Source organism: Desertivibrio insolitus (genome assembly GCF_017355965.1).
Lineage (GTDB): Bacteria > Actinomycetota > Actinomycetes > Actinomycetales > Microbacteriaceae > JAFIQW01.
Window position 1 is genome coordinate 1 of record NZ_JAFIQW010000001.1, and the last position, 113890, is coordinate 113890.

Here is a 113890-nt window from a genome sequence, read left to right on the forward strand (position 1 = left end):
CTCTGCATCACCGTTCGACTTGCATGTGTTAAGCACGCCGCCAGCGTTCGTCCTGAGCCAGGATCAAACTCTCCGTAAAAAACAAGTGCAACACAACGACCGGGAAAAGGCCGACCATGCTGCGAGTTTGATGCTGACTGAAGATCGTCATACTGACAATCAATCAATCCAAAGGAATCTCACACCCACTCAAAGAGCAGGTGACGAGGTAATTGGCATTGACATTGTGCACGCTGTTGAGTTCTCAAGGATCGGACGCACCTGACCTTCACCACACCGAACACGGCATGCTGGCCTTCAGGGCAACTATCCAACACCACTCCCAGGACCACCACACAGTGGCTATCCGTTCAGGAGGGCTGTCAATCGTAACTCCGATCTCCTCCGGCTCGCAAGATCCGGACCGGACCCGAGGATCCGAAGGAGGGAGAGGATTGGTCCCGCTTGAGGCCGAGAAGCTCTTCCGCTTCCCGCACCTTTGGGGCGACGAGTAAATACTTTAGGTCGCTCCGCGGCGACGAGCAAGCCAGGCGCATCCCGGGCGTGTCGCGCCTGTCGACAGCGGTCGCGGGAAGCGCGGCTTCACCGGGGCGGCGCAGCGAGCGGAGCACCCGAGAGCACCGCGTCGATCGCTCCCCCCGGAGCCAGCCCGCGAGCGCGAAGCGGGAGGAGCCGGCGCGGTACTGGGAACCGCTGCGCTCGGTCGAGCAAGCCCCGGGCGGGCGGGCGCTTCCCTCACCCGGGTACGGCATTCAGCGCGACCATCCCGATTCGCGGACCCCTCCATGCGGGCAGACCGGGCGGGTATCCCCTCGCTCGGACAGCCATGGATGAGCGACAGCCCGGAACCACTGAACACCCCGCCCGAGCGGATTCGCGCCGTCGGCCCCACCCGACACGGCACCAAGCCGTCGCATAATGACCGTCAAACGTGCTCGAGCAGGTGGAGCACCCACTCCCCCGGATGCTGACGGCATCGAGCCGCGCTCGAGTCTCGGACGGTGGACTCCGCGCGCACCCGAGCAACGCTTCCCCGATTGGGCGCGGCGCATCCGAACGGATCGGACCCGCTAGACCGTGAGCTCGAGCACGCCGGGTTCGACGATGCGCAACTCGATGCCGGCGGTCGCCGCCCAGGCGATGAGCTGGTCCACGTCGTCGGTGACGGTCCCGCTCTCGAGCAGGGCCCGGACGAACTCGCCCTTGCCCTTCTTGTTGAAGTGATTGAGCGCCCGCTTACGCCCGTCCTTACCGACGGAGACGACGCGGACGTAGAACACGTCGTCGCGCTGCGGCGCGGGACCGAGCTTGACGTACGACTCGCTGCGCAGATCGAGCATCAGCCCCGGCGTCGCGGCCAGCACGTCGGCGACCGGCTGCTTCCACAGCTGTGCGATGCGGACCTCGGGCAGCTTCGAGTCGTGCGACAGACGGTAGGCGGGAATGGGATCGTCGGCTCCGAGCAGTCCGAAGAGCGCGGATGCCACGACGACGTGCTCCCCTGCCCGGCGCCGTGCTTCAGGCGTCAGGGTGCTCGCGTCGAGTGCGTCGTAGAGCACGCCCGTGTACCGCTCGAGCGCCGGCATCACCGGCGACGAGGTGACCGCTCGATTCCGTTCGATCTCGGCGCGACCGTTGGGCCCGAGCCCGAGCGCGGCGTTCGCAGCCGCGAGATTGCGGGACAGCTTGCGCAAGGCGGCAAGCGCCGTGCGCCGGGTCTTCGTCAGCGACGGGAACGAGAGCGCCTCGACCTCGAGCGAGGTACCCTCCGCTCCCCCGTCGCGCTTGGTCTCGCTCGGCGGCAGGATCAGCAGCATTCGGATGCCTTCCGGACAGACGAACGCGCCGAGGCGGTAGCCGCCTCGGCGCGTGTCGTGTGTGATGTCGGGCTACGCCAGCGCGGCGTGGCGGGCGACGATCGTGACGGTGTCGTTCTCGACGGAGAGGAATCCGTCGGCGGCATCCGCCTTGATCCAGACTCCGTCGGTGCCCTTCACGCGCACCTCGCCGGCGCCGAGGATCGCGAGGATCGGCTCGTGCCCGGGCAGGATGCCGATCTCGCCCTCCGTGGTGCGGGCCGACACCTGCGTGGCAGGGCCGGTCCAGACCTCGGCGTCAGCGGAGACGACGCTCACCGTGAGCTCGGCCATGTCAGCCGTTCTCCTTCTGGATCTGCGCCCACTTCTCCTCGACGTCGCTGATCGCGCCGACGTTGAAGAAGGCCTGCTCGGCGACGTGGTCGAACTCGCCCTTGACGATGGCGTCGAACGACTCGATGGTCTCCTTCAGCGGGACGGTCGAACCCTCGACGCCCGTGAACTTCTTCGCCATGTAGGTGTTCTGCGAGAGGAACTGCTGGATACGGCGCGCACGCGACACCGTGATCTTGTCCTCTTCGCTGAGCTCGTCGACACCGAGGATCGCGATGATCTCCTGCAGCTCCTTGTTCTTCTGGAGGATCTGCTTGACGCTCGTCGCGACGCGGTAGTGGTCCTCGCCCAGGTAGCGGGGGTCCATGATGCGGCTCGTCGAGGCCAGCGGGTCCACCGCCGGGTAAAGACCGCGCGAGGCGATCTCACGGCTGAGCTCGGTCGTCGCGTCGAGGTGAGCGAACGTCGTGGCCGGGGCCGGGTCGGTGTAGTCGTCGGCCGGCACGTAGATCGCCTGCAGCGAGGTGATCGAGTGGCCGCGCGTCGAGGTGATGCGCTCCTGCAGGATGCCCATCTCGTCGGCGAGGTTCGGCTGGTAGCCCACCGCGGAGGGCATGCGGCCGAGCAGCGTCGACACCTCGGAGCCCGCCTGCGTGAAGCGGAAGATGTTGTCGATGAAGAGCAGCACGTCCTGCTTCTGCACGTCGCGGAAGTACTCCGCCATCGTCAGCGCCGAGAGGGCGACGCGGAGACGCGTCCCCGGCGGCTCGTCCATCTGACCGAAGACCAGCGCGGTCTTGTCGAAGACGCCGGCCTCCTCCATCTCGTGGATGAGGTCGTTGCCCTCACGGGTGCGCTCGCCGACGCCGGCGAACACCGACACACCACCGTGGTCCTGCGCGACGCGCTGGATCATCTCCTGGATGAGGACGGTCTTGCCGACGCCCGCACCACCGAAGAGGCCGATCTTGCCACCCTGCACGTACGGGGTGAGCAGGTCGATGACCTTGATGCCGGTCTCGAACAGCTGGGTCTTCGACTCGAGCTGGTCGAAGCGCGGGGGCTTGCGGTGGATCGGCCAGCGCTCGGTCACCTCGAGCTTCTCACCGGGCTCGCCGTTGAGGACCTCGCCGATGACGTTGAAGACCTTGCCCTTGGTGACGTCGCCGACGGGAACCGAGATCGGCTCGCCGGTGTCGGTGACCTCCTGGCCGCGGACGAGACCGTCCGTGGGCTTGAGGGCGATGGCGCGGACGACGTCGTCACCGAGGTGCTGAGCGACCTCGAGGGTCAGCACCGACTCCGTCTCGCCGATCTTGATGGTGGTCTGGAGCGCGTTGTAGATCTCCGGCATCGAGTCGTGCGGGAACTCGATGTCGACGACGGGGCCCGTGACCCGGGCGACGCGCCCGACGGCGGCGGGCGCGCCCGCGGCCGTCGTCTCTTCAGTGATTGTCGTAGTCATGCCATCTCTTCCGAAAGTCAGGCTTCTTCTATGGTCTAGCGGCTCGAGCTCAGGGCGTCCGCGCCGCCCACGATCTCGGAGATCTGCTGGGTGATCTCCGCCTGACGCGCGTTGTTCGCGAGGCGGGTGTAGTCGAGGATCAGCGTGTCCGCATTGTCGCTCGCGGACTTCATCGCCTTCTGAGTGGCCGCGTGCTTCGCGGCGGCCGACTGCAGCATCGCGTTGAAGATGCGGCTCTCGATGTAGACGGGCAGCAGCGCGTCGAGCACGTCGCCGACCCCGGGCTCGAAGTCGTACAGCGGGAGCAGGTCGTGCTCCCCCGGCGTCTCGACACCCTCGACGACCTCGAGCGGGAGCAGGCGGACGACCTCGGGGGTCTGCGTGATCATCGAGACGAAGCGGTTGTAGACGATGTGGATCTCGTCCACGCCGCCCTCCGCGGTGTCCTGGATGAAACGCTCGACCAGGGTCGCGCCGACCTCCTGCGCGGTGTCGAACTCGGGGCTGTCGGTGCCGCCGGTCCACTCCTTCTCGAAGGCACGCTTGCGGAAGTTGAAGTACCCGACCGCCTTGCGCCCGACGAGGTAGTAGACGACCTCCTTGCCCTCGCTCTGCAGCAGAGCGGTGAGCTCCTCGGCCTGGCGGAGGACGTTCGCGTTGAACGCCCCCGCCAGTCCGCGGTCGGAGGAGAGGATCAGCACGGCTGCCCGCGTGACCTTCTCCGGCTCCGTGGTGAGGATGTGATCGACGTTCGAGTAGCTCGCGACGGCCGAGACCGCGCGGGTGACGGCACGCGAGTACGGCTCCGAGGCGCGCACGCGCGCCTGCGCCTTCTGGATGCGAGAAGCCGCGATCAGCTCCATCGCACGCGTGATCTTCTTGGTCGTCTGGGCAGAACGGATCTTCTGCCGGTAGACGCGAAGCTGCGCTCCCATGCCGTTATCTTCCCTGTCCTACCGTGCCGCTCAGCGTCGGCTCTTGACGATGCGCTCCTGCTGGACGTCCTCGGGCTCGGCGGCCTCGAAGACCTCCTTGCCCACGGATGCCAGGGGCTTGCCCTCGCCCGTCTGGAACTCGAGCTTGAACTTGTCGATCGCCTGCGTCAGCTCGCTGACGGTGTCGTCGTCGAGCACGTTGGTCTCGCGCAGGCGGTTGAGAACCTCGGTGTTGCGACCCAGGTAGTCGAGCAGCTCGCGCTCGAAGCGCAGGATGTCGGACACGGGGACCTCGTCGAGCTTGCCGTTGGTGCCGGCCCAGATCGAGACGACCTGCTGCTCGACCGGGTACGGCGAGTACTGCGGCTGCTTGAGCAGCTCGGTCAGACGCTCACCGCGGGCGAGCTGGCGACGGCTGGCCGCGTCGAGGTCGGACGCGAACATCGCGAAGGCCTCGAGGGAGCGGTACTGCGACAGCTCGAGCTTAAGCGTTCCGGAGACCTTCTTGATGCTCTTGACCTGGGCGTCGCCGCCGACTCGCGAGACCGAGATTCCGACGTCGACCGCGGGGCGCTGGTTGGCGTTGAAGAGGTCGGACTGCAGGAAGATCTGGCCGTCGGTGATCGAGATCACGTTGGTCGGGATGTAGGCCGAGACGTCGTTCGCCTTGGTCTCGATGATCGGGAGACCGGTCATCGATCCGGCGCCGAGCTCGTCGGAGAGCTTGGCGCAACGCTCCAGCAGACGGGAGTGCAGGTAGAACACGTCGCCGGGGTACGCCTCGCGGCCCGGCGGGCGGCGGAGCAGCAGCGACACGGCGCGGTAGGCCTCGGCCTGCTTCGACAGGTCGTCGAAGACGATGAGGACGTGCTTGCCGCCGTACATCCAGTGCTGGCCGATGGCAGAACCGGTGTAGGGGGCGAGGTACTTGAAGCCGGCCGGGTCGGAGGCGGGCGAGGCGACGATGGTGGTGTACTCCATCGCGCCGGCCTCCTCCAGCGCACCGCGGACGCCCGCGATGGTCGAGCCCTTCTGGCCGATCGCGACGTAGATGCAGCGCACCTGCTTGTTCGGGTCGCCCGACTCCCAGTTGGCCTTCTGGTTGAGGATCGTGTCGATCGCGATCGCGGTCTTGCCGGTCTGGCGGTCGCCGATGATGAGCTGACGCTGGCCGCGACCGATCGGGATCATGGCGTCGATCGCCTTGATGCCGGTCTGCATCGGCTCGTGCACGCTCTTACGCGCCATGACGCCGGGCGCCTGGAGCTCGAGGGCGCGACGGCCCTCGCTCGCGATCTCGCCGAGTCCGTCGATCGGGTTGCCCAGCGGGTCGACGACGCGGCCGAGGTAGCCGTCGCCGACGGGGACCGAGAGGACCTCGCCGGTTCGGGTGACCTGCTGGCCCTCCTCGATGCCCGAGAACTCGCCCAGCACGATCGCGCCGATCTCGTCCTCGGTGAGGTTCTGCGCGAGACCGAGCGTGCCGTCCGCGAAGCGGATGAGCTCGTTGGCCATCACGTTGGGGAGGCCCTCGATGTGGGCGATGCCGTCGCCGGCATCCGTGACGACACCGACCTCGGTCGTCGTCGACTGGCTCGGCTCGTAGGACTTGACGAAGTCCTGCAGAGCCCCCCGGATCTCGTCCGGGCTGATGGTGATGTCTGCCATCTCGATTCCTAACTGATGGTTCTCGCCTACGAGGCGAGCTGGAGCCTGAGGTCGTTCAGCTTCGACGCGACACTGCCGTCGATGACGTCGTCGCCGATCTGCACGCGGACGCCCCCGATGAGGGACGGATCGATGAGCAGGTTGATGCGTACCGGCCGACCATACTTCGCGGCCAGTCCGGCGCGCAGGCGTTCCACCTGCTCGTTCGCCAGCGGCGCAGCGGAGGTGACCGTGGCGACCTGCATGCCCGAGTGGTCGGCGACGATGGCGGCCGCGTGACGGACCGCCTCGCTCGTGCGACGCGAACCCGGGTGCTGCACGAGGTGCTGCACGATGGCGAGCGTGCCGGCGCCGGCCTTGCCCGCGAGCAGCGAGTCGACGAGGCGCACCTTCGACTGGGCGTCGCCCAGCCGCGACCCGAGCGCGAGCTCGAGGCGGGCGTCGCTCGCGACGGCCCGCTGGAAGGTGAACAGCTGCGACTCGATCGACTCGCCCTCGGGAGCGGCCGAAGCGACGGCGCGGAAGCCGAGCTCCTCGAGCCCCTCGACGAGTTCGTTCTGCGACGACCAGCGCTGGCTCACCGCGACGGTGAGCACTCGCCGCGCCTCCGCGTCGATCGACGCGAAGATGCGGTCGACGATGCCGCCCTTGTCGGCCCCGCCGATCGCTGGATCGGCGAGCACGTTGCGCAGCTGCGCCGACCCGTCGATCACGCGGACGGCCGCGAGGATGTCAGCACCCGTCGCCGGCGTGACGGCGCCCGATTCGAGCGCCGCACGCGAGGCGGCGAGTGCTTCCCTACTGGCGGAGCCCATTCAGATTCCCGCCTTGCCTCGCTGCACGGCGACGGAGCCACCGGTGGCGGAAGCCGCCTCGGAGGCCTCGAGGTCCGCGAGGAACCGGTCGACCAGGGCCGTCGAGCGACGGTCGTCGGTGAGCGACTCACCGATGACGCCGCCGGCGAGCTGGATCGCGAGCGATCCGACCTCACCGCGGAGGGAGTGCAGCGCCGCCTGGCGCTCCGCCTCGATCTGCGCGTGGGCGTTCGCCGTGATGCGGGCGGCCTCGGCGTTCGCCTGCTCCTTGAGCTCGGCGAGGATCTTGGCGCCCTCCTGGCGGGCCTGCTCGCGGATGCCCGCGGCCTCCTGGCGAGCCTCGGCCAGCAGACGGTTGTACTCGTCGAGCTGCTTCTGGGCTTCGGCCTGGGCGTTCTCGGCACGCTCGATGCCGCCCTCGATGACGTTGCGACGCTGGTCGAGGATCTTCGTGAAACGCGGGACCGCGTAGAACACGAAGAAGCCGACGATCAGCAGGAACGGTACGAGCGACCAGACGATGTCGTAGATAGCGGGGAGGAAGATCCCGATTCCCTCGGGCGCCTCACCCTCCGCCAGAACGGTGATCGGCATCAGGTTCCTCAGCCGATGAAGAAGAGCGCGACGCCGATGAGGCCCAGGAGCTCGGTGAACGCGATACCGAGGAACATCGTGGTGCGCAGCGTGCCGGCCATCTCAGGCTGACGGGCCATGGCCTCGACGGTCTTGCCCGCGACGATGCCGATACCGATGCCGGGGCCGATCGCGGCGAGACCGTAACCGATGGTGTTCAGGTTGCCGACAATTTCCACTTGCGTTTTTCCTTCCGGTTGGCGGATCCGAGATCGGATCCGTCGATCAGTGTTCCTCAGATACCGACTGCTCGATGTAAGCAGCAGTCAGCAGCGTGAAGACGTAGGCCTGGAGAACCGCGACGAGCAGCTCGAACAGGGTGAAGACGATTCCGCCGATGAGGGTCGGGATGCCGAAGAGCTTGTCGAGCCCGTCGGCCTGCAGGAAGAAGAAGTGCGTCGCACCGAAGCAGAGGACGAGCAGGAGGTGCCCGACGATCATGTTGAGCGTGAGTCGCAGGGCGAGCGAGAGCGGCCGCACGAGGAAGATGTTGATGAGCTCGATCGGCGTGAGGATGATGTAGATCGGAGCCGGCACGCCGGAGGGGAACAGCGAGTTCTTGAAGAACTTGCCCGGTCCGACCTCCTTGAAGCCCGCGTAGATGAACGTCACGTACGCGAGGATCGCGAAGAGGAACGGCGTGATGAAGATCGCGTTCGGCGAGATGTTCAGCAGCGGGATGATGCCCGTGATGTTGAGGGCGAGGATGCCGAAGAACATCGAGGCGAGGACCGGCAGGTAGCGCCGGCCGATCTTCTCGCCCAGCACCTCGTCGGCGAACTGCGTCTTCACGAAGCCGAGGGCGACCTCGACGATGTTCTGGCCGCGTCCGGGCACCAGGCTCGCGCGGCGCAGGCCCAGCCAGAACAGCAGCAGCAGCACGGCGGTCGCGAGGAGCTTGACCAGCACGATGCGGTTCATCTCGAACGGCGTGCCGTCGAAGAAGATCGCCTGCGGGAAGAACTCTCCGAGGCTCGGCGGGTGGTAACCCTCTTCGCTGTGCTCCTCGGCGAGGACGGCGACGGGGGCCAGAAGGGTAAGGGCGGTAGCTAGCAGCGCTATCTCCTGTATCTGGGCGCAGTCCCCGGGACGCGCGGATTATCGTGGTGGTTCTTCGCGCTCCGGAACGGGCGCGGCGTAGTCGCAGGAAACTCTACCAAGAGTTGCAGTTACCGGAACTGCACGCTGTGCAAGGTCTTCTACGGCCCGTAGAAGAGTCTAGCGGGCACTCAGGGGTGCTGCCCACCGTCATCCGTCGTCCTCGCCTCGGTCGAGGCGCTTCCGGGAGTCGGCGCGGCCTTCGCGGCCTGGGCCTGCTTGAGGCCGGCGACGTAGGTCTCCTTGGTGCCGAGCACGGCGACGACGTCGGCCCCCACGCTCAGCACGACGGCGGCGAGCACGCAGATCAGCAGCACCGTCGGCTGCACGAAGGGCGCGTCGCGCAGCAGCACCATCGCGAGCACGAACACCGCGAACTTGGCGATCCAGCCGCCGAGGATGACGGCGTAGAACAGCGGGCTCGCCGGGTCGTGCCGGGTGAGGCGGATGCCGAGCAGCACCGTGCCCGCGGACATCGACGTGAAGAACGCGGCGATGAGCCCGCCGATGACGGCGCTGATGACGCCGTCGGTTCCGGCGACCACTCCCCCGACGACGGCGCCGATCAGGGCGACCGCTCCGGCGACGGCGAGTCCGAACCAGAGGGCGCGGCGGAAGGCGAGGGTGTCGTTCATCGGGTTCCTTCTGGGCGGATGATCGGGATCGAGCCGGTCACGGCCCGTTCGTGCTCGGCGACGATGCGCTGCTCGTCGTGGTCCTCGAGCGGCGCGGCCGCGTCGAGCCCGTCGAACTCGGGCGAGGGGCCGACCGGCTCGTGGTCGCGGCGGCTCTGGGCGAGGTACTCGACGGCCTTGCGGCGCGAGAGCGGGGCGAGTGTCACGACGGTGCAGATCAGCAGCCCGATCGCGATGAAGGCGACGGCCCACCACCACACGGTGACGAGGAACAGCAGGCAGCCGACGGAGACGACGGTCGTCCAGGCGTAGAAGATGAGCACCGCGTGCAGGTGGGAGTGCCCCATGTCGAGCAGCCGGTGGTGCAGGTGTTTGCGGTCGGCGGAGAACGGCGACTTGCCGGCGAGCAGGCGGCGCACGATCGCGAGGCCGAAGTCGAGCAGCGGCACGACGAGCACGGCGAACGGCAGCACGATCGGGATGAACGCGGGCAGCAGGAGGCTCGCGTCGTCGCCGAGGAAGATCGGGTCGATCTGACCTGTGACGCTCATCGCGCTGGCCGCCATGAGCAGGCCGACGAGCATCGAGCCGGCGTCGCCCATGAAGAGCTTCGCGCGGTGCCAGTTGAGCGGCAGGAAGCCGGCGCACGCCCCGAGCAGGATGACGCTCGTCAGCGAGGCGAGGTTGAAGTACTCGGTGTCGCCGATGACGCGGGACAGGATGTACGTGTAGAGAAAGAAGACGGAGTTCGCGATGATCGCGACTCCGGCGACGAGGCCGTCGAGCCCGTCGATGAAGTTGATCGCATTCATCACGAGCACGATCGCGAGCACGCTGAGGGCGAGGCTGAGGTACGGCGGCAGGATCGTGATGCCGTTGATCGGCAGCGAGACGATCGCGATGCCCTGCCAGACGAGGATGCCCGCGGCGATCATCTGACCGGCGAGCTTCGTCAGCCAGTCGAGGTCCCAGATGTCGTCGGCGACGCCGACGAGCACGACGACGAGCGCGCCGCCGAGCAGTCCGAGCGCGGGGCCGGGATCGACGAAGACGAGGTCGAAGAACTCGTCCTGCGACGCGACGAGGAACGCGACGACGATCCCCAGGAACATCGCGACCCCGCCGAGGCGCGGGGTCGGGCGGGTGTGCACGTCGCGCTCGCGGATCGCCGGGTAGAGCCGGTAGCGATGGCTCAGCCGCCAGATCACCGCCGCGAAGACGAGTGCGATGAGGAAGGCGATGCCGGCGACGAGGGCGTAGCGGGTCATGTGGCGTCGGTCTCGAGCGCGTCGCCCACCACGTCGCGGATCGCCTCGTCGGAGATCACGCCGTGGCGCACGATGCGCAGGCCGCCGCGCCCGGCGGAGAACCGGACGGCGTCGACGATCGTCGAGCTGTCGCGGCCGGAGTCCTGCTCGTAGTCCGTTCCCGCTCCCCCGTCGTTCAGGTACACGGCGATCGAGTCGCCGAGCATCGCCTGCGCGTCGGCCGCGGTACGGGCGGCGGGGGCACCGGTCTTGTTCGCGGACGACACGGCGAGCGGGCCGGTCTCGCGGAGGAGTTCGAGGGCGACGGGGTTCTTCGGCACGCGCAGGGCGACGGTGCCCTGGGTCTCGCCGATGTCCCAGTCGAGCGTCTGGCGCTGCGGAAGGATCACCGTGAGTCCTCCCGGCCAGAACGCGCGCACGAGGTCGAGCACCTTCTCGGGCACCCGCTCGGCGAGGGCGCCGAGCGACGCCTCGTCGGGGATGAGCACCGGGGGCGGGGACGTGCGTCCGCGCCCCTTGGCGTCGAGCAGCCGCTGCACCGCGTCGGGCGAGAACGCGTCGGCGGCGACGCCGTAGACGGTGTCGGTGGGGATGACGACGAGCTCGCCGCGTCCGATCGCCTGACGCGCGAGCCGCATTCCGGTGAGCAGCTCGGTGGGATTCGAGCAGTCGTAGACCTCTGCCATGACGAGCCAATCGTAGTCCGGGTAGCGTGAGAAGGATCGTGGCCACCCGCCGCGGCGGAAAGGAACGGATGCCGCTGCTCTTCGTCTTCGACATGGACGACGTGCTCTACCGCTACGACTTCCGGGTGCGCATGGCGCACCTGACGGAGCATCTGGGCTACGACCTCGACGAACTCCGGCGGCGCTGGTGGCACGAGGACGGCGAGTTGAAGGCCGAGGCCGGCGGCTTCGCCGACGCCGACGAGTACCTGTCGGCCTTCCAGCGCGCCATGGAGTCGGACATCTCGGCCGAGGACTGGATCCGGTACCGCTCGAACGGCATGACGCCCGACCACGAGTCCATCGCCGCCGCCGCCCGCGCCGCCGAGCTCGGCGACGTCACGCTGCTGACCAACAACGGCCCGCTGCTCGGCAAGTACCTGCCGACGGTCGCGCCGCTGCTCGTGCCGATCTTCGGCGAGCACCTGCACACGTCGAGCGAGTACGGGGCCCGTAAGCCCGATCCCAAGGTGTTCGAGCGGGCGATCGCGGCGCACGGGGGCCGGCCCGAGACGACGTTCTTCGCGGACGACCTGCAGATCAACGTCGACGGGGCGCGCTCGATCGGCGTCACGGCACACCGGTACGACGGGGACGCCGCCGCCCTGCTCACGGCGATCGAGGAGTTCGCGCGGGAGCGCGGACGGCTGGCGTCGTAGGGCGGGCGTGAGGGGCCGCGCGGGTGCGCGGCCTCACGGGGTGCGCGGCCTCACGGGGTGCGAGGGTCTCGATACGCGCGCTGTGCGCGCTACTCGACCGACGGGTGGGCGGGTCAGCGGAGCGGGGCGAGGCCCGTCGTCGCGCGGTCGCGGCGGGTGAGGTCCTGGTGGGTGGCGACCGCGGTCCAGCCGTCGGCGCGCAGCAGTGCCGCCATCTCCGGGCCCTGCGAGTCGCCGTGCTCGATCACGACGAGACCGCCCGGCCGAAGCAGCCGGAGCGCCGTGCGTGACACCGCGCGGACGACGTCGAGGCCGTCCTCGCCGCCGTAGAGTGCGGCCGGCGGGTCGAAACGCTGCACCTCGGGGTCGCGCGGCACCGCGGCATCCGGGATGTACGGCGGGTTGGAGACGACGACGTCGACTCCCCCGTCGAGCTCCGGGAGGGCCTCGGCGAGATCGGTGAAGACGAGCCGCAGGTTCGCGGCGCCGACGGTCTGCGCGTTCTGCTTCGTCCACACGAACGCGTCGACGCTGTTCTCGACCGCGACGACTGAGGCGTGGGGCACCTCGGTCGCGAGCGCGAGCGCGATGGCGCCGCTCCCGGTGCCGAGGTCGACTGCCACGGGGTGCTCGACGGGCACCGCGCGCAGGGCGTCGATCGCGAGCTGCGCGACGTGCTCGGTCTCGGGCCGCGGCACGAAGACGCCCGGTCCGACCGCGAGCTCGAGCGAGCGGAACGCGGCGACGCCCGTGATGTGCTGCAGCGGCTCACGGGCGGCGCGGCGGTCGACGAGCCGCTCGTACTCCTCGGCACGAGCGGCGTCGAGCGTCGCGCCGGTGATCGCCTTCGCCTGCAGTGCGCCCCGGCCGAGTCCCAGCAGGTGGCCGGCGAGCAGCTCGGCGTCGACGGCCGGCGTGGGCACGCCCGCGCGGGCGAGGCGGGCGGCCGCCCGCTGCAGCGCGTCGCTCAGCGGGACGGCCGTCGCGGCGGCATTCGTCGTCACGCTCAGCCCTGGTCGCCGATCTCCGCGAGCCGCGCCTCTTCGTCGGCCTGGATGCACGACTGGATGACGGGCTCGAGCGCGCCGTCCATCACGCGGTCGAGGTCGTACGCCTTGTAGCCGGTGCGGTGGTCGGCGATGCGGTTCTCGGGGAAGTTGTACGTGCGGATGCGCTCGGAGCGGTCCATGCCGCGGATTTGGCTCTTGCGGGCGTCGCTCGCCGCGGCGGCGAGCTCCTCCTGCTGGCGGGCGAGCAGCCGGGCGCGGAGCACGCGCATGGCCGCCTCGCGGTTCTGCAGCTGGCTCTTCTCGTTCTGCATCGACACGACGATGCCGGTGGGCACGTGGGTGATGCGCACGGCCGAGTCGGTCGTGTTGACGGACTGGCCGCCGGGGCCGGACGAGCGGTACACGTCGATCTTGAGGTCGTTCTGGTTGATCTCGACCTCTTCGGGCTCGTCGACCTCGGGGAAGACGAGCACGCCGGTCGTCGAGGTGTGGATGCGGCCCTGCGACTCGGTCGCCGGCACGCGCTGCACGCGGTGCACGCCGCCCTCGTACTTCAGGTGCGCCCAGACGCCCTGCGACGGGTCGGACGAGTTCGACTTGATCGCGACCTGCACGTTCTTGTACCCGCCGAGGTCGGACTCGTCGCGCTCGAGGAGCTCGGTCTTCCAGCCCTTCGACTCGGCGTAGTGGATGTACATGCGCAGAAGGTCCGCCGCGAACAGCGCGCTCTCCGCGCCGCCCTCGCCGCCCTTGATCTCCATGATCACGTCGCGCCCGTCGTCGGGGTCGCGCGGGATCAGGAGCCGACGCAGCTTCTCCTGACGCTCGAGCACGGATGCCTCGAGGCCGGGGATCTCCTCGGCGAACGCCTCGTCGTCCTTCGCGAGTTCGCGGGCCGCGTCGAGGTCATCGACCGCCTGCGTCCACGCCGTGTGCGCAGCCACGATCTGGCTGAGCTCGGCGTAGCGACGGTTGATCTTCCTCGCACGGGCGGCGTCCGCGTGGACGGCGGGGTCGGCGAGCTGGGCCTGCAGGTCCTCGTGCTCAGCGAGCAGGACGGCTACCGACTCGAACACGGCCTAGTGGTGATCCTTGTCGCCGTGGCCGTGGCCGTTCCCCGGCTGGGGCAGCGACTTCTGGATCTGCATGAGGAACTCGACGTTCGACTGCGTCTCCTTGAGCTTGCCGAGCACGATCTCGAGCGCCTGCTGCGGGTCGAGGCCGGCGAGCGCGCGGCGGAGCTTCCAGGTGACCTTGACCTCGTCGGCGCCCATGAGCATCTCCTCGCGGCGGGTGCCGGAGGCGTTGACGTCGACGGCGGGGAAGATGCGCTTGTCGGCGAGCTGACGAGAGAGGCGCAGCTCCATGTTGCCGGTGCCCTTGAACTCCTCGAAGATCACCTCGTCCATCTTCGAACCGGTCTCGACGAGCGCGGTGGCGAGGATCGTCAGCGAGCCGCCGTCCTCGATGTTGCGCGCGGCGCCGAAGAAGCGCTTCGGCGGGTAGAGCGCCGACGAGTCGACACCGCCGGAGAGGATGCGGCCGGATGCCGGGGCCGCGAGGTTGTACGCACGGCCGAGGCGGGTGATGGAGTCGAGCAGCACGACGACGTCGTGACCGAGCTCGACGAGGCGCTTGGCGCGCTCGATGGCGAGTTCGGCGACGGTCGTGTGGTCCTCGGCGGGACGGTCGAAGGTCGACGCGATGACCTCGCCCTTGACCGTGCGCTGCATGTCGGTGACCTCTTCGGGGCGCTCGTCGACGAGCACGACCATGAGGTGGACCTCGGGGTTGTTGCGGGTGATCGCATTGGCGATCGCCTGCAGCACGACCGTCTTGCCGGCCTTGGGCGGCGAGACGATGAGGCCGCGCTGACCCTTGCCGATCGGCGACACGAGGTCGATGATGCGGGTCGAGATCTTCTCGGGAACCGACTCGAGGCGCAGACGCTCCTGCGGGTAGAGCGGGGTCAGCTTGCTGAACTCGACGCGGTTGCCGAGCTCCTCGAGGGGCAGCCCGTTGACGCTGTCGATCCTGACGATCGCGTTGTACTTCTGGCGGCCCTGGTTCTCGCCCTCGCGCGGCTGGCGGATGGCGCCGACGACGGCGTCGCCCTTGCGGAGGTTGTACTTCTTGACCTGGCCGAGCGAGACGTAGACGTCGTTCGTGCCGGGCAGGTAGCCGCTCGTGCGGACGAACGCGTAGTTGTCGAGCACGTCGAGGATGCCCGCGACGGGGATGAGGACGTCGTCCTCGCTGATCTCGGGCTCGAACTCGTCGCCCGCGGTGCCGCGGCCGCGCTTGCGGTCGCGGTAGCGGTTGCGGCCGGAGCGGCCCTCGTCGTCCTGCTGGCCGCCCTGCTGGCCGCCCTGCTGCTGGCGCTCGGGCTCCTGCGCGGTCTGCTGCTGGCCACCCTGCTGCTGGCCGCCCTGCTGCGGCGCCTGCTGCTGACCGTTCTGCTGCTGCTCGTTGCCGCCGCCGTTGTTGCGGTTGCGGTTGCGGCCACGACGGCGTCCACCGCCCTGCTGCTGCTGGTTGTCCTGCTGGCCGGACTCGGCGTCGCCGTCCTCGGCGGGCTGGTCGGCGGACTGCTCGCCCTGCTGCCGACCCTCGGTCGCGGCGGGCTGGGCGTCCTGCTGCGCGGCCTGCTCGGCCGGAGCGGGCTGCTCGGCGGCGAGGTCGAGCGATGCGGCGTCGGCGGCGGGCTGCGCGGCATCCGTCGCCGGGGCCTCGCCGAGGCCGACCTCGGAGCTGTTCACGTGGGCGGCGGCGCTCTTCGGCGCGGCGGAGAGCGCGTCGGCGCTCGTCGCGCGGCGCGAGCGGCGGCGGGGCGCCTTGGTCGGCGCGGCGGCGGGCTCGGCCTCGACGACCGGAGCGCCCTCGGCGTCGGGGGCCGGGGTCTCGACCTCGCCCGCGGCAGGGGTCTCGGTGGAGGGGGTCTCGGTGGAGGGGGTCTCGACGGCGGCGTCGGCCTCGGTCGGCGCGACGTCGGTCGCAGCGGCGGCCTCCTCAGCGGGTGCCGGCACCTCGGAGGCGACCTCGACGGCCGGCTCCTCGGCGGGGGCCTCCTCGGCCACGGCGGGCTCGGCGACGGGCTCGCCCGCCTCCTCGGCGACGGCGGCGTCGGACGCGGCGGCGTCGTCCGATGCAACGGCATCAGCCGCGGCGACGGTGTCGCCCGAGGCGGCGGCCTCGGCCGGCGCGCCGTCGGTCTCGGGCTGCTCGTCGACCGGCGCGTCGCCCTCGGGCGAGGTCACGGTCGCCGCGTCCTCCGGCTGCGCTTCAGAGATTGCTGCCACGAGTTCTCCTTTTCGAAGTTTGGACGCACCCTTGATGCCGAGCTGGGCGGCGAGAGCGACGAGCTCCGGCAGGCGCAGCGCGGACAGGCGTGCGTGAGAGTCCGCGCCCTCGGGGCGGACGTCTAGATCAGACACTGGAAAGAGATCCTTTCGCCCTCCGCGTCAGAAGGCGGAGGGTGAGACGCCGCTCTCTCGAGATCGACGCCCGTCCCGGGGGGATTTCGCTACCGAGATCGAGCGAGCGGCTGTTGAAAAGCGATCCGGGGGCCTACGGGTGAGCAGGACTCGTCGCGGATCGCGGCACCACTGTAGCACCTTTGATATCCACGGCCAGCATGAGGGCCTGCCACGTGTTACCGGATGCCTCGGCGACGATCTCCTGCGCGAGCAGGCGCTGCCCCGGGTCGCTACCGAGCACGAGGATCGACGGCCCCGCGCCCGACACGGCGGCGGCGAGGCCGCGCTCGCGGAGGCGGGTGACGAGGTCGAAGGTCTCGGGCATGGCGCTCGCGCGGTAGTTCTGGTGCAGCTTGTCCTCGGTGGCGACGAGCAGCAGCTCGGGGCTCTGGATGAGGGCGGCGATCAGCAGCGCCGAGCGGGAGACGTTGAAGATGGCGTCCTGGTGCGGCACGGACTCGGGCTGCAGGCTCCGGGCGAGGGCGGTCGACATCGTCGCCTCGGGCACGAGCACGACCGGCGAGACGCCGCGGTGCACGGAGAGCTTCTTGTACTTCGGGCCGTTGTCGGTAACCCACGCGATCGTGAGCCCGCCGAAGAGGGCCGGGGCGACGTTGTCGGGGTGGCCCTCCATGTCGTTGGCGAGCGTGAGCAGCGCCTCGGCGTCGAGGTCGACGACGCCCTCGAGCAGCCCCTTCGCCGCCATGACGCCCGCGACGATCGCGGCGCCCGAGGAGCCGAGGCCGCGCCCGTGCGGGATCGAGTTGTGCGCCACGAGCTCGAGCCCGGGCAGCGGCTGCCCGACGACCTCGAAGACGTGGGCGATGGAGCGCACCACGAGGTTGGTCTCGTCGGTGGGCACGGAGCCCTCCCCCACACCGTGCACCTCGACGCGCGCGCCGGTGCCGGGAACGGCGGTCACCTCGAGCTCGTCGTACAGGGCGAGAGCCATGCCGAGCGTGTCGAAGCCGGGGCCGAGGTTGGCCGTCGTCGCGGGCACCTTGACCGCGACGGAGCGGCCGACGACCGCGCTCACGCGCCGGCTCCGAGGCCGAGCACGCCGGCGATCTCGGCGACGTCGACGGCGACCGAGGTGGGCTGCACGTCGCCGCCGTCGGCGTTGCGCAGCGCCCACTGCGGGTCCTTCAGGCCGTGCCCGGTGACGGTCAGCACGACCGTCGACCCGGCGGGGACGACGCCCGCGGCGGAGCGCTCGAGCAGACCGGCGACGCTGATCGCGCTCGCGGGCTCGACGAAGATGCCGACCTCGGCGGAGAGGATGCGGTGCGCCTCGAGGATCTTCTCGTCGCTGATCGCGCCGAAGTAGCCGTTGCTCACCTCGTGGGCCTCGAGGGCCAGCTGCCAGCTGGCGGGGTTGCCGATGCGGATCGCGCTCGCGATCGTCTCGGGGTTGCGCACGATCTCGCCGCGGACGAGCGGCGCGGAGCCCGCGGCCTGGAAGCCGAACATGCGGGGCAGGCGCGTGGCGACGCCGCGCTCGGCCTCCTCGCGGTAGCCGCGGAAGTAGGCGGTGTAGTTGCCGGCGTTGCCGACGGGGATGAAGTGGAAGTCGGGCGCGTCGCCGAGCACGTCGACGACCTCGAACGCGGCCGTCTTCTGGCCCTCGATGCGGTCGGGGTTCACCGAGTTGACGAGGTGCACGGGGTAGTTGGCGCTGAGCTCGCGGGCGATGTCGAGGCAGTCGTCGAAGTTGCCGCGCACCTGCAGCAGCTGGGCGTCGTGCGCGATCGCCTGGCTGAGCTTGCCCATCGCGATCTTGCCCTCGGGCACGAGCACGGCGGAGGTGATACCGGCGTAGGTGGCGTATGCGGCGGCGGATGCCGAGGTGTTGCCGGTCGAGGCGCAGATGACGGCCTTCGCACCGTGCTCGACGGCTTTCGAGATCGCCATCGTCATGCCGCGGTCCTTGAACGACCCCGTCGGGTTCATGCCCTCGTACTTGACGAAGACGCGCGCGCCCGTGCGGCGCGACAGCGCGTGCGCCTCGATGAGCGGCGTGCCACCCTCACCCAGGGTGACGACCGGGGTGGCATCCGTCACGTTCAACCGGTCCGCGTACTCGCGGATGACGCCGCGCCACTGCCGGCTTACGATCTGACCAGGCATCACAGTCCCTCGACTCTCAACACGCTGACGACGCGTGTGACGACGTCGCTCTTCTCAAGCTCCCGCACGGTCGCGGCCAGATCGGCCTCGGTCTCCTCGTGCGTGACGATCACCAGGGTAGCGGTGGGGTCGTCGCCTCCCGGCGCGCCCTGCTGGACGGCCTCGACCGAGACGCCCTGCTCGCTGAAGATGGTCGCGATCGCCGCGAGCACGCCGGGCTGGTCGACCACGGAGAGCGTGATCTGGTAGCGCGTGCGGATCGCGTCGATCGGCAGCGCGGGCAGCTCGGCGTGCGTCGACTCGCCGACGCCGGGCCCGCCGGCGACGTGGCGGCGGGCGGCGGAGACGACGTCGCCGAGCACGGCGGAGGCCGTCTGCACTCCCCCGGCGCCTGCGCCGTAGAACATGAGCGGCCCGGCGGCCTCGGCCTCGACGAACACCGCGTTGTTGGCGCCGCGGACGGCGGCGAGCGGATGCGTGCGCGGGATCAGCGCCGGATAGACGCGGGCGCTGACGCCGTCCTCCCCCGAGATCGGATCGACGATCCGCTCGGCGATCGCGAGGAGCTTGACGACGTAGCCGCCGTTCCGCGCCTGCACGACGGTGTCGAGGGTGATTCCCTCGATGCCCTCGCGGTGCACGGCGGACGCGGGCACGACGGTGTGGAAGGCGAGGCTCGCGAGGATGCCCGCCTTCTGCGCGGCGTCGTAGCCGCCGACGTCCGCGGTGGGGTCGGCCTCCGCATAGCCGAGCTCGGTCGCGACGGCGAGGGCGGCCTCGAGCGACTCGCCCTCGGAGTCCATGCGGTCGAGCACGAAGTTCGTCGTGCCGTTGACGATGCCGAGGATGCGCTGAACCCGGTCGCCCGCGAGGCTGTCGCGCAGCGGGCGGATGATCGGGATGGCGCCGCCGACGGCGGCCTCGTAGTAGAGCTGCGCGCCGACCTGCTCGGCCGCGTCGAACAGCTCCGGTCCGTGGTTGGCGAGCAGCGCCTTGTTGCCGGTCACGACGTCGGCGCCGGAGCTCAGCGCCTGCAGCAGGTAGCTGCGGGCGGGCTCGATGCCGCCCATCAGCTCCACGACGATGTCGGCGCCGAGGATGAGCGACTCGGCGTCGGTGGTGAGCAGCTCCCGGGGCACGGTGTCGGGACGGGGCGCGTCGACGTTGCGCACCGCGATCCCGATGAGCTCGAGGCCCGCGCCGATGCGCGCGGCGAGCTCGTCGGAGTGCTCGAGCATGAGCGTGGCCACCTGGGAGCCGACGCTGCCGGCCCCGAGCAGGGCCACCCGGAGATTGCGGTACTCGATCATCGCTGGACTCCCATGTCGCGGGCGAGCAGGTCGTCCTCGGTCTCGCCGCGGACGATGAGCCGGGCCTCGCCGTCGGAGACGGCGACCACCGGCGGACGGGTCAGGTAGTTGTAGTTCGACGCGAGTGACCAGCAGTACGCGCCCGTGGCGGGCACGCCCAGCACGTCGCCGGAGTGCACGTCGCGCGGCAGGTACTCGGCGTCGACGACGATGTCGCCGGACTCGCAGTGCTTGCCCGCGACGCGCACGAGCGCGGGGTCGGCGTCGGAGGAGCGCGAGACGATGCGGGCGGAGTAGTCCGCGCCGTAGAGGGCGGTGCGGATGTTGTCGCTCATGCCACCGTCGACGCTCACGTAGATGCGCTCCGCCGGGTCGCCGTCGACCTCGGAGACGAGCACGGGCTTGATCGTGCCGACCGTGTACAGCGTCGTCGTGGACGGGCCGATGATCGACCGCCCGGGTTCGACGGCGATGTGGGGCAGGGGGACGCCGAGCGCCGCGGCCTCGGTGGCCACGATGTCGGCCATGGACCGGGCGATGTCCCGCACGTCGGGGGCGTCGTCGGCGGAGGTGTAGGCGATGCCGAAGCCGCCGCCGAGGTTGAGCTCGGGCACGGGGCCGCCCTCGAGCAGTTCCGCGGTGACGCGGAACAGCCGGCGCGCGGCCTCCACGAAGCCCGCGGTGTCGAAGATCTGCGAGCCGATGTGGCTGTGCAGCCCCATGAAGTCGAGCGAGTCGGTGGCGCGGATGCGCGTGACGAGCTCCGGCACGTCGGCGAGCGGGATGCCGAACTTCTGGTCCTCCCGCGCCGTCGCGAGGAACTCGTGGGTAGAGGCGTGCACGCCGCTGTTCACGCGGAGCCGCACCCGCTGTCGCACGCCGTGTCGCGCCGCGGCCTCGGCGACGACGCCGATCTCGCTCTCGCTGTCGAGGATGATCGTGCCGATGCCCACGCGCACCGCGCGGTCGATCTCGCCGTGGGACTTGTTGTTGCCGTGGAAGCCGAGGCGCGCGGGGTCCACGCCCGCGGCGAGGGCCACGGCGAGCTCTCCCCCGCTCGCGACGTCGATGTTGAGCCCCGCCGCCGTCATCCAGCGCGCCACCTCGGTGCAGAGGAACGCCTTGCCGGCGTAGTAGACGCTCGCGGTGGTGCCGACGCGGCCGAACTCACCCGTGAAGGCGGCGTGGATCTCGGCGGCGCGGGCACGGGCATCCGCCTCGTCGACGACGTAGACGGGCGTGCCGAAGCGCTCGACGAGCTCGGTGGCGCGGATGCCGGCGATCTCGAGTTCGCCGGCGTCGTTGCGCCGGGAGTTGCGCGACCACACGCTCGGCGCGAGCGCGTTCGGGTCCTGCGGCTCGGTGAGCCAGGCGGGTGCGAGCGGATTGGGCACGAGCGACCTCACGGGCGATGTCTGGGGGTGAGAGCGAGCGGACCCGGATTGGTCCCTGAAGCCGAGGAAATGATAGCGGGACCCCCGACACCGCCTCGGGCGCCGGAGTCCCCGGGTTACGAGCAGGAGCCGGTCTGCTGCAGCGCGTCGGCCGAGAGCGGCACGTCGCTGCCCTCGACCTCGACGCTCACGCCGTCGGGCGAGACGTCGATGCCCTGCAGGGTGAACGCCGCGGGCAGGAGCGCCGCGGCGCACAGTCGCTGGTCGAAGCGGCCCGGATCGATGAGCTCGCCGAGGTTCACCTGCGCGTTCCCGGATGCCACCTCGAGCGCTGTCGCGCGCAGCAGCACGCTGTCGCCGTCGAGCTCCGGCACGAGCGTGACGACGATCGAGGGCTCGATGACGAGGAGGTCGACGACCGTCTCGTAGGTGATCTCGCCGTCGCCGAACGAGATCGACTCGTTGCCGCCCTCCGGCAGCGCGAGGCCCGCGCGCACGGCATCCGGGGAGAGGAGGAAGGTTCCCTCCATCCGCTCGACGCTGCCGGTGCGCTCGATCGGCACCCCGAAGGCGGAGAGGTCGGCGTCGACCGCGGTGCCGCCGACGATGAGATCGGGAGCGGTGACGTCGACCCGGTCGAGCGACCCGGCGAGCACCTGCGCGGTGAACGGGAAGCCCTGGATCGACGCGTCGACGTCGCCGGCGCCGCCGAGCTGCTCGCGCAGTTCGGTCTCGATGCGGTCCTCGGCGATCGAGCGGCCGACCGTCTCGGCGAGCACGAAGGCCGCGACGATGAGCAGCACCACGACGAGCGCGAGGACGAGGAGGACCCGCCGTCCGCGTCCCCGGCGCCCGGTCGTCGTGGCGGAACTCACGTCACATCCGGTCCGGCGCTGCGACGCCGAGCAGCCCGAGGGCGTTGCGCAGCACCTGTCCGGTCGCGTCGTTGAGCCACAGGCGGGTGCGGTGCTGGTCGGTGACCGGCTCCTCGCCGAGCGGCGTGACGCGGCAGTTGTCGTACCACCGGTGGAAGAGGCCGGCGAGCTCCTCGATGTAGCGGGCGACGCGGTGGGGCTCGCGCAGCTCGGCCGCCTGGGCGACGACGCGCGGGAACTCCGCGAGGGCGCCGAGCAGGGCGCTCTCGGTCTCGTGGTCGAGCAGCGACGGCTCGAACGCGCTGCGGTCGACGCCGACCCCCTCGGCGTTGCGGGCGATCGACCGGGTGCGCGCGTGGGCGTATTGCACGTAGAAGACGGGGTTGTCGTTCGTGCGGCGCTTCAGCACCTCGGGGTCGAGGGTCAGCGGGGAGTCGGCGGGCGACCGGCCGAGCGAGTAGCGCAGGGCGTCGACGCCGAGCCAGGCCATGAGGTCGTTGAGCTCGATGATGTTGCCCGCGCGCTTCGACAGGCGCGCGCCGTTCACGTCGACGAGCTGCCCGATGAGCACCTCGATGTCGTTCTCGGGGTCGTCGCCGGCCGCGCCCGCAAGGGCCTTGAGCCGGTGCACGTAGCCGTGGTGGTCGGCGCCGAGAAGGTAGATCTTGTGCGGGAAGCCGCGGTCGCCCTTGGAGAGGTAGTAGGCGGCATCCGCGGCGAAGTACGTGTAGACGCCGTTGGAGCGGCGGATGACGCGGTCCTTGTCGTCGCCGAAGTCGGTCGTGCGCACCCAGACGGCGCCCTCGTCGTCGAAGACGTGACCCTGCTCGCGCAGCCGGTCGACGGCGGTGTCGATCTCGCTCTTCTGCCCGTCGACCGAGCGGTGCAGCTGGCGCTCGGAGAACCAGACGTCGAAGTGCACGCGGAAGCGCTCGAGCGAGTCCTGGATCTCCTGCAGCTGCAGCTGGTAGCCGCGCTCGCGGGCGAGCTCGAGGGCCTCGGCGGGGTCGAGCTCGGCGAGGTCCGGGCGCTCCTGAAGGATGCGGCGGGCGAGCTCGGCGATGTACTCGCCCGGGTAGCCGTTCTCCGGGGTCGGCTCGCCCTTGGCGGCGGCGAGGATGCTCGCGCCGAAGGCGTCCATCTGGTTGCCCGCGTCGTTGATGTAGAACTCGGTCGCCACCTCGGCCCCGGATGCCCGGAGCACCCGCGCGATCGAGTCGCCGAGCGCCGCCCAGCGGGTGTGACCGATGTGCAGCGGGCCGGTGGGGTTCGCGGACACGAACTCGAGGTTGATGACCTGGCCCTGAAGCTGCGTGTTCGAGCCGAAGGACTCGCCGGCCTCGACGATCTGCCTCGCGAGCGCACCGGCGGCGGCCGCGTCGAGCGTCACGTTGATGAAGCCGGGTCCGGCCACGTCGACGCTCTTGACGCCGTCGATCTGCTGCAGACCCTCCGCGACCTCGGCGGCGAGCTCACGCGGGTTCGCGCCGACGCGCTTGGCGAGCCTCATCGCCACGTTCGAGGCCCAGTCGCCGTGGTCGCGGTTGCGGGGGCGCTCGAGCTGCACGTCGGCGGCGGTGACCTCGAGCTCCGAGCCGCGTCGCTCGACCGCGTTCTGGACGACGGTGAGCAGGGACGCGGAGAGCTGGGCGGGAGTCACGGCCCTCAAGCTTAGGCCGTGCGGGCACCGGCGGGCCCGCGGCATCCGTTGAGGCAACGCACCAGTCACGATTCGATCATTTGTGCCGTGCCGCGGCTCGATCGCCGCGTCGTGCGGTGAAGATGGTCGCCATGACGTCCGTCCCCCGTCCTCTCAGCGCGCTGGCCGCCTCCGCCGTCGCGATCGTCCTGCTCGCCGGCTGCACGTCGCCGCAGAGCGCCGCGCCCGCCGTGACGGCGGAGCCCGCGGAGACCCCGGCGGCGTCCGCGTCGGCCGCGCCCTCGGCCGACCCCGCCGCGTCGCCGAGCGCGGCGCCCACGCCGGAGCGCGAGCCGATCCCGTTCAACGTCGCCTGCGACTCGCTGCTCACGGCGCAGCAGATCTACGACTTCAACCCGAACTTCGGCACGAACCCCGACTACTCCCCCGCGGCGGACTCCCTCGCGCAGGACGTCGTCGAGAACAACGCGGGCACGGCCTGCAGCTGGCTCAACCAGACGAGCGGCGAGACGATCGACATCGCCGTGGCCGCGATGCCCGCCGAGACGAGCGAGGAATACAAGAACGCCCTCGTCATGAACAGCAACTTCGTGCCGACGTACGGCGACGAGGCCTACTTCGAGATCGACGGCTCCGGCGCGGGTGTCGCGCAGGTCTTCAGCGGCGAGTACTACATCGCGGCGCAGTCGACCGTCTTCTACGAGCCGGGCGACGCGGAGCCCCTGATCGACGCGGTCATCGCCAACCTCGGCTGATCCCGCGCTCCTCCTCGAGGGGCGTCAGCGCAGCTGCACGAGTTCGCGCACGTCGTCGCGCGGCAGGTCGTCGACCACCGCGCCGACCTCCATCCGCCTCAGGATGAGGTCGGACCCGTGGTTGGTGAGGAACGCCGTGTCGGCGGCGTCGCGGCCGGTCGCGATGCGGACGAGGCTCTGCCGCGGCGCGAGCGCTGTCGCGTCGACGACGTGCCAGTCTCCCTCCACGTGCGCCTCGACGACGGCGTGGAAGTCCATCGGCTCGAGGCCCGGTGCGTAGACGCTGACGAGCCGGGCGGGCACGTCCATCGCGCGCAGCAGCGCGATCACGAGGTGGGCGTAGTCGCGGCACACCCCCTGCCGCAGCAGCAGGGTCTGCGTCGCTCCGTCGGTGACCTGGCTCGAGCCCGGCACGTAGGAGAGCCGATCGCCGACCCAGGACGAGACGGCGTCGAGCAGCGCCTTGCCGGTGAGCCCGGCGAACTCGCTGCGGGCGGTCGGCGTGAGCGAGTCGGACTCGCAGTAGCGGCTGGGACGGAGGTAGCCGATGAGGTCGAGGTCGCTCGTCGGCACGGGGTTGTGCCGCCCGGTCACCTCGGCGGCGTAGTCGATGCGCATGGTGCCGGCGCCGCTGTCGAAGAGGTGGAGCCGCGTGCCGTGACGGTCGACGACCTCCCGCCACTCGACGGGCCCGCCGTCGAGGGTGACGGTCAGCGCCTCGGAGGCGAGGTCGACGCCCTGGGCCACGGCGACCGAGAGCACGAGGTTCGTGCGTCCCGACAGCTCGAGTTCGAGTGATGAGAAGACGGAACGCTGCACCTGCCGATCCTGTCACGGCCCCCTCGTGCCGTGGGCTAGTCTTGTTCGCGTCCCCGGCCCCCATAGCTCAGGGGATAGAGCACTGCCCTCCGGAGGCAGGGGCGGAGGTTCGAATCCTCCTGGGGGCACCACACCTCGCCTTCGGCCGCGGCCCGGCCTCGACGAACGGCTGCTCGCTCCGACCAGCAGCGGCCAGAGGTCGCGTGGCGCGCCAGCGGCAGTGCCTCTCCGCACACGATCGTGACCGCGCTTTGTAGATTCCCGCGAAGCGCGCCGCACCGCGTCGCCGTCGTTTCGTACCCCGGATACGACGGACTTCGACTCGAACAGAACCCGTCCTACCGTGGTGCCGCCCGCCCGACGAGGGGCGGCGCCCTCGATCCGGTGGAACGAAAGAAGCTCGATGTCGACTCTCTCCGATCAGCCCACGGTGCCCTACGACCCGCCCGCCGACGTCCCCTCCGTCGACGTCGACTGGCTCGGCCGCTACCTGCTCGGACAGTGGGCGGACGAACGCCTCGCCACCCGCGACGCGATCAGGAACAACCCGCAACTGCACCGCGTCGACGGGCTCGGCATGGACGAGCACCGCGAGCGCGTGCTGCACCAGCTCGGAATCCTGGTCGAGGAGGGCGCCGTGCACCGAGCCTTCCCGAAGTACGTCGGGGGCTCGGAGAACCACGGCGGCAACATCGCGAGCTTCGAGGAGCTCGTGCTCGCCGACCCGAGCCTGCAGATCAAGTCGGGCGTGCAGTGGGGCCTCTTCGGCTCCGCGGTCATGCACCTGGGCACGGAGGAGCACCACCGCCGCTTGCTCCCGGCGATCATGAGCCTCGAGGTGCCCGGCGCCTTCGCGATGACCGAGACCGGGCACGGGTCGGATGTCTCGTCGATCGGCACCACCGCGACGTACGACCCGGAGACCGAGGAGTTCGTCGTGCACACGCCGTTCCGCGCGGCCTGGAAGGACTACCTCGGCAACGCGGCGCTGCACGGCAAGGCCGCGACGGTGTTCGCGCAGCTCATCACGGGCGGCGTCAACCACGGCGTGCACTGCTTCTACGTGCCGCTGCGCGATGACGAGGGCCACTTCCTCCCCGGCATCGGCGGTGAGGACGACGGCCTCAAGGGCGGGCTCAACGGCATCGACAACGGTCGGCTGCACTTCGACCACGTGCGCATTCCGCGCACGAACCTGCTCAACAGGTACGGCGACGTCGCGCCCGACGGCACCTACAGCTCCCCCATCGAGAGCCCAGGCCGCCGGTTCTTCACGATGCTCGGCACCCTCGTGCAGGGCCGGGTCTCGCTCGACGGATCGGCGACGCTCGCGGCGAAGCTCGCCCTGCACGTGGCGATCACCTACGCGACGCAGCGCCGGCAGTTCCCCGGAGCCGGCAGCGAGGAGGTCGTGCTGCTCGACTACCAGCGCCACCAGCGACGGCTGCTCCCCCGCCTCGCCCAGACCTACGCGATGAGCTTCGCCCACGAGGACTTCCTCGAGGTGTTCGACGGTGTGTTCTCGGGCCGCAAGGCATCCGACGACGACCGGCAGGACCTCGAGACGATCGCCGCCGCACTCAAGCCGCTGTCGACCTGGGCGGCGCTCGACATCCTGCAGGAGGCGCGCGAGGCGTGCGGCGGCGCCGGGTTCCTCGCGCAGAACCGTGTCGCCCAGCTGCGTGCCGACCTCGACATCTACGTGACGTTCGAGGGCGACAACAACGTGCTGCTGCAACTGGTCGCCAAGCGACTGCTCGGCGACTACGCCAAGCGGTTCAAGAAGGCGGATGCCGCGACGATGGCCCGCTACGTGGCCGGGCAGTTCGGCTCCTCCGCGCTCGACCGCTCAGGGCTGCGCCAGGTCGGCCAGCGCGTCGCGGACTTCGGTTCGACCGCGCGCTCCGTCGGTCAGGTGCGCGACGCCGCGGCGCAGCGCCAGCTGCTGACCGACCGCGTCGAGACCATGGTGGCGGAGCTCGCCGGGCGCCTGCGTGCCGCGTCGAAGCTCGACCCCGTCGCCGGGCAGAAGCTGTTCAACGAGAACCAGAACGAGCTGCTCGAGGCGGCCCGCGCGCACGGCGAGCTGCTGCAGTGGGAGTCGTTCACGGCCGCGGTCGACCGTGTCGAGCACCCCGGCACGAAGCAGGTGCTCACGTGGCTGCGCGACCTCTTCGGGCTCGGCCTCATCGAGCGGAACGCGGCGTGGTACCTGATCCACGGGCGGCTCTCGGGGCAGCGGGCCCAGGCGATCACCGACTACATCGACGACCGGCTGCTCCCCCGCCTCCGCCCGCACGCGCTCGACCTCGTCGCGGCCTTCCGTCTCGAGCCGGAGCACGTCCGCGCCGAGATCGCCTCGGGGGCCGAGCAGCAGCGCCAGGACGAGGCCCGGGCGTACTACGCCGAGCTCGAGGCATCCGGTCTGGCCCCGGTGCCCGAGAAGAAGTCGGGCGCCCAGCGCTGAGCCGTGGGAGGCGGGCGTCCCCCGCCTCCCACCATCGGCTACGCTCCTTCTCGTGATCGCACCCGCCTCGACGTATCGACCGGCTCTGGCCAGAGCCGGCAGCGCCTAGCGCGCGATCACCGCTCCCGCCAGAGCCAAGGCAGAGACCATCCGGTCTCTGCCTTTTCCGTTTCCGCGGGAGCGACTCTGGCCACGGGCCCGTCCTCCCGCTCCACGAGAGGACGAATCAATGCCAGACGCGCAGGCCGCTCTCGCGCCGCTCCGGCGCACCATCGACGAGATCGTCGGCGAGTACCAGTTGCTCGACCGGCTGGCATCGGGGCGGCAGCTCCGCATCAAGTACGGCGTCGACTGCACCGCGCCGCACCTGCACCTCGGTCACGCAGTGAACCTGTGGATGATGCGCTCGCTGCAGGACCAGGGACACCGCGTGATCTTCCTGCTGGGCGATCTCACCACTCGGATCGGCGACCCGAGCGGTCGCAGCGAGACCAGACCGACTCTGCCGCCCGAGGCGATCGAGGCGAACGCGCAGGCGTTCCTCGCCCAGGCGAGTCTCGTGCTGAGGACGGAGCCCGAACTGCTCGAGGTGCGGCGGAACTCCGAGTGGTACGACCGGATGCCGGTGCCGCGGCTGCTCGAGCTGTTCGCCCTCACGACGCAGGCGCAACTCATGGCGAGGGACATGTTCCGCCAGCGCGTCGCGGAGGGCCGGGAGATCGCACTGCACGAGCTCGTCTACCCCGTGCTCCAGGGCTTCGACAGCGTCGAGATCGACAGCGACCTCACGATCGTCGGCTCCGATCAGCTCTTCAACGAGCTGATGGGGCGCCACTACCAGCAGCGACTCGGTCGCGAGCCGCAGACCGTCATCACCTCCCGCATCACGCCGGGACTCGACGGCGGCGCCAAGCAGTCGAAGTCGCTCGGCAACTACGTCGCGCTCACCGACTCGCCGGACGAGAAGTTCGGCAAGCTGATGAGCCTGCGCGACGAGCTCGTCGAGGAGTGGGCGGCCGTCTACACCGCGCTGCCGGACGAGCGCGTCGCCGAGCTCGGTGCGGCGTCCCGGCACGGCGGGCGCGCCGCTCGGGATGCGAAGCTCGTCCTCGCCGAGGCGGTGGTGGCGCGGCACCACGATGCGACCGAAGCATCCGGCGCCCGCCGCCGCTTCGTCTCCGTCTTCGCAGAGGGCGCCGTGCCCGACGACCTGCCGGTCGTGGCCCTGGCCGCGAAGCCCCTGACGCCTCTCGAGGTGCTGACGGCCGCGCGACCCGAGCTCAGCAACTCGGCCCGCCGCCGACTGCTCGCGGCGGGGGCGGTACGGCTCGACGGGCGGGTGCTCGCCGAGAGCGACGTGGTCGCCCTCGAGGGCCGCGAAGCCGTTCTGCGCACCGGCCCCCGCACCTGGGCGAGGCTCACGCCGACCCCGGCGGCCGGCTGACCGGCGCGGCTGACGGGGCGGCCCTGCGCCGCCCCCGTCAGCCGCGCCGGCCCGTGCTCGCCCGCACGTGGGCCTTCTCGCCCTGCTTGCCGAAGAGGCTGAGGAACTCGACCGATTCGGGCCCCGCGGCGCCGAACCAGTGGGGCACACGCGTGTCGAACTCGGCCGCCTCGCCCGGCGTCAGCACGAGGTCCTGGTCGCCGAGCACGAGGCGCAGCCGGCCGTTGAGCACGTACACCCACTCGTAGCCCTCGTGGGTCTTGGGTTCCGGATGCCGCCGGTCCGGCCCACTCGGGATCACGAACTTGTAGGCCTGGATGCCGCCCGCCCGGCGCGTGAGCGGCAGCATCGTCATGCCGTGGCGCGCCACGGGTCGCAGGTTCACCCGGGGGTCGCCCGTGAGCGGCGCCCCGACCAGCTCGTCGAGTGTCACGGCGTGCGCTCGGGCGAGGGGCAGCAGCAGCTCGAGGGTGGGTCTGCGGGTGCCGCTCTCGAGCCGGGACAGCGTGCTGACCGAGATGCCCGTCTCCTCCGACAGCTCGGTGAGCGTGACCTCGCGCCGGGCGCGCAGCGCTCGCAGCCTGGGGCCCACCCCCTGCAGTACCTCGTCGTCCATGCGATCAGTTTGCCGTAGTGGCAAAAGAACTTGCTGCGATGGAGGCCCCGGCGGCACGGTTCTCGCGGAGGTGATGACGGTGACCGAGAACGAGGCCCGTTACGACGTGGTGGTGATCGGCGGCGGTGCCGCCGGGTTGAGTGGGGCGCTGATGCTGGCGAGAGCGCGCCGGTCGGTGCTCGTGGTGGACGCGGGCACTCCCCGCAATGCTCCGGCCGAGGCGGTGCACGGGCTCTTCGCGCGGGACGGTGTGCCGCCCGCCGAGCTGCTCGCCACCGGCCGCGGCGAGGTGCGGCGGTACGGCGGCGCGGTGATCGACGGGCGCGTCGTGGAGGTGAGCCGCGACGACGGCGGCCTGCGGGTCGAGCTCGAGGGCGGCCACGCGATCGGGGCCAGGCGGCTGCTCGTGGCATCCGGGGTCGTCGACGCACTGCCGGATGTCGCGGGGCTGCGCGAGCGGTGGGGACGCGACGTCGTGCACTGCCCCTACTGCCACGGCTGGGAGGTGCGCGACCGGCGGATCGGCGTGCTCGCGACGGGACCGCGGGCGATGCACCAGGTGCAGCTGTTCCGGCAGTGGAGCGACGACGTCGTGCTGCTGCTGAACGACGCGATGGAGCCGTCCGGGCAGGAGGCGGAGGAGCTCGCGGCGCGCGGCATCGAGGTGGTGGCGGGCGCCGTGGCATCCGTCGAGGTGCGCGGCGACGCCCTGACCGGGGTGCGACTGGCCGACGGGCGCCTCGTCGACCTGGGCGCGCTCGCGGTCGCGACGCGTACCGACGCCCGCGCGGAGTTCCTCGCGCCGCTGGGACTCGAGCCGGCGCCGCATCCGTCGGGCATGGGCTCGACGATCGCGGCGGATGCGTTCGGCCGCACGGCGGCGCCCGGCGTGTGGGTCGCGGGTAACGCCGCGGACATGAGCGCGCAGGTCGGCGGCGCGGCAGCGGCGGGGGCGATGGCGGCGGCGCAGATCAACATGGACCTCGTCACCGAGGAGATCGCGTCCGCCGTGACGGCGCGGCGGGACACCGCCGTACCGGCCGGGAGCTGAGGGTCAGCCGGCGACCGGGGGCGGGAGCAGGGCGTCGCGCTGCTCCTTCATGATCTGCGCGGAGAGCCGCAGTTCGAGCTCGGTCATGACGATGCCCGCGAGCTCGGTGAGCAGTTCGAGGTCGCGCTCACCGAAGCTCCGGGGCTGCCGGTCGAACACGCACAGGGCGCCGATGTTGTGTCCCGTCCGGGTGCGCAGAGGCACGCCCGCGTAGAACTGCACGTTCGGGTCGCCGACGACGAGCGGGTTGTTCGAGGTGCGGGGATCGCTTCGAGGGTTCTCGATCACGAGCGGCTCCTCGTCGAGGATCGCCCACGAGCAGAAGGCGGTGTCGCGCGGCACCTCCTCGAAGTCGAAGCCGACGTTCGACTTGAACCACGCCCGCTCCCGGTCGAGGATCGTGACGAGCGCGATCGGCACGTCGAGCGCGTGGCTCGCGAGGGCGGTGACCCGGTCGAAGGCCTCCTCCGGTGCGGAGTCGAGGATGCCGAGCAGGTGCACGGCCTCGCTGCGCTCGGTCTCGGTGGCTGGCCGCGTCGCGACGGCGGTGCCGGCCTCGCCCGCGAGCTCGGCGACCACGAGGTCGCGGAGCGCGGTCGCCGCCTCAGCGGGCGACGGGCGGTCCTCCGGCGCCCTCGCCGTCATCCGGCGCAGCAGGTCCTGCCACCCCTCGGGCAGGTGCTCGGGGATCGGCGGGTCGTTGACGAGCCGTGCAGCGGCGGAGTCGTACACCGTGCCGGGGAAGACGAGCTCGCCGGTCAAACACTCGAGCAGCACGAGCCCGAGTGAGTAGATGTCGCTGCTGTTGTCGACGGGCTTGCCGAGGGCCTGCTCGGGACTGAGGTAGGCCGCCGTGCCGGTGGAGAGCTCGAGCTGCCCGGTCGCCGTGGCGCGCTGTGCGATACCGAAGTCGATGAGCCGCGCCCGACGGCGTCCGTTGGTGCTCGTGTAGTCGACGAGCATGATGTTGCCCGGCTTGATGTCGCGGTGCACGACCTTGCGGTACTCGAGGTACTCCAGCGCCTCCGCGACGTCGAAGCCGAGGTAGGCGGTCTCCCGCAGGCTGAGCGGGCCGCCGCGCAGCCGCTGGCGCAGGCTCTCGCCTCCGATGCGCTCCATGACGAGATAGATGCGCGGACGTCCGTCGCCGGCGAGGCCGAGGCCGACGTCGAGCAGCGGCACGAGGCCGTGGTGCGAGAGGTTCGCGAGCAGGCGGATCTCGCGCTCCTGCTGGGCGACCTCCTCCTCGGTGACGGCGTCGGTGCGGAAGATCTTGACGGCGACCGGCCGGTCGAGCTGCTCGTCGTGGGCGGCGTAGACGATCGACGAGCCGCCGGACGAGATGCGGTCCCCGAGCCGGTAGCGGCGCAGGAGGAGCGCGCCCGTGTCCTCGGGCGGGGTGTCACCGCGGCCGCGCCGGGTGGAGGGGACGTCGCTGGGAGTCATCCTCAACCGCGGCGATCGAATCGGGTCACTTCAGCAGCATAAGCGCAGCCGCGCCCCCGCCCGCCGCCCCCGGCTTCCTGTACGAACGGCCGGATCAGAGGCTCTTCTCGTAGCAGAGCGAGTTGGGCATCGTGCGGCGGTACGGCTCGTAGACGGGGATCGGGGTGTAGCCGAGCTTCTCGTAGAGGGAGATCGCCTCCGGCTGCGCGTGACCGGTCTGCAGGATGACCCGGCGACCGCCGTGGCGGCGGGCCCGCTCCTCGATCGCGGCCATGATCGCCTTCGCCACGCCCTTACCCCGGGCGGCGGGGTCGACGATCACCTTCTTGATCTCGAGCGCGTCGTCGCGGGTGCGGAGCGCGGCGTGCCCGACGGCGTCGCCGTTCTCGTCGAGCGCGAGCACGGTCGCGACCACCGAGTCGCCGTGCAGGGCGAGCACCCGTGAGCGCTCCGCGGTGATCTCGGGGTCCTCCTCGATCTGGTTCAGCGCGTAGCGGTCGACCATCTCGGCGTCGAGCCGGTCGCGGAGGTCGATGGCGCGGGGGTCGTCCCAGGGGACGTCGACGATCAGGGGTGACACGTCGTTCGAGACTAGACGGATGCCGCTCAGCGGGCCGAACCGGCGGCGCTCGCTAGGGTCGGAGCGTGGCCTTCACCGTCGTCGTCGCACCCGATTCGTTCAAGGGCAGCCTGGACGCCCGCTCCGTGGCATCCGCGATCCGCGAGGGCTGGCTCTCGGTGCGACCGGGCGACGAGGTGCTGCTGCACCCGCAGGCCGACGGCGGCGAGGGCACGCTCGACGCGGTCGAGGCGGCGATCCCCGGAGCGCGTCGTGTCAGCGCCGGCGAGGTGCTCGGTCCGGACGGGCGACCCACCCCTGGCGAGTGGCTGCAGCTGCCCGACGGCACCGCCGTCGTCGAACTCGCGCAGATGTCCGGGCTGCCGCTCATGGGCGAACTCGACGCGCTCGGCGCGACCACGCGCGGCCTCGGGCAGGTGCTGCGCGCCGCGGCCGAGTCTGGCGCGAAGCGCATCCTCGTCGGGCTCGGCGGCTCCGCGTCGACCGACGCCGGGGCCGGCGCGCTCGCCGAGCTGGGCCTCGTCGCCGAGGGCGGTTCCTTGATCGAGGGCGGCGCCGGGCTCGCCGGGATCCGCTCGCTCGACGCGTCGGAGATGGTGACCCCTCCCCCGTTCGGCGTCGAGCTGCTGACGGATGTCACGGCGCCCCTGTTCGGGCCGACGGGCGCGGCCGCGGTGTTCGGGCCGCAGAAGGGCGCGAGCCCCGCCGAGGTCGTCGAGCTCGACGGGCTGCTGCGCCACTTCGCCGAGCTCGGCGGGGGCGACCCGCACTACCCCGGCACCGGCGCCGCGGGCGGCACGGGGTACGGACTCGCGACGTTCTGGGGCGCCGGGATCACCTCCGGCGCCGACCACCTCGCCGAACTCACCGGGCTGACCGACGCGATCGCGGCGGCCGACCTCGTGCTCACGGGCGAGGGGCGCTTCGACTCGCAATCGCTCGGCGGCAAGGTGGTCGGGCAGCTGCTCCAGCGGGCGGATGCCGCGGGCACCCGCGTCGGCGTCATCGCGGGCTCGGTCGACGCGGTCGCCGAGGCCGCGGGCGAGCCCGTCTGGACGGCGGCGCTCGTCGGCTACGCGGGCTCGGTCGAGGCGGCGATCGCCGAGCCGGCGCGCTGGCTGCACGAGGCGGGCGCCGACGCGGCGCGGGCTCTCGGCCGGGACTGACGCGGTCGCGGAGGTCGAGTAGCGCCACACCGTCGGTCGAGTAGCGCCGGAGCGGGCTACCGCGGCGCGTGCGCCTCGAGGAACTCGTACAGCTCCTGGTCGTCGACGCCGGGGAAGGTGCCGCTCGGCAGCGGCGACAGGATGTGCGCGTGGAGCTTCGCGCTCGACCACGCCTTGCCCTTCCACCGCTCGGCGAGCTGCGCCGGCGGGCGCTTGCAGCACGAGACATCCGGGCACCTCGATACCTCCCGCACGGTCGTCTCACGCCCGCGGAACCACTTGGCGTCGGCGAACGGCACCCCGACCGTGATCGAGAACTCCCCGGTCGACGCCGAGCCGATCTGCGCCGAGTCCCAGAACGTCCCCTCCGGGGTGTCGGTGTACTGGTAGAACTCGGTCGTGCGCGTCGTGCGGTCGAACGCCCGCCGCGCGGCCCAGTGCCGGCACACGAACTGCCCCTCCGTCGAGCCGGTCACGTCGACCGGCAGCCGCAGGCCGTCGTTCTCGTACGCCTTGTAGACGGCGCCGTCGTCGCCCGCGCGCAGGAAGTGCACCGTCATGCCGAGGTGTGTCGTCGCGAGGTTCGTGAACCGCAGCGCCGCGGCCTCGTGGGTGACGCCGAACGCGTCGCGGAAGTCCTCGACGGCGATGTCGCGGTGCTGCCGGCGCGCCTTGAGGAACGTCACGGACTGCTCGAGCGGCATGAGGCAGGCCGCCGCGAAGTAGTTGATCTCGAGCCGCTGCCGGAGGAACTCGGCGTAGTCCGCCGGCTCCGAGTGCTCGAGCACGCGGTGCGCCATCGCCTGCAGCGCCATCGAGCGCAGACCGTGTCCGCCGGGGATGGAGGCGGGCGGCAGGTAGATCCGGCCGTGTTCGAGGTCGGTCACGCTGCGGGTCGAGTGCGGCAGCGTCGAGACGTAGATGAGCTCGAAACCGAGCCGCTCGGCCATCACGCTCACGGAGCGGTGGGTGAGCGCGCCGGTCGTGTGGCCGACGTCGCGCAGCATCCTGCTCGCGATCTCCTCGATCTCGGCGATGTGGTTGTCCTCGCCGCGCATGTGCTCGCGCAGCTCGGTGTTCGCCCGGCGCGCCTCCTCCGGCGTCGCGATCGCATCGCGGCTGCGGCGGGCGAGCTCGCGGTGCAGTCCGACGAGCGCCTCGAGCGTCTCCTGCGGCATCGACCGGGTGACACGGATGTCGGGCAGCCCGAGCTGGCGGTACAGCGGCCCCTGCTGCAACCGCTCGAGCTCGACCTCGAGCGCGGCCCGTTCGGTCGGCGGCGTCTCGTCGAGCAGGTCGGCGAGGCGCACGTCGAGCGCGGCCGCGAGCTGCTCGAGCACGGAGAGGCGCGGCTCACGCCGGCCGTTCTCGATCATCGACAGCTGGCTCGGCGCGATGCCGACGCGCCCACCGAGCTGGTCGAGCGTGAGCCCCTTCGCCACCCGGAAGTGGCGCAGGCGCTGCCCGAGCATCAGAAGTTCCGCCATTCGTGAACGGTAGTGAAGAAGCACGGAAGTTCACAAGCACTGACCCTTCTGATCGTCTCCCCGGGCCGTCACGGTGGAAACACCAGGCGATCTTCGAGGAGGCCCCCATGACCCTGACCGCCCCCGACCTGCCGAGCGAGGCACTCCCCCGCCTCGAGTCCGCCGCGACTCCACTGACCTTCGCCGCACCCGCCGGGGTCGCCCCCGCCGTCGCCGCATGGGTCACGGAGCTCGCAGAGCTCACCCGCCCCGACCGGGTCGAATGGTGCGACGGGTCGCAGGCGGAGTTCGACCGGCTGACCCGCCGCATGGTCGCGACGGGCACGATCGAGCCGCTCGCCTCCGAGCACCGGCACTACAGCTTCCTCGCCCGCTCGGCTCCCGACGACGTCGCCCGGGTCGAGTCGCGCACGTTCATCTGCTCCGAGCGCGAGGAGGACGCGGGGCCGACGAACAACTGGTCCGAGCCCGGCGCGATGCGGGAGACGCTGGCCGGGCTCTTCGCCGGGAGCATGCGCGGCCGCACGATGTACGTCGTCCCGTTCTCGATGGGTCCGGTCGGCGGGGCGATGTCCCGCCTGGGCGTGCAGGTGACCGACTCCCCCTACGTCGTGGCGAGCATGCGCGTGATGACGCGGATGGGCAGCGCGGCCCTCGAGGCCCTGCGGCCCGGGACCGACTGGGTGCGCGCCGCGCACACGGTCGGGATGCCGCTCGTCGACGACCGCGGCATCCGGCGCGCCGACGTGCCGTGGCCGTGCAACGAGACGAAGTACATCTCGCACTTCCCCGAGACGCGGGAGATCTTCTCCTTCGGCTCCGCGTACGGCGGCAACGCGATCCTCGCCAAGAAGGCCTTCGCCCTGCGGATCGCGAGCGTCATGGCCCGCGACGAGGGCTGGCTCGCCGAGCACATGCTGCTGGTGCGGGTGATCTCGCCAGAGGGTCGCCGGTTCCACGTCGCGGCCGCCTTCCCGTCGGCGTGCGGCAAGACGAACTTCGCGATGCTGAAGCCGACCCTGCCCGGCTGGCGCGTGGAGACGCTCGGCGACGACATCGTCTGGCTCGCCCCCGACCCCGACGGCGGACTGCGGGCGATCAACCCCGAGGCCGGCCTGTTCGGCGTCGCGCCCGGCACCGGCTGGGCCACGAACCCGACCGCGATGGAGACGCTGTGGGGCAACACGATCTTCACGAACGTCGCGCTGCGGCCCGACGGCGACGTGTGGTGGGAGGGCATGACGGATGACGCCCCCGAGCGCCTCCTCGACTGGCGCGGTGAGGACTGGACGCCCGCCTCGGCGGAGCCCGCGGCGCACCCGAACGCCCGGTTCACGGTGCCACTCGCACAGTGCCCGTCGGTCGCCGACGACTGGGACTCGCCCGCGGGGGTCCACGTCGACGCGATCGTGTTCGGCGGACGGCGCCGCACCAACGTGCCGCTCGTCACCGAGGCGCGCGACTGGGAGCACGGCGTCTTCCTCGGCGCGACGATCGCCTCGGAGCAGACGGCCGCGGCCGAGGGCACCGTCGGCGAGCTGCGCCGCGACCCCTTCGCCATGCTGCCCTTCTGCGGCTACAACATGGCCGACTACTTCGGCCACTGGCTCGCCCTCGGCGAGCGCCTGCGCGGCACCGGCCGCATGCCGCGCGTCTTCCAGGTCAACTGGTTCCGCCGCGACGAGGACGGCTCGTTCCTCTGGCCGGGCTTCGGCGAGAACGGCCGGGTGCTGGCCTGGATGCTCGACCGCGTCGCGGGCCGGCTGCCCGCGGTCGACACTCCGCTCGGTCTCGCGCCGCGGCTCGACGACCTGCCGCTCGACGGGCTCGAACTGCAGCCCGGCGCCCTCGAGCGGCTCTTCGCGGTCGAGCCGGCCGCCTGGCGTGACGAGCTCGACGACACCGAGGCGTTCTTCGCTCGGTTCGGCGAGCGGATGCCGCCGCAGCTGCCGCGGCAGCTCGACCGGCTGCGCACGCGGCTCGGCCTCGACTAGGGAGCTCGCGCCGGCCTCCGGCACTGCCTCGACTCCGGGCCGGCGCTTCGGCATCCGGGTTCTCGGCTCGCTCCGACCTCCCGCTGCGACCATTTGCGCCACGAGCAGGAGTCGCGACGAGGAGGTCGGAGCGGTGGCACGGATCGTCGGCGCTGTCGCGGCGCTCCTCGTCGCCCTCGTGGTCGGCGCGGGGCTGCTGCGAGCCGACGATCCGCCGCCGCTCGACCCGGCGTCGGCGACCGTCAAGGCCGTCGATCCATTCCTGCGCGAGCACGTGCTGCTGACCCTCGGGCCGTGGCCGGAGGCCCACGACCGCGACCCGATCGCGCTCGAGCGGCTGCGCATCGGCGCGGCGAACGAGCGGTGGGCGCAGTTGAAGCTCGTGTGGCCCGACGCCGAGCGTCCGGACTACGAGTTCGCCGGCTACCTCGAGCCCGACGCGCTGTACGAGGCGATTCACGAGTGCCTCGTCGAGGCGGGCGTGCGCTCGGAGTTCTCGCACAGCGGCGGCATCCGCTGGGAGATCGGGACGCAGGAGGATGCGGTCGCGATCTACGTGTGCAGCACGAAGTACGAGCGGGAGCCGGTCACCCGGCTGAGCGACGCCCAGGTCGCGTACCTCTACGACTACGCGACGCAGTTCGAGGCGCGCTGCCTGGAGGGGCTCGGCATCGCGGTGCCACCGCCGCCCCCGAAGGCGGAGTTCGTGGCGGAGTGGCCGTCGCCGCGCTGGAACGCCCGCGCCGCGCTCGCCGTGACGAGCCAGGCGTTCGCGGAACACGTGCGCGAGGTCTGCCCGCCGCTCGAGCCCTGACGGCGCGCCCTCGATGTTCTCCTCGCACCCGCCCGACGGGCGCTACTGTCGCGACCCGTGGGGAATCGCGTCGCGGTCGCTGCTCTCGCGCTCTGCGCGGTGCTGGCCTCGGCGGGCTGCGCCCTGTTCGACGACCCGCGGCTCGTGGACGACTCGGGGCAGGGCGGTCAGGGCTTCGCCGACCGCTTCGAGCGCGAGCGGGTCGAGCTCGTGCTCGGTCCGCGGCCGCCCGATGAGCCGCTGACCGACGAGGAGCGCGAGCGCCACCGGATCGCCGAGGCCGACATGCGCTGGATGGAGGTCGTCGCGTCGTTTCCCGATGCGGTCAGGCCGCAGGACCCGTTCGAGGCGTACGTACCGCCCGGAAGCGACATCATGCAGGTCATGTACGAGTGCTTCATCGCATCGGGCATCGACGCGGAACTGCATCCGGGCGGAGGGCTGAGCTGGGCGACCCCGTCCGTCGACGCCGCCGTGTCGGTGTGGACCTGCGAGGCGCGTCATCCGATCGAACCGTTCCTCGAGCTCTCCGAGCGGCAACGCGGCTACCAGTACGACTACCAGGTGTGGATGCAGGCGCCCTGCGTACGCGCGACCGGTCACGACGTGCCGGACGCGCCCTCTCGTGAGGAGTACCTGGCAGCCTGGCCGAACGTGAGTTGGGATCCGCTCTATTCGGGCCCGATGGCATCCTCCGAGTACGAACGGGTGCACGACTTGTGTCCCCCGCTGACCTGGCACTGATCGCACCGCGGCGCTCTACGCTGAGCCGATGACGACCGCTCGCCGCATCGACGGACTCGACGCCGCTCGCGGACTCGCGGTGCTCGGCATGTTCGTCGCGCACACGGTGCCCGTGCCGCTCGACGTCGACACCGTGGCCGACGGGCGCTCGTCGATCCTGTTCGCGACGATCGCGGGCGTCTCGCTCGGGCTGATCAGCGGTGGAGCGACGGGCGCGGAGGGCGGTCGCGGCGGAATCAGGCTCGCCGTCGGCATCCGCGGCATCGTGCTCGTACTACTGGGCTTCATGCTCGCGACGCTCGGCAGTCTCGTCTCGATCATCCTCGACGAGTACGGGCTGATGTACCTGCTCCTGCTGCCCGTGCTCTTCGCGCCGCGCTGGGTGCTCGTGCCGCTCGCGCTGTTCTTCGCCGTCGCCGGTCCCGTCATCGTCGGGCTGCTGCCCGAGGCTCGCGACGTCGGCACGGCGGTCGTCGACATGTGGTTCGGCCCGGATGCCACCTATCCCGTGCCGCTCTGGATCGCCTACCTGCTCGCGGGCCTGACGGTCGCCCGCAGCGACCTCGCCCGCACCCGCACGCAACTCGTCACGGTCGCGGCGGGCGTCGTCGGCATGGTCATCGGCTACGGCGTGCTGCCCGCGACGGGCGCCGACGTCGAGGCGCACTCGGACACGACGGCGGAGGCCTTCGGGTCGGGCGGCCTCGCGCTCGTCGTCATCGGCGTGCTCGCGTTCCTGCTCGCCGGGGAACGGGGCGCCGTCGGGCGCGCGCTGCGCACCGTCCTGTCGCCCCTCACCGCGGTCGGGGCGATGCCGCTCACGATCTACACCGCGCAGATCCTCGTGCTCGCCCTGCTGGCGGGCCTCGCGCGCGAGGCCGGTGTTCCCTACGGGCGCGGCGACTACCCCCTCGCGCTGCTGCTGTCGCTCACGATCGGCTCGCTCGTCTTCGCCTGGACCTGGCGACGCTTCCTCGGCCGCGGCCCGCTCGAGTCGATGATCCGGCTGATCGCGGACCCGCTGAGGACCACGGCTCCCGACGAGCGGGTCGACGACCGGCAGAACGCCCGCTGAGCCCGCAGCGGATGGTCGCCGCCGGGTAGCCGAATGAACATCGGCTGAACGCGGGAAGAGAACCGGCCGCCGGTCAGTTGAGCCCCGCATGACCACTATCGGCATCATCGGCGCAGGAAACATCGGCAGCCAGCTCGCCCGCCTCGGCGTGCAGCACGGCTATGACATCGTGATCGCGAACTCGCGCGGCCCGGAGACGCTGCAGGGGCTCGTCTCCGAGCTCGGCGAGCGCGCGAAGGCGGGCACCCCGCAGGAGGCGGCCGAGGCCGCCGACATCGCCGTCGTCACGATCCCCCTCGGCAGGTACGAGGAGGTCCCCGTCCTTCCCCTCGAGGGCAAGGTCGTCATCGACACCATGAACTACTACCCGTCGCGCGACGGGCAGATCGCGGCGCTCGACGACAAGCGCGACACGACGAGCGGTCTCCTGCAGAAGCACCTGCAGGGCGCCAAGGTCGTGAAGGCCGTCAACCACATCGGCGCCCCCGACCTCACGACCGACGGCAAGCCCTCGGGCGAGCCCGGCCGCCGCGCGCTCATCGTCGCCGGCGATGACGCCGATGCCAAGGCCACCGTCGCGGCGCTGCTCGACGAGTTCGGCTTCGACGCCGTCGACATCGGCGGCATCGACGAGTCGTGGCGCATCGAGAACGGCACGCCCGCTTACGGAGTTCCGCACGACGCCGAGGGCCTCCGCGCCGCGGTCGCGCAGGCGAGCCGCTAGACCATACTGATCGGGTGCCAACCTTCGTCGTCGCGCCGCAGTGGCAGGGCTCGGGCTCGTCCCGGGCGATGAGACTCCTCGACGGCGCCGCCGCGATCGCGGGCGACCTACCGCAGGCCTCGACCGTCACGGTCGACGTGCCCCTCGAGGCGGGCGACGACGAGGGCACCCTCGTGCGGCGGGTGAGCTCGATCGCGCTCGTGCGCGACCGGCTCACCCGCACCCTCGCCGAGGTCGACGGCCCGGCGATCGTCATCGGCGGCGACTGCGGCGTCGAGCTCGGCGCGATCCCCCGGGCGCTCGACCGCGAGGACGCCGCCGTCGTCTGGCTCGACGCGCACGCCGACCTCAACACCCCCGAGTCGAGCCCCTCACGCGCCTTCCACGGCATGGTGCTGCGCACGCTGCTCGGCGACGGCGTCCCGGCGCTCGTGCCCTCTCCCCCGCTCGCGCCCTCCCGCCTCGTGCTCGCGGGCACCCGGGCGACGGATGCCGCCGAGAGCGAGTTCCTCGCCGCGAGCGGCGTGCGGGTCCTCCCGCCCGAGGCGCTCGACCCCGATGCGCTCGTCGAGGCGGTGGCGGCGACCGGCGCGTCATCCGTCTACCTGCACATCGATCTCGACGTGCTCGACCCGGCGGAGTTCGCCGGGATCGGGTTCCCCGAGCCGTTCGGCCTCACGGTCGCCGGCCTCGTGGGGCTCATCCGCGCCTTGCGGGAGCGCTTCGGCTTCGCGGGTGCGGGGCTGTGCGAGTTCGCCCCGTCCTCCCCCGCCGCGGCCGAGGACGACCTCGCGTCGATCCTCCGCATCGTCGGCGCCCTCGCCCGCTGACCCCCGCGGCTGACCTACTCGGTAGCTGAGGAAGCCTCTCGCCCGTCCGTTGGAGTGCGGGCCTAGGCTTTCGGGCGTGACGGAACGGATCAAGGTCGACCGGGACTCGCACGTGCTGACGATCGGTCTCGACCGGCCCGAGAAACGCAACGCCGTCGACTTCGGGATGCTGCAGCGGCTCGCGGCCGCGTACGGCGAGCTCGACCGCGACCCGCAGCTGCGGGCGGGCGTCGTCTACGCCACCGGCGACCACTTCACCGCGGGGCTCGACCTCGCCGACGTCGTGCCGCACATCACGAGGGACGGGCTCGACTTCGTGCCGGAGGGCGGCATCGACCCGTGGCAGGTGTCGGGCCGGCACGTGTCGAAGCCCGTCGTGCTCGCCACGCAGGGGCTCTGCTACACCCTCGGTGTCGAACTCGCGCTCGCGAGCGACATCGTCGTCGCCGCCGACTCGACCCGCTTCGCGCAGCTGGAGGTCGCCCGCGGCATCCTGCCCTTCGGCGGCGGCACGATCCGGCTCCCCCGCGCGGCGGGCTGGGGCGACGCGATGCGCTGGCTGCTGACCGGCGACGAGTTCGACGCGCACGAGGCGCACCGGATCGGGCTCGTGCAGGAGGTCGTGCCGCACGGGCGGCAGCTCGAGCGCGCGCTGGAGCTCGCACACCGCATCGCCGCGCAGGCGCCCCTCGCGGTGCAGGCGACCCTCGCGAGCGCCCGGCTGGCGGTGCGGGAGGGCGACGCGGCCGCCGAGGCCGCTCTGCCGACCGAACTGGCGCGGCTCATGGGCACGAACGACGTGAAGGTGGGCCTCGAGGCCTTCCGCACGAGGACCACCGCCGAGTTCACCGGAAGCTGAGGAGCGAGTCATGGCCGGAACCGAGTACGACGTCATCGTCATCGGAGCGGGCCCCGTCGGCGAGAACCTCGCCGACCGGGCCGTCAAGGGCGGGCTCAGCGCCGTGCTCGTCGAGAGCGAGCTCGTCGGCGGCGAGTGCTCCTACTGGGCGTGCATGCCCTCGAAGGCGCTCCTGCGCAGCGGAGCGGCGCTCCGCGCGGCGCGGGGCGTCGGCGGCGCCCGCGAGGCGGTGACCGGCGGTCTCGATGTCGCCGAGGTGTTCCGCCGGCGCGACGGCTTCGTGAGCGACTACGACGACGCGAGCCAGGTCGAGTGGGTGGAGGGCGCGGGCATCGACCTCGTCCGCGGCCACGGGCGGCTGACCGGGGTGAAGACGGTCTCGGTCGAGGGCGCCGACGGCTCGACGACGGAATTCACGGCGCGGCACGCGGTCGTCGTGGCGACGGGCTCGGACGCGACGGTGCCCGACATTCCCGGCCTCCGCGACGCGCGACCCTGGACCTCGCGCGAGGCGACCGGCGCGAAGGCCGCGCCGCGCCGCCTCGCGATCATCGGCGGCGGTGTCGTCGGCTGCGAGATGGCCACCGCCTACGCGAGCTTCGGCACCGAGGTGACCCTGATCTCCCGCGGCCGGCTGCTCACCGGGCAGGAGGACTTCGCCGCGGAGCTCGTGCAGGGCTCGCTCGAGAAGCTCGGCGCCCGGGTGCTCACCGGCACCTCTCCGCAGCGGGTCGACCGCGCCGCATCCGGCACCGTCACGCTGACCCTCGACGACGGCGAGACGATCGAGGCCGACGAGGTGCTCGTCGCGGCCGGGCGCGGCCCGCGCACCGTCGATCTCGGCGTCGACACGGTGGGCCTCACCCCGGGCGAGTGGCTCGAGGTCGACGACACCCTCCTCGTCACGGGCACCGACTGGCTCTACGGCGTCGGCGACGTCAACCACCGGGCGCTGCTGACGCACCAGGGCAAGTACCAGGCGCGCGCCGCCGGCGACGTCATCGTCGCGCGGGCGAAGGGCCAGGCCGTGCAGGACGCCCCGTGGGGAGCGCACGTCGCGACCGCCGACCTGGAGTCGGTGCCGCAGGTCACCTTCACCGACCCGGAGGTCGCCTCCGTCGGGCTGACCGCGGCCGCGGCGGAGAAGAAGGGCTACGACATCCGCATCGTCGACTACGACATCTCCTACGTCGCGGGCGCCTCGCTGTACGCCGACGGCTACGAGGGCAAGGCGCGCATGGTCGTCGACGAGCAGCGGAAGGTGCTGCTCGGTGCGACGTTCGTCGGGCCGGATGTCGCCGAGCTGCTGCACTCGGCGACGATCGCCGTGACGGCCGAGGTGCCGATCGACCGGCTCTGGCACGCGGTGCCGTCGTACCCGACGACGAGCGAGATCTGGCTCAGACTTCTCGAGACCTACGGGCGGCCGTGAGCGCCTCGTAGACCGCGAGCAGTCCCGTCGCGCTCGCCGCCCAGGTGCGCGCCTCGGCGTGGCCGCGCGCGGCGACGCTCAGCGCGTCGAGGCGCGGACGGTCCTCGAGCAGCAGACGGGCGGCATCCGCCCAGTCCCCGACGTCGCGGTCGTCGAGCAGCACGCCGCTGACGCCGTCGGCGACGCTGTCGGCGAGACCCGCGACGTTCTGCGCGAGCACGGGCGTGCCGCTCGCCGCCGACTCCAGGGCGACCAGCCCGAACGACTCCGAGTGGCTCGGCACGATCGTCAGGTCGGCAAGCGCGAGGAGGTCGGCGGTGTCGACCCGGTCGAGCGCGCCCGTGATGTGCACGGCGTCGGCGACGCCGAGGTGCGCGGCGAGCGCGACGAGGTCGGCGTGGAAGGCCTCGTCGCCGGGGGTCGTCTCGCCCGCGATGACGAGCACGGGCTGCGCACTCGAGCGGTGCCGCACCTCGGCGAGCACGCGGATCGCGAAGTCCTGCCCCTTCAGCGGCTGCAGCCGGCCGACGACCGCGAGCACGGGCGCCTCGGCCGGCAGGCCGAGACGTTCGCGCAGTGCGCGCCCGCGGGTGACGAGCCCGGGGGTGAACGCGTCGACGTCGACGCCCGGCGGGATCACCCACGTCTTCTCCGGCGGCGCGTGCAGGACGTCGAGGATGACGCCGACCTCGGCGCTGCCGGCTGCGACGAGCGCGTCGGCCTGCCCGGCGAGGAAGGCCTCGGCGCGGGCGCGGCCCTCGGACTCGGGCTGCGCCCCCGCGGCATCCGCCCGCGTCTTCATCGCGGCGAGGGTGTGGAAGCTCTGCACGAAGGGCAGCCCCAGCTCGATCGCGACAGGCAGGGTCGCGAGGCCGGAGAGCCAGTAGTGCGCGTGCAGCAGGTCGTAGCGGGGCGCCGTGCGCCCGGTGACCTCGGCGACGGCCTCGCCGAACGCGTCGGCGACGTCGACGAGCCGGTTCTTCGGCAGCGCCGCGGCCGGGCCGGCGGCGAGCTCGAGCAGTCGCACGCCCGGCGCGAGGTCGCGCTCGCGCGGTGGCCCGACGGCCCTGGTGAGCAGGTCGACCTCGACGCCGCGCTCCGCGAGCGCGCGGGCGGTCTCGACGATCGCGACGTTCATCCCGCCCGCGTCACCGGTGCCCGGCTGATCGCCAGGCGAGGTGTGCAGGCTGATCATCGCGAGCCTGCTGACGCCCTGCGACATGAGTCAACACTAAGCGGGCCGCTGCTAGAACGGAGGCATGCCCGACGCGCGCCGCCCGCCGTACCAGCTGCTCGCGATAGGGCTCGTGACCGTGGGCCGGCTCGTTCCCGGCGTGCGCGAGGTCGTGCGGCACCCTGCCGTGACCCGCGCCGGCTTCGCCCTCGCGACGGCGATGGGCCTCGCGATCGGGCTGCCGCTGAGCGTCGGCCGGGTGCGCCGCGTCGGTGATCTCATCGTGTGCCGCGGGCTGCCGAACTGGGCGTTCGGGCGCGGCGGCACCACCGTCGGCCGGGTGTACCTCACCCGGTCGAACACCGGCCGCCGGGTGCTCCAGCACGAGGCCGTGCACGTCGAGCAGTGGCGCGAGTGGGGCTTCGCCCTGCCGCTGCTGTACTGGGCGGCCGGACCGAACCCGCACACGAACCGCTTCGAAATAGAGGCGGGACTCGAGAAGGGCGGCTACCGATGAGCACCGACGGCGTCATCGTGCTGACCGGGGCGTCGAGCGGCATCGGCGCGGTCGCCGCCCGCGAGCTCGCCGCGCTCGGCCGCCGCGTGGTCGTCGTCGGCCGCAACCCCGAACGCACCCGCGCCGTCGCCGCCGAGGTGTCGGGCGACGCCCTGCTCGCCGACTACGACCGGCTCGACGACGTGCGCGGCCTCGCGGCGACGATCCTCGAGCGCTACGACCGCATCGGCGTGCTGCTCAACAACGCCGGCGGCCTCGTGCCGCAGCGCGCGCTCACCGAGGACGGGTTCGAGCGGACGATCCAGCACAACCACCTCGCGCCGTTCCTGCTCACGGGTCTGCTGCTCCCCCGCCTCGAGCAGTCGGGCGGCCGTGTCATCGGCACCGCGAGCATCGCCAACCGCTTCGGCTGGCTGCGGCTCGATGACCTCGACTGGCAGCGCCACCCGTGGCTCGGCGGCTGGCCGGCCTACGGCACGTCGAAGCTCGCGACGGTGCTCTTCATGCGCGAGCTCGCCCGCCGGATGCCTCGGGTCGAGGCCTTTTCCGTGCATCCCGGCTTCGTGCGCACGTCGTTCGGCACCGGGTCCCGCGCCATGGCCGTGATGGCGACCCTGACCCGGGGCGGCTACGGCATCTCGGCCGAGGCGGGTGCGGCGCCGCTCGTCGCGCTCGCGTCGACGGAGCGCCCGCCCGCGGCATCCGGGACCTACTTCGACATGCTGCGTCCGAACGGGCGCGTCGCCCCGCAGGCGCACGACGCCGCGCTCGCCCGCGATCTCTGGATCGAGAGCGCGAGCAGGGTCGGCCTGCCCTACTGAACTCGGAACGCGAAAGGGCCCGGTCCGTCCCGGACCGGGCCCCTCGCGGCTTGCTACGTCTACGCGCCGGCGGCGACCGCTGCCTGCAGCTGCGGCACGAGCTGCTCGAGCACGACCGGGAAGCTCAGCACGCTCGCGGCGCCGTACGCGCCGGCCAGCTCGCTCGCCGGATCGATGAACACCGCGCGGCCGTCCTGCACGGCGGGCAGGCTCTGGATGAGCGGGTCGGCCTGCGTCTGCTCGACCGTGAAGCCGATCGGGTAGACCACGACGACGTCGGCCTCGAGCTGCTCGACCTGCTCGGCCGAGGCGTTCGCGAAGAAGCCGGCGGACTCGAGCGTCGAGACGCCCTCCGCGGCCTCGAAGCCGAGGTCGGCGAGGATGTCGAAGCGACCGTCGCCCGGCAGATACGCGCCGTACGCGTCGCCGAACTTAGTGGCGGCGGTGGCGGTGAGGCCCTCGAACTCTGGGTTCGCCTCGGCGGCCGCGTCGATCTGCGCCTGGGTGTCGGCGATGAGGGCGTCGCCCTCGTCGGCGAGGCCGAGCGCCTGCGACACGGTCTGCATCTGCACGTCCCACTCGGTCGCGAACGCGGCCGTGCCCTCGGGCGCGTAGACGGTCGGGGCGATCTCGCTCAGCGCGTCGAACTCCTGCTCGTCGTTGCCGCTGCGGGTGTTCAGGATGACGTCGGGCTCGAGCACCGCGATCTGCTCGTAGTTGAGCGCCTCCTCGCCCCGCTCGATGAGCTCGGGCGCCTCGGTGAAGAGATCGGCGGCCCACGGGCCGACGCCGTTGTTCTCGGCGCCGAAGCCCTGCCAGTCGAACACCGCGACGGGCTGCACGCCGAGGGCGAGCGCCATCTCGGCATCCGACCAGCCCAGGGCCACGACGCGCAGCTCGTCGTCGGGCTCGGGGATCTCGACCTCGCCGAACATCGTGTCGACGGTCGCGAGCAGATCGGCGGGCTGCTGCGCCGCCGAGGTGTCGTTCGACGGCGCGCACGCCGCGAGGCCGAGCACGGTCGCCGCCGCCGCGGTCACGGCGAGCGGAAGACGGAGGGTGGAAAGCATGCTGTGTCTCCTAGAAGTAGGTAAGGCAACCCTAACCCAATCAGTGCACGCCGACCATGGGGATCACGAGCGGGGTGTGCGACTCGGGGTCGTCGATGATGCGGCAGCGCAGGCCGAACACCTCGAGCACGAGCTCGGCGGTGACGATGTCGGACGGTGCGCCCTGGGCGACGATCCGCGCGTCCTTCATCACCACGAGGTGCGTCGCGTAGCGGGCGGCCTGGTTGAGGTCGTGCAGCACCGCGACGAGCGTGCGCCCGGCATCCGTGCGGAGGCGGGAGAAGAGGTCGAGCAGCTCGACCTGGTGCGTGATGTCGAGGAACGTCGTGGGCTCGTCGAGCAGCAGCAGCGGGGTGCGCTGCGCGAGGGCCATCGCCACCCACACGCGCTGCCGCTGACCGCCCGAGAGCTCGTCGACGGGGCGCTGCGCGAGCTCCGCCGTGCCGGTGGCCGCCATGGCCTCGGTCACGGCGGCCTCGTCCTCCCGCGACCACTGCCGCAGCAGCTTCTGGTGCGGGTAGCGTCCGCGCGACACGAGGTCGACGACCGTGATGCCGTCGGGGGCGATGCTCGACTGCGGCAGCAGGCCCACCCGGCGGGCGACCTCCTTGACGCCGTACGAGCGGATGTCGCGGCCGTCGAGCAGCACCGCTCCCGAGGCCGGCGGCAGCAGGCGCGCGAGCGAGCGCAGCAGCGTCGACTTGCCGCAGGCGTTCGGCCCGACGATGACGGTGAACGAGCCGACCGGGATCTCGAGGTCGAGGCCGTCGACGACGATGCGGTCGTCGTAGCCGACGCGGATGCCGCGGGCGGCGAGCTCGGGGGTCGGTCCGGTCGTCACGTCATCCTCCGCCGCGCCTCGCGGGCGAGCAGCCCGAGCAGGTAGACGCCGCCGAGGCAGAGCGTCACGAGCCCGACGGGCAGCTGGGCGGGGGCCAGCAGCCGCTGTGCGAGCACGTCGGCGCCGAGCACGAGCAGGGCGCCGGTGCACGCGGCGGGCAGGAGCGCGACACCGGGCGCCCGACTGAGCCAGCGGCCGATCTGCGGTGCCGCGAGCGCGACGAACGCGACCGGCCCGACCGCGGCGGTGACGACGGCGACGAGCAGCACCGCGACGACGACGAGCGCGAGCCGGTTCGCCTCCGTCCGCACGCCGAGGGCCCGGGCGGCGTCGTCGCCGAGCTCGAGCATCTTCAGCGGACGGCTCAGCAGGGCGAGCGCGGGCAGCAGCACGGCGAGGGCGATCACGACGGGCGCGACGACGGGCCAGCGCACCTCGTTGAAGGAGCCGGCCGACCAGCTGGCCGCGGCGAAGGCGAGCTCGAGGTCGGCGCGGAGGATGAGCCACGCGTTGAGCGACTCGAGCATCGCGGTGACGGCGATGCCGACGACGATGAGCCGGTAGCCCTGCACCCCGCGCCGCCAGGCGATCAGGTACACGATCGCGGCCGACACGAGCCCGCCGAGCACGGCGCCGACGGCGGTGCCGGCGTAGTTCGCGCCGAGCACGATGATCGCGATCAGCGCCCCCGTGTACGAGCCGGTCGTGAAGCCGATGACGTCGGGGCTGCCGAGCGGATTGCGCGTGAGCGACTGGAACACCGCGCCCGAGAGCCCGAGGGCCGCGCCGACGATCGCGGCGAGCACGATCCGCGGCATCCGCCATTCGAGCACGATGCGGCGCACCGCCTCGCTCGTCTCGGCGCCGGTGAAGGCGCCGACGATCTGCGGCACCGTGATCGGGAACTCCCCGAACGTGATCGCGACGGTGCCGAGCACGAGCGTCGCGGCGACGAGGAGGCCGCAGACGAGCGCGCTTCGGCGATCCCAACGCAGGCTGACCCCGCGCCCGAGGCGCACGACGCCCATGCGGCGCGGCAGGGCGAGCCGACGCTCGGCGGCGGCGGTCACAGCGCCTTCGCCTTGCCGGCGCGCACGAGCGCGATGAGCACGGGGGCACCGAGGAAGGAGCTCACGACGCCGACGGGCATCTCGCTCGCGACGACGAAGCGCCCGGCGACGTCGGCGGCGAGCATGACCGTCGGGGCGAGCACGAGCGTGAAGGGCATGATCCAGCGCTGATCGGGCCCGACAATCGCGCGGGCGAGATACGGCGCCAGCAGCCCGAGGAACGCGATCGGCCCGGCCGCGGCGGTCGCCGCCCCGCAGAGCAGCGTGATGCCGAGCACTCCCCCGGCCCGGGTGAGCCCCACCCGGGCGCCGAGGGAGACGGCGAGGTCGTCGCCCAGCGAGAGCGCATTGAGCGCGCGCGGCAGGGCGAGCGCGAGCAGCGCGCCGACCACGAGGAAGGGCAGCACGCCGGCCACGACGTCCCAGCCGCGGTTCTGCAGCGACCCCGACTGCCAGAACCGGATCTTGTCGAAGATGTCGGGGTTCAGCAGGGTGAACGAGTACGCGATGCCGCTCAGCACGGCGTTGAGCGCGACGCCCGCGAGCACGAGCCGCACGGGCGTCGCGCCGGCGCGGCCGCGGGAGCCGATGGCGTACACGACGACGGCCGCGAGCGCGGCACCGAGGAAGGACCACCAGACGTAGGCGCGGATGTCGGCGGCGCCGGCGGTCGCGATCGCGACGACGATCGCGAGGAACGCCCCCGCGTTGACGCCGAGCAGCCCGGGCTCGGCGAGCGGGTTGCGCGTGACGGCCTGCATGAGCGCCCCGCCGAGCCCGAGGGCGACGCCGACCGCGATCCCGAGCACCGTGCGGGGCAACCGGAACTCCCTGATCAACACGGTGGTCGTGTCGTTGCCGCCGACCGTGAGCGCGCGCCACACCTCGGCGAGCGGGATGCCGCCGGAGCCGAGGGCGACGGATGCCACGACCGCGGCCGCGAGCGGCACGACGAGCAGGGCCAGCAGGCCGAGCCGCGACCGCGCGGTGGCGGCGACGCCCGCGGGCCGGGTCGCGTCCTCCGCCGTCGTCGCCGTGCGGACGCTGTCGAGCGTGCCGGTCACGGCGTCAGTTCTCGGCCGCGCCGACGCGCCAGTAGCCCATGAAGGCGACGTCGGCGCGATGCATGCCGAGCTCCCGCACGAGGAAGCGACGCAGGCTCTTCACCGCGCCCGCCTCGCCGGCGATCCAGGCGTAGAGGTCGTGGGTCTCGGTGTCGGGCACGTTCGGCACGTCCCAGAGCACGCGCTCCTCGGCATCCGCGTCGGCGAGGTCCTCCTCGGCGCCGGCCGAGGGGACCATCTCGATCGCCCAGGCGCGCACGGCGCGGTCGAGGGCGGCGCCGTGGCCGAGGCCGGGGCGGCTCTCGCGCGGCAGCCAGGTCACGGTGACGCCCTCGGGGGCGTCGACCGGCTGCACGTCGCCGCGGGCGGGCACCTCGAGGAAGGCCTGACCGGTGCAGTCGCGCGGCATGGCCTCGAGGATCGAGCAGATGGCGGGCACGGCGGTCTCGTCACCGGCGAGCAGCACACGCTGGGCGGCGCCCGGGTCCCACTCGATGCCGGAGAGACGACCCTCGCTGGCCCGCACGAGGGTGCGGGCGTCGGCGCCGACCATGATCAGCTCGTCGCCCGGCTGAGCGGCGAGCGCCCAGCGCGAGGCGGGACCGGTCGCGCCGTGCAGGGCGAAGTCGATGTCGACCTCGGCCGCCGACTCGCGGTGCGCGCGAACGGTGTAGGTGCGGAGCACCGGACGCACCGCCTCTGGCAGTGCGCGCCAGGCGCCGTACCAGTCGTCGGTGTCGAGGGGGAACGCCGGGATCGAGTCCGCGCAGGTCGGGAAGGCGAGCTTCACGCGCTGGTCGAGGCCGCCGGAGTAGAAGTTCGAGAGCGTCGACCCGGTGAGGGTCACGCGGAGGAAGGACTCGCCCACCCGCTCGGTGCGCACCACCCGCACCAGGAACGGGCCGTACGCCGCGCGCACGACCCGGGACGTCGAGACCGGAGCCGGGTTCATCGCGGCCAGTATAGGCATGCCTTACCTAAGAGCGCTCGGGTCGCGCAGCCGCTCTTCGGGAGCACACCGTCGCCCGCAACGATGGGATCCGCGTGCGGCTCCCGGCCGCGGATGCGTGATTGGCCCGCTCCCCCGCGAGGTCGCGTGGGCCTGTTTCTGCCACGCTGTGCGGTAATGTCCCGTCGCGATACCGCCCTCGCCCTCGTCGTCGTGCTGCTCTGGGGCGCGAACTTCGTCGTCATCGACGTCGGGCTCGCGGAGGTGCCGCCGCTGCTCTTCCTCGCGATGCGCTTCGTGCTCGTGGCGCTGCCCGCCGTCTTCCTCGTGCCGCGTCCGTCCGCCGACTGGCGGCTCGTGCTCGGCATCGGCGCGTTCCTCAGCCTGGGCCAGTTCTCGCTGCTGTACGCGGCGCTCGCGGCCGGGATGCCCGCGGGGCTCGCCTCCCTCGTGCTGCAGGTGCAGGTGCTGTTCACCGCCGTGATCTCCGCCCTCGCGCTGCGGGAGCGGCCGACGCCGCGGCAGTTCGCCGGCATCGCGCTCGGGCTCGCGGGCCTCGGCGTCGTGATCGCCGGGCAGGCGCAGGCGGTGCCGCTGCTGCCGGTCGTGCTGACGCTCGGCGCCGCGCTGTCGTGGGCGACCGGCAACGTGCTCGCCCGCCGCGCGAAGGTCGCCTCCGGCCTGTCGCTCGTGGTGTGGTCGGCCCTCGTCGTGCCGCTGCCGGCGCTCGCGCTGTCGCTCGTGTTCGAGGGCCCTGCCGAGATCGGCGCCGCGATCGCGGGCTTCGGCTGGCCTGCGCTGCTGTCGACGCTCTACACCGTGATCGCGGCGTCGCTCGTGGGCTACGGCATCTGGAACGGGCTGCTCTCGCGGCATCCGTCGAGCGCGGTCGTGCCGTTCGCGCTGCTCGTACCGGTCGTCGGCCTGCTCACGGCGTGGGTCGCGCAGGGCGAGGTGCCGCCGGTGACGACGCTCGTCGGCGGCGCGGTCATGGTGCTCGGGCTCGCGGTGATCACGGTGCGGTGGGGTCGACGCGCGGCGGCGCCCGTTCCGCGAAGCGCGGCGGCCTCCCCCTCAGCCGTCGAATAGCGCGGCGCTGCCTGCGCGGCTCACCACTGCGGCGGGTGGCGGCGGTGCCACTGCAGGCGCCGCTCGAGCTGGGCGCCGATCGCGAGCAGCGTCGCCTCGCCGCCCGGGCGCCCGACGAGCTGCACGCCCATCGGCAGCCCCTCCGGCGTGACGTGCACGGGCAGGCTGATCGCGGGCAGGCCTGTCACGTTCACGAAGCTCGTGTACGGCGTGTACTGCACCTGCTGCGCGAAGTTGCGCTCGCCGTCCTCGGCGTCGTACCAGCCGACCGGCCGCGGGGTCAGCGCGAGCGCCGGGGTCAGCACGGCGTCGAACGGCGCGAACCGCGCGACGATGTCGCGCTCGAAGGCGGCGAGCTGCGCGAGCGCCTCGACGAGCTGTCGCACGGGCAGTTCGCGACCGCGCCGCACGAGCCACGCGGTCAGCGGCTCGAGCCGGTCGACGTCGTCGCCCTCGACGGGCAGCGCCGAGGCGCCCGCCTGCCAGATCGTGCGGAAGGCCGGGGCGTACACGTCCTGCTCCGGCAGGGCGAACTCCTCCAGCCCATGCCCGACCGCGGTGAGCTCCGCGATCGCGACCTCGAGCGCCGCGGATGCCTCGGGGTCGAGCGTGATCTCGTACGCGTTGTCCCACGGCGACGTCGTCATGACCGCGATCGAGAACCGCCCCTCGCCGCGCACGGCGGGACCGAGCAGCGACTCCTCGAGGTCGGGGGCGCGCAGCGTGAACGGGCGCGGCACCCTTCCGTGCGCGTCGCGCTGCAGCATCCCCTCGAGGAGCAGGGCCGCGTCGGAGACGGTGCGCGCGAGCGGCCCGGGCACCGGCAGGCCGGCGAGCTTGTCGATCGCGCTGCCGGCGGCGAGCGTGCCGCGGGAGGGCTTGAGCCCGACGAGCCCGGTCGCGGCGGCGGGGATGCGGACGCTGCCGCCGCCGTCGGAGCCCGGGGCGAAGGGCAGCAGGCCCGCCGCGACGGCGGTCGCCGCGCCGCCGCTCGAGCCGCCGGCACCGAGCGTCGTGTCGTAGGGGTTCCGCGCCGGTCCCGCCACCCGGTTCTCGGTGTAGGCGGGCATGCCGAACTCGGGGGTGTTGGTCTTGCCGAGGCTGATTGCGCCGGCGGCGTCGCGAACGGCGACGACCTCGTCGGAGACATCCGGCACGAAGTCCTGGAAGAGCCGGGAGCCGAAGGTGGTGCGCACGCCGGCGCGCCGCTCGAGGTCCTTGTCGCCGAGCGCGAGGCCGAACAGCGGCGCGCTCGTCCGCACCTGCGCGGCGAGCGTGCGGGCGCGGTGCCTGGCGGCGTCGGCGGTCACGGTGACGAACGCGCCGAGGCCGGGGTCGAGGCGCTCGATGCGGGCGAGGTAGTGGTCGACGAGCTCGGCGGCGGTGACGTCACCGCGGCGGATCCAGTCCCACTGCTCCAGCGCGGTGAGGTGATGCAGTTCGAACATCGGCTACTTGAGGCTCTTCTGCATCAGCACCGTGCCGAGCCACCGGCCGAACTTGAAGCCGACCTTGCCCATGTGGCCGATCTGCTTGAAGCCGTACGCCTCGTGCAGGCGGATCGACGCGTCGGCGCCCTGGTCGGCGATCACGGCGATCATCTCCTTGATGCCCGCGGCCTTCGCCCGGGCCATGAGCTCGCCGAGCAGCACCTTGCCGAGACCCTTGCCGGTGGAGGCGGGCAGCAGGTAGATCGAGTTCTCGACGGTGAAGCGGTAAGCGGCCTTCTCCCGCCACGGGTAGACGTAGGCGTAGCCGTGCAGGTGGCCGGTCGGCGACACCGCGACGATGAACGGGAAGCCCAGCTTGCGCACCCGCTCGTACTTCTGGCGGAGTTCCCGCAGCGTCAGCGCGTCCTCGTCGAACGTCACCGTCGAGTTCGCGACGTACAGGTTGTAGATGTCGAGCAGGTAGGGCAGGTCCTCGGGCCTCGCGTCGCGGATCTCGTACGCGAACTCGGGCTCGGGCGGGGCCGGCGGGCGCAGATGCCGCGGCAGTCGCCGGCGCTCCTGGTACTCCTCCTCGAGCATCAGCCCTCTTCCGTCCCCATGGCCCCTGTCCCCATCCGTTCAGGCTATCGACCAGTCGATGCCGCGCGCTCCCTGCGCCTCGAGCAGGGCGTTGGCGCGGCTGAACGGCTTGGACCCGAAGAAGCCGTTGCGGGCGGAGAGCGGGCTCGGGTGCACGGATGCCACGACCGGCACGTCGCCGAGCAGCGGGCGCAGCGTGCCGGCGTCCCTCCCCCACAGGATCGCGACGAGCGGGCCGCCGCGGGCGACGAGCGCACGGATCGCGTGCTCCGTCACCCGCTCCCAGCCCTTGCCGCGGTGGGAGCCCGGCTCGCCGGGGCGCACCGTGAGCACGCGGTTGAGCAGCAGCACGCCGGCATCCGTCCAGCTGGTGAGGTCGCCGTGCGGCGGCGGCCTGATGCCGAGGTCGTCCTGCAGCTCGCGGTAGATGTTCCCGAGGCTGCGCGGGACCGGGCGCACGTCGCGGTCGACGGCGAACGACAGCCCGATCGGATGCCCCGGCGTCGGATAGGGGTCCTGACCGACGATGAGCACCCGCACGTCGGCGAGCGGCGCCTCGAAGGCGCGGAGCACGCGCGGTCCAGCGGGCAGGTACGGCCGCCCGGCGGCGACCTCCTCGCGCAGGAAGTCGCCGATGCGGTGGATGTCGGCCTCGACGGGAGCGAGCGCCTCGGCCCAGCCGGGGTCGACGAGCTCCGCGAGCGGTGCGGGGGTCACGCGCCGAGCGTGGACACCTGCACGGCGTCGTCGCCCTCGGTGATGCGCCAGACACTGCCGGTGCCCTCGACCCGCAGCACGCCCTCACCGACGATCAGCACGGTGTTCTCATCGATCGCGACGCCGCCCTCGACGAGGCCGGCCTCGGTCGCGGCGATGAGCCGGCCGAGGGTGCCCCACTGCGCGGCGTGCACGTCGATAGCGAGATCGACGAGCGCGAGGCCCTCCGCGACGGTGACCTCGTCGAGGTCCTCTCCCGCGTTCTCGTGCACGACGGGGATGCCGCCGATGCGCCAGCCACCGATGACCGCGCGGTCCGCGGCGATCGCGGCACCCGCCGAGAAGCCGAGGTAGGGCAGCCCGTCGCTCACGAGCAGCCGGATCTCGCCGGCGATCGGCGACACGGCCTCGAGGTAGGCGGGGGTGAGGCCGCCGGCGACGAGCACGCCGTCGATCTCGCTGAGCACGACGGAGGTGAACTTCTGGCCCTCGTCGATTGTGTGGAAGACGGGCTCCGCGCGTCCCGCAGCGGCGAGCGCGGCCCTCAGCTTCTGCGTCACGGCGACGGCGCCGTCGGCGTCCTCCGCGACGAGCAGCACCGAGATGCGCGGCAGCCGCCGCCCGGCGCGGAGCGCGCGCTCGGCGGCCTCGTCGACGAAGCCGCGGTAGATCAGTCCGGGGTCGGGCGCGTCCCAGCCGCCGCCCGCGAGGTGAACGCTCATGCGTGCTCCGTCACCGGGGGCATCGCGCTCCAGGGGAAGACGATCCAGTGCGGCGTCTGCTTCCACACGAAGTCGGGCTCGAGCACCGTGCCGGGCTTGCTGTAGAGGCACACCGACCGCACGTCGGCGCCGATCTTGCGCAGCAGGTCGACCGAGAGGGCGAGGGTGCGTCCGGAGTCGGAGACGTCGTCGACGAGCAGCACGCGCTTGCCGACGAGGGCCGACTCGTCGAGCAGGGGCGGCAGGATGACGGGCTCCGGCAGGCGCTCGTCGACACCGGTGTAGAACTCGATGTTGAGGGCGCCGCAGTTCTTCGCGCCGAGCGCGTAGGCGATCGCGCCGCCGGGCACGAGCCCGCCGCGGGCGATCGCGACGACGATGTCGACCTCGAAGCCGCTCGCGGCGATGTCGCCCGCGAGGTGCCGTGCGGCCTCCCCGAACTCGAGCCAGCCGAGCACCTCTCTCTCGGGGACTGTCTCGGTCACGCTCGTCTCATGGGAAGTCACCCGGAGAGGCTAGCGCCTGCCGCCGCGAGCCTCGACCCGGGCGTTCAGTCGGCGACGGCGATGCCGGCGGCCTCCGCGAGGCGCTCGGCGAGCTGCACGGCCTGGGCGCCGGAGACCGTCGCCCCGCGGAGCGCGTCGACGCCCTCGAGCCCGTCGAAGGCGAGCCCGCGCAGGTCGGTGTCGTTGAACAGCGCGTGCCGCACGTCGAGCTCCGCGGCGCGGCAGCCCTCGAAGGCGACGCGCTGGCAGGTCGCCGCGGGCAGGTCGAGCGTCTCGAACTCGCAGTCGACGAACGCGACGTCGACGAGGGCCGCCTGCGCGAGCGTGAGGTAGCCGATCCGCAGGCCCTCGAAGCGGATGCCGTCGAGCGTCGCCCCGGTGAGGTCGAGCGAGCCGAGGCGCCCGCCCTCGAGGTGCACCCGCGACCAGCGCGCGCCCGCCGACTGCCACGCCCCGACGCCGAGGCGCCTGCCCGCGACATCCGTCAGTCTCGCCTCGCGTGTCTCGAGCGAGGCGAGCACGCTGCCCGACAGCTCGACCTCGCGAAGGGTCGAGCGGGTGAGCACGGGCTCGTCGGTCGGGAAGGTCAGCCGCACGCCCTCGAAGTCGTCGCCCGTCGCGAAGCGGTCGGCCTCGTACTCGGGCAGCTCCCCGAGCTCGACCTGCACGCGCCGCGGCGGCTTCACGTCGGAACGCCGGTGCCGAAGATCTGACCGCGGGTGAGCTTGGTCGGCGACGCCTGCGCGACCGGCTTGATCGTCACGAGGTCGAGGTTGACGTGCCGGGGCAGCTCGATCGCGTGCACGATCGCCTCGGCCACGTCCTCCGCGACGAGCGGGCTGTCGACGTCGGCGTAGACCGCGTCGGCCTTCTCGCGGTCGCCGCCGAAGCGCACGAGCGAGAACTCCTCCGTGTGCACCATGCCGGGGGCGACCTCGAGCACGCGGATGGGCTCGCCGTTCAGCTCGAGCCGCAGCACGCCCATGAGCGCCCGCGCAGCGAACTTCGCGGCGTTGTAACCGGCACCGCCCTCGTAGGGCACGTAGCCCGCGATCGAGGTGACGGTGAGGATGTCGGCGACACCGCCGTCCTTCGCGCCGTCGCGCAGCAGCGGCAGCAGCGCGCTGATCACGCGCTTCACGCCGAGCACGTTGATGTCGTACATCCGGGCCCAGTCGTCGGTCGAGCTGGACTCGACGCTGCCGAGCCCGATCGCGCCGCCGGCGTTGTTGACGAGCGCGTGCAGCGGCCCCTCGGCGACGAGCCGCTCGCGCAGCGCCTCGACGTCGGCGTCGCTCGTCACGTCGGCGACGACGTAGCCGGCGCCGGTCTCCTCGGCGAGCGCCTGCAGCCGGTCCTTGCGCCGGGCGACGGCGACGACCTCCCAGCCCCTCGCGCGGAACAGGCGCACGGTGGCCGCCCCGATCCCCGAACTCGCTCCCGTGACGACGACGCGCTTGGCCAAACGGATGCCCCTCTCTCGACCGGCTGGGTGATGCCAAACTAGTGCCCTGGCCAGGAGACGAGGGCCAGGAAGCGGGGTGCGAGGGGTATGACGGGCTCCGCGGCATCCGTTCCCAAGGTGCGGGTGCCCCTCTGGGACAACGCCCGCTTCCTCGCGGTGACGCTCGTCGTGATCGGGCACGCCGTGCAGCGGCTCACCGCCGACAGCGATCACGCGCTGATCGTCTACCTCTTCATCTACGCGTTCCACATGCCCGCGTTCGCGATCATCAGCGGCTACTTCTCCAAGCCCGGCGCCCCCTCCTCCCCCCAGATGCGCCGGGTGATCACCGACATCCTGCTGCCGTACGTCATCTTCGAGACGATCTGGACCCTGGTGCAGTACCTCGTCGAGGGCAACGACACCTTCAACCCGACGCGGCCGTCGTGGACGCTCTGGTTCCTGCTCGCGCTCGGCATCTTCCGGCTCGTGCTGCCCTACCTCGCGCTGTTCCGCTTCCCGCTGCTGATCGCGATCGCGCTGAGCGTGGGCGTCGGCTACTTCGACAACGTCGACAGCACGTTCTCGCTGTCGCGCGCGATCGGGATCATGCCGTTCTTCGTGCTGGGCTGGAAGGTGCGCGAGTGGGGCCTCGTCGAGCGATGGCGCATCGTCGAGCAGCAGACGGTCGCCGTGCGCGCGGCCGCGATCGGCGTGTTCGTCGCCTGGCTCGGCGTCGTGGTCGCGTTCGTCGGCCAGTGGCGGGCGATCGACCTGCGGTTCTGGTTCTTCTACGACGACTCCTACCGCGGCCTCGGCGAGGACCAGTGGTACGCGGGCCTCGTGCGGCTGCTGCTCATCGGACTCGCCGTAATGCTGTGCGCCGCCTTCTTCGTGCTCGTGCCCCGGCACGAGCTGTGGATCACCGAGTTCGGCACCGCGACGATGTACGTCTACCTGCTGCACTCCTTCGTGCTCTACCCGCTGCGCGAGACCGGCGTGCTCGAGGGCGAGCACTCCTCGGCGGTGTGGCTCGTCAGCGTCGTCTTCGCGAGCGTCGCGATCGCTGTCGCGCTGTCGAGTCCGCTCGTGCGGCGCGTGTTCCGTCCGCTGGTCGAGCCGAAGCCGCGGTGGCTGCTCGTGCCGGAGGAGAAGGACGAGCGGATGCCGCGGGGCCGCTGAGCCCGGGTCATCCGCGTTCCCGCTGCCGACCCGGCTCGGCTGTCGCCGAACTGAGGTATCCGCGTGCCCGCGCCCTGCCGGCCGGCACAGATGCCGCCGCCCGTGACGCCGGATGACGCGCCGCTCCCCCGGCGTTACGCCGTGTGTCGGCGGTGCATTGCCCGCTCCCCGCGCCGCTCCTAGCCTCACCTGAGAGCCCCACAGACCCACGGACCGTCACGCAAGGAGCAGGACATGACCGACTGGAAGTTCGAGACCAAGCAGGTGCACTCGGGCGCCGCACCCGACCCGGTCACCGGGGCGCGCGCGACCCCGATCTACAAGACGACCTCGTACGTCTTCAACAGCGCCGACCACGCGAAGAACCTCTTCGCCCTCGCCGAGTTCGGCAACATCTACACCCGCATCCAGAACCCGACGCAGGCGGTCGTCGAGGACCGCCTCGCCGCGCTCGAGGGGGGCACCGCGGCGCTCCTGCTCGCGAGCGGCCAGGCGGCGGAGACCTACGCGATCCTCAACATCGCGAAGGCCGGCGACCACATCGTCTCGTCGTCGTCCATCTACGGCGGCACCTACAACCTCTTCAAGTACACGCTCGCCCGCCTCGGCATCGAGACGACGTTCGTCGAGAACCAGGACGACCTCGACGAGTGGCGCCGCGCGGTGCGCCCGAACACCAAGCTGTTCTTCGCCGAGACGATCGGCAACCCGAAGATCAACGTGCTCGACATCTCGGGCGTCGCCGAGGCCGCGCACGCCGCCGGCGTGCCGCTCGTCGTCGACAACACGATCGCGACCCCGTACCTCATCCGTCCGCTCGAGCACGGCGCCGACATCGTCGTGCACTCGGCGACGAAGTTCCTCGGCGGGCACGGCACCGTCGTCGCCGGCGCGATCGTCGACGGCGGCCGCTTCCCCTGGTCGCAGCACACCGACCGCTTCCCCGAGCTCACCGAGCCCGACCCGTCGTACCACGGCGTCAGCTACACCGGTGCGCTCGGCGACTCGATCGCGTACATCATCAAGGCCCGCGTGCAGCTGCTGCGCGACCTCGGCGCCGCGATCGCGCCCGACAGCGCGTTCTCGCTCATCCAGGGCATCGAGACCCTGAGCCTGCGCATCGAGCGTCACGTGCAGAACGCCCAGGAGATCGCGGAGTGGCTCGAGAACCACGACGACGTCGCGAGCGTCAACTACTCCGGCCTGCCGTCGAGCCCCTGGTATGCCGCCGCGAACAAGTACGCCCCGAAGGGCGTCGGCGCGGTGCTGAGCTTCGAGCTCAAGGGTGGCGTCTCGGCCGGCCGCGCGCTCGTCGACAACGTCGAGCTGTTCAGCCACCTCGCCAACATCGGTGACGTGCGCAGCCTGATCATCCACCCGGCGTCGACGACGCACTCGCAGCTCACCCCCGAGCAGCAGCTCACGACCGGCGTCACGCCCGGTCTCGTGCGCCTGTCGGTCGGCATCGAAAACGTCGACGACCTCAAGGCCGACCTGCAGCGCGGGCTCGACGCCGCCCGGCGCGCGGCTCCGTCCGCCGCCGCCTCGGCGTAACAATCGCCCGCCGGCCGGGCCGCGACGCGTAGCGTCCTCTTCTGGAGGCGCGGCGTCCGGCCCGGCCGGTCGCGTTTCCGGCGGCCGTCGTGGCCGCCACGGATCGACGACGCGGAGGGGGCGCATGGACTGGCAGACATCCGAGGACACGGTGCCGTCGAGCGTCATCACCGAGGCGAACCGCCGGCAGCTGCTCGGCAAGCCCCCGGCCACCGGAGCGTGGCGGGACGGCGACCCGGCGGGCGCGCGGCGCTTCGCCCACATCGGCGACGTGCCCCTCGAGGCCGGCGGGGTGCTGCCGAAGGTGCGCATCGCGTACGAGACGTGGGGCGAGCTCGCCCCCGACGGCGGCAACGCGGTGCTCGTGCTGCACGCGCTCACCGGTGACAGCCACGTCGTCGGCGCGGCCGGCCCCGGTCATCCGACCGCCGGCTGGTGGAGCGGCATCGTCGGGCCGGGCCTCGCCATCGACACCGAGAAGTTCTTCGTCGTCGCCCCGAACATGCTCGGCGGCTGCCAGGGATCGACCGGCCCCTCGAGCCTCGCCCCCGACGGCGTGGAGTGGGGCAGCCGCTTCCCCTTCCTCACGATCCGCGACCAGGTCGCCGCGCAGCTGCGCTTCGCCGACGCGATCGGGATCCGCCGCTTCGCCGCCGTCGTCGGCGGCTCGATGGGCGGCATGCACGCCCTGGAGTGGGCGATCACGGCGCCGGACCGGGTCGAGCGCCTCGCCGTGCTCGCCGCGCCCGCGATCTCGAGCGCCGATCAGATCGCGCTCAACTCCGTGCAGGTCGAGGCCGTGCGCGCCGACCCCGCCTTCGCGGGCGGCGACTACTACGACGCGCCCGACGGCGAGGGACCGCACCGCGGGCTCGCCCTCGCACGACGGATGGCGCTGCTGAACTACCGTTCGCCCTCCGAGCTCAACGAGCGCTTCGGGCGCTCGTGGCAGTCGGGCATCTCGCCCCTCGGCGGCGGCGGCGTCTACGCCGTCGAGAGCTACCTCGACTTCCACGGCAACAAGTTCCCGCGCCGCTTCGACGCGAACAGCTACATCCGGCTCGTCGAGGCGATGAGCTCGCACGACGTCGGCCGCGACCGTGGCGGGCTGGACGCCGCGCTCGCCCGCGTGACCGCCGAGTGCCTCGTCGTCGGCATCGACAGCGACCGGCTCTTCCCCGTGGAGGAGCAGGAGCGCCTGACGCGACTGCTGCCGCGCACGGTGCACGGCGATCACGCCCTCGTGATCGAGTCGGCGTACGGGCACGACGGGTTCCTCATCGAGGACGACCTCGTCTCCGCTGCGCTGAGGACGCTCCTTCCGTAAGTCGGTTGCGCATTCCGGACGGGCGGCCGGGATCAGGAGGCGACGACTCCTCAACTTGAGTACCGTCGGACGGGACATGACACTGCTCGAACGCAAGGAATCGGACGGCCTCACGTCGGCTCCCGATGCGCCGAGCACCGCGAGCACGACGATCCGGATCGCCATCGCCGACGCGCACCGGCTCCTCGTGGAGGGGCTCGTCGCGATCCTCGGGCAGCCCGGGACCGGCATCGACGTCGTGGCCACCGCGCCCGACTGGGACGGCCTGCTCGGGCATCCGAACCACCCCGCCGAGGTCGTCGTGCTCGATCACGACCTCGACGACGCGCTGACCGGTCCGGCCCGCGTGCGCGAGCTCGTCGCCGCCGGCGCCCACGTCGTCGTGCTCGGCCGCCGGCCCGACCCCGCCGCGATCCACGCCGTGCTGCGCGCCGGCGCCCTCGGCTTCGTGCCGAAGACGGATGCCTCGGAGACGCTGCTGCAGTCCATCCGCTCCGCCGCCGCGGGCGAGCTCTGGCTCGACCCCTCGCTGCAGGCGATGCTCGACGCCTACGACGTCAGCGGCGACCCCGGCCTCGGCGACCGCGAGCGCCGCGCCCTGCTGCTCTACGCCTCCGGCCGCACCCTCCGCGACGTCGCGGAGGCGATGGGTACGACCGAGGAGACGGTCAAGAGCTACATCAAGCGCGCCCGCCGCAAGTACCGGGCGATCGGCATCGACCTCGGCACCCGTGCGCTGCTGCGCCGCCACGCGGCGCGCGAGGGATGGATCCCGGGCGACTGAGCCCGCGTCCGGTCGGCGGAGCCCGCCACGGACCGGCCGCCGTCACCTGCGGAGCGCGGCTGTACGGCCGGCGCTAGTCCTTGGCGCTGCCCCTGTCATCCGGGAGCGCCTCGGTTCAGCCCTGACGTGCGCACTTCTGGTCTGGGCGCGCAGCAGTTGCTGCGCACTCCGACAAGAGCTGCGCACGTCGAGCCGAGGGCCGAAGACGCGGGGCGGGACGGCGCAGCCGCGATGACGCGGGTTGCCGCGGTCGGATCGAAGGCCACAGGCAACGCGCGCCCGCGCCCACAGGGCAGCGGCCGCATCCGGCAACACGCTTCCCCACAATCCGGAGGCCCACGGATTGGCCGTTCGCGCAGGTCCGAGGAGCCCTCGATGTGCGTGTGTGAAGCGGAGAGAAACGATTCATCACGACCCGCCCGTCGAAGTAGGCCGCTCGCTGACCGTATGGCACCATTACGCGCGACGTACCCCGGCCCCGAGGATCCATGGACCTGATCACCAAAGAGCGCAATCGGCTGCTGTACCGATCCGCGCGCCTGATCGGTCTCATCGGCATCGGGCTCGCCGCCGTCGAGCTCTCGCTGCCCGGCATCCTGCCGCTCACGACGCTGCTCTACGCCCTGCTCGGGCTCGCCGCCGCGGCCGCCGCGCTCGTGCGCGCCGCAAGCAAGACCTCACTGTGGTGGTTCGTCGGCTACATCGCGGCGGGCCTCGCCGTGCTGGTGCTCATCGCGACGCCGGTCGGCGGCGATGCCTCCCCCGCGCGGTCCATCGCGCTCACGACGCTCGCCGCCGGCGGCATCGCGCCCTCCGCCCTCGTGCTGCTGCAGTCGATGCGCGGCATCGTGCTGCTCTTCCCGACCGCCGCGGCGACGATCATCTTCGTCGGCATCGCCGGCCTGCCCTCGAACCGCATCTCGACGAGCGGGCTCATCGCCCTCGGCTGGCTGCTCTCCGCGCTCGCGGGCTACTGGCTCGCGTCGAGCGTGCCGCGGGCCGTGCGCCGCATCTACTCGATCGGCCGCGCTCACCGGGCCGAGCGGGCCGCGAGCGAGGTCGAGGCCCAGCGCCGGCAGTCCGCCCGCCTCCTGCACGACACCGTGCTCGCGACGCTGACCCTGCTCGCGCACTCCGGCGTCGGGGTCAACGCGCAGGCGCTCCGCCAGCAGGCCGGCGACGACGCGCGCCTGCTCCGCCAGCTGCGGCTCGGCGCGACGCCGACGCCCCAGGCGAGCGGGCAGTACAACCTCGAGGCGACCCAGGACTCCCCGCTCGGCCACACCCTCGAGAGCGTCAAGCAGCGCTTCGGGCGGATGGGCCTCGAGGTCTCATGGCACGGCCGCGGGCAGGTGCTGCTGCCGAGCGACGTGCTCGACTCCTTCCTGCTCGCGCTCGCGGAGTGCCTGGAGAACGTCCGCCGGCACTCAGGCGTCGGCGAGGCGCACGTGACGATCACCGACGACGAGACGATGGTGCGCGCGATGATCACCGACTCCGGCGTCGGCTTCGACGTCGCCGAGATCGGCGACGGCCGCCTCGGCTTCCGCGACTCGGTCGTCGGGCGCCTCAAGGAGGTTGGCGGCAACGCGCGCGTCTTCTCCTCCCCCGGTGCCGGCACGACGGTCGTGCTGGAGGTGCCGCGCGGATGAGCGAGAGCACTATCGGCGCCGTCCTCGACGCGCGCCGCCCGGAGGGGCACCGCCGGGTTTCCCGCATCGTCAGCATCGCGACGGCGCAGGGTACGAGCCTCGGCAGTCGGTACATCGGCGTCGGGGCCACGGTCATCGCGGGCGTGCAGATCCTCGCCGGGATGGTCTCCTCCGCCGCCAGGGCCCCCATCTACGACGACCCCAGCCTGATCTTCGGGGCGTGGCTGCTGCTGATCGCGGCCGTCGTGACATCCGTCGTCGCGATCTCGGTCGTCGGCCAGCGGCTGCCGCTCTGGAGTTACCTGCTCTACTGCGCCGCGCTCGCCGTGGTCGTGGCGCTCGACTTCGCCGCCGTCTGGCACACGGGCGACCTCGGCGGCGCCACCACCGCGGCCGTCTCCGCGGGGTTCGCGCTGCTCGTCTGGCTCACCGTGCGGCGCGGCCGCGCGATCCTCGCCGCGGCGGCCGTGCTCGGCGTCGCCTTCGTCGTCGCGATCGTGCTCACGGTGCCGCTCACCGAGGTGCAGCGGATCCCCGCGCAGCTCACCGGCCTCGCGCTCGCCGTGGCCCCGCCCGTCGTCGGCGTCTTCGTACTGCACGGCTACCGGCGCATGGTGCAGGTCGAGCTCGACCGGGTGCTCGTGCAGTCGACGACGTCGTCGCCGCGCTTCGCCGTCGGCATGCACGCCTCGGAGGAGCTCGCCCGGCTCGACCTCGCCGCCGAGCGGCTGCTCGAGGGCGTCGCGGCCAACAGCACTCCGCTCCCCCTGCCTCAGCACCTCGCGAGCGAGGCCGCGTCGCTCGCGACCGAGCTGCGCCTGCACCTCATCGAGGGGCGGCGTGAGACGTGGCTGTACCACGCGATCTCCGAGTCGGTGCGGCTCGGCGAGGCCGTCACGCTGCGCGACCCCGGCAGCCTCGCCGGGCTCCTCGACGCCAACCAGCGCGACGGGCTGCTGTCGGCGCTCTGGCTGCTCGTGGCCGACAAGCCCCGCGGCCGCCGCACCGCCGTCGTCACGCTCGGGCCCATCGCGGCGTCGGCCGCCGCGGCATCCGGCAGGACCGTGACGATCCCGATCTCCATCTCGACGACGGGCGTGCCGCGCAACGCGATCGACCCCGCCATCTGGGGCGCCCTGCGCGCCGTCGGGCAGTGCCGCACGTCGATCGAGAAGGCCAGCCTGCGTGTCGATCTCCAGGTGACGGTCGACAACCCCGCCGACAAGTAACATCACGCCGACCACCGCACAGAAGAGGTACCGCCCATGAGCAACACGGACGAGCCCATCCGCCTCGCCCTCGTCGACGACCACCGGATGCTCCTCGGAGCGCTCACGGAGTGGATCCGGGGCGCCGCGAGCGACATCAAGCTCGTCGCCGCGGTGACGACGTGGCCCGAGCTGCTGACGCACCCCGAGTTCCCCGTCGACGTCGTGCTGCTCGACCTCGATCTCAAGGACAACATCCCCGTCTCGCTCAAGATCTCGACGCTCAAGACGACCGGCGTCAAGACCGTGCTGATGAGCACCTACTCCGAGCCGAACGTCGTGCGCGAAGCCCTCGCCGCGGGCGCCCTCGGTTACCTCGTCAAGAGCGAGGACGCGGAGATGATCGTCGAGGCGATCCGTGCCGCGTCGCAGGGCGAGTCGTACATCTCGGCCGAGCTCGATCTCGCGATCAACGGCGGCGACGTCGGCGGCGTGCCGAAGCTCAGCGCCCAGGAGCGCCGCGTCATGGCGCTCTACGGCGGTGGCGAGCCGGTGAAGTCGGTCGCCTTCCAGCTCGGCATCTCCGAGGAGACGGCGAAGAGCTACCTCAAGCGCATCCGCGAGAAGTACCGCGTCGCGGGCTACGACGTCGGCACGAAGGTCGCGCTGCGGAAGCGCGCGATCCAGGACGGCATCCTGCTGCAGACGGACATGCCCCGTCAGCTCTAGCAAGCCTTGAAGCGCGAAGCGGGCGGTGACCGATCGGTCGCCGCCCGCTTCTGCGTTTTCCGGATGCCTCAGTCCGCGGCGCCCCGCGGAGGGTTCAGCGCCAGCTCGACGCGCTCCTCGAGGTAGCGGCGGAAGGGCACGAGCCCGCCGGCGGGACTCCAGCGCACCTTGACGCCCTCGTCGTCGAGCGTGATGACCCCCGGCGACGTGCGGAGTCCCGGGTCGAGCGCGACCTCGCGCGCCTCGAAGTTGACCGCCTCGCCCTCGGGGTAGGCGTGCAGGGCGGCGACGCGGTACTCGCGCCGCTGCTCTCCGGAGATCGACTGGAAGTTCGGGTGCCCCGACGGCAGCGCCCTGGTGTGCCCGCCCGCCACGAAGAGGCGGCCGTTCTCGTCGATCAGCAGCACGCCGAGGCGCCAGACCCGCCCGAGCGGTCGCATCGTCGCCGAGCGCCGCACGAGCAGCACGCGGCGCTCTGGCACGAACTCGGCGAGGGCCTCGTCGCGCACCCCGCTCTCGCGCAGTCTCGCCACGGTCTCGGTCAGGGCTGCTCGGGCATCCGCCAGTGCTGTCTCGTCCGACATGTCCGCCAGCTTCGCAGCCGGAGCGGAGGAAGAGCCGGAAATCCCTCGGGCGCCGGCGCTGAGGCGACGGAGTGCCCGGCCCCGCTTCCAGGGCGCGAAGCAGCGTTTCCGGCGGCGCGGGCGTCACCGACGGTGCGCCGAGCGCCAGCGGTGTCAGGTCACGACCGTGTTCCCGCAGCGGGGCGTCAGGCGCCGCCGGTGTTCCCGCGACGCGGGGGCGTCAGACGGCGACGGGCTCCTCGACGGCGGCCGCGGGCGTCGCGCGTCGCTCGACCAGGAAGCTGACGAGGGCGAAGATCACACCGGGCACGAGCAGCGCGAGGCCGACGAACGCGGGCGACAGGTAGCCGAGACCGCTCGCGATCGCCGCGCCGCCGAGCGCCGCGCCGAGGCTGTTGCCGAGGTTGAGCGACGCGTGGTTGGTCGCCGCGGCGAGGGTCTGGCTGTCGCCGGCCACGTCGAGCAGGCGCAGCTGGATGCACGGGGCCAGGGCCCCGGCGGTCGCGCCGACGAGGAACAGCGACACGGCGAGCCCGACGGGGTTGCCCGCGAGCAGGATGAGCGTGACGAGCGCGGCGGCGAACGCACCGAAGAACACGAACACCGAGCCCATGACGTTCCGGTCGCCGGCGCGGCCGCCGACGATGTTGCCGACGGTCATGCCGAGGCCCGCGGCGACGAGGAAGATCGGCACGAAGGGGGCGCCGACCCTGGCGACATCCGTCACCATCGGCGCGACGTAGGTGTACACGGCGAACAGGCCGCCGAAACCGATCGAGCCGACGAGCAGGGTCAGCCAGACCTGACCGCGGCGGAACGCCCGCAGCTCGCGCCCGATCGTCGAGGTGCGGTCGCCCTCCTGCCACGGCACCGTGAGGGCGATCGCGGCGAAGGCGAACGCGAAGATCGCGGCGACGACGAGGTACGCCGAGCGCCAGCCCGCGGTCTGCCCGAGCAAGGTGACGAGCGGCACGCCGACGACGTTCGCGATCGTGAGACCGCTGAGCACGAGGGCGATGCCCTGACCGCGCTTGCCCTGCCCCATGAGCGACGCGGCGACGAGCGACGCGATGCCGAAGTACCCGCCGTGCGCGAGGGCGGCGACGAACCGCGCGACGAGCACGGTCTCGAACGTCGGCAGCAGGGCGGATGCCACGGAGCCGAGCGTGAACGCGGCGGCGAACCAGAGCAGCATGACCTTGCGCGGCCAGCGGGCGGCGACGAGCCCGATCGTGGGGGCGCCGACGACGACGCCGAGCGCGTACGCGGAGACGAGGAGCCCGGCCTGGGCCTCGGCGGCCTCGCGGTCCGCGGCGTAGAGCGCGGGCAGCAGGTCGCGCGCGAGCTCCGGGAGCAGACCCATCGCGACGAACTCGGTGGTGCCGATGCCGAAGCCGCCGATGGCGAGCGCCAACAGGGCGAGCCGCACGCGGCCCTGGGAGAGGGATGTCAAGACGGGCGAACCATTCTGATCTCGGGGATGTCGGACAGCTCACCGTCGAGCATCTTGCGGTCGCCGTCGGGGGCGAAGCCGTGTTTAGCGTAGAACGCCTGCGCCCTCGCGTTTTGTTCCAGCGTCCAGAGATACGCCGGTCCGTCGCCGATCGCGGCCGCCATCAGCGCGCCGCCGAGCCCCGTGCCCCACATCTCGGCACGGGTGTAGAGCGCGTAGAGCTCGACGGGCGCGGGCGCGTCGTCGTCACGCGGGAGACCCGCGATCGCGAACCCGACGTGCCGCCCCTCGACGAGCCCCGCGAGGAAGCGGTTCTCTCCCCGGCGGATGTGCCCCGTCCAGCGCTCCACGCTCGCCGCCCGCTGGTTGTCGAGGCTCGAGAGGAACCAGGCCGGGATGATGTCGAGGTACGCCTCCCGCCACGAGCGGATCCGCACGTCGACGAGCCCCGCGGCGTCCTCCGGCACGGCCTCGCGCACCTCGAAGGCGCGGGTCCGCTGGATCGACGTCACGATTCCCCTCCTCCTCCGAGCGTCCCCGGCGGAGGCGGGAAGGTCAACCGAGCGGATGCCGGGTTGCGCTAATCGGACGAGGGTGCGGCGTGTCGGCCCGCTGCGGCCTCAGGGCGCGGCTGCCTCCGGCGCCGGACGCGTCACTCGCCCTCGGCGAGCAGCCGCTCGACGCGCTCGATCTTGCCGTCGAGCTCCCCCGTGTGGCCCGGGCGGTAGTCGGCCTTGAGCACGAGCGACACCCGGGGCGAGGAGGCGGCGACGGCCTCGGTCGCGGCCTTGACGACGGCCATGACCTCGTCCCACTCCCCCTCGAGCTCCGTGAACATCGAGGTCGTGCGGTTCGGCAGTCCGGACTCCCGCACGATGCGGATCGCCTCGGCGACCGCCCGGCCGACCGAACCGTCGGCGTCGGCGGTTCCGGACGGCGCGACCGAGAACGCTACGAGCATGGGATTTCCTCCTAGTCGGTGGACCGCGCCCCGACGGGCAGCGGATCGGCGAGCCAGTCGCGCGCGGCGTCATCCGCGTGCCCCGGCGCCTCCCGCCACACTCTCACGACGGATGCCACGGCCACGACGAGGATCACGAGGTACAGGGCGTTGCGGATGCTGATCGCCCACAGCATCGCGGGCCAGAGCCCGAGCAGGTAGCCGTACAGCTCGGGGTAGACGACCTGCGTCAGCGCCCCGGTGAGCGCGACGAGCACCGCGGGCACGACGAACGGCCGCCCGCGTCCGCTCGCGCGCACGGCGAGCCCGAAGACGACCGGCACGATGAACCACGAGGCGAACTGCGGCGAGCCCACCTTGTTGAAGACGAGCATCGCCGCGACGAGCGCGAGCGAGAGCGAGGGCAGCAGGTCGGCCGGATGCGCGCCGCGCAGCGTCGCGAGCAGTCCGAGCATCAGCAGCGCGACGAGCACGAGCGCGATGAGCGGCGTCGTGAGGTCGGAGACCAGCGTGACGCCCTCGCCCGACACCTGCCACGTCAGCAGCTCGCGGTCGTAGTACACCGTGGTGCCGGCCTCGCCGCCGTGCGCGCGCCACAGCCAGAACGTCGCGATCGGCGCCTCGACCTGCAGGCCGCGGGAGGCCTGCTGAGTGAGGAAGCTCGCGACGTTCCAGCCGCTGCCGAGCACGAGGGCGACGACCACGACGAGCGCGCTGAACCCGCCGGCGGCCAGGACGAGCGGCATCCGCTGGCGCGCCGCGACGACGACCGCGGCCACGAGGGCGGCGGGCCAGACCTTACTCCAGGCGCCCAGCGTGAGCAGCACCACAGCGACCCGGGGACGGGACGCGAGGAAGAGCATCCCGACGAGGGCGATCGGCACCGTGATCGCGTCGATCCGCCCCATCGCGATCGGCCCGAGCAGCACGAGGTAGACGGTCCAGAACCACGCGGCGGCCACGTTCTGCCGGCGCCGCCCCCAGCCGGTCAGCACCGCGAACGCCGCGCAGTCGAGCAGCAGCACGAGGCTCAGCCAGGTGGCGCTGTACAGCTCTCCGCCGAAGAGGTGGGCGAGGAACATCGGCACGAGGGCGACGATCGGGTACACGAACGGCGCGTCGACCCCGACGAGATGGCCGCGGGCGAGCGCGTTCTCGACCCAGAAGCGGTAGACGCCCTCGACGTCCCCGAGGGGCTGCGCGTTCGAGGTGAGGTTCAGCCAACCGAGCCAGAGGTGCGCGAGCACGAACGCGCTCCACAGCAGCACCGGGTTGCCGGCGACGCGCAGGATGCCGCGTCCACCCGCCTCCGCCATGCCCGCCAGCGTAACGGCGGTAACAAAGCGCAACCGTCACACGCCCGAAACAGCGGCGACGCCAAGATATGGCCATGCACCGCACGTCGCTGAGATCCGCCGCCGCCCTCTCCGCCTCCGCCGTCGCGCTCCTCGCGCTCACCGCCTGCGCGCCCTCGAACGACACCTCCGCCGCGTCATCGTCGGGCGACGACAGCGGCACCGTCTCCCCCGGCGTGCTCACGATCGCGACCGGCGAGCCCGCCTACTACCCGTGGGTGCTCGACGACGCCCCCGAGTCGGGCGAGGGCTTCGAGGCCGCCGTGGCCTACGCCGTGGCCGAGGAGCTCGGCTACTCGGAGGACGAGGTCGAGTGGGTGCGCACGACCTTCGACGCCGCGATCGCGCCGGGCCCGAAGGACTTCGACTTCAACCTGCAGCAGTTCTCGATCACCGACGAGCGCCGCGAGTTCGTCGACTTCTCCTCGCCGTACTACACGACGACCCAGGCCGTCATCACGACCGAGGACTCGGCGGCCGCGGATGCCTCCTCGCTCGCCGACCTCAAGGACTTCCGCATCGGCGCCCAGACCGGCACCACGAGCTTCACCGCGATCGAGCAGATCATCCAGCCGAACGAGGCGCCCGCCGTCTACAACGACAACGACGCGGCCAAGCTCGCGCTGCAGTCCGGCGAGATCGACGCGCTCGTCGTCGACCTGCCCACCGCGTTCTACCTCACCGGCGTCGAGATCGACGGCGGCGTCATCCTCGGGCAGCTCCCGCCCGCCGAGGGCACCGAGGGCGACTCCTTCGGGCTCGTGCTCGCCAAGGACAGCCCCCTCACCGAGGACGTCACCGCCGCCGTCGACGCGCTCCGCGAGGACGGCACCCTCAACGCCCTCGCCGAGGAGTGGCTCGCCGAGGCGACGGAGACCCCGGTCCTGCAGTAGTGACCGCTCCATCCCAGGCCGGCGCTACGGTCGCGCCCGAGGCGTGGGCGCCGAGCGCCCTCGAACTCGAGCGCCGCACCTTCCGGCGCCAGCAGGCCACGCGCAGCGTCCTCGTGGCGGCGGCGAGCACGATCGTGCTCGCCGCCGTCGCGGTCGTCGTGCTCGTCAACACCCCCGGATGGCCGCGCGTGCAGGCATCCTTCTTCGACCTGGGCACGGCGGCCGACGCATTCCCGCGCGTGATCGAGGGCCTGTGGCTCAACCTGCGGGTGCTCGTCGTCGCCGCGATCTCCGTGCTCGTCGTCGGGATCGTGCTCGCGGCCCTGCGCACGCTGCGCTCGCCGGTGTTCTTCCCCCTGCGCGCCCTCGCGGCGCTCTACACCGACCTGTTCCGCGGGGTTCCGCTCATCATCGTGCTGTTCCTCGTCGGCTTCGGCGTGCCGGGGCTCGACCTCGGCATCCCGCGGATGCCGCCGGAGTTCTGGGGCACGATCGCGATCGTGCTCGTGTACTCCGCCTACGTGTCGGAGGTGTTCCGCGCGGGCCTCGACGCCGTGCATCCGTCGCAGCGCCTCGCCGCCCGCTCGCTCGGCCTCAGCCAGGCGAAGACGCTGCGGCTCGTGCTGCTGCCGCAGGCCGTGCGCAAGGTCACGCCCGCGCTCATGAACGACTTCGTCGCGATGCAGAAGGACGTCGGACTCGTGTCGGTGCTCGGCGCGGTCGACGCGGTGCGCGCGGCGCAGATCGAGACGGCATCCGCGTTCAACTTCACGCCTTACGTGCTCGCGGGGGTGCTGTTCGTGCTGCTCGCGCTGCCGATGATCCGGCTCACCGACTGGTACACCGCCCGCATGCGCGAGCGCGAGCAGGCGGGGTCGATCGTATGAGGCTCTTCCGCAAGCCCGCTCCCCCGGTGTTCGACCACCCCGCGGGAGCACCCGTCGTGCGCCTCGAGGGCGTGCGCAAGTCGTTCGGCGAGCGGAAGGTGCTGCGCGGCATCGACCTCGAGGTCGGCGAGCACGAGGTCGTCGCGCTCATCGGCGCGAGCGGCTCCGGCAAGTCGACGCTGCTGCGCACGATCAACCTGCTCGAGCGCATCGACGACGGGCGCATCCTGCTGCGCGGCACCGACATCAGCGACCCGCGCATCGACGCGGATGCCGTGCGTGCCCGCATCGGCGTCGTGTTCCAGGCGTTCAACCTGTTCCCGCACCTCAGCGTGCTCGACAACGTGACGCTCGCGAGCCGCTCCGTGCTCGGCGTCGACCGGGCCGCCGCCGAGCAGCGCGGGCTCGCGCTGCTCGAGCGCGTGGGGCTCGGCGGTCACGCGCGTGCGTTCCCCGACCGGCTCTCCGGCGGCCAGCAGCAGCGCGCCGCGATCGCGCGCGCAATCGCGACGAACCCCGAGCTGCTGCTGCTCGACGAGGTCACGAGCGCCCTCGACCCGGAGCTCGTCGGCGAGGTGCTCGAGCTCGTCAAGGAGCTCTCCGCGGACGGCGTCACGATCGTCATGGCGACACACGAGATGGCGTTCGCCCGCGACGTCGCCGACCGGGTGGTGTTCCTCGACCAGGGTCGCATCCTCGAGCAGGGACCGCCCGAGCGCCTCTTCGGCGACCCCGAGCAGGAGCGCACCCGCGAGTTCCTCTCGCGCTTCCGCGGCGGTCTCTAGCGCCCGCCGGCCGTCCCGCGCCGGTCGAGTAGCGGCGCACTGGTCCCGCGCCGGTCGAATCGCGGCGCAGCCGCGTGTCGAGACCCTCGCGCCGCCGCCGGCCGCCACCCGAGAAGCGGAACTTTCCCTCCGACAAGCCGACCCACCACGGCGTGTCGTCCGGGACCTCCGCACCCGTGCACCGCGGCGCTACCCCCGCAGCAGCTCCGCGATCACCCCGGGCACCGCCGCCGCGAGGTCGAGCACCGTGAGCGGCCCACCCCCGCTCGCACGCTCGCCCGCGAGCGAATGCAGCACGGAGGCCGCCGCCGCGAGGTGCGCGAGCCCGCCGGGGTCTGTCGCGCGCTGCGCGTTCGTGGCGACGAGCGCCCCGAGGATGCCCGCGAGCGCGTCCCCGGTGCCCGCGGTCGCGAGCCAACCGACGTGGCTCTCGCAGACGAGCCGGGTGCCGTCGGGCGACGCGACGTGCGTCCGCGCCCCCTTGAGCAGCACGGTGACCCCGAGGGAGTCGGCCGCGCGGGCCGCGCTGCCCGCGGCATCCGCCTCGACGTCCGCCGGGTCCTGACCGGTGAGCCGGGCGAGCTCGCGGTAGTGCGGGGTGATGACGACGGGCGCCACGGCGCCGTCGAGGAGGTCGAGGCTGCCCGAGTCGGCGACGACGGGGAGCTCGCCGGCGAAGGCATCCGTCATGTACTTCGTCGACGGCTCGTCGCGGGTTTCGGGGTCGACGCCGGAGCCGAGCAGCCACGCCTGCACCCGCCCGGGGGCGGTGACGATCTCGGGGCGGCGGTGCAGCACGAAGTCGGCGGCCCGCCCCGGGCCGAGGTAGCGGAGCATGCCGACGCCCGTGCGCAGCGCCGCCTCGACGCCGAGCACGGCGGCGCCCGGGTACATCGCCGAGCCGGTCACGACGCCGAGCACCCCGCGCCGGTACTTGTCGTCGGAGGCGCGGGGCACGACGATCCACGCGGCGACGTGCGAGCGGTCGAACGGGGTGAAGTCGTCCACGTTCCCGAGACTAGTTCGCCCCGTTCTCCCGCCGTCCGGACTCAGCCGCGGCGCACGTCGTCCGCGAAGCTCGCGGCGCGCAGCCGCAGCGCCGCCATCCGCTCCCGACGCGCCGCCTCGACGTCGAAGCCGAGATAGGCGACGGGCGGGAGCTTCCGCACGTTCGCCGAGCACTCGAAGCCGCTGCAGACGAGCGTGCCGACGGTGTTGCCGTTGCGGCCCGCCGCGCCCGCCCGCTTGGCCGCGTAGAAGACGACGTCGTTCGGCAGCGTGATGTCCTGACACCACGAGCACTGGGCACGGGTGCGCGGCTTCACCTCGGCCTGCCGCAGCAGGATGCCGACGGGTTCGCCGTCGACGGGCACGACCGCGTAAGCGCGGCGGGCGCGCTTCGGGTCGACCCAGCCGAGGTAGTCGAGCTGCTCCCAGTCGAGGGCGTCGAAGTCGGAGGGCAGGGTGAGGTCGCTGAGTTCCTTGCGCGAGGCGTTGACGAAGCTCGCGCGGATGAGCTGATCGGTCAGGGGAAGCATGAGGTGTCGATTCCGTGAGGGCGCGCGGAAGCGCGCGGATGAGTCGTTCGTCCAGGGGCCGGCCGAAGGCACGGCGAACCGCCGCCGCCGGCGACGAGAGCGCGCGGCGACGGGAGAGGCGACTACCTGATGCCGGCGGACGAGCCGCCGACGACCTCCTCACGCCCGACGGGCGCCGAGGACGAACGGGGAACGATCACCGCGACAGGCTACTCCCCCACCGCCCTCGCACCGGAGGAGCGTCCACCTCGCCCCGCTACGGTGGCACCGTGACGCTGCGCATCCCCGACCGTGTCGTGCTGTTCGACTTCGGGGAGGTGATCTCGCTCGAACCCTCCGCCGAGACGCGGGCCGCCCTCGTCCGCCTCGCCGGCGTTCCGGCCGAGCCGTTCTGGGCCGCCTACTGGGCGCTCCGCGACGACCTCGACCGCGGGGTGCTCTCGACGACCGAGTACTGGACCGCGATCGCCGAGCGCACCGGGGCCGACTGGCCGGCCGCCCGGCTCCAGGAGCTCTACGTCGCCGACTTCACGAGCTGGATCGCCGTCAACCCGCAGGTGCTCGAACTCATCGACGAACTCTCGCGCGGCGGCACTCGGCTGGCGCTGCTCTCGAACGCGGGCTTCGACTACGGCGACCACTTCCGCTTCTCCCCGCTCGGCCGCTACTTCGAGCGCATCTTCGTCAGCGCCGAGATGGGGCGGCTGAAGCCCGAGGCCGACATCTACGAGGCCGTCGTCGCCGATCTCGGAATGGATGCCGCGCAGGTGGTGTTCATCGACAACCGTGAGGTCAACATCGACGGCGCCCGCGCCGTCGGCATGACCGGACACGTGTTCCGCGGAGCCGACGAGCTCCGCGCCTTCCTCGAGGAGCTCTCTTCATGACCGGACTGTTCGACGAACTGACCCTGCGCGGCACGACCTTCCGCAACCGCCTGTGGATCGCCCCGATGTGCCAGTACTCCGTGGAGCGCCAGGACGGCGTGCCGACGCCGTGGCACCACGTGCACCTCGGCGGGCTCGCCCGCGGGGGCTCGGGACTCGTGATCGCGGAGGCCACCGCGGTCGTGCCCGAGGGGCGCATCACCCCGCAGGACACCGGCATCTGGACGGACCAGCAGCGCGACGCGTGGAAGCCGATCGTCGACACGATCCACACCATGGGTGCCGCCGCCGGCATCCAGCTCGCCCACGCCGGCCGCAAGGCGTCGACGTACCGTCCGTGGTCGCCGCACCGGGGCACGGTGCCCGCTGAGGAGGGCGGCTGGACCCCGGTCGCGCCGAGCGCGGTCGCCTTCACCGGCTACGCCGAGCCGAGGGCGCTTGATGCCGCGGAGCTGCCCGCCGTCGTCGAGGCGTTCGTCGCCGCGGCGCGCCGCAGCCTCGAGGCGGGCTTCGACGTGCTCGAGATCCACGCCGCCCACGGCTACCTGCTGCACCAGTTCCTCTCGCCGCTGTCGAATCACCGCGAGGACGCCTACGGGGGCTCGCTCGAGAACCGGGCCCGGCTGCTGCTCGAGATCACCCGCGCGGTGCGGGCGGAGATCGGCCAGGAGCATCCGCTGTTCGTGCGGTTCTCGGCGACGGACTGGGCCGAGGACGGCTGGAGCGTCGAGGACACCGCGACCGTGTCGCAGTGGGTGACGGATGCCGGCGCGGACTTCATCGACGTGTCGAGCGGCGGCCTCGTGGCGGGCGTGCGCATCCCCACCGGCCCCGGCTACCAGGTCGAGTTCGCGACCCGCGTGCGTGAGCTCGGGGGCGTGCAGACCTCGGCCGTCGGCCTCATCACCGAGGCGCAGCAGGCGGACGAGATCGTGCGGTCCGGCCGGGCGGACGCCGTGATGGTCGCCCGCGAGGCGCTGCGCGACCCGCACGTGGCGCTGCGCTGGGCGCACGAGCTCGGTGTCGACGTGGGCTACGTGCCGCGCCAGTACGAGCGCGCCATGTGGGTCTGACCGGGCTCCACCCGCCCGCCTGGACCGGCAGGGATCATGAGCCGCGCGGGCGGCACGCCGCCCCGCTCCGGCGCGTCGCGCCGTCGCTCATGATCCCCGCCGGTTCCTGCTAGTCCGCGTCGGGCGCCGACACGTCGGCCTCGCGCGGCTCGAAGCGCACGCGCTCCACGCGGTAGCCGTCCATGGCCGCGACGATCAGCACGCCGCCGTCCACCTCGACCCGGTCGCCCGTCGTCGGGATGCGCTCGAGCGTCGTCTGGATGAACCCCGCGACGGTCTCGTAGTCGCCGTCGGGCAGCGGCACTCCCCCGTGGTCGGCGAAGTCCTCGAGCACCGTGGCGCCGTCGATTTCGAGGGGCCCGCCGCTCGCGGCATCCGTCTGCTCGTCGTCGTCGTACTCGTCGCGGATCTGGCCGACGACGTCCTCGACGAGGTCCTCGAGCGTGGCGATGCCGGCGGTGCCGCCGTACTCGTCGATGACGACCGCGAGCTGGGCGCCGATGCGCCGCATCTCGCCGAGCGTCGACAGGATCGAGCGGGTGTCGGGCAGCACGAGCACCTCGCGGGTGACCGCGCGCAGCGGCGCACCCGTGTTCTCGGGCGCGTGCAGCAGCAGGTCGCGCAGGTGCACGAACCCGACGACGTCGTCGGCGGACGCGCCGATGACGGGGTACCGGGTGTGGCCCTGCTCGAGCGCCTTGCGCGTCGCCTCGCCGACGGTGAGGTCCGCCTCGAGGAAGGCGACCTCGTGCCGCGGACGCATCGACTCGCGGAGCGTGCGCTCGCGGGCGTCGAAGACGTCGGAGAGGATGCTCTTCGCCTCGGCGTCGAGCTCGTCGTGCTCGACCACGAGGTCGCGCAGCTCCTCCTCGCTCATCGACTCGCTGCGGGCGTGCGGGTCGCCGCCGAGGAGCCGGACGAGCGCGTTCGTGCTGACCGACAGCAGCCAAATCACGGGCCGCATGAGCGTCGCGAACCTGTCGAGCGGCGGGGCGACGGCGAGCGAGAAGCCCTCCGCGCGCTGCAGCGCGAGCCGCTTGGGCACGAGCTCGCCGAGCACGAGCGAGAGGTAGCTGATGAGCAGCGTCATCACGATGAGCGCCGCCGTGCCCGCGGCCGTCTCCGAGAGCCCCAGCCGCTGCAGGTAGGGCGCGACGTCGGGGGCGATCGTCGACGCACCGTACGCGGCGGAGAAGAAGCCGGCGAAGGTGACGCCGATCTGCACGGCGGAGAGGAAGCGGTTCGGGTCACGGCCGAGCGCCGCGACCTTGGCACCGCGTGAGCCGCGTCGTTCGAGGGCGTTCAGCTGCGACTCGCGCAGCGACACGAGCGCGATCTCCGTGGCGGCGAAGACTCCGCCGACGAGCACGAAGACGACGACGAGGGCGATGTTGAGCCAGGTCTCCTGATCGATCACCGTGCCCTCCAGGAGACGAGGCGGGGGCACGGCGAGGGTCTATGACAGTCGTCCATGCCCATCATTCTTCCGGGACGACGCTGAGCGGATGCCGCCAGTGCGGCACTCACGCGCCCGCTTCCTGTGCACGGCGCGGCGGACGCCGTCAGTGCGACGCCCAGGAGGCGCGCACCGACGGCATCCGCTCCCGGCTAGCGGCGCCTCGTGGCGTCCTGCACCTCGCCGACGAGCTCCTCGATGATGTCCTCGAGGAAGAGCACGCCGGTCGTGCGGCCGTTCTCGTCGAACGCGCGCGCGAGGTGCACGCCGACGCGGCGCATCGTCGCGAGGGCGTCCTCGAGCTCGGTGCCGCGGAAGATCGAGATGAGCTGGCGGATGCGCTTGGGGGGCACCGGCTCGTCGAACTCGTCCTCGCGCAGGTCGATGACGTCCTTCAGGTGCAGGTAGCCCGTGGGCTCTCCGTCGTCGTCCACGAGCACGTAGCGGGAGTAGCCGTGCTGGGCGACGGCGCGCTCGACGTCCGACGGCGTCGCCGCTTCCGACAGCGTGACGAGCGGCCCGAGCGGGATCGCGACGTCGTCGACCGTCTTGGTCGTGAACTCGAACGCGTTGCCGAGCGTGCCGGTGGTGTCGGTGAGCATGCCCTCGCGGGTCGACGCCCGCACGATCGTCTGCACCTCCTCGACGGTGAACGCGCTCGTCGCCTCGTCCTTCGGCTCGACGCCGAACAGCCGCACGACCGCGTTCGCGAGCCAGTTGAGGGAGCCGATGATCGGGCGGAACACCCGGCCGAAGCCGACGAGCGGCGGGGCGAGGATCAGCACCGCGCGGTCGGGCACCGAGAACGAGAGGTTCTTCGGCACCATCTCGCCGAGCACGACGTGCAGGAACGTCACGAGCACGAGAGCGATGACGAACGCCACCGTGTCGGCGGCCGCGTCGGGCAGCCCGATCAGGTGCAGAGGGCCCTCGAGCAGGTGGTGGATCGCCGGCTCGGAGACGTTGAGGATGAGCAGCGAGCAGACGGTGATGCCGAGCTGCGACGCGGCGAGCATGAGCGTCGCGTGCTCCATCGCCCAGAGCGCGGTCTTGGCGGCGCGGCCGCCGGCCTCCGCCTTCGGCTCGATCTGCGAGCGGCGGGCCGAGATCACGGCGAACTCGGCGCCGACGAAGAACGCGTTGCCGGCGAGCAGGATCACGAGCCAGAGGATGCCGAACCAGTCGTTCATCGCTGCACCTCCTCGGCATCCGCCTCGACGGGGTCCGGCGTGTAGCGGATGCGGTCGATGCGGCGCCCCTCGAGGCGCTCGACGCGGAAGGTGCCGCCGTCGATGCGCACGGTGTCGCCGACCTTGGGCAGGCGGCCGAGCTCGGACATGAGGAAGCCGCCGATCGTCTCGTAGGGGCCGTCCTCCGGCACGGTCACGCCGGCGCGGTCGAGCAGCTCGTCGGGACGGAGCAGGCCGGGGAAGGTCAGCCAGCCGCGCGAGCGCACGACGCCGACGCGGGAGCGGTCGTGCTCGTCGGAGACCTCGCCGACGAGTTCCTCGACGAGGTCCTCGAGGGTCGCGACGCCGGCGGTGCCGCCGTACTCGTCGAGCACGACGGCCATCTGGTAGCCGCGGCCGCGGAGCTCGCCGAGCAGGCTGTCGAGCCCCATCGTCTCGGGCACGCGCAGCGCCTCGGACTGCAGGGCGCCCGCGGGCACCTCGGCGCGGCGCTCGCGCGGAACGGCGACGGCCTGCTTGACGTGCACGAGTCCGACGACGTCGTCGATGCCGTCGTCGGTCACGGGGAAGCGGGAGAACCCGGTCGTGCGGGCGAGCTCGATGATGCGGTCGGCGGGCTCGTCGCGGGCGACGCTGACGACGCGTGGGCGCGGGGTCATCACGTCGCTCGCGGTGAGGTCGCCGAACGCGAGCGCGCGGGCCAGCAGCGTCGCGGTGTCGCTCGGCAGGGCACCCTCTTGCGCGCTGCGGCGCACGAGCGAGGTGAGCTCGTCGGCGGTGCGCGCGGAGGAGAGCTCCTCCTTAGGCTCGATGCCGATCGCCCGCAGCAGCACGTTGGCGCTGCCGTTGAGCAGCGCGACGAACGGCCGGAACACGGTCGTGAAGAGCACCTGGAACGGCACGACGAGCTTCGCCGTCTGCCGCGGGATCGCGAGCGCGAAGTTCTTGGGCACGAGCTCGCCGAGGATCATCGACACGAGGGTCGCGATGGCGACGGCGAGGATCGGCGACACGACGGCGATGACGCCCTCGGGCACCCCCGCTGCGGCGAGCGGTGGCCGGAGGAAGCTCGTGAGCGCGGGCTCGAGCGTGTACCCGGCGAGCAGCGTCGTGAGGGTGATGCCGAGTTGCGCGCTCGAAAGGTGCGTCGAGGTGATCTTGAGCGCGCCGATAACGGTGCCGAGGCGGCGTTCGCCGCGCTCCTGACGCGCCTCGAGGTCTGCGCGGTCGAGGTTGACGAGGGCGAATTCACTCGCCACGAAGAGACCGGTGCCCACGCTCAGCACGACACCGACCAGCAACAGGATCAGTTCGTACACGCGGGCGCCGTACTAGAAGGAGGGTCGTCCATTGTCAGGCGAGTATAGAGCCAGCCCCTCGCGCTTTCTCCCGAGTCGTCCTCAGAGCGAGGCGAGCACGGCGAGCTCCTCCTGCCGCCGGAGGCCCGAGCGGCGCTCCCGATCGAGCCCGCGCCGGCGCTCGTCGTCGAGCGTGCGTTCGAGCGTCGGGCGGATGTCCCGCGGCGAGCCTCCCGCGGCGAGGAACCGGCGGATGTCGCGCTGGGCGAAGCCCTCCATGCCGGCCGGCAGCCAGAGCGGCAGCGAGCGCGGCCCGGCCCAGGGCTGCACCTCCGCAGCCTCGAGCTGCTCGTCGGTGGCCTCCCGCAGCCGGCCGCTGAACCCGGCCACGTCGGCCGCGACCCGGAGCACCCCCTGCAGCGGCAGGACGGGCCCGGTGGCGTTGACGACGGCGGCGAGGCCTGCCGCGCCGCCCAGCACGAGGAACGCGGCGAGATCCTCCACGTCGATGACCTGGGCGGTGCGGCCCGCGAGCGTCGGGGCGAGCACGTCTTCGGAGCCGGCGAGCGCCATCCGTCCCACCCAGTAGCCGAAGCGGTCGCTCCGGTCGCCGGGCCCCACGATGAGTCCGGCGCGTGCGACGAGGAGCCGGTCGCCGAGCGCCGCGGCGGAGGCCCGCTCGGCGGCGACCTTGGCGTGGCCGTAGTCCTCGAGGTCTGTGCCGGGCAGCAGCTCGGCCGACTCGTCCGCGCCGGGCTCGTCGGAACGGGCGTAGACGGAGATGCTCGACACGAGCGTCCAGTGCGCGGCCCGGGCGGCGAGCGCGTCGAGCGCTCCGGTCACGAGCGGCGCCTCCCAGGCGACCTCGACGACCTCGTCCCACTCGGAGCGCGAGACCTCGTCGTACGCGCCGGGCTCGAGCCGGTCCACCCGGACGAGGTTCGCCCCCGGCGGGACCTCGCCCGACAGGCCGCGCGCGAGACAGGTCACGTCGGCGCCGCGGGCGACCCATTGCCGGGCCACCTCGCCGCCGAGCCACGACGTGCCGCCGAGGACGAGGACCCGCGTCACCGCGATCGCCCGCCCGCGGGGCTCACCACGAGACCGGGAGGGCCTTGCCCTCCTCGTAGCCCGAGGCGCTCTGCAGCCCGACGAGGGCACGCTGGAAAAACTCCGTGAGGTTCGACGCGCCTGCGTAGGTGAACGAGCTGCGGACGCCCGACGTGATCATGTCGACGAGGTCCTCGACGCTCGGCCGCAGCGGGTCGAGGTAGATCTTCGACGACGAGATCCCCTCGGCGAAGAGCTCCTTTCGCGCGAGCTCGTAGGGGTCGAGCCGCCCGAAGCGCTCGTGAACCGCCTTGGTCGAGGCCATGCCCCAGCTCTGCTTGAACAGTCGGCCCGAGTCATCCGTCTCGAGCGTTCCCGGCGCCTCGATCGTGCCGGCGAACCAGCTGCCGATCATGACGCTCGACGCGCCGGCGGCGAGGGCGAGGGCGACGTCGCGCGGGTAGCGCACTCCCCCGTCGGCCCAGACGTGGGCACCGAGCTCGCGAGCCGCCTCGGCGGTCTCGAGCACCGCGGAGAACTGGGGGCGCCCGACCGCGGTCATCATGCGCGTCGTGCACATCGCGCCGGGGCCGACGCCGACCTTGATGATCTGCGCGCCCGCGCGGACGAGGTCGCGCACGGCGTCGCCGGTCACGACGTTGCCCGCCACGATCGGGATCGGCAGCTTCAGCTGCGCGACGGCGTGGATCGCCTTGAGCATGCCCTCCTGGTGGCCGTGCGCCGTGTCGAGCACGAGCACGTCGACGCCCGCGGCGGCGAGCGCCTTGGCCTTGCCGGCGACGTCGCCGTTGATGCCGACGGCGGCGGCGACGCGGAGGCGGCCGGATGCATCGAGGGCGGGCTTGTAGAGGGTGGAGCGGAGCGCGCTCGTGCGGCTCAGCGTGCCGACGAGGTGGCCGTGCCGGAGCACGGGCGCGAAGTCGAGGTCGGCCGCGACGAGGAGGTCGAAGGCGGCACGCGGCGAGGTGATGTCCTCGGCGTCGATCGAGGCGAGCCGCCCGTGCAGCAGGTCGCCGAGCCTGGCGTCGGGCAGCGCCGTGCCGAGCCGCGAGGCGACGATGCAGCCGAGGTACTCCCCCGACTTCTCGCGCAGCACGATGCCGTGACCCTTCACGGCCGGGACCGCGCGGAGGGCCTCGGCGACCGTGGCATCCGGCGACAGCTCGAAGGGCGTGTCGAAGGCGACGGGCTGCTCCTTGACCCAGCGGATCGCGGCGTCGAGCTGCTGCAGCGGCATGTCCTGCGGGAGCACGCCGAGACCGCCCCGGCGGGCGAGCGTCGCGGCGAGCCGCGGGCCAGTGACGGAGTTCATGTTCGCGGCCACGATCGGGATCTGCGCGCCCGTGCCGTCGGTCGTCGCGAGCGAGACGTCGAGGCGGCTCGTGACGTTGGATCGGCTCGGCACGAGGAACACGTCGGAGTACGTCAGATCGTGCGTCGCCTGGGCCACGTGGTCGTAGAAGCGCATGGGATCAGGGTAGGCCCGCAGGTCTGCGCAGAGGGGTGTGGGAGGTCGGCGAGCGCTTGCCATCTCCCTTAAGCTTGATGAGGCGATGCCAGCGGAGGCTCGCCAGGCGCGATTGATGTGAGAGTGGGCGGTCGGCTGTGTCTAGCCAAGTGACCGGGCTCGTCCCCGAGGGTGGCGCCCCGGGCGAGTTCGGTGCCAACGAATGGCTCGTCGAGGAACTGTACGAGCAGTACCTCCGGGACAAGAACTCGGTGGACCAATCGTGGTGGCCGGTGCTGGAGAGCTACCACGCGCACAAGCAGGGCGGCCAGGCTTCGCCGGCGAACGGGCAGCAGGCTCCGTCGCCGAACGGACAGCAGGCCCCGTCGAACGGGCAGGCCGAGCAGAGCGCCCCTGAGGGTGCCGTCGGCACCACGGTGCCCGCGACCGCTCCCGCCGACTCGCAGCCGGGCGGCGCCCGCCCCGTCGAGGAGGCGCCCGTGCAGGAGGTCGACGAGTCCTCCGCGGCTGCCGGTGGCCACGGCCCGAGCGAGCACGCCGTGGGCGCCGAGCCGCAGATCCCCGCCGAGGTGACCACCACCGGCGGCGGCGACGTGAAGCCGCACCAGGCTCCCGGCCAGCCGGTGGCGCGCACCACGAGCGTGCAGCCCAAGCCGCAGCCGATCCCCGCGGAGGCGCCGCGGTCGGATGCCGGTCAGCAGGCGCCCGAGGGCGAGGACGTCGTCACCCCGCTGCGCGGCATGTCGAAGACGCTCGCGAGCAATATGGACGCGAGCCTCACGGTGCCGACCGCGACGAGCGTGCGCACCATCCCCGCGAAGCTGATGATCGACAACCGCATCGTCATCAACAACCACCTCAAGCGCACGCGCGGCGGCAAGGTCTCCTTCACGCACCTCATCGCCTGGGCGATGGTGCAGACGCTCAAGGAGTTCCCGAGCCAGAACGTCTACTACGACGAGCGCGACGGCAAGCCCGTCGTCGTCAATCCCGCGCACATCAACCTCGGCATCGCGATCGACCTGCCCAAGCCGGACGGCACCCGTTCGCTGCTCGTGCCCTCGATCAAGCGCACCGAGACGATGACCTTCGCGGAGTTCGTCTCCGCCTACGAGGACCTCGTCAAGAAGGCCCGCAGCAACAAGCTCACGGCGGGCGACTTCGCCGGCACGACGATCTCGCTGACCAACCCCGGCGGCCTCGGCACGGTGCACTCGGTGCCGCGTCTGATGAAAGGGCAGGGCTCGATCATCGGCGCCGGTGCCCTCGAGTACCCGGCCGAGTTCCAGGGCGCCGCCGAGCACACGCTCATCGAGCTCGGCATCGGCAAGACCATCACGCTGACGTCGACCTACGACCACCGCGTCATCCAGGGCGCCGGCTCCGGCGAGTTCCTCAAGAAGGTGCACGAGCTGCTCATCGGGCAGCGCGACTTCTACGAGGACATCTTCTCGGCGCTGCGCATCCCCTACGAGCCGATCCGCTGGGGCACCGACGTTCACGTCGACCTCGCCGACGCGATCAACAAGACCGCTCGCGTGCACGAGCTCATCAACTCCTACCGGGTGCGCGGCCACCTCATGGCCGACGTCGACCCGCTGGAGTACGTGCAGCGCTCGCACCCCGACCTCGACATCGCGTCGCACGGACTCACCTTCTGGGACCTCGACCGCGAGTTCGTGACCGCCGGCTTCGGCGGGCGTCGCCAGATGAAGCTGCGCGACATCCTCGGCGTGCTCCGCGACTCGTACTGCCGCACCGTCGGTGTGGAGTACATGCACATCCAGGACCCGAAGCAGCGCAAGTGGATGCAGGAGCACCTCGAGGTGCCCTACAGCAAGCCCACGAAGGACGAGCAGCTGCGCATCCTCGGCCGCCTCAACGAGGCCGAGGCGTTCGAGACGTTCCTGCAGACCAAGTACGTCGGCCAGAAGCGCTTCAGCCTGGAGGGCGGCGAGTCGACGATCGCGCTGCTCGACGCGGTGCTGCAGGGCGCCGCGGATGCCGGGCTGAGCGAGGTCGCGATCGGCATGGCCCACCGCGGCCGCCTGAACGTGCTCGCCAACATCGCCGGCAAGACGTACGGGCAGATCTTCCGCGAGTTCGAGGGCACGCAGGACCCGCGCACCGTGCAGGGCTCCGGTGACGTGAAGTACCACCTCGGCACCGAGGGCACCTTCACGAGCGCCAGCGGCAAGCAGATGCCGGTGTACCTCGCCGCGAACCCGTCGCACCTCGAGGCCGTCGACGGCGTGCTCGAGGGCATCGTGCGCGCGAAGCAGGACCGCCAGCCGATCGGCTCGTTCAACGTGCTGCCGATCCTCCTGCACGGCGACGCGGCCATGGCCGGTCAGGGCATCGTGCTCGAGACGATGCAGCTCTCGCAGCTGCGCGGCTACCGCACGGGCGGCACGATCCACGTCGTCGTCAACAACCAGGTCGGCTTCACCACGCCTCCGGGCGAGGGCCGCAGCTCGGTCTACTCGACCGACGTGGCGAAGACCGTCCAGGCGCCGATCTTCCACGTGAACGGCGACGACCCCGAGGCCGTCGTCCGCGTCGCGGAGCTCGCGTTCGCGTACCGCCAGGAGTTCAAGCGCGACGTCGTCATCGACCTCATCTGCTACCGCCGCCGCGGACACAACGAGGGCGACGACCCGTCGATGACGCAGCCGCTGATGTACAACCTCATCGAGGCCAAGCGCAGCGTCCGCACCCTGTACACCGAGGCCCTCGTCGGTCGCGGTGACATCACCGAGGAGGAGCACGAGGCCGCGCACCGCGACTTCCAGGACCGCCTCGAGCGCGCTTTCGCCGAGACGCACGCCGCGCAGACCGGCTCGATGCCGATCGTCACGCAGGACGGCAACTCGCCGAGCGACCTCGAGCGCCCCGGCTCGCAGCGCGACGACGCCGCGGGCGAGCCGGAGTCGACCGGTGTCGAGCGCTCCGTCATCGAGAAGATCGGTGACGCGCACGAGAACATCCCGGCCGGTTTCACGGTGCACACGAAGCTCAAGGCGCTGCTGAAGAAGCGGGTCGACATGAGCCGCAACGGCGGCATCGACTGGGCCTTCGGCGAGCTCCTCGCCTTCGGGTCGCTGCTGCTCGAGAACACCCCGGTGCGCCTCTCCGGTCAGGACAGCCGCCGCGGCACCTTCGTGCAGCGTCACGCCGTGCTGCACGACCGCGAGAACGGCCAGGAATGGCTGCCGCTGGCGAACCTCAGCGACAACCAGGGCCGCCTTTGGATCTACGACTCGCTGCTCAGCGAGTACGCAGTGATGGGCTTCGAGTACGGCTACTCGGTCGAGCGGGCCGACGCGCTCGTGCTGTGGGAGGCGCAGTTCGGCGACTTCGCCAACGGCGCGCAGATCGTCATCGACGAGTTCATCTCCAGCGCCGAGCAGAAGTGGGGCCAGCGCTCGAGCGTCGTGCTGCTGCTCCCCCACGGTTACGAGGGCCAGGGACCGGACCACTCGTCCGCCCGCATCGAGCGCTACCTGCAGCTCGCGGCCGAGGAGAACATGACGATCGCGCGTCCGTCGACGCCGGCGTCGTACTTCCACCTGCTGCGCCGCCAGGCCTACGCCCGGCCCCGCCGCCCGCTCGTCGTCTTCACCCCGAAGGCGATGCTCCGCCTGCGCGGTGCGACGAGCGACGTCGAGGAGTTCACGACCGGGCGCTTCGAGCCCGTGCTCGACGACCGCACCATCACCGACCCGTCGGCGGTGAAGCGCGTCGTGCTGCACTCCGGCAAGATCCACTACGACCTGCTGACGGAGCGTGAGAAGCGTGGCGCCCAGCAGGACATCGCCCTCGTGCGCCTCGAGCAGTACCACCCGCTGCCCGTCGAGGAGCTCAAGGCGGTGCTCGCCCGCTACCCGCAGGCCGAGCTCGTGTGGACGCAGGAGGAGCCGGAGAACCAGGGCGCCTGGCCGTTCATCTGCTTCAACCTGCCGAAGCACCTCGACGGTCGCCAGCTCGGAGTGTCGTCTCGCCCCGCGTCGGCGTCGCCCGCGGCCGGGTCGACCAAGCGCAGCGCGCAGGAGCAGACGGCCCTGATCGACAAGGCCCTGTCGCTCTAGTCCGCGAACGACGAAGCCCCCGCTCTCCTCGGAGGGGCGGGGGCTTCGTCGTGTCGGCAGGGACGTCGGGCGCGTCGCCCGCCGGCCGGTGCGTCAGCGCTCAGGCGCGAGCGGTGAGCCGCGAGAGGATGGCGTCCCGCAGCTCCGCGGGCGCCTTTTCGCGGCAGGCCTCCTGCACGCGAGCCGTCAGCTTGAGGCCGACGAGATGCTCCTCGCTGCAGTCCTCGCAGTTCGCCATGTGATCCGTGATGTCACGGAAGTCCTCGGCGCTCAACTCGTTGTGGAGATACTCCTCGAGCTCGGCTTTCGCCTTGTCGCAACCGCAGTCCGTCACTTCGTCCTCCCAGGAATGGTCGCGGCGGTCATTCCCCGTTCCCGCGCGTAATCGGCAAGCAGTTCCCTCAGCAGGCGACGGCCGCGGTGCAGGCGGCTCATCACGGTGCCGACGGGGGTCTTCATGATGTCGGCGATCTCCTGGTAGGAGAAACCCTCGACATCCGCGAAGTAGACCGCGAGGCGGAAGTCCTCGGGGATCGACTGGAGCGCGTCGCGGACGGCGCTCGAGGGCAGGTGGTCGATCGCCTCGAGCTCGGCCGACCGGGTGCTCGACGAGGTGGCCGACTCGGCGCTGCCGAGCTGCCAGTCCTCGAGGTCGTCGATCGTGCCCTGATACGGGTTCCGCTGGTTCTTGCGGTAGTTGTTGATGAAGGTGTTCGTGAGGATGCGGTACAGCCAGGCCCGCAGGTTCGTGCCCTGCTTGAACTGGCCGAACGCCGCGTACGCCTTGGCGTAGGTCTCCTGCACGAGGTCACCGGCGTCGGACGAGTTGCGCGTCATCCGCAGTCCCGCCGCGTACAGCTGGTCCATGAAAGGCAGCGCCTGCTCCTCGAAGAGGGCTCGACGATCGCCGTCCGGCTGCTCTTCCGCAGCCGTCTCGACCTCGTCGGCCTCGAAGTCCCGCTCCGCCCCGGCGTCAGGCACTGTGTCGCTCATCGCGCCCGATTCTAGGGTGCGCGTCTGCCAGGCCCCCGCGAGCGCGAAGACGCGTGCGAGCGGTCGCTCCAGCACCTGCGTCATGCTCTCTCCTTCCGGCCCTGCCACTACCCTGATAACCCATGCAGGTGTTCCGCTATTCCGGGCCCGAGTTCGACCCCTACGGCGACGGGACGACCGAGCGGCGCAGTGCCGAGGGCACCTGGCCGGCGCCGGTCGCGACGCGGCCGCTCTCCGCGGTCGTCGCCCTGCCCGGATCGAAGAGCCTGACGAACCGCGAGCTCGTGCTGAGCGCCCTCGCCGACGCCCCGAGCATCCTGCGCACGCCGCTGCACTCCCGCGACAGCGCGCTCATGATCGAGGCGCTCTCGGCTCTCGGATGCCGCGTGGCGGAGCTGCCCTCCGACAACCGCTTCGGCGCCGACCTCGAGCTCACCCCCGGCGAGCTCACCGGCTCGACGTCGATCGACACCGGCCTCGCCGGCACCGTCATGCGCTTCCTGCCGCCGATCGCGGCGCTCGCCACCGGACCCGTCGCGTTCGACGGCGACGCCGGCGCCCGCCGTCGCCCGATGCGCACGACCATCGACTCGCTGCGCGCACTCGGCGTCGACGTCGAGGACGACGGTCGTGGCACCCTCCCCTTCCGCGTCTACGGCACCGGCCGGGTGCGGGGCGGCGAGCTGTCGATCGACGCGAGCGCGTCCAGCCAGTTCGTCTCCGGGCTGCTGCTCGCCGCGGCCCGCTTCGACGAGGGCCTCGTGCTCCGGCACACCGGCGAGACGCTGCCGAGCCTGCCGCACATCGAGATGACGATCGATGCGCTCCGCGCGCGCGGCGTCTCGGTGCACTCCCCCGAGGTCGGCGTCTGGGTCGTCGAGCCCGGGCCGATCGCGGGCCGCGAGGTGCGCATCGAGCCCGACCTCTCCAACGCCGCCCCGTTCCTCGCCGCGGCGGTCGTCGCCGGTGGAACGGTCGAGGTGCCCCACTGGCCCGCCGAGACGACGCAGGTGGGCGCCGACCTCGCCCGGCTGCTGCCCGCGTTCGGCGCCCGGGTGGAGACGCGCGGCGACTCCCTCGTGGTCGACGGCGGCGAGGGCCTCGTCGGCGGACGGGAGCTGCCCGGCGTCGACCTCGACCTCAGCCACGGCGGAGAGCTCGCGCCCGCGCTCGTCGCGCTGGCCGCCCTGGCATCCGGCCCCTCGCGCATCACGGGCATCGCCCACCTGCGCGGACACGAGACCGACCGCCTCGCCGCGCTCGCGACGGAGCTCAATCGCCTCGGCGGCCGCGTGACCGAGCTCGACGACGGGCTCGCGCTCGAACCCGCTCCCCTGCACGGCGGCGTGTGGTCGAGCTACGAGGACCACCGCATGGCGACCGCCGGCGCGATCGTCGGGCTCGCCGTCGAGGATGTCGAGATCGACGACATCGGCACGACCTCGAAGACGCTGCCCGAGTTCCCGGAGCTCTGGCGGCGCGACCTGCTCGGCCTCGACGCCGCTCCCCTCGACCCGCTCTCGCTGCTGCTGTGACGGGGCGCGCGATCCGATGAGCTGGCTGCCGCCCGACGACGAGGACGACGACGAGTACGGCTCGTACGACGAGTCGAGCGTGCGCGCGCGCCCGAACCCCAAGGGCAACCGCCCGCGCACGAAGATCCGGCCGGAGCACGCGGATGCCGTGGCGGGCCGCGTGTACACGGTGGACCGCGGCCGCTACGGCGTCGTCGTCGCGGAGGACACCGACGACGAGCACGAGATCACGGCGACCCGCGCGCGCGAGCTGCGCAACCAGGCCGTCGTCACGGGCGACATCGTCGACCTCGTCGGCGACGTGACCGGCGAGCCCGGCAGCCTCGCCCGCATCGTGCGGGTGCAGGACCGCAAGACCCTGCTGCGACGCAGCGCCGACGACACCGACGAGGTCGAGCGCGTGATCGTGGCGAACGCCGACCAGATGCTCATCGTCGTCGCGGCGGCGAACCCCGAGCCGCGGCCGCGCCTCGTCGACCGCTACCTCGTCGCCGCCTTCGACGCCGGAATCGACCCCATCCTCGTGATCACCAAGACGGATGTCGCCGACCCCGCGCCCTTCCTCGCCAACTTCGCCGGCCTCGACCTCCGTGTGTTCACCTCGAGCGTCGACGAGCAGCCGCTGGCCGAGCTCACCGAGGCGCTGCAGGGGCACACCACCGTCGCGGTCGGGCACTCCGGCGTGGGCAAGTCGACCCTCGTCAACGCGCTCGTGCCGGGCGCCGACCGGGCGACGGGCGTCGTGAACGCCGTGACCGGGCGGGGGCGGCACACCTCGTCGTCGACGGTCGGGCTGCGGATCGGCTCCGGCTGGATCATCGACACCCCGGGCGTTCGCTCCTTCGGGCTCGGGCACATCGACCCCGACAACATCCTGCGCGCCTTCGGCGACCTCGCCGCTGTGGCCGAGGACTGCCCCCGCGGCTGCACGCACCTGCCCGACTCCCCCGACTGCGCGATCGTCGAGGCGGTCGAGGAGGGCCGGCTCGGCGACAGCGGGCGACTGCGGCTCGACTCGCTGCAGCGGCTGCTCGCGACGCTCGCGAAGTGACGGGGACGGCGGTGCATCCGCCGGATGCCGCCGTCGGTGCGCTCGACCCGGGCGACCGTGCTGCGCCGACCGGCGGCGCTGCCGCGGATGCCGCCGCCCCGCGCGCTCGAGTCTGGCCGTCGTCCGGCGTCCCGGGAGCGCTCGCTACGCTGACGAGGTGACCGACTTCCGTCTCGACGACGACCTCGCCCTCGCGCTCGCCCTCGCCGGCGAGGCCGACCTCATCAGCCTCGACCGCTACCGGTCGGTCGATCTCGAGATCTCGGCGAAGCCCGACCGCACGCCGGTGACGGATGCCGACCGGCGCATCGAGTCGCGCATCCGCGAGCGCCTCGAGGGCAGCCGTCCCGGCGACGCCCTGCTCGGCGAGGAGTTCGGCGCCCTGGGCGACTCGTCGCGGCAGTGGATCGTCGACCCGATCGACGGCACGGCGAACTTCCTGCGCGGCGTGCCGGTGTGGGCGACCCTCATCGCGCTCGCGGTCGACGGCGTGCCCGTGCTCGGCGTCGTCAGCGCGCCCGCGCTCGGGCGGCGCTGGTGGGGCGCCGAGGGCCACGGCGCGTGGCTGCAGGAGCACGGCGGCGAGCCCCGCCGCCTCGCGGTGAGCGGCGTGACGCAGCTCGCCGATGCATCCGTCTCCTACAACAGCCTCAAGGGCTGGGACGAGGCGGGCCGCATCGAGGACCTGCTCGCCCTGACCCGCAGCGTCTGGCGCACCCGCGCGTACGGCGAGGTGTGGTCGTACATGATGGTCGCCGAGGGCACCGTCGACATCGCGGGCGAGTTCGACCTCAAGCCGTGGGACATGGCCGCCGTGGCGCCCATCGTCACCGAGGCGGGCGGCCGGTTCAGCTCCGTCGACGGAGAGCCCGGCATCGAGCACGGCTCGGCGCTCGCCACCAACGGGCACCTGCACGACGCGGTGCTCGGGGTGTTCCGGGCGACCCCGGAGGCCTGAGCCGACGGCGTCCGCGGGGCGGCGCCGGACCCTCGGTCAGCGGCGCGACCCTCTCGGCGTCAGGACGGCTCGGGCAGTGCGAACAGCGCGACGACCCGCTCGCGCCGGTCGACCAGCGACCCGCGACGACTCGCGAGCTCAGCTGCGCGGGTCTCCCCCCGTCACGACTCGCGCGCTCAGCTGCGCGGGTCCTCCCCCGTCACGACCCGCTGGCGCAGGTCGAACAGCGCGAAGACGAGCGCGAGCACGATGAGCCCGCCGACGACGAACATGCCGTTGCGGTACGCGTCGTGGTACACGACGATCTGCTCGGCGCCCTGCTCCGTGTAGATCGTCGCGTAGAAGACGGCGGTCGCGGCGGCGACGCCGACGGCCGTGCCGATGCGCTGCCCGAGCTGCGTCATCGAGCCCGCAACGCCGCCCTGCTCGACGGGCACGTTGGCGAGGGTCAGCGTCTGATTGGGAGAGATCACGAAGCCTCCACCCGCGCCGGCGAGGATGAGCGCGGCGCTCAGCAGGTAGGGGCTGAGCTCCGGCGGGCTGAGCACGGCGGCGGGCACCGCGAGCGCGAAGCCCGCGATCACGAGCACGAGGCCGATCACGACGAGCTTGCGGCCGTGAGCCGTGACGAGGCGCCCGCCGATCCACGACGTGTACGCCGAGACGAGCGCGAACGGGATCGTCACCATGCCCGCGAAGACCGCCGCGAGACCGAGCCCCTGCTGGAGGTAGAGCGTCGTGACGAGGAACGTCGCGGGCAGCGCGGCGAAGTACGCGGTGGCGACCAGCAGCCCGTTGCGGTACGACGACTCGCGGAAGAGCGAGAAGTGCACGACGGGCGACTTGCCGCTGCGGCGGTAGCGGTTCTCCCACCAGATGAACGCTCCGCCGAAGACCGGCACGCCGAGGAGGAGCAGCCAGCGGGCGGGGTCGTCGTCGGGTCCGCCCGTGGTGAGCACGAACGGCAGCATGAGGCAGAACACGGCGAGGCCGAGCAGCACGATGCCGGCGAGGTCGAGCTCGCCGCCCTTGCCCTCGTGGGGCTGGCGCGCGGGCAGCAGCCGCAGGGCGAAGAACAGGGCGAGGATGCCGAGCGGGATGTTCATCCAGAACAGCAGGCGCCACCCGTCCTCGGGGCCGCCGAGTGCGATGAGCAGACCGCCGACGGTCGGGCCGAACGCCGTCGACAGGCCGATGACCGCGCCGAACAGGCCGAACGCCTGGCCGCGCTCGGGGCCGCGGAAGAGCTGCTGGATGAGCCCGATGACCTGGGGCATCTGGATGCCGGCGGCGACGCCCTGCAGGATGCGGAAGGTCACGAGCAGCGCGGCGTTCGGCGCGATCGCGCAGAGGAGGCTCGTGATGGTGAAGAGGCTGAGGCCGATCACGAACATCGCCTTGCGGGAGCGCAGGTCGCCGAGACGGCCGGCGGGCACGAGCGTGAGGCCGAACGCGAGCGCGTAGCCAGCGACGATGAGCTGCAGCTCGGTGGGGCCGGCGCCGAGCGACTGCTCGATCGCGGGCAGGCCCACGTTGACCTTGGACAGGTCGAGGATGGTGAGACAGGCGACGCCGACGCACACCCAGTACGCCTGCCACTTCAACTGCTCTTCTGGATTCCGGGTGGCGCGCGGGGATGTCTTCGTCATGGGCTCCCCTCTTTATATCCCGCGCCCCTGACCGCGCGCCGCCCCTGCCTCCCATCAGGGTCGGCTGGGTACGGTGAAGAGGAACTCTCACCCGAGGAGGCAGCCATGCGGGGGCGCACCACGACGATCGCGGCGATACTCGCCTCCGGGGCCATGCTGACAGGCTGCTCGGGCAACGCACCCGCTCTCGAACGCGACGGGTCGGGGCAGATCGTCGAGGTGCAGAGCGGGATCGACGTCTTCGAGCTCCAGCCCGGCGACTGCTTCAGCACGGACGACGGCGGCTCGGGCGAGGTCACGAGCGTCAAGGCCATCCCGTGCGCGGAGCCGCATCGGTTCGAGGTCTACCACGAGTTCGAGCTGCCCGACGGAGACTTCCCCGCCGACGTCGACCAGCAGGCGCTGACCGGCTGCGACGCCCAGTTCCAGGCGTTCGTCGGGGTGCCCAACAACCAGTCGAAGTACGAGATCAGCTACTTCGCCCCGACCTCGGCGAGCTGGGCGGCCGACGACCGCCTCGTCAGCTGCCTCCTCTTCGACCCCACGGGCGCCGAGATGACGGGAAGCCTGAGCCAGGTCGGCCAGTAGGCGACGGCAGCTCCGGTTCTGACGCGGCAGGAACGCGGAAGGGGCGGATGCCCCGCGGCATCCGCCCCCTCGTGTCATCCGCGGGTCAGGCGAGCTGGACCCGGGCGTCGGGCACGCAGTGCGTCATCGTGAGTCCCTCGACGTCGCGCGGGCCGTTCGCGCCGAGGTTCGCGGCGCGCTCGAGCTCCGCCTCGGTCAGCGTCTGGCTGGCGAGCGGCCTGAGGCCGCGCACGTCGTCGGCGGTGATGCCGAGGCCCTCGCCGACGCGGGCGCCGAGCGAGTCCTCGCACATGAAGAAGTGCCACACCATGCGCTGCTGCACCTCGGGGGCCGCCTGACCGATGAGGGTCACGAGGTTCTTCACGAGGTCGTCCTGCTCCCACGGCTCCATCAGGAGGAAGCGCTCGCCGGCCTGCTGGTAGTCGTTGGTGAGCGGGATCCGCTTGCGCGTGAGGCGGCCGCTGATCTCCGGGCCCTGCTCGTCGTGGGTCGGGTACTGCGCCTCGCGCAGCCCGCCCGTGATCGAGGGCTCGTAGTTCACGTGCGGGTTCTCGCCGCCGTTGTCGACGTAGTACGTCATCTGGCCGTCGCGCTGGTTTGTCGCGACGCGGGCGTTCTTCGGCTGGTTCACCGGCAGCTGCAGGTAGTTCGGGCCGACGCGGTAGCGCTGGGCGTCGCTGTAGGAGAACGTGCGGCCGACGAGCATCTTGTCGTCGGAGAAGTCGAGGCCGTCGACGAGCACGCCGGTGCCGAACGCGATCTGCTCGTTCTCGGCGAAGAAGTTGCGCACGTTGCTCGTGAGGCGCAGCGTGCCGACGAGCTTCGGCTCGAAGACGTTCTCCGGCCAGACCTTGGTGTCGTCCAGGGGGTCGAAGTCGAGCTCGGGGTGCTCACCGTCGTCCATCAGCTGCACGTAGAGGTCCCACTCGGGGTACTCGCCGCGCTCGATCGCGTCGTAGAGGTCCTTCGACGCGTGGCCGAGGTCGCCGGCCTGGATCTTCGCGGCGTCCTCCTCCGTCATCGAGACGACGCCGGCCTTCGGCATGAAGTGGTACTTCACGAGCTTCGTCTCGCCCTCGGCGTTGACCCACTTGTAGGTGTTGACGCCGAAGCCTTGCTGGGTGCGGTAGTTGGCCGGGATGCCGCGGGGGCTGAAGAGGTTGACGATCATGTGCATCGCCTCCGGCGTCTGCGACATGAAGTCGAAGATGCGCGCCGGCTCCTGACGGAAGGTCACCGGGTCGGGCTTGAGGGAGTGGATGACGTCGGGGAACTTGATGGCGTCGCGGATGAAGAAGACGCCGAGGTTGTTGCCCACGAGGTCCCAGTTGCCGTCCTCGGTGTAGAACTTCACCGCGAAGCCGCGGGGGTCGCGGGCGGCCTCGGACGAGTCGCGGCCGCCGATGACCGTCGAGAAGCGGATCGCGATGTCGGTCTTCTTGCCGGGGGTGTTGAAGAGCTTGGCGCGGGTGTACTTCGCGATCGGCTCGTCGCCCCACTGGCCCGTCGCCTCGAAGTGACCGAACGCGACGGCGCCGCGGGCGTGCACGACGCGCTCGGGGATGCGCTCGCGGTCGAAGTGGCTGATCTTCTCGAGGAACTGGTAGTTCTCGAGCGTGGCGGGGCCGCGGGCGCCGACCGTCCGCTGGTTCTGGTTGTCGTAGACCGGGTGCCCCTGACGGTTGGTCAGGACCTCGCGGTCGTCTCCGGGCGCGGGTGGCATCGATGAGACGTCGGTCATCGTTCTCCTTTGTGTGTGGTTCTCGGGGCGCGCGCACGAATCCGTGCCGGCGCCCCTCCTGATCCGCGTCAGGCTTCGGTGCTGCCCGCGCAGGACGGGCAGCGGCCCCAGAACGTCACCTCGGCCTCGTCGAGCACGAAGCCGTTGGTGGCGGACGGGGTCAGGCAGAGGGCGTCTCCGACGGTGCAGTCGACGTCGGTGACGAGGCCGCAGCCGCGGCAGACGAGGTGGTGGTGGTTGTCGCGCACCCGCGCCTCATAGAGCGTCGGCTGACCCGCGGGCTCGATGCGGCGGGCGAGCCCGGACTCGACGAGCGCGTCGAGGCAGTCGTACGCGCCCTGCGCGGACAGCGTTCCGATGCGCTCACGCACGCGCTCGGCCACCGCAGCGACCGGCAGATGCTCGTGGCGGGCACGGGCCTCCTCGAGCACGGCCAGCGTGGCGAGCTTGGGCTTGGTGACACGCAGCCCGGCGTCGCGCAGCCGGTCGACGAGGACGTCGTCGCTCAAAGGCATCCGCTGGTCAGTCACGCATGCAGTCAACACGACGAACTTGAATGGTTCAAGTTAGCCGCGCCGGTGGTCCCGGTTCTCCCGCTAACTTCAGGGCCGACCCCGGCTAGGGCGTGAGCACGACCTTGATGCAGCCGTCCTTCTTGTCGCGGAACGTCCGGTACATCTCCGGCGCGCGGTCGAGCTCCACGCGGTGCGTGGTCAGGTCCTCCGTGCCGAGCGGGTCGGTCGGGTCCTCAACGAGCGGCAGGAGGTCGTCCTTCCACTGGTGCACGTTGCACTGTCCCTCGCGCAGGGTGAGCTGCTTGTCGAACATCGTCATGAGGGGCATCGGGCTGGCGGCGCCGACGTAGACGCCGCTCAGCGACACCGTTCCGCCACGCCGTACGGCGTCGATCGCCGTGTGGAGCGCCGCCATGCGGTCGACGCCGATCGTCGTCATCGCCTTCTTGGCGACCGGGTCGGGCAGCAGCCCGGTCGCGTACTGAGCGAACGAGACGACCGGGTTGCCGTGCGCCTCGGTACCGACCGCGTCGACGATGCCGTCGGGGCCGCGGCCGTCGGTCGCGTCCTTGAGCTTCGCGACGATGTCGCCGTCGAGGTCGAAGGTCTCCGCGCCGTACTTCTCGGCGAGCGCGCGCCGCTCGGGCACCGGATCAACCGCGACCACGCGGTGACCGAGGTGTGCGCCGATGCGCGCGGCGAACTGGCCGACGGGCCCGAGACCGAGCACGCCGAGCACTCCCCCGGGCTCGACCTGCGCGTACTGCACGCCCTGCCAGGCCGTGGAGAGGATGTCGCTGAGGAACAGGTAGCGGTCGTCCGGCAGCTCCTCGCCGACCTTGATCGCGTTGAAGTCGGCGAGCGGCACGCGGAGGTACTCGGCCTGGCCGCCCGGGATCGAGCCGTAGAGCTCGGTGTACCCGTAGAGCGCGGCGCCGTAGCCCTTGTCGCGGTTCTGCGTCGTCTCGCACTGGGTCGTGAGGCCCCGGCGGCACATGAAGCACTCGCCGCACGCGATCACGAACGGCACCACGATCCGGTCGCCGACGCTGAGGTTGCGCACCTCGCTGCCGGTCTCGACGACGACGCCCATGGGCTCGTGACCGAGGATGTCGCCCTTCTTCAGGAACGGGCCGAAGATGTCGTAGAGGTGCAGGTCGGAGCCGCAGATCGCGGTCGAGGTCACCTTGATGATGACGTCGGTCGGCTTGAGGATCGCGGGGTCGGGAACGGTCTCGACGGAGACGTTCATGGTGCCCTGCCACGTGAGTGCTCGCATGGTTCCGGCCTATCGGGCCAGCCTGGGGGAACGTCGGGTGGCGCCTCCTAGGCTGGTGCGGGCGGGGAGGTGATCGGCATGTGGGCGAGGGCCAGACGGATGCTCGGCACAGGCTTCCGCCGCATCCGCTGGCACGGCTACTCGGTGCTCACCGCCGCGATCGCCGCGGGCATCTCGTTCGCGATCGCGTCGCTGCTGTTCGAGCCGCAGAACGCGTTCTTCGCGCCCATCGCCGCGGTGATCAGCGTCGGTCTCGCCGCCGGACAGCGGATCCAGCGCGCCGTCGAGATCGTCGCCGGCGTGACGATCGGCATCGTGCTGGCCGACCTCGTGCTGCGCTACGTGCCCGTCGGGCCGATCACCCTGACCCTCACGGTGCTCGTCGCGATGTCGATCGCGGTCGCCCTGCGCACGAGCACCCTCTTCGTCAACCAGACCGCGGTCGCGGCCGTCGTCGCCGTCGTGCTCGCGCCGCAGGCATCCGGCGGCCCGTTCCAGCGCCTCGGCGACGCGCTGATCGGTGGGGCCGTCGCGCTCGCGATCTCGGTGACGACGGCGACGTCGCCGACCACCCCCGTGCGCCGCGTGATGTCCGAGACGTTCGACGCCATCGCCCGGGAGATGACCGCGACCGTCGCCGCCCTCCGCGAGCGGGACCCCGCCCGCGCGGGCGCCGCCGTCGACCGGCTCGGCCGGGTGCGCGGCTCGACGGGCGAGCTCGCCTCCGCCCTGCAGGGAGCCCGGGAGAGCGTGCGGATCGGCAAGCGCCGGCGCGAGCTGCAGCGCGAGCTCACGCGGTCGGGCTTCGTGCGGGCGCGGCTGGACGTGCTGCTCGCCACGCTGCAGACCCTGGCGCGGTACTCGGCGAACGCCGCGCGCTCCCCCCTCGTGCTCGGGCCCGGCATCGTCGACGCGATCTCCTCCCTCGTGCCCGCCCTGAACGCCGTGCCGTCGTGGGCGCGCGGGCAGGCGGATGTCTCGACGATCCGCGAGCCCGCGCTCGAGGCGGCCCGGCTGGCGACCGCGACGCTGTCCGAACCGGTCTCCCAGACGGCGCATGTCATCGTGGGACTCGTGCGCAGCGCATCCGTCGACCTGCTGAGACTCACCGGCATGGGCCGCGACGCGGCGAGCACCGCCCTGCGCGAGGCCGCCGGCGACGCGGACGCGCCGGGGCTGTGACGGGACCCGTCGTGAGGGTCGTCGTCGTCGGTGCGATCGCCCGCGACCTCGTGCTCGTCGTCGACGCCCTGCCGGACAGCGGCGCGTCCGCCCCCGTAAGCGAGCGCCAGGAGCTGCTCGGCGGCAAGGGCGCCAACCAGGCCGTCGCGTGCCGGCAGCTCGGCGCGGAGGTCGCCCTCGTCGGGGTCGTCGGCGACGACGAGGCAGGGCGCGCCGTGCTCGCCCGGGCGGCGTCGGACGGCATCGACGTGTCCCGCGTGCTCCGCCGTGCGGGCCGGCAGACGGGGCTGCTCGTCGACGTGGTCGAGCGGAGCGGACACCGCCGGCTGCTCGAGCACACGCCCGACGAGCTCGCCCTCGCGCCGGGGGACCTCGACGAGACGGTCTTCGCGGGCGCCGACGTCGTGCTCGTGCAGCTGCAGACGGCTCCGGATGCCGCCGAGCGCGCGCTCCGCCTGGCCGCGGCGTCCGGCGCGCTCGTCGCCACCGACGGCAGCCCCGCGACCCAGGCGCTCCGCGACGCGGTGCTCGCCTGCGCCGAAGTCGTCCGGGCCGACTCCGCGGAGGTCGAGGGGCTGCTCGGCTGGGTGCCTCGCGACGAGGACGAGACGCTACGCGCCGCGCGCGAGCTGCTCGGACGCGGGCCGGGCGTCGTCGCGCTCGGGGCGTCGGGCTCCGACGTCGTCGCCTGGTCGGACGGGCACGCGGTGCTCGACCATCACGAGGGCGCGGTCGATCCGACGGGCGGCGGCGACGCCTTCACCGTCGCGCTCACGCTCTCGCTCGCCGCGGGGATGCCGGCGGAGCGCGCCGCCCGCCGCGCATCGGCCGCGGCCGGCCAGGTGGTGCTGAAGCCCGGTGGGCGGCCGGAGCTCGACGTCGACTCGCTGCCCTAACGCGCCGACGATCCTGGCCGGGACACTGCCCCGCGTGCGACCCTGACGACATGTGGACCGGCACCCTCGAGTTCGACGTGCTGCTCGGCGACGTGCACTCGCTGAAGCAGAAGCGCGCCCTCGTGCGCCCGATCGTCGCCGAGCTGCGCCGCCGGTTCTCCGTGACGGCGGCGGAGGTCGGCACGCCCGATCTGCACCGGCGGGCCGGCATCGGCGTCGCGGTGGTCGCCGCGGACGCCGCGCACGTGATCGAGGTGCTCGACGAGATCGAGCGGATGATGGCGGAGCGGCCCGAGGTCGAGCTGCTGTCGGCGAGGCGCCGCCTCTACAGCTCGGAGGACTGACCGGCCGGCATCCGTGTTCCGCACGGCTCCGCCTGGCTCACCGCAGGTACGCGTCGACCAGCAGGGGCCCGCGGATGACGCGGAGCTCGTCGAGCAGCCGCCCGTACAGCGACTTCGAGAGCGCGCCCGCCACCACGTCGTGCGGGCCCAGCGGTTGCAGCTTGCCGGTGCGCACCCGCACCACCTCCCAGCCGGCGTTGCGGAGCAGCCGGTCCTTGCGTCGGTCGGCCTGCTCGCGGCGGCCGACGTGCTCGAGCCCGTGACGCCCGGTGCTGTCGTACTCGATCGCGACGCGGAGCTCGGGCAGCAGGATGTCGGGCCACGCCTCGACGTGCTCGAAGAACGGCTGCGCGAGACGCACGGCGTTCGGGGTCTCGTCGAATGCGAGGCGGGCCGCGAGCTCCATGCGCAGTTCGGCCTCCACCGACGACGCGGGGACGGGGGCGCAGGCGCTGACGAACGGCGTGCCGACGGGGAGGTCGGGCGTCTTGCCGCACAGCGGCTTGGTCGGCCGCTTGGGTTTCGGCGGTGACCCCGCCGCCCGCGGAGTGCGCCCGACGGCGAGCGCCGCGCACTCGGGGCACCAGCTCGACCGCCGGCGCTCCCGGCCGGGGCGCGCCCGCTGCTCGGCGGGGGTCGCGACGAACACGTGGCCGACGTCGCACTGCCACTGCAGGAAGACCTCGGCGACGGGCGGGATCTGCGTGAGCGTGATCCCGGAGTTGAGGTCGGGGTGGTACTGCCGCACGAGCACCGGGTAGCTCGACCACTCGGCCCGGTAGGTGCCGACGGCGTAGGGCACGTCGGTGCCGCGGGAGAACTGCCTCCTCGCCCACCACGCCTCGACCGGTTCCGGCATGCCGGTCAGGGTAGGCAGGGCCACCGACATCCGGTGGCGAGGAACAACCCGGCGACCCGAACCGTTAGCCGATCGAGTCGGTCTCGACCTCCCGACGCAGCCGGTCACGTCGAATCACCGGGGAGCCCCGCACCTCGACCGACGCGTCTAATCGCCGCCAGCAGACCCCGGCCTCAGCCGATCGCCTCGAACCGCCGCTCGATCTCCTCGAGGCTCGCCCCGTCCGCGAGCAGCAGCCCGAGCAGCACCCGCGCCTTCGACGCCGTGAGGCTCGTGGCGAAGACGACGCCGGCCTTGCGCAGGTCGAGCTCGCTGCCCGCGTAGCCGTAGGTGGCCCGCGTCGTGGGTCCGCCCGCGATCCGCGAGGCGACGACGACCGGCAGCCGCTCGGCGATCCGGCGGACGGCCGGCATCGCGGGGGCGGCGACGTGCCCCGCGCCCATCGCGGCGATGACCGCTCCCCCGTACCCGAGGTCGGGCAGGGCGTCGAGCAGGCGCAGGTCGTCGCCCGCGCCCGCCTGCACGACCGCGACGGGCGGGACCGGGGCGGACGGCACGGGCAGCGGCTCGATCGGCGTGGGCGCGAGGGCGAAGCGGGCGCGGGCCTCGCTCACCCAGCCGATGGGGCCGACGGGCGGCGACGAGAACGCGTCGACGACGCCGGCGGAGTACTTCACGACGTAGCGGGCCGCGTGCAGCCGGTCGGCGAAGGCGACGACGACGCCGCGGCCCGGGTCGTGCTCGGCGAGGGCGGCGGCGACCGCGGCGGAGAGGTTGGCGGGGCCGTCGGCGCCCGCGGCATCCGCCCCGCGCATCGCGCCCGTGACGACGACCGGGATGCGCTGCGCGGCGCCGAGCAGCTCGAGCATGAACGCCGTCTCCTCGATGGTGTCGGTGCCCTGGGTCACGATCACGCCGGAGACGCCCCCGTCGGCGAGCACGTCGATCTCGCGGCGCACCGCGAGCACGTCGTCGGAGCTCAGCGCGGGCGAGGGCAGGGTGCGCAACGGCAGCGCGCCGAGTCGGACGTCGGGTGGCAGCACGAGCCCTCGCACGAGGTCGTCGCCGCCGTACACCGGCACGAGGCCGCCCGCCTCGTGGGCGACGGACGCGATGGTTCCACCGAGGGACAGCACGACGAGTTCACGCACGCACCGATCCTCCCAGCCTCGGGCGACTGCAACATTTCTCAACCTTCGAGCGGTCCTCAGCGTGCCTCGGCGACGATGGACGGGCGGGTTCTCCCGCCATCCCCACAGCACCGAAGGAATCACCCATGTCCGAGCAGACCCCGCTCGTCGCCCCGCCCAAGAAGCGCGGGCGCCTCATCGCGATCATCGCCGCGATCGCCGTCGTCGTCCTCGCGACCATCGGCATCATCGTCGCCGTCACCACGAGCAACAACGCGAACAGCAACGCCGCCTCCGGCGACGACGCGATCACCGAGGGCAAGGGCTCCCCGTCCGACCCGGTGCGCATCGGCGTCGTCGGCGCGAGCGACCCGTACTGGGACCTCTACGTCGACGCGGCCGCCGAGGAGGGCATCTCCATCGAGCTCGTCGACTTCACCGACTACGCGCAGCCGAACCCGGCGCTGACCGAGGGCGACCTGGACCTCAACCAGTTCCAGCACATCATCTACCTCGCGCAGTACAACACCTCCGCCGGTGAGGACCTCACCCCGATCGGCTCGACCGCGATCTACCCGCTCGGCCTCTACTCGACGCAGTACGAGAGCGTCGAGGACATCCCGGAGGGTGCCACCGTCGCCGTGCCGAACGACGCGTCGAACCTCGCCCGCTCGCTCCTCGTGCTCCAGGCCCAGGGCCTCGTCGAGCTGCAGGACGGCGGCAGCCCGTTCTCGACCATCGACGACGTGCTCCCCGGCTCGCGCGTCGAGGTGACGACCCTCGAGGCCGCCCTCACTCCGACGTCGCTGCCGGATGTCGCCGCCGCGATCATCAACAACGACTTCGTCGACGACGCCGGTCTCTCCTTCGACGACGCCCTCGCAACCGACGACCCCGCCGACCCGAGCGCGCAGCCGTACATCAACATCTTCGCCTCGCGTGCGGAGGACGCCGACAACGAGCTCTACCACCGCCTGGTCGAGATCTTCCAGTCGAGCTCCGACGTGACCGACGGGCTCGTCGAGGTCTCCGGCGACACCGCCGTGCTGACCGAGACCCCCGCCGAGGAACTGCAGGAGTCGCTCGAGACCGTCGAGGCCGAGCTCGCCCAGCAGTAGTACCGACGCTCCGGACGTGCCGGCCTCGCGAGAGCGGGTCGGCACGTCCTCGCGTCCGAGGCAAGAAGGAGGACCGTGCCGCTCATCAGCCTCACGAACGTGACGAAGACCTATCCGCCGCGCTCGAGGAACGAGAGCCCGACGCCCGCCGTCGACGGCGTCACCCTCGACGTCGAGCAGGGCGAGATCCACGGCATCATCGGCTACTCCGGCGCCGGCAAGAGCACCCTCGTGCGCCTCATCAACGCGCTCGAGCTGCCGACCTCCGGCAGCGTGACGGTCGACGGGCGCGAGCTCACCGGCCTGAAGGAGCGCGAGCTGCGCAAGGTGCGGCTCGGCATCGGCATGATCTTCCAGCAGTTCAACCTGTGGAACTCGAAGACCGTGTGGGGCAACATCGAGTACCCGCTCGCCGTCGCCGGCGTGCCGAAGGCGGAGCACCAGCGCCGCATCTCCGAGCTGCTGCACTTCGTGGGGCTCGTCGATCAGGCGCACGCCTACCCCGACCAGCTCTCGGGCGGGCAGAAACAGCGCGTCGGCATCGCCCGCGCGCTCGCCACGAACCCGAAGATCCTGCTCGCGGACGAGGCGACGAGCGCCCTCGACCCGGAGACGACCCGCGACGTGCTGGGCCTGCTTCGCCGCGTCAACGAGGAGCTCGGCATCACGATCGTCGTCATCACGCACGAGATGGAGGTCGTCCGCTCGCTCGCGCACCGCGTCGCCGTGATGGAGCGCGGCCGCATCGTCGAGCACGGCGACGTGTTCGACGTGTTCTCCAACCCGCAGTCGCAGGCCGCCAAGCGCTTCGTCGCGGGGGTCGTCGCGACCGCGCCGGAGGGCGAGACGCTCGAGGCGCTGCGCTCGCGGCATCCGGGGCGCATCGTGTCGTTCGCGTTCGCCGACGGCGGCACGGGCCAGTCGGCGATCTTCCTCGAACTGACCCGCCGCGGGGTGACGTTCGAACTCGTGCACGGCGGCATCGACGACATCCGGGGCCGCACGTTCGGCACGATCACGCTCGCGCTCACGGGCGACGAGCGCTCGATCGACGAGGCGCTCGCGACCCTCACCCCCGTCGCGACGATCACGGAGGCGGTGTGACATGGACCGGCTGATCGAACTCATGCCCCGCCTGTGGCTCTCGGCGTGGGAGACCGTCTACCTCGTCGGCATCGCGATGGTCATCGGCGGGCTGCTCGGCCTGCTCCTGGGCCTCGCGCTGTACCTGACGCGTCCGGGCAACCTGCTGCAGAACCGCACCGTGTTCGCGGTGCTCAACGTGATCGTCAACACGTTCCGGCCGATCCCGTTCATCATCCTGCTCGCGGCGGTGCAGCCGCTCGCGCGCCTCGTGGTGGGCACCGGCATCGGCAACAGCGCGGTGATCTTCGGCCTCGTCGTTGGCTCGTTCTTCGCGATCAGCCGCATCGTCGAGCAGAACCTGCTCACGGTGCAGCCGGGCGTGATCGAGGCGGCGCGCTCCGTCGGGGCGGGGCCGTGGCGGATCATCCGCACGATCCTGATCCCCGAGGCGCTGGGGCCGCTGATCCTCGGCTACACGTTCATCGTGATCGCCGTCATCGACATGTCGGCGGTCGCGGGCCTCATCGGCGGCGGCGGGCTCGGCAACTTCGCCATCCAGTACGGCTACCGACTGTTCGACCCCGTCGTGACGTGGGCCGCGGTGATCCTCATCATCGTGCTCGTGCAGTTCACGCAGGTCATCGGCAACTCGCTCGCCCGCGCGGTGATGCGGCGCTGAGCCGAGCGGAATCGACGGATGCCCCGGGGCTCGCGCCTCGGGGCATCCGTGTTTCCGGGCGTCCTCCGCCTCTGAGAGCGCGACCACGGCTTGGCGCCACCCCCGTGATGGGAGGGCCGACTCGGTCGTAGAGTGCGCGCGAACCCTCCAGCTCGCGCACCACCAGCCTCCGGGATGACGCCATGGAACAGTTCGAACTCGACGCGCTGCCGAGCGCCGACCGGATGCCGCTGCTCGACGAGATCGCCAGGCAGGCCTCCGTGTCGTTCCGAGCCCATCCTCTCGATCCGGCCAAGCCCGTTCGGTTCTCCCACGGCAGCAGGTTCTTCCACGAGGTGAACGTCACCCAGACGCAGTTCGGCAACTGGCTCGGCCGTCGCACCGCCGCACAGGCCCGCGACGGCTCGCAGCCCCGTCTCGTCCTCGGCGCGCCGGCGGCGGCGATGACGTTCGAACAGCACTCGCGGCAGGTCTCGACCCATGGCGGTGGGCTCGTGCCGATATGGAGCATCTCTCCGTGGCGGGTCGCCGTGGACCGGCCGGCCGGCTTCCGCGCGGTCTCCCTGCCGCTCGAGGCGCTGGGGCTGCCGTACGTGCTGCTGCGCGACCTCGTCGGTCGCGACCTCGGAACGAGTCCGCTCGGGAGTTTCGTGGCGCAGCACCTCGCCAATCTCGCGCGTCTTCCCGACCTCGCGCCTGAGGAGGAGGCGTCGCTCGCCGGGCCGACGATCGATCTCGTCCGGGCCATGCTCACCGCCGCGGCGGGCGACGAGTTCCGCGGGCGCGAACCGCTCGCGCGAACTTTGGGCGCCCGGATCATGGCGTTCCTGCAGGTGCACGCGACCGATCCCGAGCTGTCGGCCGAGTCCGTCGCCGCTCATTTCGGCATCTCACGCCGCTACCTCTTCGCTCTCATGAGCGGGAGGGGCATCGCGATGCACGAGTGGGTGCGCGAGGAACGGCTGCGTCGGGCGGCCGCCCTGCTCGTCGACCCGGCGAACGGGCGGGTGTCCATCGCGGCGGTGGCGCAGCGTTCGGGTTTCGTCGATCACTCCTCGTTCTCGCGGGCCTTCCGCCGTCGCTTCGGGTGCACGCCCTCGGAGTGGCCGCGACTCGACGACGCCGAACGCGCCCGTCTGCTGAAGGCCGTCGAGCACGGACTGCACGATCGGCACAGCAAGCTGCACGCGGTGTGAAGGCGGGTCCGTGACCGCCGTCGATAGCGTCCAGGCATCCGCTCGCCGACTCACCGATTGGACAGACCATGACCGCTCCGACAGGCAGCAAAGCGACGATCGTCCTCGTGCACGGACTGTGGATGACACCGTCCAGCTGGGACACCTGGGCCACCCGCTTCCGGGAGCAGGGGCACGAGGTGCTCGTACCGGGTTGGCCCGGCATCGACGACCGCTCCCCCTCCGACGTACGACGGGACCCGAGCGCGCTCGAAGGCCTCCGCCTCACCGCCGTGGTCGACCACTACGACCGGATCATCCGTGCCCTGCCGACGCCGCCGATCATCATGGGTCACTCGTTCGGCGGGCTCTTCACGCAGATGCTGCTCGACCGGGGCCTCGGGTCCGCCGGAGTGGCTGTGACACCCGCGCAGCCCGCCGGCGTCACCGTGCTGCCGCCGTCCACTCTCCGCACGGGCTTCCCGATCCTCCGTAACCCCTTCGCGATCAACCGGGCGACGCCGATCAGCAAGGCTCACTTCCACTACACCTTCGGCAACGACCTCTCCCGCGCCGAGTCCGACCGCGAGTGGGAGGCGAGCGCCGTGAACTCGGTCAACCGGCTGTTCTTCGAGGGCGTCCTCTCGGTGCCCCGGCCGCGGAGCGGGGTGACGAGGGTGGACTTCGCCAAGCCCGACCGGGCGCCGCTGCTGCTCATCTCGGCGGAGATCGACCACGTCGCGCCCCCGGCGATCCAGAAGGCGCTCGTGAAGAAGTACGCGGCCGGGCCGTCGCTCGTGGAGCGGATCGAGTTCCCCGGCCGCAGCCACCGCATCGTCAGCCAGCGAGGCTGGGAGGAGGTCGCGGACCAGGCACTCGAGTGGGCGGTCGCTCACGCCGGCTCCGCGCTCCGCCCCCAGCCGACGCGGGAACAACAGCCGGGCTGAGCGGACCCCGGAAACACGAAAGGCCGCCCCACGGGGCGGCCTTTCGGTCAACAGCGCGACAACGGCCAAATGGTGGAGATGGGGGGAATTGAACCCCCGTCCATCGCTGGAATTCCACGTCTTCTACGGGCGTAGCCTGTGAAAGCGTTCTACTCGGCTCCGACCTTCGCCACAGGCACCTAGGTCGACGAGCCCAGTCTCAGTTCGAGTCCCGCGTGTCCCTGAGACACGAACACGCAGCAAGTTCCCTAAATGACGCCAGCAACCGGGGCGGGAACGAAACCCGGGCTGACGGACCTCATAGGACTCTTACTTAGGCAGCAAGAGCGAGGTCGGTGCGCTTGGAATTGGCACCTATGTTTTGCAGACATCGTTAACGAGATAAGCCTGCATCCTCGGCCCGCTTCCCGCGGTCTAGCAGACGATGTCGAAACCGATCATCCCCATGCGGTGGGCCGTTGTCGCGCTGTTGAGTTACCAATTCCCTTTCGGGAGCCCTCGATTCTACGTCGCCGAGGGCGCCACCGCTACTCAGGTGGCGGCGGGCGGACCCACCACCGCCGAGACGAGGGCGGATGCCACGTCGTCGTCGAGCAGCGACTGGTTCACGCTCGTTCCCACGCGCGCCCCTTCGGCGGCGGAGTTCACGAGCTGAGCAACAGTGTCAACCACGTTGCCGGCCGCGTATATTCCCGCGACGCTCGTCGCCCCCGCCGCGTTGACGACGACCGCGTTCGGCGGGGCGTCGGCGGTCGCGCAGCCGACCTGCTTCAGGAGCTCGTCGAGCGGCTCGACGGTCGACGTCACGAAGGCGACGTCGAGCTCGTAGGGCATGCCGCCGACGCGGATGACGAGCGGCCCGGCATCCGTCACCTCCTCGACGTCGCCCGGCACGATCTGCACGCCACGAGCGAGGAGCTGTCGCTCCTCGTCCTCGCTGAGGCGCCAGCAGTGCGGGAAGAAGGTGACGTCGTCGCTCCATTGCGTCAGCAGCAGCGCGGTGTGCACCGACCAGGAGTTGAAGCCGAGCACGGCGATGCGCTGCTCGCGGTGCTCCCAGCCATGGCAGTACGGGCAGGAGAGTACGCGGCGGCCCCACTGCTCCTCGAGGCCCGGGATGTCGGGGAGGCGGTCGTGGAGCCCGGTCGCGACGACGACCCTGTTGGCGGTGAGCTCGCCGTCCTCGAGGCGGAGGGTGAACTCGTTGATCTGCCCCTCGATCGCGAGGACGCGGCCGGGGCGCACCTCGACGTCGTAGCGCTCCACCTCGGCGCGGCCTCGTTCGAGGAGTTCCGAGGGCGGGACGCCGTCGTGGCCGAGGAACCCGTGGGCGAGGTGCGCGTAGCGGTTGCGGGGCTCCCCCGCGTCGACGACGATCACGCGCCGACGGGACCGACCGAGCACGAGCGCGGCGCTCAGGCCGGCGACGCCTCCGCCGACGACGACGACCTCTGCCGTGGCATCCGCTGTCATGTGCTCCAGCGTTACCGGCGAACCTCCCGGTGCGCCGTGAGGGAGCGGAGTGGGAGCAGCGGGTGCGGGCGCGCAGCGGTTACCCGCAGCTCGCGCTGAGGCAGGATGGCTGGACTCAGACCGGCGCGAGCTGAGGCAAAACGCTGCACGAATGACTCTCACGAGCTGAGGCAAGGCGCTGCACCACTCGCCACGGCGCGAGGCAGGGCTGCCGCGCCCAGCCCCCACGCGAGCCGGTGCACACCGCTCACCGCCCACCGCCGAGCAAGCGGGGCCAACTTGCAGCACAACCCCCTGCGCCCCGAGCAAGACGGCACCACCACCCCTCCGCCCGCGACAGAACCTGCGGCAGCCACTCCCAGCGCGCCGGGCAGGACGTGCCGACCCTTCTTCCACGATCCGGAGCGACGCGCAGCTCGACTAGGTCAGCCCGAGCTGGGCAAAGAAGGTGGCACCGGCCCAGCGGGGAGCCCCCGTAGGCCGGCGCGCAGCGGCTGGCCCGCGAGCAGGCGTCACCCCACCTACATCGCGATTAGCCCGCCGCGTCGAGTCCGCGCATGAGCTCGGACAGCTCGTCCTTCAGCTGCTCGTGTTCCGACCAGAGCCGGTGCCACTCATCCGGCCACTCCGCTCGCGCCCACTCGTCGTCGGCCTTGCTCTCGAGGTAGTCGAGCAGCTCGTCGCTCACCCCGCCGAGGGGCGCCGCGGCGGCTGTCGGAGAAGCACCGCCCATGGTCTTGGCCGCCTCGCAGACGTAGGTGCGGCCGGAGGGAGCCGTCCATTCGAGCGTGCCGCGGTCGTCGAGGTGCCGGTAGTTCCAGGTCGAGTGGTGTTTCAGCGCGTGGTGGCTCTTGCAGAGGTGCGCGAGGTTGTCGTGGTCGGTGCCACCGCCGAGCGCCCAGTCCGAGCAGTGGTCGAGTTCGCACCGGCGGGCCCCGCGTCCGCAGCCGGGGAAACGGCAGGTCTCGTCGCGCACGCGGAGCCAGCGGCGAAGGTCCTCCGGCACGCGGTAGCTCGTGCGGTCGACGGCGAGCACCGCGCCGCTGACCGGATGGGTGAGCAACCGCTGGAACGAGGGTGCCGCCGCGGCGAGGCGCTTGGCCGTGTCGTCGTCGATTGGGCCGTAGCCCTCGAGCTCCGCGGACTCATCGGACCGCCCGAGCAGCGTGAGCACCGGCACCGTGACGTGCACCGAGGGAACCACGGCGGAGAGCCAGGAGCGGTCGGCGACGTCGAGCGGGCCGTGCAGCAGCGCATCGGCCAGGAGGTCCGCGCGCAACTGCGACCGGGTGCGCTCGTCCGCGTCGGTGCCGGCTGCCGTCGCCGCTGACTCGAGACGATCGTGGATCGCGTGAGCCTGCGCCGCCGGGAGGAGCGCCTCGAGCCAGGCCATGCCGTCCTTCGCCGGCGAGACGCAGACGGTTCGGTCCGCCGCGGCGAGGCGGTGCCGCTCCGCCGCCTGCTCGGGATGCAGCCGCTCGACCATCGTGCGGAGCCTGCGGGCGAGCCTCCCCGACGTCGTCGTGCGGGCGAGACGGCTGCCCTCGCGGTCGATCACACCCCGGTCGTCGGGGCTCAGGCCAAGGCTGGCGGACGCGATTTCCGAGGCGTGGCGGAGCGAGATGGCGCCCGCCGACAGCGCGGCCGCGGTCTGCGGCAGTTCGTCGAGCGCGGTCGCGAGATCGAGCCAGACGTCCGCCTGCCGTTCTGACACCCGCAGGGCGACGGACATCTCGGCACGGTCCGACCGGTAGGCGAACTCGGCGGAGACGCGGAACTGGACTCGCTGTCCACCGTCGGACAGGAGCAGCCGCTCGCCGTTCTCACGCAAGCGTCGCGTCCATTCGAGGAGCTCGGCCTCGGCGCGGGAGCGCGCCTCCTGCGCGGCGACCAGACCGGCCACGATGAGCCCGCGCTCGGCGAGCAGCGCGGGCCCGATGTCATCCGTTCCCGCCTCGGCGCCCGAGGGCGCGACGAGGAGGGAAGGCTCGCGCTGGTCCCCCGCCGACATGACCCAACTCAAGCAGCGACCACCGACATCGCAAGGTGCCGGGGGCGTCCTGCTGGGCGGCCGACTAAGGAGTCGCCCAGCCAGCGTAGGCGGAGGGGCGCCGTCTACTCCCCGCGCAGGTTCCGCGTGCGCATGGCCCGCTCGGCCTCGCGCTTGTCCTGCTTCTCGCGCAGGGCCTGACGCTTGTCGTACTCGCGCTTGCCCTTTGCGACCGCGATCTCGACCTTCGCGCGTCCGTCGGAGAAGTAGATGCTCAGCGGGACGAGCGTGTACCCGCCCTCCTTCACCTTGTTCGCGATCTTGATGATCTGCTCCTTGTGCAGGAGCAGCTTGCGCTTGCGGCGGGGCGGGTGATTGGTCCAGGTGCCCTCGTTGTACTCCGGGATGTGCACGGCGTCGAGCCACGCCTCGTTCCCGTCGACGAACGCGTAGCCGTCGACCAGGGACGCGCGACCGGCCCGCAGTGACTTGACCTCGGTACCCGTGAGCACCATGCCGGCCTCGTAGGTGTCCTCGATCGTGTAGTCGTGGCGGGCCTTGCGATTCGTGGCCACGACCTTCTGGCCCCGTTCCCTAGGCACGGTTCATCCTCTCGACAGGGCCGTCCCCGGAGCGGAAACGGCAGCGCACCAGCTTACCGAAAGCCTGCCGGACGGCGTCTGGAAGCGAGGCGAACGGATGTCAGGCGCGCGACGTCGCCCGGATGCCGGGCCTCCTAGACCCGCAGGTACCGGCTGATCGCCACGTTCGCCGACGCCGCCGCGAGCAGCGCGCCTATGCCGAGCAGGATCGGCACCACGATCAGGGCGTCGTCCACCGAGATGAACGAGATGGTCGTGAGCGTCGACGACAGGTAGCCCTGCACGAAGAAGTACACGATCCCGACGATCGCGGCCCCCGCCAGCACCGACCCGAGCAGCGCGGCGAGCACGCCCTCGAGCACGAACGGCGTCTGGATGAAGCGATTGGACGCGCCGACGAGCCGCATGATGCTGAGCTCGCGCCGCCGGCTGAACGCCGACAGCCGGATCGTCGTCGCGATCAGCAGCACCGCCGCGACGAGCATGAGCACGGCGATCGCGACGGCCGTGATCGAGGCCGCGTTCAGCACCGAGAAGATCTGGTCGAGGTAGCTGCGCTGGTCGACCACGCTCTCGACACCCGCGAGCGACGACAGGCTGTCGTGCAGCAGCTCCGCGTCATCCGGGTCCGCGAGCTTCACCCAGAACGCCTCGCTCAGCAGGTCGGGCGTGACGAGGTCGGCGACCGCGTTGCCCTCGAACTGCTCCTGGAAGCGCGTGTACGCCTGGTCGTGGTTCTCGAACTCGAACGACTCGACGTACGGCGCGAGCGTCTCGGACTGCAGCTGCGCCTGGACGGCGTCCTTCTGCTCCTGCGACGCCTCGGCCTGGTTGCAGGTGCCCAGCGACACGGGCGAGCACAGGTACACCGCGACCTCGGCCCGGTCGTACCAGAACCCCTTCATCTGGTTCACCTGGAACTGCAGCAGGATCGCCGCCCCGACGAACGTCAGCGAGATGAACGTGACGAGCACGACGGAGACGACCATCGAGAGGTTGCGGGCGAGGCCCTGGCCGACCTCCCGCCAAATCAGCGACCAGCGCATCAGCGCACCACCCCGGTGCCGCCGAGCGAGAACTCCTGCACGGGCACGGCGGCGGTGACGTAGCCGCCCTCGCGCTCGTCGCGCATGACCTGACCGGCCGAGAGCTCGACGACGCGGCGCTGCATCTGGTCGACGATGCCGGCGTCGTGGGTGGCCATGACGACGGTCGTGCCGCCCGAGTTGATGCGCTCGAGCAGCGTCATGATGCCCTGCGAGGTGGAGGGATCGAGGTTTCCCGTCGGCTCGTCGGCGAGCAGGATCGCCGGCTTGTTGACGATCGCGCGGGCGATCGCGACGCGCTGCTGCTCACCGCCGGAGAGCTCGTGGGGGTAGCGCGCGGTCTTCGACGCGAGGCCGACCATCTTGAGCGTGTCGGGCACGGCCTCCTGGATGAAGCCCTTGCTCTTGCCGATCACCTGCAGAGTGAACGCGACGTTGTCGAACACGGTCTTGTTCGGCAGCAGGCGGAAGTCCTGGAACACGACGCCGATGTTGCGCCGGAAGAACGGCACCTTGCGATTCGGGATGCTGCCGAGGTCCTGCCCCAGCACGTGGATGCGCCCCTTGCTGGGTCGCTCCTCCTTCAGCACGAGGCGCAGGAAGCTCGACTTCCCGGAGCCGGACGCTCCGACGAGGAAGACGAACTCCCCCTTGAGGATCTCGATGCTGACGTCGTTCAGTGCTGGTCTCGAGTTGCTCGCATAGAACTTGGAGACCGAATCGAACCTGATCATGGCGGGTCAAGGCTAGGCAGGCGCCCGCGATCCCCCGGCAACCGGGGCGGCGCGCCGCGGGATAGCGGCCGGATGAGGCGTGAGCGCGACCACCAGGCAGACCGGCAGTCCATGAGGGCGCCCGGTGCGACGAATTGTCGGCGCCCGCCCCGACCTTGGCAACCCCTTTCCGCCGCACGTCCGCTGCGGGCTCTCTCCGCGTTCGGTTGGAGTCCGGGTCAACCCTCTTCCCCTGTCCGAACGGTCAGGGGAACGTGAGCAGAGGTTGTTCGACCCCGACCAGAAGGAGTGAGGATGTTCTTCCACCGCCAGGAGACGCAACACGAGATCAAGCCGGACCGTCCCGACGCCGTCTACGCCCGCAAGCTGCAGGAGGTGCTCGGCGGCCAGTACGGCGAGATCAGCGTCGCCATGCAGTACGGCTTCCAGGCGTGGAACGCCCACATCCCCGGCAAGTACCGCGACCTCCTCTACGGGATCGGCGCCGAGGAGTTCGGCCACGTCGAGATGCTCGCGATCATGATCGCCCGCCTGCTCGAGAACAGCCCCCTCGGCATCACCGATGACGACGTGCAGTCCGACCCGGTCGTCGCCGCGGTCGTCGGCGGCACCGACGTGCAGCACGCGATCGTCGCGGGCGCCGGCGCCCGTCCGGTCGACAGCATGGGCAACCCGTG

107 protein-coding genes, 1 tRNA gene, 1 rRNA gene, 1 other RNA gene and 1 pseudogene (1 of these 111 cut by a window edge) are annotated in these 113890 nt (G+C 71.7%); 45 read left to right on the top strand and 66 right to left on the bottom strand.

Annotation, left to right across the window (positions count from 1 at the left end; all coding sequences use genetic code 11):
• From JUB10_RS00005 to JUB10_RS00065, 13 genes are all read right to left on the bottom strand, one after another.
• A 16S ribosomal RNA gene (locus tag JUB10_RS00005) occupies positions 1 to 79 on the bottom strand; the annotation flags it as partial.
• Between the two features lie 991 nt (positions 80 to 1070).
• Positions 1071 to 1817 (bottom strand): YaaA family protein, encoded by a 747-nt coding sequence (locus JUB10_RS00010; protein ID WP_207453090.1) that lies wholly within the window; start codon positions 1815 to 1817, stop codon positions 1071 to 1073.
• 72 nt (positions 1818 to 1889) lie between these two features.
• Positions 1890 to 2150, bottom strand: a complete 261-nt coding sequence (locus tag JUB10_RS00015) for a F0F1 ATP synthase subunit epsilon (protein ID WP_207453093.1) — start codon at positions 2148 to 2150, stop codon at positions 1890 to 1892.
• Position 2151: 1 nt separating this feature from the next.
• Complete coding sequence (gene atpD / locus JUB10_RS00020) at positions 2152 to 3615, bottom strand: F0F1 ATP synthase subunit beta (RefSeq protein ID WP_207453094.1); 1464 nt, start codon at positions 3613 to 3615, stop codon at positions 2152 to 2154.
• Positions 3616 to 3650: 35 nt separating this feature from the next.
• On the bottom strand, positions 3651 to 4550 hold the full coding sequence (locus JUB10_RS00025) for a F0F1 ATP synthase subunit gamma (RefSeq protein ID WP_207453095.1): 900 nt from the start codon (positions 4548 to 4550) through the stop codon (positions 3651 to 3653).
• 30 nt (positions 4551 to 4580) lie between these two features.
• Positions 4581 to 6218 (bottom strand): F0F1 ATP synthase subunit alpha, encoded by a 1638-nt coding sequence (gene atpA / locus JUB10_RS00030; protein WP_207453096.1) that lies wholly within the window; start codon positions 6216 to 6218, stop codon positions 4581 to 4583.
• A gap of 26 nt (positions 6219 to 6244) precedes the next feature.
• A complete protein-coding gene (locus JUB10_RS00035; RefSeq protein WP_207453097.1) occupies positions 6245 to 7033 on the bottom strand; it encodes a F0F1 ATP synthase subunit delta in 789 nt (262 codons plus the stop codon).
• A complete protein-coding gene (locus JUB10_RS00040; protein WP_207453098.1) occupies positions 7034 to 7627 on the bottom strand; it encodes a F0F1 ATP synthase subunit B in 594 nt (197 codons plus the stop codon).
• Positions 7628 to 7635: 8 nt separating this feature from the next.
• Positions 7636 to 7845 carry an ATP synthase F0 subunit C gene (gene atpE, locus JUB10_RS00045; RefSeq protein WP_207453099.1) on the bottom strand — a complete coding sequence of 70 codons (210 nt, stop codon included), beginning with the start codon at positions 7843 to 7845 and terminating at the stop codon, positions 7636 to 7638.
• Positions 7846 to 7891: 46 nt separating this feature from the next.
• The gene (atpB, locus tag JUB10_RS00050; RefSeq protein ID WP_307859078.1) at positions 7892 to 8737 is read right to left on the bottom strand and encodes a F0F1 ATP synthase subunit A; all 846 of its coding nucleotides are present in this window, start codon (positions 8735 to 8737) and stop codon (positions 7892 to 7894) included.
• A gap of 158 nt (positions 8738 to 8895) precedes the next feature.
• Positions 8896 to 9399: a hypothetical protein gene (locus tag JUB10_RS00055; protein WP_207453100.1), complete on the bottom strand. Its 504-nt coding sequence runs from the start codon at positions 9397 to 9399 to the stop codon at positions 8896 to 8898.
• Positions 9396 to 10667: an MraY family glycosyltransferase gene (locus tag JUB10_RS00060; protein ID WP_207453101.1), complete on the bottom strand. Its 1272-nt coding sequence runs from the start codon at positions 10665 to 10667 to the stop codon at positions 9396 to 9398. The genes JUB10_RS00055 and JUB10_RS00060 overlap by 4 nt, the downstream gene beginning before the upstream one ends.
• Positions 10664 to 11353: an L-threonylcarbamoyladenylate synthase gene (locus JUB10_RS00065; protein ID WP_207453102.1), complete on the bottom strand. Its 690-nt coding sequence runs from the start codon at positions 11351 to 11353 to the stop codon at positions 10664 to 10666. Before JUB10_RS00065 ends, JUB10_RS00060 begins: the two co-directional genes overlap by 4 nt.
• A 38-nt stretch (positions 11354 to 11391) precedes the next feature.
• On the opposite strand from JUB10_RS00065, the gene JUB10_RS00070 reads away from it, so the two are divergent.
• The gene (locus JUB10_RS00070; RefSeq protein WP_307859017.1) at positions 11392 to 12051 is read left to right on the top strand and encodes an HAD family hydrolase; all 660 of its coding nucleotides are present in this window, start codon (positions 11392 to 11394) and stop codon (positions 12049 to 12051) included.
• Between the two features lie 113 nt (positions 12052 to 12164).
• Here the strand turns inward: JUB10_RS00070 and prmC are convergent, their stop codons facing one another.
• The 9 genes from prmC to argS form a co-directional block, all read right to left on the bottom strand.
• Positions 12165 to 13055 (bottom strand): peptide chain release factor N(5)-glutamine methyltransferase, encoded by an 891-nt coding sequence (gene prmC / locus JUB10_RS00075; protein ID WP_207453103.1) that lies wholly within the window; start codon positions 13053 to 13055, stop codon positions 12165 to 12167.
• A gap of 2 nt (positions 13056 to 13057) precedes the next feature.
• The gene (gene prfA, locus JUB10_RS00080) at positions 13058 to 14137 is read right to left on the bottom strand and encodes a peptide chain release factor 1 (RefSeq protein WP_207453105.1); all 1080 of its coding nucleotides are present in this window, start codon (positions 14135 to 14137) and stop codon (positions 13058 to 13060) included.
• Between the two features lie 3 nt (positions 14138 to 14140).
• Entirely contained in the window at positions 14141 to 16495 is a 2355-nt protein-coding gene (rho, locus tag JUB10_RS00085; RefSeq protein ID WP_207453107.1) for a transcription termination factor Rho, read from the bottom strand.
• Positions 16496 to 16628: 133 nt separating this feature from the next.
• Positions 16629 to 17573 carry a homoserine kinase gene (gene thrB, locus JUB10_RS00090; RefSeq protein ID WP_207453109.1) on the bottom strand — a complete coding sequence of 315 codons (945 nt, stop codon included), beginning with the start codon at positions 17571 to 17573 and terminating at the stop codon, positions 16629 to 16631.
• Positions 17570 to 18664 carry a threonine synthase gene (gene thrC / locus JUB10_RS00095; RefSeq protein WP_207453111.1) on the bottom strand — a complete coding sequence of 365 codons (1095 nt, stop codon included), beginning with the start codon at positions 18662 to 18664 and terminating at the stop codon, positions 17570 to 17572. Before thrC ends, thrB begins: the two co-directional genes overlap by 4 nt.
• Positions 18664 to 19974 carry a homoserine dehydrogenase gene (locus JUB10_RS00100; protein ID WP_207453113.1) on the bottom strand — a complete coding sequence of 437 codons (1311 nt, stop codon included), beginning with the start codon at positions 19972 to 19974 and terminating at the stop codon, positions 18664 to 18666. Before JUB10_RS00100 ends, thrC begins: the two co-directional genes overlap by 1 nt.
• The gene (gene lysA / locus JUB10_RS00105; protein ID WP_307859018.1) at positions 19971 to 21368 is read right to left on the bottom strand and encodes a diaminopimelate decarboxylase; all 1398 of its coding nucleotides are present in this window, start codon (positions 21366 to 21368) and stop codon (positions 19971 to 19973) included. Before lysA ends, JUB10_RS00100 begins: the two co-directional genes overlap by 4 nt.
• A gap of 116 nt (positions 21369 to 21484) precedes the next feature.
• A complete protein-coding gene (locus JUB10_RS00110; protein WP_207453118.1) occupies positions 21485 to 22243 on the bottom strand; it encodes an LmeA family phospholipid-binding protein in 759 nt (252 codons plus the stop codon).
• Between the two features lies 1 nt (position 22244).
• Positions 22245 to 23903: an arginine--tRNA ligase gene (gene argS / locus JUB10_RS00115; protein WP_207453120.1), complete on the bottom strand. Its 1659-nt coding sequence runs from the start codon at positions 23901 to 23903 to the stop codon at positions 22245 to 22247.
• A 131-nt stretch (positions 23904 to 24034) separates the two neighbouring features.
• Here argS and JUB10_RS00120 point away from each other — a divergent pair, with 131 nt between their 5' ends.
• A complete protein-coding gene (locus tag JUB10_RS00120) occupies positions 24035 to 24658 on the top strand; it encodes an iron ABC transporter ATP-binding protein (protein ID WP_207453122.1) in 624 nt (207 codons plus the stop codon).
• A 24-nt stretch (positions 24659 to 24682) separates the two neighbouring features.
• Here the strand turns inward: JUB10_RS00120 and JUB10_RS00125 are convergent, their stop codons facing one another.
• Positions 24683 to 25477, bottom strand: a complete 795-nt coding sequence (locus tag JUB10_RS00125; protein WP_207453124.1) for a transglutaminase-like domain-containing protein — start codon at positions 25475 to 25477, stop codon at positions 24683 to 24685.
• Between the two features lie 56 nt (positions 25478 to 25533).
• On the opposite strand from JUB10_RS00125, the gene JUB10_RS00130 reads away from it, so the two are divergent.
• The 3 genes from JUB10_RS00130 (at position 25534) to tyrS (ending at position 29388) form a co-directional block, all read left to right on the top strand.
• Positions 25534 to 25608 (top strand) — tRNA-Arg (locus tag JUB10_RS00130).
• 272 nt (positions 25609 to 25880) lie between these two features.
• Complete coding sequence (locus JUB10_RS00135; protein WP_207453126.1) at positions 25881 to 27944, top strand: acyl-CoA dehydrogenase family protein; 2064 nt, start codon at positions 25881 to 25883, stop codon at positions 27942 to 27944.
• A gap of 229 nt (positions 27945 to 28173) precedes the next feature.
• On the top strand, positions 28174 to 29388 hold the full coding sequence (gene tyrS, locus JUB10_RS00140; RefSeq protein WP_207453128.1) for a tyrosine--tRNA ligase: 1215 nt from the start codon (positions 28174 to 28176) through the stop codon (positions 29386 to 29388).
• Positions 29389 to 29425: 37 nt separating this feature from the next.
• Here the strand turns inward: tyrS and JUB10_RS00145 are convergent, their stop codons facing one another.
• The gene (locus JUB10_RS00145) at positions 29426 to 30004 is read right to left on the bottom strand and encodes a helix-turn-helix domain-containing protein (RefSeq protein ID WP_207453130.1); all 579 of its coding nucleotides are present in this window, start codon (positions 30002 to 30004) and stop codon (positions 29426 to 29428) included.
• Positions 30005 to 30077: 73 nt separating this feature from the next.
• Here JUB10_RS00145 and JUB10_RS00150 point away from each other — a divergent pair, with 73 nt between their 5' ends.
• Positions 30078 to 31055: an NAD(P)/FAD-dependent oxidoreductase gene (locus JUB10_RS00150; RefSeq protein WP_207453133.1), complete on the top strand. Its 978-nt coding sequence runs from the start codon at positions 30078 to 30080 to the stop codon at positions 31053 to 31055.
• A 3-nt stretch (positions 31056 to 31058) separates the two neighbouring features.
• On the opposite strand, the gene JUB10_RS00155 is transcribed toward JUB10_RS00150, so the two are convergent.
• A complete protein-coding gene (locus JUB10_RS00155) occupies positions 31059 to 32501 on the bottom strand; it encodes a protein kinase domain-containing protein (RefSeq protein WP_207453142.1) in 1443 nt (480 codons plus the stop codon).
• A 94-nt stretch (positions 32502 to 32595) separates the two neighbouring features.
• Positions 32596 to 33081, bottom strand: coding sequence for a GNAT family N-acetyltransferase (locus JUB10_RS00160; protein WP_307859020.1), 486 nt, complete (start codon positions 33079 to 33081; stop codon positions 32596 to 32598).
• Positions 33082 to 33146: 65 nt separating this feature from the next.
• Between JUB10_RS00160 and JUB10_RS00165 the strand changes: the two genes are divergently transcribed.
• Positions 33147 to 34247, top strand: coding sequence for a glycerate kinase (locus tag JUB10_RS00165; protein WP_207453144.1), 1101 nt, complete (start codon positions 33147 to 33149; stop codon positions 34245 to 34247).
• A 56-nt stretch (positions 34248 to 34303) separates the two neighbouring features.
• Here JUB10_RS00165 and JUB10_RS00170 read toward each other — a convergent pair whose 3' ends face one another.
• Entirely contained in the window at positions 34304 to 35734 is a 1431-nt protein-coding gene (locus JUB10_RS00170) for a helix-turn-helix domain-containing protein (protein WP_207453146.1), read from the bottom strand.
• 107 nt (positions 35735 to 35841) lie between these two features.
• Between JUB10_RS00170 and JUB10_RS00175 the strand changes: the two genes are divergently transcribed.
• From JUB10_RS00175 to JUB10_RS00210, 8 genes and pseudogenes are all read left to right on the top strand, one after another.
• A complete protein-coding gene (locus tag JUB10_RS00175) occupies positions 35842 to 37728 on the top strand; it encodes a phosphoenolpyruvate carboxykinase (GTP) (RefSeq protein WP_207453147.1) in 1887 nt (628 codons plus the stop codon).
• A 133-nt stretch (positions 37729 to 37861) separates the two neighbouring features.
• Positions 37862 to 38542: a hypothetical protein gene (locus JUB10_RS00180; protein WP_207453150.1), complete on the top strand. Its 681-nt coding sequence runs from the start codon at positions 37862 to 37864 to the stop codon at positions 38540 to 38542.
• Positions 38543 to 38599: 57 nt separating this feature from the next.
• Positions 38600 to 39286, top strand: coding sequence for a hypothetical protein (locus JUB10_RS00185; RefSeq protein WP_207453152.1), 687 nt, complete (start codon positions 38600 to 38602; stop codon positions 39284 to 39286).
• Between the two features lie 28 nt (positions 39287 to 39314).
• Positions 39315 to 40361 carry a DUF418 domain-containing protein gene (locus JUB10_RS00190; RefSeq protein ID WP_207453154.1) on the top strand — a complete coding sequence of 349 codons (1047 nt, stop codon included), beginning with the start codon at positions 39315 to 39317 and terminating at the stop codon, positions 40359 to 40361.
• A 73-nt stretch (positions 40362 to 40434) separates the two neighbouring features.
• A pseudogene (locus tag JUB10_RS00195) lies at positions 40435 to 41085 on the top strand (NADPH-dependent F420 reductase); the annotation flags it as partial.
• A 14-nt stretch (positions 41086 to 41099) separates the two neighbouring features.
• Positions 41100 to 41915, top strand: a complete 816-nt coding sequence (locus JUB10_RS00200; RefSeq protein ID WP_207453157.1) for an arginase family protein — start codon at positions 41100 to 41102, stop codon at positions 41913 to 41915.
• Between the two features lie 76 nt (positions 41916 to 41991).
• Entirely contained in the window at positions 41992 to 42774 is a 783-nt protein-coding gene (locus JUB10_RS00205; protein ID WP_207453159.1) for a crotonase/enoyl-CoA hydratase family protein, read from the top strand.
• 10 nt (positions 42775 to 42784) lie between these two features.
• On the top strand, positions 42785 to 44206 hold the full coding sequence (locus tag JUB10_RS00210) for a dihydrolipoyl dehydrogenase family protein (protein ID WP_207453161.1): 1422 nt from the start codon (positions 42785 to 42787) through the stop codon (positions 44204 to 44206).
• Here the strand turns inward: JUB10_RS00210 and JUB10_RS00215 are convergent.
• Positions 44175 to 45428 carry a glycosyltransferase gene (locus tag JUB10_RS00215; protein ID WP_207453163.1) on the bottom strand — a complete coding sequence of 418 codons (1254 nt, stop codon included), beginning with the start codon at positions 45426 to 45428 and terminating at the stop codon, positions 44175 to 44177. The two genes, JUB10_RS00210 and JUB10_RS00215, sit on opposite strands and share 32 nt — an antisense overlap.
• Before the next feature lie 172 nt (positions 45429 to 45600).
• Here JUB10_RS00215 and JUB10_RS00220 point away from each other — a divergent pair, with 172 nt between their 5' ends.
• Positions 45601 to 45897, top strand: a complete 297-nt coding sequence (locus JUB10_RS00220; RefSeq protein ID WP_242682039.1) for a Fe-S oxidoreductase — start codon at positions 45601 to 45603, stop codon at positions 45895 to 45897.
• On the top strand, positions 45894 to 46718 hold the full coding sequence (locus tag JUB10_RS00225) for an SDR family NAD(P)-dependent oxidoreductase (protein WP_207453165.1): 825 nt from the start codon (positions 45894 to 45896) through the stop codon (positions 46716 to 46718). Before JUB10_RS00220 ends, JUB10_RS00225 begins: the two co-directional genes overlap by 4 nt.
• A gap of 59 nt (positions 46719 to 46777) precedes the next feature.
• Here JUB10_RS00225 and JUB10_RS00230 read toward each other — a convergent pair whose 3' ends face one another.
• Genes JUB10_RS00230 through JUB10_RS00250 form a run of 5 tightly spaced genes read right to left on the bottom strand, consistent with a single transcriptional unit; the run spans position 46778 to position 51715 of the window.
• Positions 46778 to 47788, bottom strand: coding sequence for an iron-siderophore ABC transporter substrate-binding protein (locus JUB10_RS00230; RefSeq protein ID WP_207453168.1), 1011 nt, complete (start codon positions 47786 to 47788; stop codon positions 46778 to 46780).
• Positions 47789 to 47828: 40 nt separating this feature from the next.
• Positions 47829 to 48629 carry an ABC transporter ATP-binding protein gene (locus JUB10_RS00235; protein WP_207453170.1) on the bottom strand — a complete coding sequence of 267 codons (801 nt, stop codon included), beginning with the start codon at positions 48627 to 48629 and terminating at the stop codon, positions 47829 to 47831.
• Positions 48626 to 49699: a FecCD family ABC transporter permease gene (locus tag JUB10_RS00240; RefSeq protein ID WP_307859021.1), complete on the bottom strand. Its 1074-nt coding sequence runs from the start codon at positions 49697 to 49699 to the stop codon at positions 48626 to 48628. The genes JUB10_RS00235 and JUB10_RS00240 overlap by 4 nt, the downstream gene beginning before the upstream one ends.
• Positions 49696 to 50763 carry an iron chelate uptake ABC transporter family permease subunit gene (locus JUB10_RS00245; protein WP_207453172.1) on the bottom strand — a complete coding sequence of 356 codons (1068 nt, stop codon included), beginning with the start codon at positions 50761 to 50763 and terminating at the stop codon, positions 49696 to 49698. Before JUB10_RS00245 ends, JUB10_RS00240 begins: the two co-directional genes overlap by 4 nt.
• Positions 50764 to 50767: 4 nt before the next feature.
• Positions 50768 to 51715 (bottom strand): siderophore-interacting protein, encoded by a 948-nt coding sequence (locus tag JUB10_RS00250; RefSeq protein ID WP_207453174.1) that lies wholly within the window; start codon positions 51713 to 51715, stop codon positions 50768 to 50770.
• 174 nt (positions 51716 to 51889) lie between these two features.
• Between JUB10_RS00250 and JUB10_RS00255 the strand changes: the two genes are divergently transcribed.
• Positions 51890 to 52801, top strand: a complete 912-nt coding sequence (locus JUB10_RS00255) for an EamA family transporter (RefSeq protein WP_207453176.1) — start codon at positions 51890 to 51892, stop codon at positions 52799 to 52801.
• Positions 52802 to 52821: 20 nt separating this feature from the next.
• On the opposite strand, the gene JUB10_RS00260 is transcribed toward JUB10_RS00255, so the two are convergent.
• Genes JUB10_RS00260 through JUB10_RS00290 form a run of 7 tightly spaced genes read right to left on the bottom strand, consistent with a single transcriptional unit; the run spans position 52822 to position 58247 of the window.
• Entirely contained in the window at positions 52822 to 54249 is a 1428-nt protein-coding gene (locus tag JUB10_RS00260; protein WP_207453178.1) for an amidase, read from the bottom strand.
• Between the two features lie 3 nt (positions 54250 to 54252).
• On the bottom strand, positions 54253 to 54831 hold the full coding sequence (locus tag JUB10_RS00265) for a GNAT family N-acetyltransferase (protein WP_207453180.1): 579 nt from the start codon (positions 54829 to 54831) through the stop codon (positions 54253 to 54255).
• Between the two features lie 39 nt (positions 54832 to 54870).
• Positions 54871 to 55548 (bottom strand): uracil-DNA glycosylase, encoded by a 678-nt coding sequence (locus JUB10_RS00270; protein WP_207453182.1) that lies wholly within the window; start codon positions 55546 to 55548, stop codon positions 54871 to 54873.
• Positions 55545 to 56270 (bottom strand): Type 1 glutamine amidotransferase-like domain-containing protein, encoded by a 726-nt coding sequence (locus JUB10_RS00275; protein WP_207453184.1) that lies wholly within the window; start codon positions 56268 to 56270, stop codon positions 55545 to 55547. Before JUB10_RS00275 ends, JUB10_RS00270 begins: the two co-directional genes overlap by 4 nt.
• Positions 56267 to 56776: a phosphoribosyltransferase gene (locus JUB10_RS00280; protein ID WP_307859022.1), complete on the bottom strand. Its 510-nt coding sequence runs from the start codon at positions 56774 to 56776 to the stop codon at positions 56267 to 56269. The genes JUB10_RS00275 and JUB10_RS00280 overlap by 4 nt, the downstream gene beginning before the upstream one ends.
• A gap of 44 nt (positions 56777 to 56820) precedes the next feature.
• A complete protein-coding gene (locus JUB10_RS00285; RefSeq protein ID WP_207453186.1) occupies positions 56821 to 57444 on the bottom strand; it encodes a pentapeptide repeat-containing protein in 624 nt (207 codons plus the stop codon).
• A gap of 14 nt (positions 57445 to 57458) precedes the next feature.
• Complete coding sequence (locus JUB10_RS00290) at positions 57459 to 58247, bottom strand: SDR family oxidoreductase (RefSeq protein ID WP_207454346.1); 789 nt, start codon at positions 58245 to 58247, stop codon at positions 57459 to 57461.
• A gap of 81 nt (positions 58248 to 58328) precedes the next feature.
• Here JUB10_RS00290 and JUB10_RS00295 point away from each other — a divergent pair, with 81 nt between their 5' ends.
• From JUB10_RS00295 to JUB10_RS00325, 7 genes are all read left to right on the top strand, one after another.
• Positions 58329 to 59402 carry an acyltransferase family protein gene (locus JUB10_RS00295; RefSeq protein ID WP_207453188.1) on the top strand — a complete coding sequence of 358 codons (1074 nt, stop codon included), beginning with the start codon at positions 58329 to 58331 and terminating at the stop codon, positions 59400 to 59402.
• Between the two features lie 189 nt (positions 59403 to 59591).
• Complete coding sequence (locus JUB10_RS00300; RefSeq protein WP_278250291.1) at positions 59592 to 60956, top strand: bifunctional o-acetylhomoserine/o-acetylserine sulfhydrylase; 1365 nt, start codon at positions 59592 to 59594, stop codon at positions 60954 to 60956.
• Between the two features lie 124 nt (positions 60957 to 61080).
• Positions 61081 to 62283: a homoserine O-acetyltransferase MetX gene (metX, locus tag JUB10_RS00305; RefSeq protein WP_207453192.1), complete on the top strand. Its 1203-nt coding sequence runs from the start codon at positions 61081 to 61083 to the stop codon at positions 62281 to 62283.
• Between the two features lie 76 nt (positions 62284 to 62359).
• Positions 62360 to 63067, top strand: a complete 708-nt coding sequence (locus JUB10_RS00310; protein WP_207453194.1) for a sigma factor-like helix-turn-helix DNA-binding protein — start codon at positions 62360 to 62362, stop codon at positions 63065 to 63067.
• A 488-nt stretch (positions 63068 to 63555) separates the two neighbouring features.
• A complete protein-coding gene (locus JUB10_RS00315; protein WP_207453196.1) occupies positions 63556 to 64719 on the top strand; it encodes a sensor histidine kinase in 1164 nt (387 codons plus the stop codon).
• Positions 64716 to 65948, top strand: coding sequence for a hypothetical protein (locus JUB10_RS00320; protein ID WP_207453198.1), 1233 nt, complete (start codon positions 64716 to 64718; stop codon positions 65946 to 65948). The genes JUB10_RS00315 and JUB10_RS00320 overlap by 4 nt, the downstream gene beginning before the upstream one ends.
• Positions 65949 to 65984: 36 nt before the next feature.
• On the top strand, positions 65985 to 66656 hold the full coding sequence (locus JUB10_RS00325) for a response regulator transcription factor (RefSeq protein WP_207453200.1): 672 nt from the start codon (positions 65985 to 65987) through the stop codon (positions 66654 to 66656).
• 68 nt (positions 66657 to 66724) lie between these two features.
• Here JUB10_RS00325 and JUB10_RS00330 read toward each other — a convergent pair whose 3' ends face one another.
• The 5 genes from JUB10_RS00330 to JUB10_RS00350 all read right to left on the bottom strand — a co-directional run bounded on the left by JUB10_RS00330 (position 66725) and on the right by JUB10_RS00350 (position 70970).
• Positions 66725 to 67240: a hypothetical protein gene (locus JUB10_RS00330; protein WP_207453203.1), complete on the bottom strand. Its 516-nt coding sequence runs from the start codon at positions 67238 to 67240 to the stop codon at positions 66725 to 66727.
• Positions 67241 to 67460: 220 nt separating this feature from the next.
• Entirely contained in the window at positions 67461 to 68693 is a 1233-nt protein-coding gene (locus JUB10_RS00335) for an MFS transporter (protein ID WP_207453205.1), read from the bottom strand.
• Positions 68690 to 69205 carry a GNAT family N-acetyltransferase gene (locus JUB10_RS14445; protein WP_207453207.1) on the bottom strand — a complete coding sequence of 172 codons (516 nt, stop codon included), beginning with the start codon at positions 69203 to 69205 and terminating at the stop codon, positions 68690 to 68692. Before JUB10_RS14445 ends, JUB10_RS00335 begins: the two co-directional genes overlap by 4 nt.
• A 140-nt stretch (positions 69206 to 69345) precedes the next feature.
• Entirely contained in the window at positions 69346 to 69654 is a 309-nt protein-coding gene (locus JUB10_RS00345; RefSeq protein ID WP_207453209.1) for an MTH1187 family thiamine-binding protein, read from the bottom strand.
• Between the two features lie 11 nt (positions 69655 to 69665).
• A complete protein-coding gene (locus tag JUB10_RS00350; RefSeq protein ID WP_207453217.1) occupies positions 69666 to 70970 on the bottom strand; it encodes a glycosyltransferase 87 family protein in 1305 nt (434 codons plus the stop codon).
• Between the two features lie 74 nt (positions 70971 to 71044).
• Here JUB10_RS00350 and JUB10_RS00355 point away from each other — a divergent pair, with 74 nt between their 5' ends.
• Genes JUB10_RS00355 through JUB10_RS00365 form a run of 3 tightly spaced genes read left to right on the top strand, consistent with a single transcriptional unit; the run spans position 71045 to position 73574 of the window.
• Entirely contained in the window at positions 71045 to 71902 is an 858-nt protein-coding gene (locus JUB10_RS00355) for an ABC transporter substrate-binding protein (RefSeq protein ID WP_207453220.1), read from the top strand.
• Complete coding sequence (locus JUB10_RS00360; protein ID WP_207453222.1) at positions 71902 to 72789, top strand: amino acid ABC transporter permease; 888 nt, start codon at positions 71902 to 71904, stop codon at positions 72787 to 72789. Before JUB10_RS00355 ends, JUB10_RS00360 begins: the two co-directional genes overlap by 1 nt.
• Positions 72786 to 73574 (top strand): amino acid ABC transporter ATP-binding protein, encoded by a 789-nt coding sequence (locus tag JUB10_RS00365; RefSeq protein ID WP_207453224.1) that lies wholly within the window; start codon positions 72786 to 72788, stop codon positions 73572 to 73574. Before JUB10_RS00360 ends, JUB10_RS00365 begins: the two co-directional genes overlap by 4 nt.
• 189 nt (positions 73575 to 73763) lie before the next feature.
• Here the strand turns inward: JUB10_RS00365 and JUB10_RS00370 are convergent, their stop codons facing one another.
• Together JUB10_RS00370 and JUB10_RS00375 are read right to left on the bottom strand one after the other, a co-directional pair.
• Positions 73764 to 74582, bottom strand: coding sequence for an ADP-dependent NAD(P)H-hydrate dehydratase (locus tag JUB10_RS00370; protein WP_207453226.1), 819 nt, complete (start codon positions 74580 to 74582; stop codon positions 73764 to 73766).
• 41 nt (positions 74583 to 74623) lie between these two features.
• Positions 74624 to 75112, bottom strand: a complete 489-nt coding sequence (locus tag JUB10_RS00375) for an FBP domain-containing protein (protein ID WP_207453227.1) — start codon at positions 75110 to 75112, stop codon at positions 74624 to 74626.
• A 269-nt stretch (positions 75113 to 75381) separates the two neighbouring features.
• Between JUB10_RS00375 and JUB10_RS00380 the strand changes: the two genes are divergently transcribed.
• Entirely contained in the window at positions 75382 to 75999 is a 618-nt protein-coding gene (locus JUB10_RS00380) for an HAD family hydrolase (protein ID WP_207453228.1), read from the top strand.
• Entirely contained in the window at positions 75996 to 77072 is a 1077-nt protein-coding gene (locus JUB10_RS00385) for an NADH:flavin oxidoreductase/NADH oxidase (protein WP_207453229.1), read from the top strand. Before JUB10_RS00380 ends, JUB10_RS00385 begins: the two co-directional genes overlap by 4 nt.
• A gap of 109 nt (positions 77073 to 77181) precedes the next feature.
• Here the strand turns inward: JUB10_RS00385 and JUB10_RS00390 are convergent, their stop codons facing one another.
• The 5 genes from JUB10_RS00390 to guaB1 all read right to left on the bottom strand — a co-directional run bounded on the left by JUB10_RS00390 (position 77182) and on the right by guaB1 (position 83555).
• The gene (locus JUB10_RS00390; RefSeq protein ID WP_307859023.1) at positions 77182 to 78519 is read right to left on the bottom strand and encodes a hemolysin family protein; all 1338 of its coding nucleotides are present in this window, start codon (positions 78517 to 78519) and stop codon (positions 77182 to 77184) included.
• Between the two features lie 161 nt (positions 78520 to 78680).
• The gene (locus JUB10_RS00395) at positions 78681 to 79718 is read right to left on the bottom strand and encodes a hemolysin family protein (RefSeq protein ID WP_207453230.1); all 1038 of its coding nucleotides are present in this window, start codon (positions 79716 to 79718) and stop codon (positions 78681 to 78683) included.
• Positions 79715 to 81037 (bottom strand): hemolysin family protein, encoded by a 1323-nt coding sequence (locus JUB10_RS00400; RefSeq protein WP_207453231.1) that lies wholly within the window; start codon positions 81035 to 81037, stop codon positions 79715 to 79717. The genes JUB10_RS00395 and JUB10_RS00400 overlap by 4 nt, the downstream gene beginning before the upstream one ends.
• 81 nt (positions 81038 to 81118) lie before the next feature.
• Positions 81119 to 82087 carry an NAD-dependent epimerase/dehydratase family protein gene (locus tag JUB10_RS00405; RefSeq protein ID WP_207453232.1) on the bottom strand — a complete coding sequence of 323 codons (969 nt, stop codon included), beginning with the start codon at positions 82085 to 82087 and terminating at the stop codon, positions 81119 to 81121.
• A gap of 22 nt (positions 82088 to 82109) precedes the next feature.
• Positions 82110 to 83555, bottom strand: coding sequence for a GMP reductase (guaB1, locus tag JUB10_RS00410; RefSeq protein WP_207453233.1), 1446 nt, complete (start codon positions 83553 to 83555; stop codon positions 82110 to 82112).
• 137 nt (positions 83556 to 83692) lie between these two features.
• Between guaB1 and JUB10_RS00415 the strand changes: the two genes are divergently transcribed.
• Positions 83693 to 87643, top strand: a complete 3951-nt coding sequence (locus tag JUB10_RS00415) for a multifunctional oxoglutarate decarboxylase/oxoglutarate dehydrogenase thiamine pyrophosphate-binding subunit/dihydrolipoyllysine-residue succinyltransferase subunit (protein WP_207453235.1) — start codon at positions 83693 to 83695, stop codon at positions 87641 to 87643.
• A gap of 100 nt (positions 87644 to 87743) precedes the next feature.
• On the opposite strand, the gene JUB10_RS00420 is transcribed toward JUB10_RS00415, so the two are convergent.
• Together JUB10_RS00420 and JUB10_RS00425 are read right to left on the bottom strand one after the other, a co-directional pair.
• Complete coding sequence (locus JUB10_RS00420; RefSeq protein ID WP_207453237.1) at positions 87744 to 87977, bottom strand: zf-HC2 domain-containing protein; 234 nt, start codon at positions 87975 to 87977, stop codon at positions 87744 to 87746.
• A complete protein-coding gene (locus JUB10_RS00425; protein ID WP_207454348.1) occupies positions 87974 to 88636 on the bottom strand; it encodes a sigma-70 family RNA polymerase sigma factor in 663 nt (220 codons plus the stop codon). The genes JUB10_RS00420 and JUB10_RS00425 overlap by 4 nt, the downstream gene beginning before the upstream one ends.
• A 122-nt stretch (positions 88637 to 88758) precedes the next feature.
• Between JUB10_RS00425 and aroA the strand changes: the two genes are divergently transcribed.
• From aroA to JUB10_RS00445, 4 genes are read left to right on the top strand one after another with little or no spacing between them, the layout of a single operon-like run.
• Entirely contained in the window at positions 88759 to 90171 is a 1413-nt protein-coding gene (gene aroA / locus JUB10_RS00430; RefSeq protein ID WP_207453239.1) for a 3-phosphoshikimate 1-carboxyvinyltransferase, read from the top strand.
• Between the two features lie 16 nt (positions 90172 to 90187).
• A complete protein-coding gene (rsgA, locus tag JUB10_RS00435; RefSeq protein WP_207453241.1) occupies positions 90188 to 91222 on the top strand; it encodes a ribosome small subunit-dependent GTPase A in 1035 nt (344 codons plus the stop codon).
• A complete protein-coding gene (locus JUB10_RS00440; RefSeq protein WP_207453243.1) occupies positions 91219 to 91383 on the top strand; it encodes a hypothetical protein in 165 nt (54 codons plus the stop codon). Before rsgA ends, JUB10_RS00440 begins: the two co-directional genes overlap by 4 nt.
• On the top strand, positions 91380 to 92180 hold the full coding sequence (locus JUB10_RS00445) for an inositol monophosphatase family protein (RefSeq protein WP_207453245.1): 801 nt from the start codon (positions 91380 to 91382) through the stop codon (positions 92178 to 92180). The genes JUB10_RS00440 and JUB10_RS00445 overlap by 4 nt, the downstream gene beginning before the upstream one ends.
• Before the next feature lie 176 nt (positions 92181 to 92356).
• Here the strand turns inward: JUB10_RS00445 and JUB10_RS00450 are convergent, their stop codons facing one another.
• Complete coding sequence (locus JUB10_RS00450) at positions 92357 to 93829, bottom strand: MFS transporter (protein WP_207453247.1); 1473 nt, start codon at positions 93827 to 93829, stop codon at positions 92357 to 92359.
• Between the two features lie 105 nt (positions 93830 to 93934).
• On the opposite strand from JUB10_RS00450, the gene JUB10_RS00455 reads away from it, so the two are divergent.
• On the top strand, positions 93935 to 94417 hold the full coding sequence (locus JUB10_RS00455) for a septum formation family protein (protein ID WP_207453249.1): 483 nt from the start codon (positions 93935 to 93937) through the stop codon (positions 94415 to 94417).
• A gap of 85 nt (positions 94418 to 94502) precedes the next feature.
• On the opposite strand, the gene JUB10_RS00460 is transcribed toward JUB10_RS00455, so the two are convergent.
• From JUB10_RS00460 to JUB10_RS00470, 3 genes are all read right to left on the bottom strand, one after another.
• Complete coding sequence (locus JUB10_RS00460; protein WP_207453251.1) at positions 94503 to 96158, bottom strand: catalase; 1656 nt, start codon at positions 96156 to 96158, stop codon at positions 94503 to 94505.
• A 68-nt stretch (positions 96159 to 96226) separates the two neighbouring features.
• Positions 96227 to 96673 carry a Fur family transcriptional regulator gene (locus tag JUB10_RS00465; protein ID WP_207454349.1) on the bottom strand — a complete coding sequence of 149 codons (447 nt, stop codon included), beginning with the start codon at positions 96671 to 96673 and terminating at the stop codon, positions 96227 to 96229.
• 103 nt (positions 96674 to 96776) lie between these two features.
• The gene (locus JUB10_RS00470) at positions 96777 to 97952 is read right to left on the bottom strand and encodes an alcohol dehydrogenase catalytic domain-containing protein (RefSeq protein ID WP_207453253.1); all 1176 of its coding nucleotides are present in this window, start codon (positions 97950 to 97952) and stop codon (positions 96777 to 96779) included.
• 99 nt (positions 97953 to 98051) lie between these two features.
• On the opposite strand from JUB10_RS00470, the gene JUB10_RS00475 reads away from it, so the two are divergent.
• The 3 genes from JUB10_RS00475 to JUB10_RS00485 are packed head-to-tail and all read left to right on the top strand — an operon-like array spanning position 98052 to position 100374.
• A complete protein-coding gene (locus JUB10_RS00475) occupies positions 98052 to 99134 on the top strand; it encodes an FUSC family protein (protein ID WP_207453255.1) in 1083 nt (360 codons plus the stop codon).
• 11 nt (positions 99135 to 99145) lie between these two features.
• A complete protein-coding gene (locus JUB10_RS00480) occupies positions 99146 to 100030 on the top strand; it encodes a PfkB family carbohydrate kinase (protein WP_307859025.1) in 885 nt (294 codons plus the stop codon).
• 50 nt (positions 100031 to 100080) lie between these two features.
• Positions 100081 to 100374: a DUF503 domain-containing protein gene (locus JUB10_RS00485; protein ID WP_207453259.1), complete on the top strand. Its 294-nt coding sequence runs from the start codon at positions 100081 to 100083 to the stop codon at positions 100372 to 100374.
• A gap of 37 nt (positions 100375 to 100411) precedes the next feature.
• Here JUB10_RS00485 and JUB10_RS00490 read toward each other — a convergent pair whose 3' ends face one another.
• Positions 100412 to 101233: a zinc-ribbon domain-containing protein gene (locus tag JUB10_RS00490; RefSeq protein ID WP_207453261.1), complete on the bottom strand. Its 822-nt coding sequence runs from the start codon at positions 101231 to 101233 to the stop codon at positions 100412 to 100414.
• A 173-nt stretch (positions 101234 to 101406) separates the two neighbouring features.
• Positions 101407 to 102384 carry an asparaginase domain-containing protein gene (locus JUB10_RS00495; RefSeq protein ID WP_207453263.1) on the bottom strand — a complete coding sequence of 326 codons (978 nt, stop codon included), beginning with the start codon at positions 102382 to 102384 and terminating at the stop codon, positions 101407 to 101409.
• Between the two features lie 125 nt (positions 102385 to 102509).
• On the opposite strand from JUB10_RS00495, the gene JUB10_RS00500 reads away from it, so the two are divergent.
• The 5 genes from JUB10_RS00500 to JUB10_RS00520 all read left to right on the top strand — a co-directional run bounded on the left by JUB10_RS00500 (position 102510) and on the right by JUB10_RS00520 (position 107368).
• Positions 102510 to 103481 carry a MetQ/NlpA family ABC transporter substrate-binding protein gene (locus JUB10_RS00500; RefSeq protein WP_207453265.1) on the top strand — a complete coding sequence of 324 codons (972 nt, stop codon included), beginning with the start codon at positions 102510 to 102512 and terminating at the stop codon, positions 103479 to 103481.
• Between the two features lie 75 nt (positions 103482 to 103556).
• Positions 103557 to 104585, top strand: a complete 1029-nt coding sequence (locus JUB10_RS00505) for a methionine ABC transporter ATP-binding protein (protein WP_207453267.1) — start codon at positions 103557 to 103559, stop codon at positions 104583 to 104585.
• Between the two features lies 1 nt (position 104586).
• Positions 104587 to 105246, top strand: a complete 660-nt coding sequence (locus tag JUB10_RS00510) for a methionine ABC transporter permease (RefSeq protein ID WP_207453269.1) — start codon at positions 104587 to 104589, stop codon at positions 105244 to 105246.
• 182 nt (positions 105247 to 105428) lie between these two features.
• Positions 105429 to 106442, top strand: a complete 1014-nt coding sequence (locus JUB10_RS00515; protein ID WP_207453271.1) for a helix-turn-helix transcriptional regulator — start codon at positions 105429 to 105431, stop codon at positions 106440 to 106442.
• Between the two features lie 68 nt (positions 106443 to 106510).
• Entirely contained in the window at positions 106511 to 107368 is an 858-nt protein-coding gene (locus JUB10_RS00520) for an alpha/beta hydrolase (protein WP_207453273.1), read from the top strand.
• A gap of 70 nt (positions 107369 to 107438) precedes the next feature.
• Here the strand turns inward: JUB10_RS00520 and ssrA are convergent.
• The 6 genes from ssrA to ftsE all read right to left on the bottom strand — a co-directional run bounded on the left by ssrA (position 107439) and on the right by ftsE (position 113213).
• Positions 107439 to 107813: a transfer-messenger RNA gene (ssrA, locus tag JUB10_RS00525) on the bottom strand.
• Between the two features lie 86 nt (positions 107814 to 107899).
• A complete protein-coding gene (locus JUB10_RS00530; protein WP_207453275.1) occupies positions 107900 to 108841 on the bottom strand; it encodes an NAD(P)/FAD-dependent oxidoreductase in 942 nt (313 codons plus the stop codon).
• Between the two features lie 532 nt (positions 108842 to 109373).
• Positions 109374 to 110852 carry an HNH endonuclease signature motif containing protein gene (locus JUB10_RS00535; protein ID WP_207453277.1) on the bottom strand — a complete coding sequence of 493 codons (1479 nt, stop codon included), beginning with the start codon at positions 110850 to 110852 and terminating at the stop codon, positions 109374 to 109376.
• Between the two features lie 104 nt (positions 110853 to 110956).
• Positions 110957 to 111433 carry an SsrA-binding protein SmpB gene (smpB, locus tag JUB10_RS00540; protein ID WP_207453282.1) on the bottom strand — a complete coding sequence of 159 codons (477 nt, stop codon included), beginning with the start codon at positions 111431 to 111433 and terminating at the stop codon, positions 110957 to 110959.
• A gap of 134 nt (positions 111434 to 111567) precedes the next feature.
• Positions 111568 to 112479 carry a permease-like cell division protein FtsX gene (gene ftsX, locus JUB10_RS00545; protein WP_207453283.1) on the bottom strand — a complete coding sequence of 304 codons (912 nt, stop codon included), beginning with the start codon at positions 112477 to 112479 and terminating at the stop codon, positions 111568 to 111570.
• Entirely contained in the window at positions 112479 to 113213 is a 735-nt protein-coding gene (gene ftsE, locus JUB10_RS00550) for a cell division ATP-binding protein FtsE (protein ID WP_207453284.1), read from the bottom strand. The genes ftsX and ftsE overlap by 1 nt, the downstream gene beginning before the upstream one ends.
• 294 nt (positions 113214 to 113507) lie before the next feature.
• Here ftsE and JUB10_RS00555 point away from each other — a divergent pair, with 294 nt between their 5' ends.
• Positions 113508 to 113890 carry the beginning of a manganese catalase family protein gene (locus JUB10_RS00555; protein WP_207453285.1) on the top strand. 502 nt of this gene lie beyond the right edge of the window, so the window shows 383 of its 885 coding nt (coding positions 1–383); its start codon is at positions 113508 to 113510; its stop codon lies beyond the right edge, outside the window.

Bases quoted from the DNA above. Each gene is read 5' to 3' on its own strand.
- JUB10_RS00035 (WP_207453097.1), bottom strand. From the start codon at position 7,033: ATGGGCTCCGCCAGTAGGGAAGCACTCGCCGCCTCGCGTGCGGCGCTC.
- thrC (WP_207453111.1), bottom strand. From the start codon at position 18,664: ATGCCTGGTCAGATCGTAAGCCGGCAGTGGCGCGGCGTCATCCGCGAG.
- JUB10_RS00520 (WP_207453273.1), top strand. From the start codon at position 106,511: ATGACCGCTCCGACAGGCAGCAAAGCGACGATCGTCCTCGTGCACGGA.
- JUB10_RS00530 (WP_207453275.1), bottom strand. From the start codon at position 108,841: ATGACAGCGGATGCCACGGCAGAGGTCGTCGTCGTCGGCGGAGGCGTC.
- JUB10_RS00220 (WP_242682039.1), top strand. From the start codon at position 45,601: ATGGGCCTCGCGATCGGGCTGCCGCTGAGCGTCGGCCGGGTGCGCCGC.
- JUB10_RS00025 (WP_207453095.1), bottom strand. From the start codon at position 4,550: ATGGGAGCGCAGCTTCGCGTCTACCGGCAGAAGATCCGTTCTGCCCAG.
- JUB10_RS00265 (WP_207453180.1), bottom strand. From the start codon at position 54,831: ATGCTCGAGGAGGAGTACCAGGAGCGCCGGCGACTGCCGCGGCATCTG.
- JUB10_RS00325 (WP_207453200.1), top strand. From the start codon at position 65,985: ATGAGCAACACGGACGAGCCCATCCGCCTCGCCCTCGTCGACGACCAC.
- JUB10_RS00485 (WP_207453259.1), top strand. From the start codon at position 100,081: ATGTGGACCGGCACCCTCGAGTTCGACGTGCTGCTCGGCGACGTGCAC.
- JUB10_RS00120 (WP_207453122.1), top strand. From the start codon at position 24,035: ATGACGTCCGTCCCCCGTCCTCTCAGCGCGCTGGCCGCCTCCGCCGTC.
- JUB10_RS00385 (WP_207453229.1), top strand. From the start codon at position 75,996: ATGACCGGACTGTTCGACGAACTGACCCTGCGCGGCACGACCTTCCGC.
- tyrS (WP_207453128.1), top strand. From the start codon at position 28,174: ATGCCAGACGCGCAGGCCGCTCTCGCGCCGCTCCGGCGCACCATCGAC.
- JUB10_RS00275 (WP_207453184.1), bottom strand. From the start codon at position 56,270: ATGAGCGTTCACCTCGCGGGCGGCGGCTGGGACGCGCCCGACCCCGGA.
- JUB10_RS00255 (WP_207453176.1), top strand. From the start codon at position 51,890: ATGTCCCGTCGCGATACCGCCCTCGCCCTCGTCGTCGTGCTGCTCTGG.
- JUB10_RS00135 (WP_207453126.1), top strand. From the start codon at position 25,881: ATGTCGACTCTCTCCGATCAGCCCACGGTGCCCTACGACCCGCCCGCC.
- JUB10_RS00040 (WP_207453098.1), bottom strand. From the start codon at position 7,627: ATGCCGATCACCGTTCTGGCGGAGGGTGAGGCGCCCGAGGGAATCGGG.
- JUB10_RS00455 (WP_207453249.1), top strand. From the start codon at position 93,935: ATGCGGGGGCGCACCACGACGATCGCGGCGATACTCGCCTCCGGGGCC.
- JUB10_RS00450 (WP_207453247.1), bottom strand. From the start codon at position 93,829: ATGACGAAGACATCCCCGCGCGCCACCCGGAATCCAGAAGAGCAGTTG.
- JUB10_RS00320 (WP_207453198.1), top strand. From the start codon at position 64,716: ATGAGCGAGAGCACTATCGGCGCCGTCCTCGACGCGCGCCGCCCGGAG.
- atpA (WP_207453096.1), bottom strand. From the start codon at position 6,218: ATGGCAGACATCACCATCAGCCCGGACGAGATCCGGGGGGCTCTGCAG.
- JUB10_RS00500 (WP_207453265.1), top strand. From the start codon at position 102,510: ATGTCCGAGCAGACCCCGCTCGTCGCCCCGCCCAAGAAGCGCGGGCGC.
- JUB10_RS00065 (WP_207453102.1), bottom strand. From the start codon at position 11,353: ATGGCAGAGGTCTACGACTGCTCGAATCCCACCGAGCTGCTCACCGGA.
- JUB10_RS00230 (WP_207453168.1), bottom strand. From the start codon at position 47,788: ATGCTTTCCACCCTCCGTCTTCCGCTCGCCGTGACCGCGGCGGCGGCG.
- JUB10_RS00375 (WP_207453227.1), bottom strand. From the start codon at position 75,112: ATGCTTCCCCTGACCGATCAGCTCATCCGCGCGAGCTTCGTCAACGCC.
- rsgA (WP_207453241.1), top strand. From the start codon at position 90,188: ATGAGCTGGCTGCCGCCCGACGACGAGGACGACGACGAGTACGGCTCG.
- JUB10_RS00010 (WP_207453090.1), bottom strand. From the start codon at position 1,817: ATGCTGCTGATCCTGCCGCCGAGCGAGACCAAGCGCGACGGGGGAGCG.
- atpD (WP_207453094.1), bottom strand. From the start codon at position 3,615: ATGACTACGACAATCACTGAAGAGACGACGGCCGCGGGCGCGCCCGCC.
- JUB10_RS00150 (WP_207453133.1), top strand. From the start codon at position 30,078: ATGACGGTGACCGAGAACGAGGCCCGTTACGACGTGGTGGTGATCGGC.
- JUB10_RS00170 (WP_207453146.1), bottom strand. From the start codon at position 35,734: ATGGCGGAACTTCTGATGCTCGGGCAGCGCCTGCGCCACTTCCGGGTG.
- JUB10_RS00490 (WP_207453261.1), bottom strand. From the start codon at position 101,233: ATGCCGGAACCGGTCGAGGCGTGGTGGGCGAGGAGGCAGTTCTCCCGC.
- JUB10_RS00355 (WP_207453220.1), top strand. From the start codon at position 71,045: ATGCACCGCACGTCGCTGAGATCCGCCGCCGCCCTCTCCGCCTCCGCC.
- JUB10_RS00155 (WP_207453142.1), bottom strand. From the start codon at position 32,501: ATGACTCCCAGCGACGTCCCCTCCACCCGGCGCGGCCGCGGTGACACC.
- JUB10_RS00190 (WP_207453154.1), top strand. From the start codon at position 39,315: ATGACGACCGCTCGCCGCATCGACGGACTCGACGCCGCTCGCGGACTC.
- JUB10_RS00215 (WP_207453163.1), bottom strand. From the start codon at position 45,428: ATGTCGCAGGGCGTCAGCAGGCTCGCGATGATCAGCCTGCACACCTCG.
- ftsX (WP_207453283.1), bottom strand. From the start codon at position 112,479: ATGCGCTGGTCGCTGATTTGGCGGGAGGTCGGCCAGGGCCTCGCCCGC.
- JUB10_RS00055 (WP_207453100.1), bottom strand. From the start codon at position 9,399: ATGAACGACACCCTCGCCTTCCGCCGCGCCCTCTGGTTCGGACTCGCC.
- JUB10_RS00250 (WP_207453174.1), bottom strand. From the start codon at position 51,715: ATGAACCCGGCTCCGGTCTCGACGTCCCGGGTCGTGCGCGCGGCGTAC.
- JUB10_RS00365 (WP_207453224.1), top strand. From the start codon at position 72,786: ATGAGGCTCTTCCGCAAGCCCGCTCCCCCGGTGTTCGACCACCCCGCG.
- JUB10_RS00060 (WP_207453101.1), bottom strand. From the start codon at position 10,667: ATGACCCGCTACGCCCTCGTCGCCGGCATCGCCTTCCTCATCGCACTC.
- JUB10_RS00475 (WP_207453255.1), top strand. From the start codon at position 98,052: ATGCTCGGCACAGGCTTCCGCCGCATCCGCTGGCACGGCTACTCGGTG.
- JUB10_RS00350 (WP_207453217.1), bottom strand. From the start codon at position 70,970: ATGGCGGAGGCGGGTGGACGCGGCATCCTGCGCGTCGCCGGCAACCCG.
- JUB10_RS00315 (WP_207453196.1), top strand. From the start codon at position 63,556: ATGGACCTGATCACCAAAGAGCGCAATCGGCTGCTGTACCGATCCGCG.
- JUB10_RS00310 (WP_207453194.1), top strand. From the start codon at position 62,360: ATGACACTGCTCGAACGCAAGGAATCGGACGGCCTCACGTCGGCTCCC.
- JUB10_RS00225 (WP_207453165.1), top strand. From the start codon at position 45,894: ATGAGCACCGACGGCGTCATCGTGCTGACCGGGGCGTCGAGCGGCATC.
- JUB10_RS00330 (WP_207453203.1), bottom strand. From the start codon at position 67,240: ATGTCGGACGAGACAGCACTGGCGGATGCCCGAGCAGCCCTGACCGAG.
- metX (WP_207453192.1), top strand. From the start codon at position 61,081: ATGGACTGGCAGACATCCGAGGACACGGTGCCGTCGAGCGTCATCACC.
- JUB10_RS00535 (WP_207453277.1), bottom strand. From the start codon at position 110,852: ATGTCGGCGGGGGACCAGCGCGAGCCTTCCCTCCTCGTCGCGCCCTCG.
- guaB1 (WP_207453233.1), bottom strand. From the start codon at position 83,555: ATGCGCTTCTACGACCACGTGGCCCAGGCGACGCACGATCTGACGTAC.
- JUB10_RS00465 (WP_207454349.1), bottom strand. From the start codon at position 96,673: ATGCCTTTGAGCGACGACGTCCTCGTCGACCGGCTGCGCGACGCCGGG.
- JUB10_RS00100 (WP_207453113.1), bottom strand. From the start codon at position 19,974: ATGATCGAGTACCGCAATCTCCGGGTGGCCCTGCTCGGGGCCGGCAGC.
- ftsE (WP_207453284.1), bottom strand. From the start codon at position 113,213: ATGATCAGGTTCGATTCGGTCTCCAAGTTCTATGCGAGCAACTCGAGA.
- JUB10_RS00460 (WP_207453251.1), bottom strand. From the start codon at position 96,158: ATGACCGACGTCTCATCGATGCCACCCGCGCCCGGAGACGACCGCGAG.
- aroA (WP_207453239.1), top strand. From the start codon at position 88,759: ATGCAGGTGTTCCGCTATTCCGGGCCCGAGTTCGACCCCTACGGCGAC.
- JUB10_RS00260 (WP_207453178.1), bottom strand. From the start codon at position 54,249: ATGTTCGAACTGCATCACCTCACCGCGCTGGAGCAGTGGGACTGGATC.
- JUB10_RS00425 (WP_207454348.1), bottom strand. From the start codon at position 88,636: ATGAGCGACACAGTGCCTGACGCCGGGGCGGAGCGGGACTTCGAGGCC.
- JUB10_RS00145 (WP_207453130.1), bottom strand. From the start codon at position 30,004: ATGGACGACGAGGTACTGCAGGGGGTGGGCCCCAGGCTGCGAGCGCTG.
- JUB10_RS00175 (WP_207453147.1), top strand. From the start codon at position 35,842: ATGACCCTGACCGCCCCCGACCTGCCGAGCGAGGCACTCCCCCGCCTC.
- JUB10_RS00295 (WP_207453188.1), top strand. From the start codon at position 58,329: ATGACGGGCTCCGCGGCATCCGTTCCCAAGGTGCGGGTGCCCCTCTGG.
- JUB10_RS00210 (WP_207453161.1), top strand. From the start codon at position 42,785: ATGGCCGGAACCGAGTACGACGTCATCGTCATCGGAGCGGGCCCCGTC.
- JUB10_RS00510 (WP_207453269.1), top strand. From the start codon at position 104,587: ATGGACCGGCTGATCGAACTCATGCCCCGCCTGTGGCTCTCGGCGTGG.
- JUB10_RS00345 (WP_207453209.1), bottom strand. From the start codon at position 69,654: ATGCTCGTAGCGTTCTCGGTCGCGCCGTCCGGAACCGCCGACGCCGAC.
- JUB10_RS00515 (WP_207453271.1), top strand. From the start codon at position 105,429: ATGGAACAGTTCGAACTCGACGCGCTGCCGAGCGCCGACCGGATGCCG.
- JUB10_RS00395 (WP_207453230.1), bottom strand. From the start codon at position 79,718: ATGAACGACTGGTTCGGCATCCTCTGGCTCGTGATCCTGCTCGCCGGC.
- JUB10_RS00470 (WP_207453253.1), bottom strand. From the start codon at position 97,952: ATGCGAGCACTCACGTGGCAGGGCACCATGAACGTCTCCGTCGAGACC.
- JUB10_RS00015 (WP_207453093.1), bottom strand. From the start codon at position 2,150: ATGGCCGAGCTCACGGTGAGCGTCGTCTCCGCTGACGCCGAGGTCTGG.